A 98,296-nucleotide genomic window follows, 5' to 3' on the forward strand; every position below is an offset into this window, starting at 1 on the left:
CGAGCACGAGACCAACTACTACGCTGCCAACACCGCTGCCCCGGCACCCGCCGAGGAAGCACACCTGACTCTCCACTGAACCCGGGGCGATTCACCTGCGGGGCTGTGGCCACCGCATCCGGTCCAGTCGGGCCGGCGGGGGCGCCCGGCTGGGCTGACCCGGCGCCCGGCTGGGCTGACCCGGCGCCGGGGTGGGCCGGCGAGGCGCCGGGCTGGGTCGGAGTGGTGCTGGCGGCCATGTGAGGCTCCTTTCAACGAACGTTGAGAACCAACTGTAGGCCGCGCGGCCAAGATTTTCAACAGGTGTTCAATCTGGGCTACCATGGACCGCATGTCCTCCTCTGCCGCCCGTCGACCCGGGCCTCGAGCCGACCGCACCGACGTGCGTGGCGACATCCTCACGGCGGCGCGCACGCTCTTCGCGGCCCGCGGGTTCAGGGGCACGACGATGCGAGCGGTCGCGGAGGCTGCGGGGGTCGACGTCGCGCTCGTGCCGTACTACTTCGGCAACAAGGACGGCCTGTTCGCGGCGACGCTGGAGCTGCCGGTCGACCCCCGGGCCAAGCTCGACGAGATCTTCGCGCAGGGACTCGACGGCATCGGAGAGCGCATCGCCCGCACCATGGCCACGCTCGTCGACGACGAGGCGACCGGCCCCGCGATGCTCGGGCTGATGCGCTCAGCGATGACCGAGGGGCCGGCACACGACGTCGTTCGCGACTTCATCGAGAACGTCATCATCGAGGGCTACGCACGGCATCTCGATGCTCCCGACGCACGACGCCGGGCCGCGCTCGCGGCCACCCAGATCGTCGGTGTGGCGATGGGCCGGCACGTCCTGCGGATCGAGCCGCTCGCGAGCATGTCGGTGGACGAGCTCGTCGAGCACGTCGGTCCGACGCTGCAGCGCTACCTCGAAGGCGCCTGACCCCCTGCCGGCTCCACCCGAACGTCAGCCGGCGACGACGAGGTAGCCGCAGAGGCCCACGATGACGGCCGTGATCAGGCCTGCCGTGACAGTGGTCAGCCGGTGGTTCGCGAGGCGGCCCATGAGGCGGCGGTCGTGCGTGAACAGCAGCAGCGGGATGAGCGTCCCCGGCAGGGCGAACGACAGGACGACCTGGCTCCAGACCAGAGCGCTGGTCGGCTCGACCCCGAGGCCGAGGATGACCAGGGCCGGGATCACCGCGAGCATGCGCCGCAGCAGCGCCGGGATCGGCTTGCGCCCGAAACCGGTCATGACGACATCGCCGGTCTGCACCCCGACGAGGGTCGCCGCCAGCCCGGAGGCGAGCAGCGCGACGGCCAGCATCGTCGCCGCGATCTGTCCCGCACTGGCGCTGAGAGCGGCATACGCCGACTCGATGCTCGCCCCGGCCTCGGTCGGCAGCGCCGCCGAGAACACCACGAGGCTCACGTTGGCCACGCCGGCCACGCTCATGGCGATGACGACCGACCGGACCGTATGCCGTCCGAGGCGCAGGCGTTCGTCCTGCGACGGCTCGACGGTGCCGTCGTCGCGCGCCCGTGAGGCGGCCGAGTGGAAGTGCAGCGCGTGCGGCATGACGGTCGCACCGACGATGCCGACCGCGAGCAGCGCCGCCGAGGAGTCGAGCGGGCCGGGGACGATCGAGCGCAGCAGGGCAGCCCGGTCGACGTCGGCGATCCACACCTGCCACACCAGGGACACGATGATGACGGCGAGCAGGACCAGCACGACCGACTCGAAGTGGCTCCGCCCGTGGACCTTGAGGTAGAGCACGACGAGGCTGAAGCCGGTCACGACGAGAGCGCCCCACATCAGCGGCAGCCCGAACAGCAGGTAGAGCGCGATCGCGCCGCCGACGATCTCGGCGAGGTCGGTCATGATGACGACGATCTCGGCCTGCGCCCAGAGCAGCACGCGCCCGACGCCGGGAAACCGCAGGGCGCTGTGCTCGGCCAGGCTCATCCCGGTGACCATGCCGAGCTTGGCCGCGAGGTACTGGATCACCATGGCCGAGCAGCTCGCGAAGACGACCACCCAGATCAGGGAGTAGCCGTGCTCGGCACCGGAGGTGATGTTGACCCCGAAGTTGCCGGGGTCGACATACGCGATGGCTGCGAGCAGCGCCGGCACGAGTGTGCGCGGTGCGCTGAAGGTCCCGCCGAGCCCGTGCTCCGGCGACCGGTTGTCGACCAGTCGGGGGCGTCGCTCGGCGACTCGCTCTTCCATGGGAGACAGCATCATGCCTCGACCCCTGCCAGTCCAACCGCCTGTCTCGGATAGAGACAAGTCCCTCACTCGTCGGGCCGACCGCGGCCGTGCGGGAGGACCTGGCGCGCTGTGGTCAGCGCGCAGCGGCGAACCCGAGCAGCGCGGCGATGCCGAGTGCGCTCCGCGGGTCGTATGCCGCCGTCCACAGTCCACCGTGCGCGGCGGCATACGCCTCGTCCTGCCACGGGTGTGGCTGGCTGGGCGAGCCGGTGCGCAGGTCGTGGACGAGCAGCGCGGCCATGAGCGTGTTCGCGGTGCCGGGCTCGAAGACCTCGATCCCGAAGCGGTGGGCACCGGCGTACGCGGCCGCCAGCGCCCGGTTCTTCACGACCGAGCGGGTGCGCGTGGGCGGCGCCACCTTGAGCGAGACGAGGCCCCCCTCGGCGCGGTATGCCGTCGCCCGCCATCGCTGGAGCCGCTTGGCGAGCAGGTAGTTGGGTCCCTGCTGTAGGACGACGCTGTCGTTGATGCCTGGGTCCTGGCCCGGCACGTAGTTGCGCCGCAGGAGCCGACCGCCGCTCACGGTGCGCAGCGGCACCCGGAGCACCTTCGAGGTGCGTCGCTCGCCGTAGCTGCGCACGGACCGCTCGACGGCGGCACCAGGCACAGCGAACACGTCGGTGGGGGTCGCCAAGAATGCCAGAGCCACGTCCTCGCGGCCCTTGCTCTCGACGACGTGCTGGGTGAGCGCGTCAACGGCCATGGACACACGGACGTTGGTCTCGCCGTCGGCGTAGACGTAGTTGCCGATCGCGATCGGGCCCTCGATCTCTGCCACCCATCGGGCGACGGCCTCGAGGTCGTGGACGAGGTCTCCCCCGGCACGGGCGGCCGTCGTCCCTTCACCCGCGCGGACCGGCACGGTGATCGACCCGGCAAGGTGCCGCGTGCCACCGATCAGCCTGTCCCACAAGTCTTTCCGCGGGAGGTCGACGGCCGCGACGTCGGCGCCCCAGCGAAGCAGCGACCGAAGCGGGCCCATCTCCGCCGCTGCGCCGAGGACGACGACGGTGCGGTCCGACAGGTCCAGCCAGTCGGGATTGTCGATGACCCGCTCGACCGCCTCGGCACACGTCGGCTCGACCGTGCCCGCGTCGACCCACTGTGCCAGGCGCCGACGGAGCGCGTCCCCGGAGACGCGCTCGCCGGCATACGGCACGGACAGCGTCCGGTCCGGGGTGCCCTCGCCACGGATCGTCTCTGACCCGAGCGGGTCGGCTCCGTCGGCCGGCTGGGCGAAGGCAGACCCCAGCGGCTGGTCACCGTCAGGACCGGCCCAGCGCATCCGCTCGTGGAGCGAGGCGAGCCCGTCCCGCGCGACCGTCATGGCAGCCTCGTCGCTCGTGAGGCCGGCCTCGACGAGGCGGCGGAAGTGCGGGAGGTAGCCCTGCCGCCAGTTCGTCTCGCGCTCGGCCGAGGCCGCACCGACCGGGTCGGTGGCACGCAGCGCGTCGGCCACGACGGCCCGGCCCGTCGCGGTCGTGCTGCGCCGGCCCGCCACAGGGTCGAGGGGGAAGACCACTCCGCGCTGTGACTGGGCGTCGCTCATGGGGTCATCCTGCCCGTCGGGTGGTCACTTCGGTGCGGCTTGGGGGCGTACGGAAGGGGCCACTCGACCGTGTGGGGGTGTCGAGTGGCCACCTCGGTTCGACAGACGGTCCCACCGGCCTGACCGTGACCGGTGGGACCGCAGTCGTCGCGCCTCAGGCTCAGGGAGCCGCTGCCACCGCGAAGGGTGCCGAGTCGACCGAGCCCACGGCGTTCACCGCGCGCACTCGGAAGAACCACGGCTGCCTCGCGATGTTGCCCGTCGTGTACGTCGTCGTGTTGGCGGCCAGGGTCGCCGACTGACCCGCGACGGTCGCGAACGTGCTGGACGTGCTCCACTGCACGACGTAGCCCGTCTCGTTGGCGACGTCACCCCAGCTGACGGTCACCCGCTCGTTGCTACCGGCCCGAACAGCCGAGCCGCTCGTGATGGTCGGCTGGCCCGGGAGCAGGACGCCCACGGTCGCGGTGTTGCTGGCCGCAGAGCGCCCGGCGACGTTGACCGCGCTCACCCGGTACGCGTACGTGCTGCCCAGGGCCACCGTGTTGTCGACGATCGTCACGTTGCCCGTGTTGGTGCGAGCGGGCGGTGTGGCCAGCTGGGTGAAGCCGCCACCGTTGACCGAGCGTTCCACGACGAATCCGGACTCGTTCGTCGCGTTGTCGCGCCACGTCAGCGAGACCTGTGGGCCCGCCTGCACGGTGGCGGTGAGGTTCGTCGGGGCCACCGGCTGGTTCACACCGAGGGTGGCCGACGTCGAGCTCGCCGTCATGGTCGGGAAGCCCGACCCGTAGCCGACGGTGTTCTGCGCGACGACCCGGTAGAGGTACGGCGTCGTGGCATTCGACGACTGGTCCGTGAGCGTCCGCTGCTGATGGACGTTCGGGGCCGCCAGGGGCGACTGCACGCTGCCGACGTCGGACCAGGTCGTCCCGTCGGTCGTGCGCTGCACGACGAAGGACGTCTCCGTGATCGAGTTGTCGTTCCACGTCAGGGTGATCTTCCGGTTGTTCCCGGTGCCGGTGACCACCGCTGCACCGTTCGCCGGCCACGTGACCGTCCTCGGCGGCAGCGCGACGGCCTCGGGCCGCATCATGTCCATCTCCTCGTGGCTGAGGATGTGGCAGTGGAACACGTACTCCCAGCCGAAGTTGACGAGCGCGTTGACCACGTCACCGACGGGGTTGCCCTGGGGGTCGACGTTGTTGAAGCCGACCGTCGAGCCCGCCGGCATCATCGGGTTGAGCGGCCGCACCGCGTTCGGCACCTCGAAGGGCACCTGCGGGATCACGGGACGCAGCGCGACGATGGTGTCCTCGAGCGGGCTCATCCGGACAGTGTCCTTCCAGCCCAGCTCGTTGGCGTCGGGAGGGATGACGATGTTGTCCCACGTCACCCGGTTGAGGACCTGGACGTCGTAGAGGTGGAAGTGGATCGGGTGCGTGTCCACGCCGTTGTGGGTGAACCGCCAGATCTGAGTCCCGTCCTTGGCGTCCGTGATCGGGGAGACCTTGACATCGGCCGGCGGCAGCTTGGTGCCGTCGATGAGCTCAGTCGGCGGGTTGACGTAGGGGTAGAGCGTGACGTTCTGCGCGCCCGGCGACGGAGGTTGCGCCTCGACGCCGAGGTTGGCCTGCATCCGGCCGAACTCGTCGAAGGTCGAGGAGTTCATCTCGTCGTGAATTGCCTTGGGCTGCAACTGCATCGACATCTTGGCGTTGGGAGCAGCCAGCGTGTTGAAGCCGAAGCTCGTCGTGTCGTTGACTCGCACCAGGCCGTCACACCGGGTCACCGTGGCGGTCCCGACGTTGCAGTTGCTGCTCGACGCGAAGCTCGTGCCGTATGCCGAGTTGTATGCCGCCTGGCCGACGATGACAGGGTGCTGGCCGGACTCGAACACGCCTGACCCGTTCGCCTGGTGCTTGAAGGCGTTGGCGAGAGCGGTCACGTTGAAGGCCTTCGCCGGTGTCGCTGCGGCGATCTTGACCTGCATGACGGTGCGGGTGTTCGGGCCGTAGCCCGGCAGGACCGTCGGCGCCCCGGTCGGGCTGAGGTCCGGGCCTCCGGTGTAGTAGTCGTACGACGGCACGCGAGCCGGGAAGGCGGCGGGCGCGTCGTTGTACAGGATCAGCGTCTTCCCCGCGAACTTCGAGAAGTCGACGACGACGTCCGCGCGCTCTGCCGGGGCCAGCAGCAGCGAGTGCTTGTCCACGTTGCCGACGTCGAAACGGGTCGGGTCGGTGATCCAGGTCGTCGGCTGCTGCCCGTCGATGACGGCCGGAGCCGGCAGGAAGCCGCCCTCGCTCGCGATCTGGACCCAGTCGGGTCCGGCCGCGTCGTTGTTGGCGTCCGCCGGGGTCGGCGAGACGACCGGGTCGAGCTGGGCGGCGGCGAGCTCGGTCGGGTTGAGCCTGACCTCGCTCTGCCCGTTGCCGTTGGCTGGATCCGGGTCCGCCGTGTACCACTGGAAGTTGAAGAAGCGGTCGTTGGCGGCGTTGAGCAGGCGCATCCGGTAGGACTTCGGCTGGAGCGTGACGGTCGGGTAGGCGACGCCGTTGACGATCGGCGTGTCGTTGAACTGTTCCATCCCGGCCGAGATGTTCGGCGTGCCGGGGATCTGCTCCGGCTCACAGAAGGGGTCGGTGTCGTACTGCCAGGTCGACGGGTCGTCGAGGTTGCAGCTCGGGTCGTAGTACGGGTTCGCGATGGGGCCGTACGTGGTGCCCGCGGCCGGCGGCCAGAACCACGGCCCGTACATCCAGCGGCCGTAGCCGCTCATGCCCGACGGGTCGCCGGGATTCTGCGCGGGCATGTACACGTGGTGGTACCAGAAGCTGCCCTTGGTGCCCCAACGCGTCTCGTCCCACGTCGGGTCCTGGCCGTAGGTCACGGGGTTGCCGCGGGCGTCCGTGGACGCACTGTCCTTCAGCTGCTCGGGCCCGGGCACGAATGTCCGGTCCTGGACGATGAGCGGCAGGGTGTCCTCGGCGGACGGGATGAGCCCGGCGTTGACGAGCGCCTTCTCGGTGTTGTCGGTGATCGTGTAGCCGGCGGCCTCACCCGCGTAGACGTTGAGGCGCGTGATACCCCACGAGTGGTCGTGGTAGAACATCAGCCGCGCGCTCTGCTGGTTCGTGTAGTAGAACGTCGAGCAGCCGTCGTCGGCGGGGTCGCAGAGGGCGGCCGACGCCGGGTTCGCCGGGTCGGACAGCATGTCGGGCACGTTCTGCACGCTGACGCCCTGGGGCCAGCTCGTGCTCTCACCCGCTGGGGTGATCCACTGGTGCGGCGTGCCGTCGCTGATCCACGGGGTCGCGCCGCCATGCAGGTGAAGCGTCGCCCGGTTGTCCTTGAAGCACCCGGCGCCCTTCGGCTCCTGCGTGCACTCCGGGTTGCGCACGCCGTCGGTGACAGTGCCCCCGTCGGTCGGCGCGGCCATGGTCATCGGCCCCATGCCCGAGCCCATCATCGTCGAGTCGGTGGGCAGGAACAGGTCGCCGTCGGCTCCCGTGGGCAGCAGGTTGCGGAAGACGATCCGCACCGGGCGGTCCTTGGTGGCCGCGATGATCGGGCCGAGCCACTGGGGCGCGGTGACGCCGGTGTACCCGGAGATCTGCTGCTTGTCGCCGTTCTGGAGCTCGTTGAAGAGGGCGACCTGCTGGCCGGGCACCGCTGTCGTCGAGAGCTGGACGTAACCGCGGACCAGGGTGGCGGGCAGGTCGGAGGAGAACTTCGTCCGGTACTGCACGAGGCCGATCACGTACTCGTCGGCCTCCTTGCCGTTGTATGACTTCTTCTCGGGCACCGCGAGCGGGATGAACTTGGCCCCGGGGCCGGTCGTCGCGTCGACTCCCGCGGCCTGAGGCACGTTCGGGCAGCCCGCGCCGGTGGCGCCGGGGTTGCAGGTGACCGGAAGGGCGTCCTGGAACTTCTTCATCCCGGCCGTGAGGTAGCCGCTCCCCGGTTCGGTCACGGTGACCGACTCGATGGAGCCGACGTCGGTCGTCGCGGTTCCGGCCGCGCCGTTACCGGCCCCGGTAGGGTCGGTGACCGACACCGCCGCCGAGGTGTACCCGGTGCCAGCGCTGGCGACCGACAGCCCGACGAGCTTGAGGGTGCTCGTCGCGGAGGCCGGCGTCGAGCGGGTGATCGGGTCCGACAGCGTGCCGTCGAGGATGCGGAGGCCGGGGGCGGCGGTGTAGCCGGTGCCGGGGTCGTCGACGGTCACCTTCTGCACCACGCCACCGACGAGATCAGCGGGCTCGACGTGGCCAGTGGCCCGCGTGCCGTTCGGGTCGTCGGGCAGGTCGAACAGGACCGTCGGCATGGTGTACCCGGCGCCGCCGTCGCTGACGGCCACCGCGTCGACGCCGCCCGAGGCCAGGGCCGTCGCGCCGGTGCCGTCGCCGGTGACGGTGGCCTGGAGTCCCGAGTAGCCCGCACCCGCCGCTGTGAGGGAGAGCGCGACGACGGCTCCACTCTGCTTGACCGTCGCGGTGGCCACGGCCTGCACGCCGCCGGACTGGCTGGGTGCACTGATGGTCACGGTCGGCGACGTGTAGTCGTGCCCTGGAGCCCTGACGTCGATGCTGCTGATGCCACCGGTCGCGGGGTCGACCTGGGCGGCGGCGGTGGCACCCGTTCCGGCCCCACCGTCCGAGATCGTCACGGCGGCGGTCGGGAGGGTGAGCGGGCTGTTGGCCCAGTTGGGCCAAGGCCCGAAGTAGTGCGGCACCTTGGCCGCGTCGGTGGCGCTGGTGGGCGGTGCCGCGGCGGCGGGTCCCGCGGGTACCACCGCGACCTGCCCGGACAGTGCCATCACCATCGCGGCGCCGGCGGTGAGCGTCACCAGCCATTTGCGATCGATCGAGCGTGACATTGTGGCTTCCCTGCCTCTGTGTGAAATTGCTCTCGTCTATTCCGACGATTCATCGATGCTAGGCACGGAAATTGAGCATCCACCATGCTTGCTGAAAGATTCATCACACGAAACCTGTTGCGCGAAAAGGGATTCGCGATTCGCCTACGTCAAAGCGCCGGAACTGTTCCGCGGATTCTCAATTGTCGTCCGGGGCCAATTCGAGCCTGACCGGTTGGCCCGTCATGACTGAATTGCGAGTCATGTTCTCGTGTGTCGGAGATCATGCCTCTAAGGCATCGCCGCAGCATTAGGCTGGAAGCGTGAAGAGAGACGGATGGACCTTCGTCTCGAACCACGGCCACGTGCTCATCTGTCTTGCCGAGGACCCCGGCATGCTGCTCAAGGACGTCGCGGCACGGGTCGGCATCACCGAGCGCTGCGTGCAGCAGATCGTGGCCGACCTCGAGGCGGGGCAGGTGATCCAGCGGTACCGGCAGGGCCGGCGGAACCGCTATGTGGTGCTCCGCGGCACCCGGTTCCGCCACCCGGTCGAGTCCGGCGTGACGGTGGGCGAGTTCGTCGACCTGGTCATGTCGTCGCAGGAGACGTCAGACCTGGAGGCGGCCTGGATGTTCGACGGCGCCGGCGAGAGCCCCGTCAGCCAGCTCCGCATCTGAGCCGGGTCCGACGAGGGCCGGTCAGCTCAGCCCGGCGCGGACGAGGTCGAAGGCCTTGTCGATGTTGGACTCGAGCCGGCCCGAGCCGCCGGCCTGCTGGTGCTCGATGCACGCGCGCACCGCGGCGATCGCGACGGCAACGGTGAGCCGCGGCTCGAGAGAGGCCCCCGGCCTGAGCCCGAGGCGCCGCTCCAGCGCCGCCGTGAGGGCGTTCTCGATGCGGATGTTGTTGCCGACGAGGGCAGGGGCGAGGGAGGGCTCACCGAGCAGGACTCGGCGTCGCTTGGCCCGTAGCTCGCGGTCGAACGACTCCGGCGCGAGCATGGCGGCCAGGATCCGGCGCAGGGTGGCGACCGGGGTCTCGCCCGCGACCGGCGTCTCCAGCGCGGCGGCATACGCCTCGAGCTGCTCGGCCGTGGTGCCGATGACGGCTGCCTCCTTTGAGGGGAAGTAGTTGAAGAAGGTGCGCGGGCTCACGCCCGCGCGCGAGGCGATCTCCTCGGTCGTGACGGCCGAGAATCCCTTCTCCTCCACGAGGTCGAGGGCGGCCAGGTTGATGGCGCGGCGCGTCTCGCGCTTCTTGCGCTCGCGCAGCCCCGTCGACTCCTCGGACGGTGTGGCGGTGCTCATGCCTCCATGGTGCCATCGATCGTGCATCGACTGCAATTTTGCAGCGACTGCATCTTTGTCGTACTCTCATCGGTATGCCACAGACTTCAGCAGGGGTCCAGACCGACGGGCCCGACACCGGGAAGCCGGTCTACGCCGGCCTCGACCGGGCGACCCGCAACATCTTCATCGCGCTCATGCTCGGCATGCTCGTCGCGGCGATCAGCCAGACGATCGTCGGCCCCGCGATGCCGCGCATCGTCGCCGAGCTCGGCGGGATGGACCACTACTCGTGGCTCGCGACCGCGGCGATGCTCGTCAGCGCCATCACCGTTCCGATCGTCGGCAAGATGAGCGACCTCTACGGCCGGCGCAGCTTCTACCTCGGCGGCCTCGTCGTCTTCATGGCCGGCTCCGTCCTGTCCGGCTTCGCACAGAACTTCTGGTGGCTCATCGCAGCCCGCGCGATCCAGGGCGTCGGCATGGGCACGCTCATGCCGCTGTCGCAGACGATCATCGGCGACATCATCCCGCCGCGTCAGCGGGGCAAGTACCAGGGCCTCATGGGCGGTGTCTTCGGGCTCTCGTCGATCCTCGGCCCGCTCGTCGGCGGCTTCGTCACGGACCACTTCGGCTGGCGCTGGCTCTTCTTCATCTCGCTGCCGGTCGGCATCGCCGCCTTCTTCGGCATCAGCCGGTTCCTCCACCTCGAGCACACGCCGCGCCAGACGGTCATCGACCGCGCCGGCATCGCTCTGCTGTCCCTCTCGCTGATCCTGCTCCTCGTGCCGACCTCGCTCGGTGGCACGACGCTCGCGTGGGGCTCGTGGCAGGTCGTCACCATGTATGCCGCAGGCATCGTCGCGCTCGTCGCGTTCATCCTCGTCGAGCGGCGAGCGGTCGAGCCGGTCCTGCCGCTGCGCCTCTTCCGCAGCTCGCTGTTCACGCTCTCGAACCTCGCGGCGTTCATGGTCTCGGTCATGATGTTCGGCGCGATGATCTACCTGCCGGTCTACGCGCAGGGCGTCCTCGGCGCGTCGGCGACCAACTCCGGCCTCATCCTCATGCCGATGTCGGTCGCGATGATCGGCCTGTCGATCCTGTCCGGCCTCGTCATCACCCGGACCGGCCGATACAAGCTGCAGACCGTCGCGGGCGTTCTCATCATGGGCGTCGGGTTCTGGCTGCTCACGCAGCTGCACTACGGCTCGAGCCAGACCGAGCTCACCCTGGCGATGATCGTCTTCGGCATCGGCCTCGGGATGGCGCTGCAGGTCTTCACGCTGATCATCCAGAACTCGTCGCAGCGCAAGGACCTCGGAGTCGCGACGGCCTCGACGCAGTTCTTCCGCAACGTCGGCTCGACCGTGGGCACGGCCGTCTTCGGCACGATCATGACCAGCGGCCTCGCGGCGAACATCGCCGGGCACCTGCCGCAGCAGGTCGCTGCCCAGATGGCCGCCTCCGGCCAGGAGGTCAGCGCCGGCTCGGTGCTCGACCCGTCGGCCCTGTCGAAGCTGCCACCGCAGATCGCCACGGCCGTCCAGCAGGGGCTGGCCGACTCGCTCCACTCGGTCTTCGTCTGGGGTCTGGTGCCGTTCGCGCTGGCCCTGCTTGCGGTGCTCTTCATCAAGGAGGTGCCGCTGCGCGACAGCGTCAACACGCCCGACGAGACCGTCCGAGAGCAGGCCGCCACCGAGTCGCGGTCGGACGCCGCGCTGGTCTCCGTGCGCTGACGCACGGCCCGAACGAGGCGGCATACGGTGGCGACATGACAAAGGTTGCTCTCGTCACCGGCGCGTCCTCGGGCATCGGCGCGTCCATCGCCAGCCATCTCGTCGCCACCGGGTGGACGGTGTATGCCGTCGCGCGAAGGGTCGAGCGGATGACCGGCCTCGCGTCCCGCGGGGTCAAGACGTTCGCGATGGACGTCACCGACGACGCCTCGATGGTCGCCGGCGTCGACCGGGTCATCGAGGAGGAGGGGCGCATCGACGCCCTCGTCAACAACGCCGGATACGGGTCCTACGGTGCGGTCGAGACGGTGCCGATCGACGAGGCCCGTCGCCAGTTCGAGGTCAACGTCTTCGGGCTCGCCCGGCTGACCCAGCTCGTCACGCCACACATGCGCACCCAACGGTCCGGCACGATCGTCAACATCTCCAGCATCGGCGGCAAGTTCTACGAGCCGCTCGGCGCGTGGTACCACGCGACGAAGTTCGCCGTCGAAGGGTTCAGCGACAGCCTGCGGCTCGAGCTTGCGCCCTTCGGGATCGACGTCGTCATCATCGAGCCCGGGCCGATCCTGTCGGAGTGGAACGCGATCGCCCGCGACAGCCTCGTCGAGCAGTCCCTCGGGACGGTCTACGAGGACAAGGCACGCAAGATGGCGGCCCAGTTCGAGCGCGTCGACACGCCACGGATGAGCTCGGGCCCCGAGGCCGTGGCCGAGAAGGTGCTCAAGGCGCTCGAGGCGACGAACCCGGCCGCGCGCTACCCCGCCGGACGAATGGCCCGAGCCATCGTCACGGCGCGCAAGCTGCTGCCCGACCGCGCGATGGACTTCGTCGTCCGCCAGATGTACAAGGACTGACGCACTGGCGGCGCGCGCCACCTCCGCCCGGGCCGCCCCGACGTCCCGCGCTCGACGAACGCCGCAGCCCAAAGCAACACACCGAGCAGTCGCGAACTTCTGCGGTTATTTCCGTCAGAGTTTGCGACTGCTCGGTGTGTTGCGGTGTGAGCGGGGCCGGGCGGGGTGAGGCGGGGCGGGGCCGCGCGGGGTGAGGCGGGGTCAGCCCCAGACGAGGCCTCGGCTCGGGTCCGCCATGATCGAGGCGAGGTCGGACAGGAACCTGCTGCCGAGCTCGCCGTCGATGAGCCGGTGGTCGAAGCTGACGGCGAGCTGCGTGACGTGCCGGATCGCGATCTCGTCGTTGCCGTCCGCGTCAGTGACGACCCACGGCTGCTTGCGGATGGCACCGAAGCACACGATCGCCGACTCACCCGGGTTGATGATCGGGGTCCCGCTGTCGATGCCGAAGACGCCGACGTTGGTGATCGTCATCGTGCCGCCGGACATCTCAGCCGGCTGCGTCCGACCCTCGCGGGCCGTCGCCGTCAGCTCGCCGATCGCACGCGCGAGGTCGAGCATCGACAGGGCGTGCGCGTCCTTGATGTTCGGGACGATCAGCCCACGGGGGGTCGCAGCCGCGATGCCGAGGTTGACGTAGTTCTTCTGGACGATCTCCTGGGCCGCCTCGTCCCAGGTCGCGTTCATCCCGGGGTTGCGCTTGATCGCGAGCACGAGCGCCTTGGCGAGGACCAGCAGCGGCGTGACCTTGACGTCACGGAACTCGCGGTCGCCCTTCAGCTGCTCGACGAGCTCCACCGTCTTGGTCACATCGACGGTGACCCACTCGGTGACGTGCGGCGCGGTGAACGCCGACCCCACCATCGCCTGGGCCGTCACCTTGCGGACGCCCTTGATCGGTATGCGCTCCTCGCGCGGTCCGGACCCGAACGCCGCAGCAGGAGCTGGAGCCGGGGAGCTGCCGTCGCCGAGCTGGCGAGGCGACGGCAGGTCACTCCGGAATGCCGTCCGGCCGGCTTCCGCGGTCACGGCCGGCGCCGCGGCGGTGACGCCCGCTACCGTGCCGTCGGTCCCGCCTCCTGCGCGGACCTGCACGTCCTCGCGGGTGATGATGCCGTCGGCGCCGGATCCCTGCACGGACCAGAGATCGACGCCGAGGTCCTTGGCGAGCTTGCGCACCGGGGGCTTGGCTCGCGGCCGCCCGCCCCCGCGCTGCTCGGTCGTGGCAGGTGCCATGGCGTGGTGCGCCATCGGGGCAGTCTGCTCCGGCGCGGACTCAGCCTGCGCCACCTGCTCGGTCTCGGTCGGCGCGGACAGGTCCGGCGCCGCGACGGTGGTCACCGGTGCCGCGGCGGCAACGGGTTCGGCCCCGGCCTCCTCGGCCCTGCGCCTCGGGCGACGCGCGGTCGCGCCTGCCTTGGCGCCGTAGCCGACCAGGATCGCCTCCTGCTCGGGCGCGGCGGCGGCATCGGCCGCCGGCGCCGCAGGAGCCTCGTCGCCGCCGAGGCCGTCGTCGATCTTGATGATCGGCGTCCCCACGTCGACGGTCTGGCCGACCTCGACGAGCAGCTCCTTGACGGTGCCGGCCCACGGGATGGGCAGCTCGACGAGCGACTTGGCCGTCTCGATCTCGAGGACCATGTCGTTGACCTTGACGGTGTCGCCGGGGGCGACTCGCCACTCGACGATCTCGGCCTCGACGAGACCCTCGCCAGGGTCGGGCAGGTTGAAGGTGCGAATTGCCATGTGCCTGCGCCCCTTTCGTCAGTAGGACAGGGCGCGGTCGACGCCGTCGAGGATGCGGTCGAGGTCGGGGAGGAAGTCTTCCTCCATCCGGCTCGGGGGATACGGGATGTTCGCGCCGTTGACGCGCACGACGGGCGCCTCGAGGTCGTAGAAGCACTGCTCCGTGACCTGGGCGGAGATCTCCGAGGCCATCCCGAGGAAGCTGCTCGCCTCGTGGACAACGACCAGGCGGCCCGTCTTCTTGACGGACTGGACGACCGTGTCGATGGGCAGCGGCGAGAGGGAGCGCAGGTCGATGACATCGATGCTCGTGCCCTCGGCCTCGGCAGCGGCGGCCGACTCGAGCATGGTCTTGACGACCGGCCCGTAGCCGAGCAGCGTCACGTCGGTGCCCTCACGAAGCACGTTCGCCTCGAACAGGCCCCGCGGTGCCGCAGCCGCGTCGGTGTCGTACTCGGCGCGGTCGTGGTAGCGGCGCTTCGGCTCGAAGAACATGACCGGGTCGTCGCACTCGATGGCCTGCTGGATCATCCAGTAGGCGTCCTCGGGGTTCGAGCACGAGATCGTGCGCAGGCCCGCGGTGTGGGCGAAGTAGGCCTCCGGGCTCTCGGAGTGGTGCTCGGGGCTGCCGATGCCGCCGCCGAACGGGATCCGGATCACCATCGGGAGCTTGATCGCGCCGAGCGAGCGGGCGCGCATCTTGGCGACCTGGCAGACGATCTGGTCGAACGCCGGGTAGACGAAGCCGTCGAACTGGATCTCGCAGACGGGACGGTACCCACGCAGCGCCATGCCGACCGCCGTGCCGACGATGCCGGACTCGGCGAGCGGCGAGTCGAGGACACGGTCCTCGCCGAAGTCCTTCTGCAGGCCCTCGGTGATGCGGAAGACGCCGCCGAGCTTGCCGATGTCCTCGCCGATGAGGACCACCTTGTCGTCGCGCTCCATGGCGCGACGCAGGCCGTTGTTGATGCTCTTGCCGAGCGTGACCTTCTCGAGCGCCATGTCAGTTCGCCTCCTCGAAGCTCGCCTTGTAGGCCATGAACGCAGCGCGCTCGGCCTCCATCACGGGGTGGTCCTCGGCGTAGATGTGGTCCCACATCGTCTCGCCGGGCATGGTCTCCATCGAGATGCAGCCGGCGCGCAGCTCCGCCGCGAAGACGTCGGCCTCCTGGTCGACGCTCGCGAAGAACGCGTCGTCGGCCATGCCCTCGTGCGCGAGGTAGGTCTTGAGCCGCAGGATCGGGTCGCGGAACTTCCACTCCTCGACCTCGGCCGAGATGCGGTACTTCGTCGGGTCGTCCGCCGTGGTGTGCGCACCCATGCGGTAGGTGTACGCCTCGATGAGCAGGGGGCCGTTGCCGTTGCGCGCCTCGTCGAGGCTGTGCTTGGTCACGGCATAGGTCGCGAGGATGTCATTGCCGTCGACGCGAACTCCCTTGAAGCCGAAGCCGTTCGCCCGCTGGTAGAGCGGGATGCGGGTCTGCTTGGACACCGGCTCGGAGATCGCCCACTGGTTGTTCTGGCAGAAGAAGACGACGGGAGCATCGAAGCTGGCCGAGTAGACGAACGCCTCGTTGACATCGCCCTGCGAGGAGGCGCCGTCACCGAAGTAGCAGATGACCGCGGTGTCGCGGTCGGGGTCGCCGGTGCCGACGTTGCCGTCCATCTTCACGCCCATCGCGTAGCCCGTCGCGTGCAGTGCCTGGGCGCCGATGACGATCGTGTAGAGGTGGAAGTTGTTCGTCTTCGGGTCCCAGCCGCCCTGGCTGACACCACGGAAGAGCTGGAGCGAGCTCTGCGGGTCCATGCCGCGCACGAAGCCCACGCCGTGCTCGCGGTAGGTCGGGAAGACGAAGTCGTGCGGTCGCAGCGCGCGGCCCGAGCCGACCTGGGCGGCCTCCTGCCCGAGCAGGCTCGGCCAGAGGCCCAGCTCGCCCTGACGTTGCAGCGCGTAACCCTCGGCGTCGAGACGGCGGATGAGGACGAGGTCGCGGTAGAAGCTCCGCAGGTCGTCCTTGGTCAGGTCCGCGACGTACTTGTCGTAGTCGGGGTGGGACACACGCTGACCTTCTGGGGTCAGCAGCTGGATCATGTCCGGGCCGCCGTCGCCGACCGCAGGGGTCGGCTCGTGCAGCTCGGCGACAACCTTGTCGCTCACTGGGCGCTCCTTCGCCGGGGGTGGGGTCCGGCATTGTTTCGGGCCGCGCGCGGGGATCACCCGCCCGACGGCTGTGTCACACGCGTCCGCCGAGGTGACGGCTGACACATGCGGGTCCTCGTCACGGAACTTACCGGAGGCCCCTGCGAATCTCACAATGCGGACCGCACCCCGGCACACACAGCCCGTCTGACCTGGGCAGATGCCGCGCCGAGGTCAGCGCCGGGTGCCCCAGGTCCATGGCGGCGTGGTCAGCAGACCCTGCCCCTGGACGAAGGTCTCGCCGAGGTCCTTGACCAGCAGGATCGAGCGCGCGGCCGACCCGAGCCCGACGTCCGCCTCGACGCCGTCCGCGTCGTCGGCGCCTGTGTCGTCGGCGTCTGTGTCGTCGGCGTCCGTGTCGTCGCCCTCGAGGACCCCGAGCTCGCGGACAAGCGCCGAGGAGTGCGACACGACCATGACCTGGCTGCGTTCCGCAGCCGAGCGGATCAGCCGGGCGAGCGGTGGGAGCAGCTCAGGGTGCAGCGACGTCTCTGGCTCGTTGAGCACGAGCAGCGGCGGCGGATCCACGGTGAGCAGGGCGGCCACCAGGAGCAGGTAGCGCAGCGTCCCGTCGGACAGCTCGGCGCTCGACAGCGGCCGCAGCATGCCCGGCTGGTGCAGGGCGAGGTCGAACCGACCGTCGGTGACCGTGACATCGAGGATCGCCCCGTCGAAGGCATCGGCGACAGCGGTGTCGAGGCGGGTGCGGCCGTTCTCACGGATGGTCTGCAACGCGGCCGCGAGGTCACGGCCGTCGTCGGCGAGCACCGGGGTGCGAGTGCCGACCTGGGCCTGGCGAGCAGGCGCGTCGGCGTCGGCGCGGAACGAGTCGTAGAACCGCCAGCCCCGGATCATCCGCCGCACCCGCAGCAGCTCGGGTGCGCGCTCGGGGTCGGCCAGCTCGGTCAGCATGCTCTCCCACGGGCGCAGCGACCGGGTGAGCTCGACCCAGCCACGGCTCCGGCTCCCCCGCGCCGTCGCCGCGCCGCCGGCCGACGCTCGTGCGCGCCCCGACGGAGGGTCCGCCGGGTCTGACTCCCACTCGTCGTCGGAGCCCCAGTCGGACCCCCAGCCGTCGTCCGAGCCCGGCGTGGCACGAGTCTGGACCACGCCCCAACGGCGGCGCACCAGCACCGAGCCGGGGCGCATGACCGGGCCGGCCCAGACCACCTCACGCTTGATCTCCGGGTCGCGCAGGAACGCGGAGGCGGTGGCCCCGTCCATTCCCGACGCCTGCTGCGGGAGCCCGAGGTCGATGAGATAGCCGAAGTCCTCCGAGGCGAACCCGAGCATGAGGCTGATCGGTCCCTTGCGCATCGTCCCCTGGACAGCGTGGCCGCGCCGGGCCCCGCCGAGCGTGGCCGGACCCGCCCAGAGCGCGGACTGCAGACCACCCTCGCGGGCCAGCGTGCCGATGACCTCGCCCCGGCCGCATCCGGCGAGCAGCCGCAGCGCCCGGTAGAGGCTCGACTTCCCGCTGCCGTTGGCGCCGGTGACGACGTCGAGACCGTGCAGCGGGACGACGACGTCACGGAGCGAGCGGTAGCCCGAGACGGCAACAGCGGTCAGCATGGCGAGACCGTATGCCGTGGGGCCGACACTCCGGAGTGACCTGCCAGCGCCTCGCCAGCTCGGCGATGGCAGCTCCCCGGCTCCAGCTGCGCCGTCGACTCGCGTCAGGCGTTCGGGTCGACCCCGTCGCCTCCGGCTCCACGCGACCAGGCCGGGAGCTCCTGCAGCGACCAGCGGTTGCCGTCGGGGTCCGAGAAGTAGACGAAACGCCCCCACGGCTGCTCGTCGACCTCGGACGCGTCCACCCCGCGGCCGACGAGCTCGGCGCGGACGGCGTCTGCGTCAGCGACCACCATCTGCAGGTTGTCGAGGCCGCCCGGCGTCATCTGCGTGAGCCCCTTGCCGATCGCGATCGAGCAGGCCGATCCCGGCGGCGTCAGCTGCACGAACCTGATCTCCTCGCTGACGGTGTAGTCGTGGTCGACGTCGAACCCGACCTTGTCGGCGTAGAACTCCTTGGCCCGGTCGACGTCCGTAACGGGCACCCCAACCAGCTCGAGCTTCATGTCCATGGAGCAACGCTAGAGCGTTGCGCCGACACCTGGGTCACTCGGCGACGTTGTCAGAGAAGCCGACTGCCTCGGCATCGGTGCCCGCGCGCCCCGAAGACCCTTGGGCGGCCGCGTCGTCCGACGGCTGCACGTCCCTGATCACCGCAACCCGCCGAGTCCCGTCTGCGTCGTCCCCGGCTGCTTCCCGGCCCGATCCCTGGGCCAGCGCCCGCACCAGTCGACCCGGCACCTCGGCCAGCTTCGGCAGCGCCCGCGGCACCAGCTCCAGGACCAGCATGAGCGCGAGCGCCACCGCGAGAAGGAGGGCGGCGGCATACTCCAGCCAGCCGGCCACCGGCGTCACCACGACGAGCCCCGGCTCGAGCCCGAGTCGCCGGTCGTCGATGGCCAGGCGCGCCGCCACGGACGCGCCGACGGCCGCCGCGGCCAGGGCGACTCCGGCCGCGCCGAGCATCCCACCGCGGCGGTCCGGAAGCAGGAGCCAGGCGGCGACCCCGGCGGCGCCGAGCAGCAGCACGACGACCAGGAAGACGAGCGTCAGGGTCGGCGTCGGCCCGGAGTACGCGTCGAACTGGACACCATCGGCGGAGTAGACGGCCTCGCGCCCCCACGACCAGATGCGGTGCTCGAAGCCCTGCGTGACGCCAGCGACCTCCGGTGTGCGCACCGCCTCGATCCTCGTCGGCCAGATCGTCGTCGACGCGGCGCAGAGGATCCCGAGCGCGCCGATCCCACCGGTGACCAACCTCCCCCGAGAGGACGTCCACCGCAGCCCGCGACCTGCCTGCCCGCGGGTCCTGCCGGGCGTGCGGTCGCTCATCGCGGTGGCCGGAACCGGTCCGGGTCGGAGGACGGGTCGTCGCTGAAGCCGACGCCCTCGGTGGCGTGCCAGCCGGGCTGGTCGTACGTCGGACGCGCGTCACGGATCGTCGCGACGCCGACCCGGGGCGGCGGCCCCTCCGGCTCCTGCTCGTCGACCTTCGCGCGCTCGGCGGAGCGGCGCGCGAGTCTGACCACCCATGCCCACGCCGCCCGCGCCCACCCGGCCCGGGCCCATGCCGCCCTGGCCAGCGCGACGAGCGGGCGCCACGCGATCGCTCCCACGGCCACGGCGAGCAGGGCCACGGCCGCGACCTGCAGCTGCCCGCCGAGATACACCTCGAAGTGGAAGTCGCCGTTGCCGTAGAAGGATGCGGACGCCTCACCGAGGCGGCGCACGAAGTCGGAGATCACCTGGGAGGCAACCCAGGCGACGCCGACGGCACCGAGGATCCGTCCGTCCGAACCGCGCCGGACGGCATACAGCACGCACGCGACGACCCCGATCACCAGGGACGCGATGAAGAAGACGAGGGCGGCGTCGTTGCGGTAGTCGAACTGCGGGTCCACGCCCGGGGTCGTGTCGGCGATCCGCCCCCAGCTCCAGAACGACTGCTGGAACTGCGGAAAGTTCGAGCCGGGGTTCCCCCCGGGAACGCTGACGCTGTAGGTCGGCAGGAAGATCAGCGGCACGGCGAGCGCGATGCCGAGCAGACCGGCGACCGTGCCGACCAGCCGCCCCCGAAGGACCGGAACACGGCTGCGCAGCTCGCGCCAGGGTGACACGACCGGCTGAGCCAGCGGGCTCGGGTGGACGGTCATCCTCGGGTCTCCTCGTCGCCGGGGTCGCCGAAGGCGACCGGTTTTGCAGTCAGATGCTCGCCCGCCGGGCGCAGGCTGACCGTCACGTGAGAGCCGTCCCCGGAGCCAGGTCCATCCGTGACACCACCCTCCTCAGAGGTCGTATGCCGCCGTCCCCACGAGAGCGCCCCGTCCCACGGCGCGCCGCCGATCGGGTCCCCTCGGAGCAGCGTGTACGCCATAGCTGCCAAGGCAACCAGAAGCACGACCGCAGCGGCCGTCTCGAGCACGCCCGCCCTCGGCGTGTCAGTGAGAATCGTCAGCCCGGAGCCGGAGTAGACGTCCTCGCGCACGTCGCGTCCGGCGCGGTCTGCCGTGGTCGTGAGCAGCCGACCCGCGAGCAGCGCGACTCCGACGGGCCCCGCGAGCAGTGCCCAAGCGGGACCGCGCACCCAGACCACGATGCCCGCGAGGGCGATGAGGAGCAGCACGACGAAGACGGCAAGGCCCAGCGGGTTCCAGAGGTCCTCGAGCTCGACGCCACCGGCCGCGACGAGCCGCGACCGCCCCCAGCTCCATCCCCACAGCTCGGACAAGAGCGCCCCCCGCTCGCGGTCGGAGTTCGTCAGGTGCCACGTCGGAGCGAAGACCGACGGCACGGCCAGCAGCACGCCGAGCAGTGCGACCGATGCACCGACCACCCTCTGACGTTCCAGCCCCATCGGTGACCTCCTGACGCCGCTGGCGGCATCCGGCGTGCCGTGCGCGGCTCAGACCATTGTCACGCCATCGTCAGCGAGCGCCGAAGCTCCGGGCAACCTCGAGCAGCCGGGAGTTCGCCTCGACCTCGCCGATCGTCACGCGGACCCCGTCGTCGCCGTACTGCCGGACCATGAGCCCCGCCTCCTCACAGGCCCGCGCGAAGGCGGTGGAGTCCGTGCCGAGGGGGAACCAGACGAAGTTCGCATCGGAGCGGGGCAGCTTCCAGCCCTGGTCCGCCAGTGCCTGCGCGACCCGGTCGCGCTCTGCGACAAGGGAGTCCACGCGCTCCTTGAGCTCGTCGAAGGCGTCGAGGGAGGCGATCGCGGCGATCTGGGCCAGCGAGTTGACGCCGAACGGCGTCGCCGTCTTGCGGATCGCGGCGGCGACGTCAGGGTGCGCGACGGCATACCCGACGCGCAGGCCGGCGAGGCCGTACGCCTTGGAGAAGGTGCGCAGCACCACGACGTTCGGGCGGTCCCGCCACACCTCGAGGCCGCGGACCGCCTCGGGGTCGCGGACGAACTCGACGTAGGCCTCGTCGACGACGACGATGACATCGCTCGGCACGCGGTCGAGGAACACCTCCAGCTCGTCCTGGTGGACGCAGGGGCCGGTCGGGTTGTTCGGGGTGCAGACGAGCACGACACGGGTCCGGTCGTTGACCGCCGCGGCCATCGCGTCGAGCCGGTGCCGCGCCTGCTCGTCGAGCCCGACCATGACCGGGTTGGCCCCGGCCAGCTGCGTGACGATGGGGTACGCCTCGAACGACCGCCACGCGAAGACCACCTCGTCGCCCGCGTCGCAGGCGGCGTTGACGATCTGCGCCAGCACCGCGACCGACCCGGTCCCGGTCGCGAGGCACTCCGCGGGGACCTCGAGCGCCTTGGCCAGCCGTTCGGTCAGGGCCGTGACCGCCATGTCGGGGTAGCGGTTGACCGTGGTGGCGCCCTCGCTGATCGCGGCCAGCACCGAGGGCAGCGGGCCATATGGGTTCTCGTTGGAGGAGAGCTTGTATGCCGTCACGCCCGCGGGTGCCGACGCCGGCTTGCCGGGCTTGTAGTCGGGCATCCGTGAGAGCACCTCGCGCAGGCGGACCGCGCCCGTCGCGCTGGGGGTCGCCCCGGGCGTCGTGCCGACGGTGATACTCGCCGACGGGACGGGTGCTGCAGCTTCCTCGCTCATGGCGCCACTCTAGTTGGGCCCCAGCGGGAGCTGACCGGCCTCTGGACGTGGGCCTTACGGCATACCTGCGGTGTGGTTAGGCTCACATCGTCGCGTCAGTGCCGCCTCGACACCCTCAACGAAGCCACCTCTTCCCGAAAGACCAACCATGCGCATCGGCATCCTCACCGGGGGCGGGGACTGTCCCGGCCTCAACGCCGTCATCCGGGGCGCCACCCGCGCCGCCGAGGTCACCTACGACAGCACCGTCATCGGCTTCCGCAACGCGTGGCGCGGCGTGATGGACAACGACTACGAGATCCTCGACGTCGACCGCTGCCGCGGCATCCTGCCACTCGGTGGCACCATCCTCGGCACGAGCCGCGACCAGCCGTTCGCCCACGAGGACGGGCTCAAGCGGGTGCGCAAGGCGTACGACCGACACGGTCTCGACGCGATCATCGGGATCGGCGGAGAAGGCTCGATGGGCGTCGTCAACCGCCTGCACGAGAACGGCTTCCCGGTCATCGGGGTCCCGAAGACGATCGACAACGACATCTCCCTCACCGAGATGACGTTCGGCTTCCAGACGGCCGTGCAGATCTGCACCGATGCGATCGACCGGCTGCACACGACGGCGGAGTCGCACCACCGCGTCCTCGTCGTGGAGGTCATGGGCCGCCACGTCGGGCACATCGCTGCGTGGTCGGGCATCGCCGGTGGCGCCGCGATCATCCTCGTCCCCGAGGAGCCGTTCAACATCGACGATGTCTGCGAGCGGATCGTGCACCGGCACAAGAAGGGCCGGTTCGCCACGATCATCGTGGTCGCCGAGGGTGCGCTCCCGGCACCCGGCACGATCGAGCTGCCGACACCCGAGGTCGACAAGTACGGCCACCAGATCCTCGGCGGGATCGGCTCGATCCTCGCCCGCGAGATCCAGGGCCGCACCGGCATCGAGAGCCGGATGACGGCGCTCGGCCACATCCAGCGCGGCGGCTCCCCGGTCGCCTTCGACCGGGTGCTCGGCACGCGGTTCGGGGTCGCCGCGGTCGAGGCGGCGCTCGACGGAGCGTGGGGCCAGATGGTCGCCCTGCAGCGCGGCCAGATCGAACGGGTGCCGGTCGCCGAGGCGATCGGCCAGCTCAAGGTCGTCGACCCGGATCTGTTGCGGCTCAACAAGATGTTCCAACCGCGGATCCCCGGAGACGAACATCCAGGCTTGCCCCAGGATGGTGTGCTCCCCGTGGAACACTGACGCCCATGCTCCTCAACTTCGCCATCCAGACGGTCATCAACGCCGTCGCCATCTGGGTCGCCGCGTGGGCCATCCCAGGTATCACCCTCGGTGATGGCAGCAGCACGGGCGACACGATCAAGACGCTCATCATCGTGGCGCTGATCTTCGGCCTCGTGAACGCCATCATCAAGCCGATCATCAAGCTGCTGTCGCTGCCGCTGATCATCCTGACCCTCGGGCTGTTCGTCTTCATCGTCAACGCGCTGATGCTCGAGCTGACCTCGTGGCTGGCCTCGATCTGGGACCTCAGCTTCCACGTCGACCACTTCTTCTGGGATGCGATCCTCGGCGCGCTGATCATCACGTTCGTCGAGCTGCTGCTCAGCTTCGTCAAGCGGGACTGATCGCCGGCCTCGTCCGTATGCCGTGAGCCCGCCTCCCACGTGGAGGCGGGCTCTCGTCGTCCTCCCCCTCGCAGTCGAGTGAGCGCCCCGTCCCACCCGTCACACCACCAGTCGAGTGAGCGCCCCGTCCCATCCGTCACGCCGACGCCAACGTGTCGGGGTGTCGGCTGGGGGCTGTCGGCGTGGGGTCCTACGGTCGAGGCATGCGGTTGCTCCACACCTCCGACTGGCATCTCGGGCGCACGCTCCACGGCGTGAGCCTGCACGAGGCCCAGACCACGGTGCTGGAGCGGGTCTGCGAGCTCGTCGAGAGCCCGCCCGACGGCATACCCGTCGATGCCGTGGTCGTCGCCGGCGACGTCTACGACCGGGGCGTCCCGCCCGTCGAGTCGGTGCAGCTCTTCGAGTGGACGCTCAGCCGGCTGTCGGCCGTGACGACCGTCGTGGTCACCTCGGGCAACCACGACTCGGCCATCCGGCTCGGCTACGGCTCGGGCCTGTTCCGCGATCGCATCCGGATGATCACCGACCTCGGCCAGCTCGACCTGCCGGTGCTGCTCGACGGGAGCGACGGCGTGGCGGTCGCGATCTACGGCATCCCGTACCTCGACCCCGACCACGCGAGGGTCGCGCTGGCGGGCTCCGGCGAGCCGCTGCCGCGGTCGCACCAGGCGGTCGTCGGGGCCGCGTGCGACCGGATCCGCGCCGATCTTGCCGAGCGGCCCGGAGTCCGTAGCGTGGTCGTGGCTCACGCGTTCGTGGCCGGCGCCGAGCCGAGCGACTCGGAGCGCTCGATCATGGTCGGCGGGGTCGACCGGGTGGCCGGCACCGTCTTCGCCGGCATCGACTATGTCGCCCTCGGGCACCTGCATGGGCCGCAGGCGCCCGAGTCCGCCCCGGGCTCCATCGTGCGCTACTCCGGCTCGCCGCTGCGGTACTCGTTCTCCGAGCAGGACCACCACAAGGCGGTCCTGCTCGTCGACCTGCCCGCGGGAGGTCCGGCCGTCGTCACCCCCGTCACGATCGAGCAGCCGCGGGCGATGGCCACGCTGCGAGGGCGCCTGGACGACCTCCTCGACTCGCGCGAGCTCGTGTCGGCAGAGGACAGCTGGGTGCGGGTGACGGTGACCGACCGCGTGCGCCCCGACTCGCTGATGGATCGCCTCAAGTCGCGTTTTCCCCATGTCCTCCAGGTCTTCCACGAGCCGGAGGGTGCGATCGACCGCGGTCGTCGGAGCACGACGGTGGTCAGCGAGCGCGACCCGCGCGAGCTGGGCTCCGACTTCATCTCGTACGTCACCAAGGCCGACGCCAGCCCCGGCGAGGTCGACGTGTTCGTGGCCGGCTACGAGGCGGCCATCCGGGCGCAGCAGCTCGCCGAGGCCCAAGAGGTCGCCTGACCATGCAGCTGCACCACCTGGAGATGACGGCGATCGGGCCGTATGCCGGCACCGAGCGAATCGACTTCGCCGCGGTCGGTCGTGCCGGCCTGTTCCTGCTCGAAGGCCCCACGGGGTCGGGCAAGTCGACAATCATCGACGCCATCACCTTCGCGCTCTACGGCAAGGTCGCCCAGGCCTCTGCCGATGTCGAGCGCATCCACTCGCACCATGCCGACCCGCGCACGGTGCCGGTCGTCACGCTCGTCTTCGAGACCCAGTCGGGGATCTACCGCGTCCAGCGCACGCCGCGGTTCGAGCGGCCCAAGTCGCGCGGCGCCGGGACGACCGTGCAACAGCCGACGATCAAGCTGTGGCGCGTCCAGACGCCTGACGACCTCGCCGGCGGCGAGCTGCTCTCGACCAACCTCGGCGACTGCGACGACGAGATCACCAGGGCCGTGGGTCTGACCCGCGACCAGTTCGTGCAGACGGTGATCCTGCCGCAGGGCGAGTTCGCGACGTTCCTGCGGGCTCGGTCGGAGGACAAGGGAAAGCTGCTCGAGAAGGTCTTCGGCACCGGGTTCTTCCGCCGCGTCCAGGACCACGTCGTCGAGGCGGGCCGGACTGCCCAGGGCAGGCGCCAGGGAGCGGTGGCCCAGATCCGCGACACGATCCATGCGTTCGCCGTCTCCGCAGGCATCGAACCTGAGCGTCGTGACGCACTCGTCGTCTGTGCACAGTCGGCGGCCGACAGCACCGCGGAGGTGCTGCGGGCCGAGCTCGCCGAGGTCGTCGACGAGCTCGTGACGCGGGAGCGTCACGCGGCCAAGGCGAGCCGCGAGGCCATCGAGGCGCACAAGCAGATGGCCGAGATGGTCGGCGACGCGCGCCTTCGGCGGGAGCGCCGGGAGCGACTGCTCGCTCTCCAGCGCGAGGACGAGAGCCTGGGCGCCCGAGCCGTCGAGTTCGACGAGCTGCGACGCCAGGTCGGCCGGGCCAGACAGGCGCGCCCGGTCGCCGGCGCCATGCGGACCCTCGCCTCCTCCGAGTCCGCGCTGAGAAGGGCCGAGACGGCGGTCACCGGTGCGCGGCCGAAGGTCGACCCAACCCGCCGAGACCTCGGCGTGCGCGAGCTGCGGGTCGCAGCCGCGTCCCTGCGTGAGGTCATCGGCTCGCTGGCCGGCGTCGCGCTCGTCGAGCAGGGGCTCGGCCCGCACCGCGAGCGGCTCCTCGAGCTGCAGGCCCGCGCAGCCGGCTTGCGCCGCGCACTCGACTCGGTCAGCACCGACCTGGCGGCGCTGCCGGAGTCCCTCGCTGCCGAGGAGCAGGCCCTGACCCAGGCCCGCCACCTGCACTCGCTGCTCGACACCCGCAAGGCCGGCGCGGTGCGGGCCAAGGAGCAGCTCGACGCTGCGACGATGCTCGCGGAGGCCATCGCCGCGGCGCACCGGGAGGAGGAGCACGCCCGGGCCACACTGGCGATGCTCAAGTCCGGCGAGGCCCGGCTCGCGCAGCTGCGCCAGGCACGCATCGACGGCATCGCGGGCGAGCTCGGGCTCATGCTCGAGTCCGGCCAGCCCTGCCCCGTATGCGGCTCGGTCGAGCACCCCCGGCCAGCACGCCCGAGTGCCGGGTCGGTCACGCCCGAGCAGGTCATGTCGGCCGAGCAGGAGGTCGAGTCGCTGCGAGCGGACGCCGACGCCGCGACGGATGCGCTCGCCGCGCGGCGCGCCTCGGTGCGCGAGCACGGCGCCGCAGCAGGTGGGCTCGACGTCTCCGCCGCTCGCGCGGCGGCCGAGCGCGCGGCCGCTGAGCTCGCGGCGTCACTCGCCGCGGGGCGTGAGGTCACAGAGCGCGGTGAGCGACTTGAGCTCCTGCGCACCCGGCAGACCGAGCTCGGCGCGCAGGCGACGAGCCTGTCGGCCGAGATCGCCCGAGTGGAGCAGGTCACGACCGACCTGTCGGCTCGGATCGAGTCCGAGTCACGCGACGTCGACGCCGCGCGCGACGGACACGCGACGGTCTCGAGCCGCAGGGATGCCCTGACCCGTGAGGTCGCCCACGTCGACGCGCTCGTCGACGCCATCTCGACCCGCGACGCGGCGCAGGCGAGCGTCGCCGAGGACGAGGCCGCCCGCGACGCCGACCTGGCGGCGGCCGGCTTCCAGGACGTGGCGGAGTGGTTCGATGCCGACCGGCCGATGGACTGGATCACGGCCACGGCGAAGGAGATCGCGGACTTCGAGATGGCGTGCACCCGGGTCAAGGCCGGGCTCTCGGGCCCGGAGCTGGCAGACGTCCAGCTCGATGCCCTCTTCGACGACATCGAGCCGCTGATCGCCCTGGAGAAGGCTGCGAAGAAGGACATGGAGTCGGCCGCCCACGAGCACGGAAGCCTGCGCACGCAGGTGGCACGCACGAAGCAGCGCGTCACCGAGATCACCACCGCGATGGAGCGCAACGCCGACGTCATCACCGAGACCGCCGATGCGGTACGGGTCGGCCAGCTGGTGGCCGGCAGCGGGGACAACCAGCTCAACCTCGACCTGGCCAAGTACGTCCTCATCCGCCGGTTCGCCGAGGTGCTCGGCGCCGCCAACACCGAGCTCGCGCGGTTCTCCGGAGGCCGGTACTCCCTCGAGCACACCGACGCCAAGAGGGGCAACGCCAAGTCGGGGCTCGGGGTCCGCGTCCACGACATGCACACCAACCAGGTCCGCGAGGTCGGCACGCTGTCCGGTGGCGAGACCTTCTATGTGTCGCTGTCCCTCGCACTCGCCCTTGCGGAGGTCGTGCGTGCCGAGTCCGGCGGCGTCGACCTGGGCACCCTGTTCGTCGACGAGGGGTTCGGCACGCTCGACCCCGACGTGCTCGACGACGTCATGCACACGCTCGAAGGCCTGCGCGACGGCGGGCGGACCGTCGGCATCGTCAGCCACGTCTCCGAGCTGAAGTCCCGCGTCGCCGACCGGATCGAGGTCGTCGTCAAGCCGGACCGCACCTCGACGTTGCGCATCACCGCCTGACCCACCGTCCCGCTGCCGTCCGTTCTCCCAGCCCTCGCGGCGCCCGCCTCCCCTTTCCCGTCGAGTGGCCGCTCCGTCCCACACCTCAACGTCCGGTGAGCGTCCCCCAACTCGAGTGGCCGCTCCGTCCCACACCCAACGTCCGGTGAGCGTCCCCCCAACTCGAGTGAGCGCCCCGCCCTTAGTCACATCGCCGGTCATGTCGCATCGCGTGCTGCCATCACGACCGCTCTGGCTACATGACCGGCGCCCTGACCGACGACAGGCTAACGTGGGGCTGAAGGGACCGGGTGGCCACTCGATGTGGTTCGACGGGTGGGACCGGGTGGCCACTCGATGTGGTTCGACGGGTGGGACCGGGCGGCCACTCAACGTGGTTCGACGGGTGGGACCGGGCGCCACTCGATGTGGTTCGACGGGTGGGACCGGGCGGCCACTCGACGTGGAGGCGGCGCGTAGGCCCGCGGGGCCGGGCTAGCCGGACAAGGCCCAGGCCTGCACCTGGCCCGCCGTCACCGACACGCCTGGTGCCGACGACGATGCCGCGAGGTCGAGCGCCTGCTTGCCCGCCGGCTCGCCGTTGCACAGGAGTCCGAAGGGCACCCACACCGAGGCCCGACTCGCGACTGTCACCACGACCGGCGGGCCCTCCGGGTCCGGACCCATCTGCGGCTGGAGCGTGACGGTCGCCGGCTTGGCCCCTCCATTGGTCACCAGGACCGACCCGCCCATCCAGAGGTCGGCGACGACATCGGTCACCACAGAGGCACCGAGGACCGTGGTCTGCTTGGTGGTCAGGGCGACCGGACTCTCGACCGTTGCGTCGCCGTGCGGCACGGCGCCCGTGGTGGGGAGACCCAGGACGGCGAGCAGGCCCGAGGACAGCGCAACGCCTGCGACGGAGGAGCGCACATTCAGTCCGAAGTGGTGAGTGCCCGACGCAAAACCGTTGCGCAGCAAAGCGATCGGTAGATACATGGGCCGATCGGGGCCGACGATTGCGGAGATGGACGACATCGTCGCGTCGTCGACGAGGTAGTCCACGGTCACGGTGCCGCTCTTCTTGCCACGGTTGACGAACGACACCCAGCCCTGGGTCAGCGCATCCATGGTGCCGAGCGGGTCCTGCGACGAGAGCTCCAGCTTCGAGTCGAGCACCAGCGTCGCCTTCGTCCCGAGCGATACCTCGCCCGCGGTGATCGCGGATGCGTTCGGCAGGGCCGGGTCGCCCTCTGACGCCGGCACCGCCAGCGCTGTCAAGGCGCCAGCCGCGACCGTCACCGCCATGTTCGCCGTCGCCTCGACACCGACCGTGACGTCGCCGCCAGCTGGATGGTCAGGTCCGACGATCCCGACGGGCAGGACCGCCGAGACGCCGGGGTCCACCACCGCAACGAGGTCCGGGCCCACGATGTCCGCAGGCACGTCCGGTCCGACGATCTCGACACCGTGCACCTTCACGGTGGCGATCTTCTTGCCGGGGTTGGTGACCGTCACCCAGCCCGTGGCGCTGGCCCTTGAGGCCGCTCCCGTCGACACTGTCACCGAGCCCACGATGGTCGGCGACCCAGCCTTCAGCGTCTGCTTGATGAGTGTGACGCCCGAATGTGGCTGGGCCAGTGGCGGATCCGCCGCCGCCGCCGACTGCGGCAAGAGCGCGCCCGCCATCGTCGTAACAGCGGCCGCCACGATGACGCCGTGCTTTACCTGGCTCCGACGCGCCCGCGGCGCCGACTGCGGCCCAACCGGAACTGTCCGACCGACCATGTCCTGACTCCCGATTTCGAGATCCCCCGAGTGATGTGTGAGCAGATCGTGGCGTCTGGGACCGGTCGCCGTCCGCGGAATCGACAATCCGAGCCGCCCCGACGCGGCGGTGCGCCCACGCGACCGGTCGGCGCGGCATACCCACTCGGGGTGAAGCCCCGGCTCTACGATCCGAGCATGAGCGTCGTCGCGAGCGTCTTCGTCGGACTGGCCGCCGTGCTGCACGGCTACATCTTCTGGATGGAGAGCATCGCCTGGACCCGGCCGCAGGTGTGGAAGCGGTTCGGCGTCGCCGACCAGGCGCAGGCCGACACGACCCGGCCGATGGCGTACAACCAGGGCTTCTACAACCTGTTCCTCGGACTCGGCGCCGCGCTGGGGATCGTGCTCTGGTGGTCCGGCAGCCACGACGCCGGCAAGACGCTGATGCTGTTCTGCACGGCCTCGATGGTCCTCGCGGCGACGGTTCTCGTCACGACAGGCAAGGGCTACCTGCGGGCTGCGCTCGCGCAGGGCACCCTTCCCCTCATCGGTTTCCTGCTCACCCTGTTCGTCTGAGACGAAGCCGCGCGAGCGGGCCAGAGCCACACGTCAGTCGAGGGCGGTCAGGCTCCTTCGGGGGTGGGGTTGGCGCGGACGCGGCCGGCGCCGATCGCGAGGATGACCACCCCGACGACAGCCGACGACAGCGCGAGCGTCCCATAGCCGTAGACGCCGACGATCACGCCCGCGGCGACACCGCCGACCGCGCCGGCGAGCCCCATGAAGACGTCCGACAGGCCCTGCGCGGCCGGACGCTCGTCCGTCGTCACCGCCCCGGTGAGCAGGGTCGAACCGGACACCAGCGTGCACGACCAGCCCACCCCGAGCAGGAACAGCGCCACGAGGAGCAGGCCCGACCAGCCCTCCATCGTCTGCGACGCGAGCAGCGCAGCCACCGTGAGGATGACGCCACCGGTCATGGCCACCGGCCGGCCACCCCAGCGGTCGACGGCCAACCCGACGAGTGGCGACAGTGCGTACATGCCGAGGATGTGCATCGAGATGACGAAGCCGATGACCTCGAGCTCGGCCTGCCCGTGCTTCATGTGGATCGGCGTCATCACCATGACGCTGACCATGACGAGGTGCCCGAGCCCCATGACGAGCACGGCCTGCAGGGCGAGCCGGTTGGCCCGGACCACAGCGAACCCGCGCCGCATCGAACCGTCGTGGTTCGGAGCATCGGCGACAGTCCCAGACGCCGGGTCCGCCACGTCGAGCGGGTGCGCGTCGCGTGATGCTGTCTCCACCGGGCCGGTATGCCGCTCGGGCGAGCCGTCCGCTCGCGCCTGACGCTCCGCGCGTGCCGCCGCGTCGAAGGACCGGGCCGTCAGTAGCGGGTCGGGACGCAGCAGCCGGTCGATGACGAGGAACGCCAGGGCGAAGCCGGCGAGCGCGAACACGAAGGAGCCGACCAGGTCGGGCAGCCCGATGGCTCGCGCGAGGTCACGTCCGGGTCCGACGAGGTTCGGGCCCGCGACGGAGCCGATCGTGGTGGCCCACACGACGATCGACAGGTCGCGTCCCCGTCTGGCGGGCGCGGCGAGGTCGGCTGCGGCATACCTCGTCTGGTTGTTGGTGGTGGTCCCGCCTCCGAAGAGGAACATGCCGAGGACGAGGAGCGGGAACGAGTTGGCGACGCCGGCCGTGATGACGAGGGCGGCGCCGATGAAGGCGACGACGAGGCCGAAGCGAAGGCCCCACCGGCGGCCTCGCGATGCCGTGAGCCGCGCGACCGGGATCGTGATGAGCGCCGTGCCGAGCACCTGCGCCGTCGTGCCGACGCCGGCCAGCGCCTCCGTGCCGCTCAGCTGCTCGGCGAGGAGTGCACCGACCGCGATGCCGCTCGCCATGCCGACGCCGCCGAGCACCTGCGAGGCGAAGAGTGTGCGGACCACCTTGTGCTGCAAGGCAGTCCGGTCGACGGGCTGGGTCTTGACGGTCATGGGCCTTCCGGTGTGACGGGGCGCTCACTCGACGGTGGGGGGCGCGCCGAACGAGGTGCTAGATCTGAGACGGGTGGGGCTGGGCGCCCACTCGACGGGAGACAGAATACCCCGGGGGGTTCCGAGGGGGCTCCTCCCGGGACACCTCAGACGTGGCGGCGCGACGTGATGACGCGGAAGCGGTTGGCCACGAACGCCGCGTCGGTGTAGGCGGCGTTCGCGGCCGGGTTGGCTCCCGTGCCGTGGTAGTCGGAGAACGCGGCCGTCTGGTTGACGAAGACCTGGCCGGTGAGGTTCTCCGACAGCGCCACGCCGCCCTCGGCGGCCGCCTCACGCGCCTCGTCGAGGACCTTCTCGTCGGTCGAGTAGACCGATGCGGTCATCGCACCGTGCTCGTGCACGGTGTCGGCGAACTGCGCGAGCGCCTGCTCTGTCGAGCCGGCCTTGATGAGGTACCCGACCGGCCCGAAGCACTCACGGGTGTAGACGTCCTCGCGCGCCACGTCGACGGCGACCAGGCCGGGCGCGCGGACGACCGCGTCGGCCCACGTGGGGTGGGTGACACGCCTGGAGTCGAGCACGACCTGTCCGCCGGCGTCCGCGGCGATCGAGGCGAGCGAGTCGGCGTTGCTGCGCACCTGGTCGTTGACGGTCGCGCCGAGCAGCTCGACCGCCTTCGCGTCGTCGCCGGTGAGCCGCCCGATGGCTCCGGCGAGCTTGTCGCCGAAGTCGTCGAAGCCGAGGTGGCCCTCGTCGGTGTCGATGCCGTCGGCCGGGACGTAGATGTTCTGCGGGGCCGTGCACATCTGGCCCGAGTAGAGGGTGAGGCTGAAGGCGAGGTTGCCCAGCATCCCCTTGAGGTTGTCGGTCGAGTCGACGACGACGGTGTTGAGCCCCGCCTTCTCGGTGTAGACGAGCTTGCCGAGAGCGGCACCCCGCTCCTCGAGCCAGGAGCCGAACGCCGGCCCGCCGGTGTAGTCGATGATCGCGACCTCGTCGCGCTCGGCGAGCGTCTTCGCGAGCCCCTGCCCGTCGGACTCGGCGGCCAGCTGCACGAGCGCGGGGTCGAACCCGGCCTCCTCGAGGACGGTGCGAGCGGCCTCGACCGAGATCGCGAGAGGCAGGACCGCGCGCGGGTGCGGCTTGACGACCACGGCGTTGCCCGTGACGAGCGAGGCGAAGATGCCCGGGTACGCGTTCCAGGTCGGGAAGGTGTTGCAGCCGATGACCAGGGCCACGCCGCGCGGGACGATGCGGTAGTCCTTCTGCATCCGCGTCGGCGCCGGGTTGCCCTCGCGGTCCCGGCCGGGCTTCTCCCACACGACCGACTCCGGCACGCGCTCCTGCTCCACCAGCCCGGCTGCGACCGCCTCGATCGCGCGGTCCTGCGCGTGCGGACCGCCGGCCTGGAACGACATGACGAACGGCTGCCCGGACGTGTGCATGACCGCGTTGGCCAGCTCGAAGCTGCGCTTGTTGATGCGGTCGACGATCTCGACGCAGACCGCAGCGCGCACCTGCGGGCCGACGTCGCGCCACCGCGCCATCGCGGAGCGCGCAGCCGCCAGACCCCGGTCGAGGTCGAGCGCCGCGTACGTCACCCCCAGACGCGGGCCGTAGGGGGAGACCTCGCTGCCGACGAAGGTGCCGTCCGTCGGCTCGTCCGCCAGGGCGGCATACGGTCTGTCGAGGTGCGCCTCGTAGGCCGCGAGGCCCTCGGCAGCCGCGGCCTCGCCATAGACGCGCGGGCTCGGCGACTCGGGGTAGCGCGAGTAGAAGGATCGGCTCACGAGGGCCTGACGGATCTCGTCGAGGACCCCGGAGTGCCGGTCGAGCAGCGGGTGGGCGGGCGTCGTTGCCGGTGCAGTCACGTGTCGATGCTAGCCCCGCCGGGAGGCGGCCTCCGCACGCCGAGCGCCCGCTCCGCAGCGCCCGGTATGCCGTCTCGGACCGCCGGCGAGCCCGCCGGGCAATCACTTGGCTCGCTGGGCTCGCGCACCTGGCCGCGGCGACCGGGCAGGATGGCAGCCATGGAGACGCAGACCAGTGCCGAGCCCGTCGCGCGGCCACAGGACGCGTCGTCCTTCGGGCCGGTCGGTGTGGTGGGAGCCGGCGCGATGGGCGCTGGGATCGCGCAGGTCGCGGCGGCGGCGGGACACGCCGTGGCCCTCGTCGACGCGATGCCCGGCGCGGCCGCCTCGGCCCTGGACAAGATCGGCGCCGGCTTGACCCGGCTGGTCGACAAGGGCCGAATGAGCAGCGACGAGGCAGCCGGCCTGCTCGCGCGGATCACCCCCGTCGAGGGCATCGGTGACCTGCCCGAGTGCGGGCTGGTGATCGAGGCGGTGCCCGAGGACCTCGACCTCAAGCGCTCGATCTTCGTCGAGCTCGCCGAGAAGCAGCCCGCGACGACCGTCCTCGCGACCAACACGTCGAGCATCGACATCGACGAGATCGCGCGAGACGTGACCGACCCGGAGCGGGTGCTCGGGCTGCACTTCTTCAACCCGCCCCCGGTGATGCGGCTGGTCGAGGTGATCCATGGCCCGCGCACGGCCCGCGCGTTCGTCGAGCACGCCACGACCCTCATGTCCGCGTGGGGCAAGACGCCGGTGCGCTGCGCCTCCACTCCCGGATTCATCGTCAACCGCGTGGCGCGGCCGTTCTACGGGGAGGCCCAGCGGGTCGTCGAGGCCGGCATCGCCGACGCAGTCACCGTCGACTGGATCCTGCGCGAGCGCGGCGGATTCCCCATGGGCCCACTGGAGCTCACCGACTTCATCGGCCAGGACGTCAACCTCGCGGTCGGAACGTCGGTCTGGGAGCAGACCGGGCGCGACGAGCGCTACACCCCGACGGACTTCCAGCGTGGCCTCGTCGAGGCCGGCCGCCTCGGGCGCAAGTCGGGCCGGGGGGTGTACACGTACGCCGCCGACGGCCGGCCCGAGACCGGTGACCCTGATCTCGCCCTGGCCGAGCGCCTCGTCGGGGGCCCGGTCGCGACCGACCCGCTCGCCCGGACGATCGCGATGCTCGTCAACGAGGCGGTCGACCTCGTACACCGAGGGGAGGCGAGCGCCGAGGACGTCGACACCGCCATGCTGCTCGGCGTGCGCTACCCCAAGGGACCGATCGCGTGGGGGCGCGAGCTCGGCTTCGACCTCGTCAGCCGGCAGATCAGCGAGCTCGACGCAGCATACGCAGGCGGGCGCTACCGGCCGAGCCCCGGGCTGACGGACGGGAGCCTCTCATGACCGACCCTGCGGATGCGGGCGACGAGGTAGCCCGGGGCGTCGCGTTCGCGCGACAGATGTGGGACGACGACGAGGCGTCCCGGCGGCTCGGCATGGACGCCCTCGTCGTCGAGCAGGACCACGCCGTGGTGCGGATGGCCATCCGCGACGACATGGTCAACGGTCACGCCATCTGCCACGGCGGCTACATCTTCACGCTTGCCGACTCGTGCTTCGCGCTCGCCTGCAACTCCCGCGGCCATCTCACCGTCGCCGCGGGCGCGGACATCTCGTTCACGGCTCCGGGAAGGCTCGGTGACGTCCTCGTCGCAGAGGCCGTCGTCCGGAGCTCCTTCGGCCGCAGCGGCATCACCGACGTCACGGTCAAGCGCGAGAGTGACGGCCAGATCATCGCCGAGTTCCGCGGGCGGAGCCGGGCGCTCAAGCGCGGGTGACCGGCCTCCGCTCGCCAAGCTGTGTTCCGTCACAAACCGGCGCGCAACGGGCGGAGTTGGGTGGAACGTGCCTAAACCCAAGACAGGCTGCGCGCGGGTCACCTAACGTTCGGGCCACGACGTCAAGAGGACGCCGCGGGGGGCGGCGGCTCGGGGGGACGCGCGTCTGCGCGCGGTTACGAGCCTCTCTTGCACACCAGATGGGGGGGAACATGAGGAGAGAACTTCGCCTGAAATCCATTGCGGCGGCCGTCGGAACGGTCGCCGTCGTCGCGCTGCTGGGGGCACCCAGCGCCAGCGCCGACAGCCATAACTGGCACCGCACCCTGTCCGACTTCCAGCTCGGGCCTTCGAACCTTGCCGTCAACCAGCAGGGGGTCTACGTCGCCGACGGGTTCCTCGGCATGCTGACGAAGGCCGGCTCGCCGGCTCCGGTCGCGGAGGCACCCGGGCTCGACGGCATCGACTTCTCGGCCGACGGCAGGTCCTACGCCTATGCCTGGAGCGTCGAGGACCACTCAGCCACCGGCCTGACGATCCGCACGAAGGGCAAGCCCGACGTGGTCGCGGACCTCGCGGCATACGAGGCGAGCCACAACCCGGACGGCGGAGTCACCTACGGGATCATCGCCAACAGCAACCCGTGTGCCGAGGCCATCCTCGGCGGGCTCGCCGGGGGGCCGGCCACGTACACCGGCATCACCGACTCCCACCCGTACTCGGTCGCCTGGACGTCCGGAGGCTGGTACGTCGCCGACGCCGGGATGAACGCCGTGCTCAAGGTCGATGCGAAGGGCAACGTCTCGACCGTCGCCGTCATGCCGCGGCAGGTCGTCACCTTCACGCAGGAGATGGCCGACGGTGTCGCGGAGGAGATGCAGCTGCCTCCGGGCACGCTCGACTGCGTCGTGGGCGTCACCTACGCCTTCGAGCCGGTGCCGACCGACGTCGAGGTCGACCAGTTCGGCGCTCTCTTCGTCTCGCTGCTACCCGGCGGTCCGGAGAGCCCGGCACTCGGCGCGCGCGGCAAGGTCTACAAGGTCAACGGCGCGACCGGCGCGATGTCTCTCGTGGCGAGCGGCCTGCTCGGTGCGACGAACGTCGCGGTCGCACCCGATGGCACGCTGTTCGTGACCGAGCTCTTCGCGAACCAGGTCAGCAAGCTCAAGAACGGCAAGCGCGCCGTGGCGGTGCACGTCGACCGGCCGGTGTCGGTCGAGGTCCACGGCGGATATCTCTACGTGGGCCAGATCCTGGACTTCGCCTCGGGGGCGCCCGGCTCGGTCCAGCGCTTCAAGATCTAGCCGACCGGACGGCATACGGGGCGACGTCTCCAGCCGTCCAGCACTTCAAATCGCGCAATGACGGCACCCCGGACAGCAGCCTGCCGGGGTGCCGTCGCATCAGTGTTAACGGTTCGGTCGCAAGTCTGTGCCGCTTGCAGGTGTGCGTGGCAGGATCGGCTGACCACATGGCGCGCCCCTGCGCCTGCGTTGGCAGAACGCCCGGAAGGACCCTCACATGCGTCGCATGTCCCTCATTGCCGCGGTCGGCGCCGTCGCCGTCGGCTTCAGCCTGTCCGCCTGCGGATCGAACTCGTTGGCGCCCACGACCCCGGCCGCCAGCACCCCTGCTGGTGGCAGCACCGGAGGCGGTGTGGACGCAGCCCTCGCGGCCAAGCTTCCGGCCAAGATCAAGTCCGCAGGAAAGATCGTCGTCGGCATCGACCCGACCTACGCACCGAACGAGATGATCGGCGCCGACGGCAAGACCGTCGAGGGCTGGGACCCGGCCCTGTTCAACGCGATCGCTGCGAAGTTCGGCGTGACCGCCGAGTACGTCCCGTCGAAGTTCGACTCGATCATCCTCGGCGTCGACAGCGGCAAGTACGACGTCGGCCTCTCTTCGTTCTCGATCACCGACGAGCGCAAGCAGAAGGTCAACATGGTCAGCTACTACACCGCCGGCACACTCTGGGTGACCCAGCCCGGCAACCCGAAGCAGATCTCCGCGGACAACGCGTGCGGCAAGAACATCGGCGTGCAGAACGGCACGACCCAGTTCGACGACATCACGGCACGCAGCAAGAAGTGCACCGACGCCGGCAAGCCCGCCATCAACATCCTCCCGCACGACGGCCAGGACGAGGTGACGGCCGACGTCGTCAGCGGCAAGGCGGACGCGATGCTCGCCGACTCGCCGATCGGGCTGTACGCGATCAAGCAGTTCTCGGGCAAGCTCGAGAAGCTGGGCGACCCCTACGACTCCGCTCCCTATGGCCTGGTCGTGCCCAAGACCGAGACCGACTTCGCACAGGCCCTCGTCGACGCCCTCAAGGCCGCCAAGGCAGATGGCAGCTATGACGCCGCTCTCAAGCAGTACGGCGTCGAGTCCGGCGGGATCACCGACTTCGCGCTGAACCCGTGAGCGCCGGGCCGGTGAGCGCCGACACCTCTGGCGTCGCCACCGGCGGCGCCGACCGGCCGGGCCTGATCAAGGCCCGGCCGGTCCCCCACCCATGGCGGTGGGTGGCACTCGTGGTCATCGTGATCCTCGTCGCGATGATGATCAGCTCGTTCGTGACCAACGAGCGGTGGAACTTCCCCGTCGCCGTGCAGATCATGAACCAGACGCCGGTGCTCGAAGGCCTCATCAAGGGCACCATCGTCGGAACGGTCGGCGCGATGGTCATCGGCATCAGCGGCGGGATCATCGTCGGCGTGATGCGGCTGTCGACCAACCCGATCCTGCGCGCCGTGTCCTTCGTCTACACGTGGTTCTTCCGCGCGATCCCGCGCTACGTCCTCCTCAGCATGATCGGCGTCGGCATCCCGTTCCTCTACAACCACCTGGACTTCGGGATCCCGTTCGGCCAGCAGTTCGGCCAGTGGCTCGGTCTCTCGACCGACTTCACCTTCTTCAGCCTCAACCTCAACCAGTTCTCCAGCACGCTCATCGCGGGGATCATCGGCCTCGGCCTGTCCGAGGCCGCCTACATGGCCGAGATCGCCCGGGCCGGCATCATCTCCGTCGACAAGGGCCAGACCGAGGCCGCCCAGGCGCTCGGCATGAGCCGCGGCAAGACGATGCGCCGGATCGTGCTGCCCCAGGCCATGCGGGTCATCGTGCCGCCGACCGGCAACGAGACGATCGCGATGGTCAAGGACACCTCGCTGCTGACCGCCATCCCGGTCATCACCGAGCTCTTCTACCAGGTGCACCTCATCGGCACCCGGACCCTCGAGATCATGGCGGGCTACGTCGCAGCGACGGCCTGGTACCTCATCGTCTGCTCGGTGCTCATGGTCGGGCAGTACTACCTTGAGCGCTACTTCGGTCGCGGCTTCGGCGAGTCGAAGCGCCAGGCCAGGCGTGCCGCGCAGAAGCGCGAGACCCGCCCGGCCGGAATGGGAGGTGCCTGATGACCGACGCGACCACGACCCCGACGACCCCGACGACCACGACGCCGGCGACCGCGACCGCGACGACGCGCGTCCGCACAACCGACGGCAGGCCACTGGTGCGGGCCCTCAATGTGATGAAGTCCTTCCACGGCAACGAGGTCCTCAAGGGCATCGACCTCGATGTCCACCGTGGTGAGGTCGTCGTGCTGCTCGGCCCGTCCGGGTCGGGCAAGACGACGTTCCTGCGCTGCATCAACCAGCTCGAGTCGATCGACGGCGGCCGCATCTGGGTCGACGACGAGCTCGTCGGCTACCGCGAGGACGAGCACGGCCACCTGCACCACCTCACCGACAAGCAGATCGCGGCCCAGCGGCGTGAGATCGGCATGGTCTTCCAGCGGTTCAACCTGTTCCCGCACAAGACCGCGCTCGACAACATCATGGAGGCGCCCTGCCAGGTCAAGGGCACGAGCAAGAAGGAGTCCCGCGAGCGGGCCATGTCTCTGCTCGCCCAGGTCGGCCTCGGCGACAAGCCCTCGGCCTACCCGGGGGCCCTGTCCGGTGGCCAGCAGCAGCGCGTCGCCATCGCGCGGGCGCTGGCGATGGACCCGAAGCTCATGCTCTTCGACGAGCCCACGTCGGCCCTCGACCCCGAGCTCGTCGGCGACGTGCTCAAGGTCATGCGTGACCTCGCCGAGAACGGCATGACGATGATCGTCGTCACCCACGAGATGGGCTTCGCCCGCGAGGTCGCCGACCACGTCGTCTTCATGGACGGCGGCGTCGTCGTCGAGCAGGGCGCGCCGAAGGACGTCATCGGCAACCCGCAGCAGGAGCGCACCCGCTCCTTCCTGCGGCGGATGCGCCAGGAGCACGAGGAGATGGAGCAGGCAGCACACGGCGAGGCCCCGGCGCCACCCGCCTGACCCGGCCGCGCCACGCGCTGCGCCCACGTCGAGTGGTCATTTCGATTCGCAGTCGTGCGATCGAAATGACCACTCGTCATTGGGTTTTGGGGCTAGACGAGGTCGGCGACTCCCTCGTCGGTGATCTCGTCAGCCTCGATGACCATCGGGTTGAGCACCCGGTGCAGGAACGACTTGGTGCGTGCCTCTTGGGGGTTGCCGATGACCTCGGCCGGGGTCCCCTGCTCGACGACGTATCCGTCGTCCATGAAGACCACCCGGTGCGCGACCTCGCGTGCGAAGGCCATCTCATGGGTGACGATCATCATCGTCATCCCTTCTGCAGCAAGGGACTTCATGACGGCCAGGACCTCCCCGACGAGCTCGGGGTCGAGCGCCGAGGTGGGCTCGTCGAAGAGCATCAGCTCCGGGTCCATCGACAGCGACCGGGCGATGGCGACGCGCTGCTGCTGCCCGCCGGAAAGGTGGGCGGGGAAGGCGTCCTCTTTGTGCGACATGCCGACCCGTGCGAGGTTGCGACGGGCCACCTCGACCGCGACCTTCTTGGCCCGCCCGAGCACCTTGGTCTGAGCCACGGTGAGGTTGTCCAGGACCGTGAGATGCGGGAACAGGTTGAACGACTGGAAGACCATGCCGACCCGGCGCCGCACCCGGTCGATGTCGACGTCCGGGTCGGTCACCTCGTCGTCGCCGATGAACACCTGACCGGAGGTGGGCTGCTCGAGCAGGTTGACGCAGCGCAGCAGGGTCGACTTGCCGGAGCCGGACGGGCCGATGACACAGACGACCTGGCCCTGGTCCAGGTCGAGGCTGATGTCCTTGAGCACCTCGTTGTGGCCGAACGACTTCTTGAGGTTGCGGATCGAGATCGCGTGACGCCCATCTCGCTTCGGGTCGCGAGATGTCCTGTCCTCAGTCATCAGCGGGCCCTCTCGTAGCGGCGCTCGAGCATGCGCACGAGCAGTGACAGCGGGAGCGTGATCGCGAGGTAGCAGACCGCCCCCACGACGAGCGGCGTCGGGTTGACCGCACGGTTGAGGAAGTCCTGGGAGAACTTCGTCAGCTCGTACTGGGCCGCGGTCACGCCGACGACGTAGACGAGCGAGGAGTCCTTGACGAGGTAGATGAGCTGGTTCGTCAGCGGCGGGATGACAATCCGGAACGCCTGTGGGAGCACGATCGTGCGCATCGTGCGGAAGGAGGTCATTCCGAGCGTCCGGGCCGCCTCGACCTGCCCCTTGGGCACCGCCTGGATGCCGGCCCGGAAGGTCTCGGCCATGTATGCCGCCGCGGTCACTCCGAGGCCCACCATCACCATGCCGTAGGTCCCGCCCGGGAACTCGAAGCCGGAGAAGGCGTTGGGGATGCCGTAGGCCACCATGAACAGCACGACGAGCGCGGGGACACCGCGGAAGAACTCGACGTACGCCGAGGCGAACCACCGGTACGGTCCGATCGAGCTCAGTCGCATCATGGCCAGGACGAGCCCGAGGACGAACGCGAAGACGAACGCGAGCGCGGTGTAGATGAGGGTGTTGACGAGGCCGACGGTGATGACCCGCGGCATCATCCGCCGGAAGATGTCGCTGCGCAGGAAGGCGTCGCTGAAGGTGCTCCAGTCGACCTTGACGACGATGAGCACGACGATGACGATGCCGATCGCGTACTGGATGCCGAGCCAGAGACGTGCGCGCTGACGTCGGCTGAGCCGCGGGCGTGGGGCGGTTTCGGTCTGGGTGGTCATGCTGTCCTCAGTCCTTGGGCGGGCGAGCCGTTCGGCCAAGGCTGGCGCAGACACACGGTCCGCGCCAGCCGTGGCCAGTGGCCGTCGCGGGTCAGCTCGCGGGGACCTCGCCGATCCACTTCTTGAACAGCTGGTCGTACGTGCCGTCGCTCTTGGCGGTCGTAATCGTCTCGTCGACGACCTTCTTCAGGGCATCGTTGCCGAGCTTCATGCCGAAGCCGTACTGCTCGCCGGTGTTGAACTGCGTCGCGATCTTGGCCTTGCCCGGGTTCTGCTTGATCGCCTCGCTCCATACGGGAAGGTCGTTGATCGCGGCGTCCACCTGCCCGGTCAGCAGCGCCTGGGTCTCCGAGGCGAGGTCTTGGAACTCGACGATGGTGTAGCCGTTCGCGTCCTTGTTCTTGGTCGCGTAGTCGAGGCCGGTCGTCGACGACTGGGCGCCCAGCTTCTTGCCCTTGAGGTCGGCGAGCGACGTGACGCTCGAGCCGTTCGCCACGAGCAGCGCCTGCGTCGCGTCGAAGTAGGGCACGGAGAAGAGGATGGCCTTCTTCCGCTCGTCGGTGATGGTCATGCCCGCGGCCGCGATGTCGCACTTGCCGGTGGCCATGTCCTGGCCGGACTTGATGCCCTCGAAGGGGGTGTCCACGATCGCCTGCTGGACCCCGAGCTTCTTGGCGACGAGGTCCATCATGTCGACGTCGAAGCCCACGGTCTTGCCAGAGTCGTCGTTGGACTGGAACGGCGCGTAGGGCAGGTGCGTGCACACGGTGAGCTTGCCGGGCTCGATGAGGGCGACGTTGCCCGCGCCGGACGCGCTGGCCGAGCCGGCCGGCGTCTGGGTGGTGTTCGAGGGCCCGTTGCTGCAGGCGCCGAGCGCCAGAGCGCTCAGGCCGATGACGGCCGCGACGGTCCGAATCTTGTGAAGTGGCTTCACGGGTGCTCCTTCGTTCTGGGCATCGCCCTCGAGCGGACGACAGGCGCCGATCGTGCCACCGTCATCTCCGGCCCGCCAGGCTTTAGACACATCAACTGGCAAATCTTGACAGTTCCGACATCGCGCCCGCGGGTGGGAAGAATGGGGGCATGACGACGGAGTCAACCTCGGCGGGCGCCCGCCCCACGCTGCCCGACCACGAGATCCCGACGCTGTCCGTGGACGAGCTGCGCGCCACCCAGCTGGAGCGCCTCCAGCGCACGGTGCGGACGGCATACAACCGCGTCCCGCACTACCGGGAGGCGTTCGACGCCGCCGGGGTCCACCCCGACGACGTGAGGTCGCTCGGCGACCTGGCCCGTATGCCGTTCACCACCAAGGCTGACCTGCGGGCGAACTACCCCTTCGGGATGTTCGCGGTCCCGCGCGAGCAGGTCGTGCGCGTCCACGCGAGCTCCGGCACGACCGGGCGCCCGACGGTGGTCGGCTACACCGCGCAGGACATCGATACGTGGGCCGACCTCGTGGCCCGCTCGATCCGGCTGGCCGGTGGGCATCCTGGTGACGTCGTGCATGTCGCATACGGGTACGGCCTGTTCACCGGCGGGCTGGGGGCGCACTACGGCGCGGAGCGGCTCGGCGCGACCGTGGTCCCGGTGAGCGGCGGCATGACCGAGCGTCAGGTACAGCTGATCCGCGACTTCGGCGCCTCGGTCATCATGGTGACTCCGTCGTACTTCCTCAGCCTTCTCGACGAGATGGAGCGCGAGGGCCTCGACCCACGCGAGACGGCACTGCGGGTCGGGATCTTCGGTGCCGAGCCGTGGACCGAGTCGATGCGCCAGGAGATCGAGCGGCGGACCGGCATGGACGCCGTAGACATCTACGGCCTGTCCGAGGTGATGGGCCCCGGCGTGGCCCAGGAGGCGGCGACGACGAAGGACGGGCTGCATATCTGGGAGGACCACTTCTACCCGGAGGTCATCGACCCGGTCACCGAGGAGGTGCTCCCGGACGGCGAGCTCGGTGAGCTGGTCTTCACATCGCTGACCAAGCAGGCGATGCCCGTGATCCGTTACCGCACCAGGGATCTCACGCGCCTGCTGCCTGGCACTGCGGTGCCGTCCATGCGGCGGATGCAGAAGGTCACCGGTCGCACCGACGACATGATGATCATCCGCGGTGTGAACGTCTTCCCGACGCAGATCGAGGAGCATGTGCTCGCCGAGCCGCGGCTGTCGCCGTACTTCCAGTGCGTGTTGACCCAGCCCGGCCGGATGGTCGAGCTGACGGTCCTCGTCGAGCCGGTCGACCGGCTCGGTGACGACGACGCACGCGAGATCGCCCGGGCACTCGAGGCGACGATCAAGCGACGCATCGGGACCAGCTGCCGGGTCGAGGTCCGCGAGCCGGGCTCCATCGAGCGGTCGATCGGCAAGGCGCGCCGGATCGTCGACGAGCGCCCGAAGACCTGAACGGTAGTGCGGTGGCCGGGGCCGGGGCTGTTGGTGACGGTGGTGTATCAGGCGCGGGCGTCCAGCGCTCTGCCTTGGCATGAGCCGCATCCCGCCCCACGCCGCCCGCGTCGTCAGCGCCTGGCCGAGCCAGCACGAGCCCCGGCGCCGCCAGCCCCGCGCCCGCCGCGAGTCCCTGCTGTCCCGGATCCTGCACCCGCTGCGCCAGCCGCTGCCCGAGGTCCGGATCGAGACACCGGCGCCGCGACCGACCGCCAAGCCGGCACGCCCGGCCTGACGCTCCTCGACCTCGCCGGACCAGCCTGACCGGCTGTCCAGCCTGACCGGCTGACCAGCGCGACCGGCTGACCAGCCCGACCAAGCGGACCCGGCGAACCCAGCCACCCGGCATACCCTGCGGTCCTGCCCGCCCAGCCACCCGGCAGATCCCCGTATGCCGGGTGGTTCGTCTGTGTCGTGGGGCACCCCGATGGCGGCCGGACTACTACGGTGAGTAGCATCTACGACGTCATGTAGTTTCCGCACCTGCCTCGCCCTCCGGGAGCCGCCATGGATGCAACGGACCTCGCGAGATGGCAGTTCGCCATCACGACCGTCTACCACTTCCTCTTCGTGCCGATCACGATCGGCCTGTCCCTCGTCGTCGCGATCTTCCACGCCGCCTGGGTGCGTACCAAGAAGCCCGAGTGGATGCGCCTCGCCAAGTTCTTCGGCAAGCTCTTCACGATCAACTTCGCGCTCGGCCTCGTCACCGGGATCGTGCAAGAGTTCCAGTTCGGGATGAACTGGAGTGACTACTCCCGCTTCGTCGGTGACATCTTCGGAGCGCCCCTCGCCATCGAGGCGCTGCTCGCCTTCTTCCTCGAGTCGACCTTCCTCGGCCTGTGGATCTTCGGCTGGGGACGGCTGCCCGAGAAGCTCCACGCCGCCACGATGTGGATCGTCCACATCGGCACGGTCCTGTCGGCATACTTCATCCTCGCCGCGAACTCCTTCATGCAGCACCCAGTCGGCTACACGTACAACCCGGCCAGCGGCCGCGCGGAGCTCACCGACTTCTTCGCCGTCCTGACCAACAAGGTGCAGCTCGTCACCTTCCCGCACGTCATCTTCTCCGCCTACATGACCGGTGGCGGCGTCGTCATGGGCGTGGCCATCTGGCTGATGCGCCGCTCGGCACGGCAGCTGGCCGCCCTCGACGGCGCCGCCGTGAAGGCTCCAGCTCGAGCGGGTGCGTCCCTGGGTGCGGCGGCGGCCACGACTGCGCCGCCCCCCGCGGCGACCGTGAAGTCGGACGTGTCGATGTACCGCAAGGCGGCCCGGTTCGGTGCCGTGTTCACCCTCATCGCCTCGGTCGGCGTCATCATCAGCGGCGACACCCAGGGCAAGATCATGACCGAGGTGCAGCCGATGAAGATGGCCGCCGCCGAGGCGCTCTACGAGTCGGTGCCCGAGGGCGTGGGAGCGCCGTTCTCGGTGCTGACGATCGGCTCGCTCGACGGCACTCATGCCAACGCCCTCATCGAGATCCCCGGCCTGCTGTCCTTCCTGGCCACCGGCTCCTTCGACGGCGCGGTGCAGGGCATCAACGACCTTCAGAAGCAGTACCAGCAGACATACGGCGCGAGCGGCAACCCGCTCGTGGCTGCCCCCAACAACAACTACGTGCCGAACATCCCGACCACCTACTGGTCGTTCCGCCTCATGATCGGGCTCGGCATCCTCTGTGCGCTGATCGCCCTGCTCGTGCTGTGGACGACCCGCAGGGGCCGAGCCCCTACCTCTCGGTGGATCACGTATGCCGCCGTGGCCGCTCCGCTCCTGCCGGTGTTCGCCAACTCGTTCGGGTGGATCTTCACCGAGGTCGGCCGCCAGCCCTGGATCGTGTTCGGGCTCATGACGACCACCCACGGAGTCTCGCCGAGCGTGTCCATGGGCGAGGTGATCACCTCGATGGTCGTGTTCACCCTGCTTTACGGAGCGCTCGCCGTCGTCGAGGTGAAGCTCTTCCTCACCTACGTGCGCAAGGGCGCCGAGCCCTTCGAGAAGCCGCAGGACCCCGCCGACCGAGACGAGGACGCCCCCCTCGTCTTCGCCTACTGAGAAGGGCTGGCCACCAATGGATCTCGCGACCTTCTGGTTCATCGTCCTGGCCGTCCTCTGGACCGGCTACTTCGTCCTCGAGGGGTTCGACTTCGGGGTCGGCATGCTGCTGCCCTACCTCGGCGGCAAGCGCTACACGAACGACCCGGCCGACGCAGAGAAGCGCCGCCGCGTCATGCTCAACACCATCGGCCCGGTCTGGGACGGCAACGAGGTGTGGGTGCTCACCGCCGGCGGGGCGACCTTCGCGGCCTTCCCGCACTGGTACGCAACGATGTTCAGCGGTTTCTACCTCGCGCTGCTCGTCATCCTCGTCGGCCTCATCGTGCGCAACCTCGGCTTCGAGTACCGCCACAAGCGACCTCAGAAGGCATGGAAGGCACGCTGGGACGCCGCGATCTTCTGGGGCTCGGTCGTGCCGGCATTCCTCTGGGGTGTGGCACTGACGAACGTCGTCCGCGGCCTGCCGATCAACGCCGACATGGAGTTCACCGGCAACCTGCTCACGCTGCTCAACCCGGTCAGCCTGCTCGGCGGCCTCACGTTCGTGGCCCTGTTCATCACCCACGGCGCGATCTTCATCGCGCTCAAGACCGACGGGCAGATCCGGCTGGACGCACGGATCGTCGCCCGCCGCGTCGGGTCCGTCGCCGCGGTCCTCGCGGTCGTGCTGCTCGTCGCGCTCGGCGTCGGCGACGGCAAGGTTGCCTCGTGGGTCACCACGGTCATCGCCGCGCTGGCCCTGGTCGGGGCGCTCGCGGCGAACCGCGTCGGGCGTGAGGGCTGGGCGTTCCTCGGCACCGCGGTGACCATCGCGATGGCCGTGGCGACGTACTTCCTCATCCTGTTCCCGAATGTCATGCCGTCGACGACGAACCCCGCCTACAGCCTGACCGTCGACAACGCGTCGAGCACCGACTACACCCTCAAGGTCATGACGATCGTGGCCCTGATCTTCACGCCGATCGTGCTGATCTACCAAGGGTGGACGTACTGGGTTTTCCGGAAGCGCTTGAGCACCAAGCACATTCCCGAGGACGCGCCGCTCGAGCCGGCGGCGCAGTGAGGTAGCGCCCTCGTGAAGCCGTTCGACCCGCGACTCCTCCGGGCGGTCCCCGCCGCCCGGGGGCCCGTCGCTGTCCTCGCGGCGATGGGTGTGGTCAGCGGTCTCACGACGATCGCGACGGCCTTCGCGCTCTCGGCGGTGGTCGTTGCGGTCGTCGACGGCAGTGACCTGACGCGGCCGCTCGGGTGGCTCGTCGGGCTGTTCGCGGTCCGGGCACTCCTCGCGGCCGGCAACGAGTGGGTCTCGGCGTGGGCCGGGGTCTCCGTGTCGTCGGCGCTGCGCGCCGCCCTGCTGCGTCGCTGGGGGACGCTCGATGCCGACTCCCGCCTCGAGCCGGGTGCCGCCGTCTCCCTGGCGACTGCAGGCACCGCGGCCGTGGAACCGTATGCCGCCCGCTTCCTCCCGACGCTCGTGACGGCGTCCGTCGTGCCCGTCCTCGCCGTGGCGACACTCTTCGTGGTCGACTGGCCGAGCGCCGTCGTGGTCGTGCTGACCCTGCCGTTGCTGCCCGTCTTCGCAGCGCTCATCGGCAGGGCTACGGCCGAGTCGACCGAGCGCCGGTGGGCGGCGCTCGCCTCGCTGTCGGGGCACTTCCTCGACGTGGTCCGTGGCCTGCCGACGCTGGTCACGTACGGCAGGGCGCGCCGGCAGGTCGAGACGGTGAGCGCGGTCAGCGAGCGCCACCGCCGGGCGACGATGGACACCCTTCGCATCGCCTTCCTCTCGTCGGCCGCGCTGGAGCTGCTCGCGACGATCTCGGTGGCGATCGTCGCCGTCATCGTCGGGCTCCGGCTGTCGCACGGGTCGATGACCCTCGGCGCGGGGCTCGTGGCGATCCTGCTGGCGCCCGAGGCGTTCTGGCCGGTGCGCCGCGTCGGTGCCGAGTTCCACGCGGCGGCGGACGGCGCCGTGGCGCTCGACGAGATCCTCGCCCAGCTCGATCCCGTGGCGCCTCACTTGGCGCCTCACTTCGCTCCGGCGCGTGCCGCGGCGCCCCCCAGGCGTTCCCTTCCTCCGCTGCGCTCCGTCCAGGTAACGCCGGCGTCGCGGCTCTCTGCGACTTCAGCGCCGGCGCCGCGGCTCGGTGAGGTGCGCCTCACGGGTGTCACGTACGCGTATGCGGCCGGGCTGCCCCCCGTCGTCCGCGACCTCGACCTCGTGGCGGGGCCCGGCCTGACCGTCGTCACCGGGCCGTCCGGTGCCGGGAAGACAACGCTGCTCGACCTGGTCGCCGGCCTGCGCCGGCCTACCTCGGGCGTTGTCGAGAGCCCGCCCGCCCACTATGTGACGCAGCGGCCCTTCCTCGCGGCCGGGTCGGTGCGCGACGCCCTGACCATCGGGCACGCGGCCACCGACGACCAGCTCTGGGAGGCGCTCCGGGCCGTCGAGGTCGACGGCGTCGTGGCGGCTCTGCCTGGCGGGCTGTCGGCGAGCCTCGGGGACGACGGGTTCGGCCTCTCGGCCGGCCAGCGGCAGCGTCTGGCTCTCGCTCGCGCCTGGCTGGCACCCGAGACCGTCCAGCTGCTCGACGAGCCCACCGCCCACCTCGATCCGGAGGGCGCGGAGCGGATGGCGCTCGTCATCGCCGAGCTGGCCGAGCGCCGCGTCGTCATCGCGGTGACCCACCGACCCGAGCTGCTCGCACACGCCGACCACCACGTCCGGCCGTTCGAGGTGGTCCCGACATGACCACCCCCTTCGCAACACACCGAGCAGCCGCGAACATCGACGGAAATAACCAGCGGGGTCTGCGACTGCTCGGTGTGTTGCGCCGATCGAGGCTGCGAACTCGGGTCTGGTGGCCGTCGTCGGGAACCGTCCGAGGCGGGCTTCTCGGCGGCATCGCCACCGCGGCGGGCATGGCCCTGACGGCGACCTCCGGCTGGCTCATCGTCCGGGCATCCGAGCAGCCCGTCATCCTCACCCTGCTGACGGCCATCGTCGCCGTCCGCGCGTTCGGCATGGCCCGGCCCGTGTTCCGCTACTGGGAGCGCCTCGTCAGCCACGACGCCGCCCTGGCGCTGCTCGCCCGTCGACGCACGGCGGCATACGGCGCACTGATCCCGCTGACGCCCGCCAGGCTGGGGCGGCGGCGCCGCTCCGATGTGCTGACCGGCGTCGTGGACGACCTGACGGACGTCGTCGACGCGCAGGTCCGAGTCACGGTGCCGGTCATCTCGACCGCCCTGGCAGGCGGCATGGTCATCGCGCTCACGGCAGCGCTGGCTGTGCCGGTCGGCCTCGTGCTCCTTGCCCTCGGCGTGGTCGTCGTGTTCGTCTGCGGGCTGGCCGCACATCTCGAGTCCCGTTCCCTTCCGGACATGCTCGCCGCGCGCGCCGAGGTCACCCGAGTCGCCGAGCTGATGGCGACGCAGGCGAGCGAGCTGCGGGCCGTCGGCGGCTGGGGCACTGCGCTCGGTTGGCTCGACTCGGCCCACGACCGGCTCGCTCGGGTCACCCGGCGGATCAGCCTGGGCCGGGCGGTGGCAGCTGCGCTGTTCCTCGTGGCTGTGGGCGCCGCTGTCGCAACCTGTGCCGTCATCGCGCAGGGGCTGGCCGTGTCGGCACCGGTCAAGGCACTGCTCGTGCTGGCCCCGGTCGCCGTGTCCGAGGCGATCACGCCGCTCGTCGACGCGATGCGCGCGCTCGCCCGGGCTCGGGGCAGCGAGCGCCGCATCGACGCGTTGCTCGACCTGCCTCCCGCCGTCCAGGACAGGACAGTCGGCAACGCGGGTGAGGACCAGCTGGGCGAGGACCGAATGGGCGAGGACCCGAGCGGCGAGGTGGTCCCGGTCCCGGAGAGCGTCGAGATCGTTACCCGGGGGGTGACCGCGTCGTGGCGTGCTCGCGGAGACGCGAGCCGCTCGGCGGTCGTCGCCGCCGGCGCCGCGCACGCGGACCTCGCGCCCACCGACCTCGCGCCCACCGACCTCGAGCTACCGCCCGGCCGGCGCCTCGTCGTCACCGGACCCAACGGCAGTGGCAAGTCGACCTTGCTGGCCGTGCTCGCCCGCCACCTCGACCCCACGGGCGGGGAGTACCTCGTCGACGACACGGACGCGCTCGACGAGCCCCTCGAGACCAGCCGGTCTCGGATCGCGTTCGTCGACGCCGAGACCCACGTCTTCGCCACGACACTGCGCAACAACCTCACCCTGGCCCGACCCGATGCGACCGACGCCGACGTCCTGGTTGCGCTCGAGAGCGCCGGGCTCGGCGACCTGGTGGCCGGTCTGCCCGACGGTCTCGACACGACCCTCGGGGCCGGCGGCCGAGGTCTCTCCGGAGGCGAGCGGGCTCGCCTCGGCATCGCCCGGGCCCACCTCAGCGGCCGGCCGGTCGTCCTGCTCGACGAGCCGGTCGCCCACCTCGACCCCCCGACGGCGCATGCCGTCGTGGCGGATCTCACGCGCCGGACCGGCGTGTCCGAGGAACTCAGCACCCCTGCCCGAACGATCGTCATGGTGACGCACCGTGACGAGGGCACGGACCTGTTCGACGAGATCCTCGAGCTGCATCACCCGGCATCAGGCACGATGCCGTCCACACCCGTGGTCGCTGCCGACCACGCGCACGAAGCCGACCCACCCCGTCGGTAGATTGGAACAGCCATGCCCAGCACCCCCCGCAACCGCCTCGGCGACCTCGAGCGCGCCGTCATGGAGAACCTCTGGAGCACATCCGAGATCCACCCCGAAGGCCGGACCGTCCGTGAGGTCCACGACGACATCGGCGTCGACCGCGGTCTCGCCTACACGACCCTCATGACCGTCCTCGACCGGATGGCGAAGAAGGACCTCGTCCACCGTGAGCGCGACGGCCGCGCCTGGCGCTACACCCCCGCCTCGACGCGCGCCGAGCTCACCTCCGAGACGCTGCACCACACGCTCGGCGAGCTCGCGGGCGACACCCGGCGCAGCGCGCTGCTGCACTTCCTCGACGAGTCGACCCCGGAAGAGATCGACGAGCTCAAGGCGGCGCTCGCCGAGCTCGAGGCCCGGCGCCCCGAGCCGGCCGCCGACGGGCATCGCCGCGTCGGCCGAAGCACCTGAGCCTCACGCATGCTCGTCGTCGCCGCGCTCGTCGTGCTTGCCGCGCTGCTCGCATGGCCGGCGCCTCGCGCGCTGGCCGCTGCGACCGTGCTGCGCCGCGAGCCACGCGCGGCGCTCGTCCTGTGGCAGGCCACCGCGGTCGCGGCCGTCCTCGCCGCGCTGCTGGCCGCACCGGCCGCGATCCCCGCGATCGTCGGCCCGAACACCTCGATCGCGGACCAGTGGCCCACCCTCGTCGTCGCCGCCTTCCTGACCGCCCTCGTCGCCGGCCGGCTGCTGCTGTCGGGTGACCGGGTCGGTCGCAACCTGCGTGCCGCGCGACGCCGTCACCGCGAGCTGGTCGACCTGCTGGGGGACGACCACCCGGGCGACCGGCACACGCGGGTGCTCGAGCACACGACGCCGACGGCATACTGCGTGCCTGGGGTCCACCGTCGGGTCGTGCTCACGCAGGGCACCATCGCCCGTCTCCGCCCGGACGAGCTGGATGCCGTGCTCGCGCACGAGCGAGCCCACCTCGGTGCGCGGCACGACCTCGTCATGGAGTTCTTCACGGTGGTCCACGAGGCGGTCCCGCGGTTCGTGCGCTCCGAGGCCGCGCTGCGCGAGGTGCACCTGCTCATCGAGGTCCTCGCCGACCGCGCGGCCGTGCGCCGGGCGGGCGCGCTGAGCACCGGTCGTGCCATCGTCGCGATGGCCGACGCCCCGAAGCCCACCGGCACGATGGCGATGCGCGAGAGCACCGCCGACGCCAAGGCCCGGATCGAGCTGCTCGATGCCGGGCGGATCGCCGGGCTCCCGCCTGCCGTCACGGCCACCGCGATGTATGCCGTCTCGATCTTCGTCGTCGCAGCACCCCTCGCGCTGTTCGCCCTCGGCATCGCCGACTTCGCGCTCTCCTGACCCGGGCGCCGGGCCGCTCACCACCCCGATTCCGGCCCCCGCCCTTGGGTGGGCGGAGCCCGTTCCTGCGATCGAGCCGCCGCGGGTCTCCGTGTCGGATCACCCTCCCGATCACCCTCCGATCACCCTCCGATCACCCCGGCCGTACCGGTGCTGATGTACTCCTTGCGACACCGGGCGCAGGCCATGTACCGGCCTCCGTCGTCGGCGCTGTACCACTTCCAGACGTGGTGGGTGTTCGTGCGGCACGCGATCGGGGGCTTCGCCACCGGCGCAGGCTGTGGACCGCCGTCGGTCAGGGCCGCATGCATCGAGTGACCCGACAGGGCCACGCCGACGGCATACCGCCACGCGGCCAGCCGCCCGAGGCCGTGCATCTCGGCGACGAGCTCGTCGTGGTATCGGTCGCGCTGCTCGGACGGCAGCCCGTGCGTCGCCCGCTCCATCGCTCGCACGGCAAACCTCACGGAACCTCGTGTCTGCTTCTTCCTCATCTCAAGCCCCCTTTGGGCACAGGAGCAAAGCCGGCCCTCGGCCGGCGCGCGGTTTCCATGGCTCGACGGGCCTGGGCCGCCCCAGAGTCCGTCAGCCGGTAGTACCTGCGCGCCGGCCGCCCCTCTCGGCTTGGGTCGATGTCCTCCCACCTCGACTCGAGCCAGCCGACTCGTTCGAGGCGCGCAAGGATCGGGTGGACAGTGCCGCTCGGGAGCCCGGCGGCCTGCCCGATCTGTGAGCCGTACCAGTCCGCCGCGAGATCGCTCGTCAGGACGCCCAGGACCAGCTGGGTTGCGAGAGTCATCCGCGGGGGCATAGTCGTACTCTACCTAGGGTCGGAGGGTCTGCTCAAGGGATCGCGACCAACCTGGCCTACGCCGACCAGCCCGGGCGGGACGGTGTAGGCGGATCGCGAGCTGTGGCCCCCGACACCCGGCCGCGGCTGGATTCTGTAGGCCCCGGCGGGCGTCGATAGGGTTGCGGGCATGCGCGTACTCGTCAGCGGCGGCGCCGGCTACATCGGCTCGCACACCGTGGTCCAGCTCGTCGCCGCAGGGCATGACGTCCTCATCGTCGACAACTTCGCGAACAGCAAGCCCACGGTCGTCAACCGTCTCGAGGCCCTGACCGACACCCACCTGCCGGTGCACAGCTTCGACCTCTGCGACGTCGACAAGACGGAGCACCTGTTCGCGCACGAGCAGATCGACGCCGTCATCCACTTCGCCGGCCTCAAGGCTGTCGGCGAGAGCGTGGACAAGCCGCTCGAGTACTACGAGAACAACCTCGGGTCGACCTTCTCGCTCGTGCGCGCGATGCGCCGCCACGGCGTGGACAAGCTGGTCTTCAGCTCCTCCGCGACGGTCTACGGAACCGACCAAGAGGCCGCGACGGAGGACCGCCGGACCTTCGCCACGAACCCGTACGGCTGGACGAAGGTGATGCAGGAGCAGGTGCTGCGCGATGTCGCCCTCGCCGACCCGTGGATGCGGATCGCCCTGCTGCGCTACTTCAACCCGATCGGTGCCCACGTGTCGGGCACTCTCGGTGAAGACCCGCAGGGCATCCCCAACAACCTCGTGCCCTACATCGCGCAGGTCGCGATCGGCCGCCGCGAGTACCTGTCGGTCTACGGCGACGACTACCCGACCAAGGACGGCACCGGCGAGCGCGACTACATCCATGTCGAGGACCTCGCCGCCGGCCACCTCGCCGCCCTGACCCGGCTCGGCACGATGGACGAGCCCGTCGGCACCTGGAACCTCGGGACCGGGCACGGGACCTCGGTGCTGGAGATGCTGCACGCCTTCGAGCGGGCCGTCGGGCGGGAGCTGCCCTACCGCGTCGTGGCGCGCCGGCCAGGCGACGTCGCGGTGTCGTTCGCGGATCCGAGCCGCGCGAACGCCGAGCTCGGCTGGACCGCCGAGCGGACCATCGACGACATGTGCGCCGACTCGTGGCGCTGGCAGAGCGCGAACCCGAACGGCTACCCGGACGCATAACTATTGCGCCTCAGCGAAGCGACGCGCCCGGGCCGCTGTGTGCGTGCGTTGGGGTGATGGCCCCGATCAACGCACACGCGACCAAGGCAGAGCCGCGGCTCTGCTGGCTGGCTCCTCGCGCCGCAGCGAAGCGAGGCGCAGACAGTTCAGCGCAAAATTATGGCTGGGGGTTGAGGGCGTCGTAGTCGCGGAACGAATGCACCCGTGCGACGGACAGCGTGACGAGTACGACGACGAGTATGCCGCCGACGACCGGGGGCACCCACGTGGCCGTCAGCGTCGCAAGCGTCCCGGCGAACATCTGCCCGAGCCTCGGACCGCCCGTCACGACGACGGTGAACACGCCCTGGGTGCGCCCGCGAAGGTGGTCGGGGACCGCGGCCTGAAGGATGGACGTCCGGAAGATCGCGCTGATGTTGTCGGACCCGCCGGCGATGGCCAGGAACAGTGCGGCAAGCGCCAGGGCGACGGTGTTGACGTCGCCGAAGTCCATCGAGGCGACGGCGCTGCCGGTGAGCTGGATGACGGCGAGCACGAGGCCGAAGCCGACGATGGCCAGGCCGTAGGAGACGATCGCGTTGCGGATCGCCAGGCCCTGCCAGCGCAGCCCCGTGAGCCGACCGGAGACGAGGCTGGACAGGATGCCGCCGACGGCGAAGGCCGCGAGGAGCAGGCCGGCGGTGACCGAGCCGCCGCCGATGATGACCGCGCCGACGGCGGGCAACAGGACCATCGGCTGCCCGAACGTCATGGCGATGATGTCGACGATGAAGCTCATCCGGACGTTGGGCGCACGCCGCAGGTGGGCGAGGCCGTCGAGGACGGAGCGGAAGCCGCTCGCGACGTGATGCTCGCCCTCCGGCTTGATGCGCGGGAGGGTCCAGAGCCCGAAGAAGCCGGCGAGGAACAGCAGGACGTCGACGGTGTAGGTCCACGCGAACCCGGCCCGGGCCACGAGCACGCCCGCCACACCAGGCCCGACGGTGACCATGACCCCGCCCGAGATGCCCATCAGGGCCGCCGCCTTCGGCAGCAGCTCGTTCGGCAGCAGCCGCGGCGTGATCGCCTGTCTCGTCGCCGAGGCGATGGTCGCGGCGACGGCGTTGACGGTGGTGATGATGTAGAACGGCCAGACCACCTCGACGTGGGCCCACGCAATCGTGGCGAGGGCGATGGTGGAGAGCCAGGCCACGGTCGATGACAGGATCGCCACCGTGCGCCGGTCGAACCGGTCCGCGATGGCGCCGCCGTAGAGACCGGCCACGATCATCGGCAGCAGGCTGAACCACGCGACGAGCGACACCATGAAGGTGGAGTGCGTCAGGTCGTAGATGTGCAGTCCGACGGCGGTGTTCGTGACGAAAGTGCCGATTCCGGCCAGGGTGTTGCCGAACCAGAGCCTCGCGAAGGGCGGGCTGACTCGCAGCGGCGTGAGGTCGACGAAGTGTGACCGGTGCCCCGCGGCCGATGCGGTGCCCGACTCGTGCTCGGGCGGTGCATCGGTCTCGGGGGGTCGTTCACTCACACGAGGAACCTACGCCACGGCCGCGTGCGTCCCGAACTCGTGCCCGGAGACCGGCTCATCGACCGGCTCGGCCCCGAGGTCGGGGCCGCCGGCCGCCGTCTCCGGAGTGACCGAGAAGCGGTCGGCATGCGCCACATCGACCTCCCGCAGCCGCGATCCGTCCCGCACCCAGACCCAGCTGCCGTCGGCCTCCCGGCGGGCGACCTGGGTCTGCACCGTCCCATCGAGCGAGGTCGACGTCGTCATCGCCAGGTCGCCGCACCGGATCACCCGTGCGTTGCCCCCGCTCCCGGGCTCCGGGGCGCGTGCAGCCAGCGCGCCGGCACCCAGCGCAGCCGCGAACGCGGCGCGGATAGCCACGTGCCCCGCCGCCTCGCGACCGCGCGGCAGACTCACGACGGCGTCAGCGGCATACAGCCTGAGGATGCCGTCGAGGTCGCCGTGCGCGACGCACTCGGCGAAGCGCAGCTCGAGGAGCTCGGGGGCAGGGACACCGGCGGCTGTCGTCGTCATGGCCACACCGTTGCACCCGCCACCGACACCCCTGCGACCCCCCGCTGTCGGCAAGGAGGGCATCGCCTCTTGATCGGAGGTGTTGAATGGGGCTCATGTCGTCTCGCCCACTTCACGTCACGTTCGTGTGCAGCGGCAACATCTGCAGGTCGCCGATGGGCCACGTGATCCTGGAGCAGCTGGTCGACGACGCGGGCCTGAACGGCCGGGTGACGGTCACCTCGAGCGGCACCGGCGACTGGCACGTCGGAGAGCACGCCGACCCCCGCACCATCTCGGTCCTCGCCGAGCACGGGTACGACGGATCCACCCACCGGGCACGGGAGTTCGACCCTGCAGAGTTCGACGACCTCGACCTCGTCCTCGCCTCGGACGAGGGCCACGTGCGCGCCCTGCAGCGGCTCGCGCGCACGCCCCACAACCGCGCGAAGATCAGACTGGTGCGAGAGTTCGACCCCGAGGCCGTCGCCGCCGGGACGCTCGAGACGAGCGACCCGTGGTACGGCGGCGACGAGCACTTCGCGCGGTGCTTCGACGAGGTCGAGGCGGCCTGCCATGGCATCCTCGACCACGTCAGGGAGCAGCTGAACCACGAACCAGAGCCCGAGAACCTGAGCTGAGCCAGACCAGAGCGAGACCAAGAGCGAGACCAGAACGTGAGTGTGCCCGACTACCCCTATGGGGCTCCCTGCTGGGTCGACCTGCTCGTGAGCGACGTCGACCGAGCGAAGACCTTCTATGCCGACCTCTTCGGGTGGCAGTGGCTGGCGGGGGACCCCGCGACCGGCGGCTACACCATGGCGCTGCTCGGGGGGCAGCCCGTTGCAGGGATCAGCCACAAGCCCGACAGCGCGCCGATCGCCAGCCAGTGGACGACCTACCTGCGGGTCGGTGACATCAACGCCGCCGCCGACGCCATCAACGCCTACGGCGGGCGCACCCTTGGACACCCGGTCGCCATCGGCGCCCTCTCTCGGACCCTCATCGCGCTCGACCCGGGTGGTGCGTACTTCGGCGTCTGGGAGCCGGGAGACCTGCCGGGGTCCGGCGTCCTCGACGAGCCCGGCTCGCTGACGTGGAACGAGCTGCTCACGCGTGACTACGACCGGGTGCAGGCCTTCCAGCTCGGTGTCTTCGGGCACGAGTTCACCGACGAGACAGAGCCCGGCGGGCCGCGTTGGGCCACCGCGCACACGGGAGACGGCAACCCGGCATACGGCCTCTCCGAGATCGACAGCGGGTGGCCGGCCGCGATCCCGGCCCACTGGGTCGCGTCGTTCGCCACCCACAACGTCGTGTCGGCGCTCGCCCGGGCCCTCGACCTCGGCGCCAAGCTCCTGCAGGGGCCCTTCGACGGTCCCTACGGCGTGGGCGCCGTCCTCTGCGGCCCCGAGGGCGAGGTCTTCTCGATCCTCGTGCCTGACCTCGACTGACGTCCTCTGGCGTCGTCGTCGCTGCCGCCGACACCGCTGGGGTATGCCGTCGGCACCGTTGCGCGGGTCGCCCCCCAGACGGTCGGCCGGACGCCGGCCAGTGCCACGCGCACGCTCTGGGAGAATGCCGGCATGGCATCTCTCGCTGACGCGAACCCGCCCATCGCGCTCGGGGCGCTCGACGGCCGCTACCGCGCTGCCGTCGCTCCGCTCGTCGACCACCTCTCCGAGGCAGCGCTCAACCGCGCTCGCGTCCATGTCGAGGTCGAGTGGCTCGTGTTCCAGACGACGCACGGCGTCGTTCCCGGAGTGCGCAAGCTGAGCGACGACGAGGTCCGCGCGCTACGTGCCGTCGTCGACGACTTCGGGCCCGCGGAGGTCGCCGAGCTGGCCGAGATCGAGCGGGTCACCGTGCACGACGTCAAGGCGATCGAGTACTTCCTCAAGAAGCGTCTCGCCGAGATCGCGCCCGCCCCCGAGGACCGGGGCCTGGCCGAGCTCATCCACTTCGGCTGCACAAGCGAGGACATCAACAACCTGTCGTACGCCCTGATGGTCAAGGGTGCCGTGAAGGACGTCTGGCTGCCCCGGGCGGCCGCTCTCGTCGAGCAGCTCTCGACGATGGCGCGGGAGCTCAAGGACGTGCCGCTGCTCGCCCACACCCACGGCCAGCCCGCGACCCCGACGACGATGGGCAAGGAGCTCGCGGTCCTCGCGCACCGGCTCGGCCGGCAGCTGGGCCGGATCGGCGCGCAGGAGTACCTCGGGAAGTTCAACGGCGCGACGGGCACCTTTGGCGCCCACGCGCTGGCGCTGCCCGACGTCGACTGGCCCGCGGTGTCGCGGGAGTTCGTCGAGGGGCTCGGCCTCACGTGGAACCCGCTCACCACCCAGATCGAGAGCCATGACTGGCAGGCCGAGCTGTATGCCGACATGGCGCGCTTCAACCGCGTGCTGCACAACGTGTGCACCGACGTCTGGACCTACATCTCGATGGGGTACTTCGCCCAGGTCCGTGGCCAGGGCACGGTCGGCTCCTCGACGATGCCGCACAAGGTCAACCCGATCCGCTTCGAGAACGCCGAAGCCAACCTCGAGGTCTCCAACGCGCTGCTCGACGTGCTGGGCTCGACGCTCGTGCAGAGCCGCCTCCAGCGCGACCTCACCGACTCGTCCATGCAGCGCAACATCGGCACGGCCTTCGGCCACTCGCTGCTGGCCCTCGACAACGTCTCGCGCGGGCTCGCCGGGCTCGACGCCGTGCCCGATGCCATGGCCGCAGATCTCGAGGCCAACTGGGAGGTGCTCGGCGAGCCGATCCAGTCTGCAATGAGGGCCCTTGGTGCACAAGGGGTTCCGGGCATGGAGGAGCCCTACGAGCGGCTCAAGGAGCTGACCCGCGGGCGACGGATCACCGGCGACGACCTGCGCGAGTTCGTCCGCGGCCTCGGGTTGCCGGCCGACGTCGAGGCCCGGTTCCTCGCGCTGACACCCCAGACCTACACGGCCCTTGCCGCCCGCCTCGTCGACGACTACCTCCGCTGACTCTCGTGCTCACGTCGCTGATCCCCAAGGTGTTCTACGACGACCTCAGCGTCGGGCTGGACCTGTTCGTGGACGGGATCGGCATGGAGGTGCTCCATCAGTCCGGGGACTTCGTGGTCGCCGGGCGCGATGCGTGCAAGGTCTACCTCGTCGAGGACGCGGAGTATGCCGCGAAGGACCGCCCGGAGCTGGCCATCGAGACCGACGCGATCGACGCGGTGTACGCCGACATCGCTGCGAGGCGGCCGGACCTGCTGCATCCGACCTACCCGTCGGGGGGTGGCATCATCCGGCGCGAGTACGGTGCCAGGGAGTTCGCGTTGCTCGACTCGACCACCGTGTGCGTCGTCTTCCGCGACTGGACCTGACCGGAGGCCGACTGATCGGCTGCGTGCTCGGGCGCGCGGGCCCGGGTTCAGCTCAAGGTCTGTAGCGCGCGGTCGAAGAAGACCAGTACGTCCGTCGTGCCGACCAGGGCCAGCAGGTGGGCGTACACGCCGGCCAGGTCCGCGTCTGACCCGATGGTTCGTTGCAGACGGGTGAGCCTTCCGTGACCTGCCTCCTGCTCGGTCTCATGACCCGCTTCGCGATCGGCTACTCGATCAGTGGTGTCAGGGATCATCCCTTTGGCCTGCGCGATGGCGAGGACCTGCCGCGCGATGCGCTCTGCCTCCTGGAAGACCGCCTGCCGCTCGACGATCACGGTGTTGAGGACATCGGTGCCACGCTGGAGCACGAGCGCTGCTGTCGCGTCACGCACCTTCCGCGGGCTGGGCCGACCCGAGATGTCGAGCTCCTCGAGTCGGACGCCCCTCGTGGCCTGGATCAGCACCGCGCGGCCCGTCGCGATCTGCGAGACGGCTGGGATCCGATTGTTCTCCAAGACGATCTCGCAGTCCTTCAGCCAGTGCTGCACCCCGTCTGCAAACTCGGAGTCACGCGCTTCGAGCTTGTCGACGAGGCCGGACACGCGTTGCAGCAGCGAGACGATCTCTTCGTACTGCATCAGGTTGAGGGCCACGGTCACTCCGGAGTGAGGCGGAAGCCGTCACCGTCGGGCTCCTCGAGGATCTCGTAGGCGTCCTCGGTCACGTTGAGCCGAATGCGAACGACATTCGTGTTGTCCGCTCTCGCCCTGATCTCTTCGGCTCCGACGATGACCTCGACCGAGGGCGACACCATCCGTTTGCTGTCGAACAGCTGGTTCAAGGACGCGGCGGCGGACTCGGGGAAACCCTGCAGGTCGGGGGCCATCGCGGCGCCCTTCGCCGATGCTTTCACCGTGTCGACCGCAGCGTCGGCGACCCTGGTCGCCACACCCTGCGGAGTGAGCAACCGGTGCTCGCCCTCGGCGAAGACCCTGTCCACCGCATCCACTGCTGCCGCGATCACGCTTGCGCTGTCGGGGCGAGGCAGCCTCAGACGCGATTCCGTCAGGGCACTCCGGACCGCCTTGGTCACCTCACCGGCAGTGGGCTTGGCGACCGACCAGCCCATGGCCTTCTCCTCGCCGACACCGACGTCCGCAATGAGCAGTGGAAGGTCGACGACCACCTCAGGCAGCCGAATGCGAGGGATGGACAGGAGCTTCATGACCGGGTCCGAGCTGTAGGCGCGCGCGATCCTCACTGCCTCGAGATCCGCCGCGGCCCGCGCCTGGGCCACATTGGACAGCAGCGCTCCGATGACCTCCCCAAGAGACGGCATGTCAGCCCACGTCGGGACGGCTCAGGCTTCGACCGCAGCAGGCGCCTTGACCGGCTGAGCCTTGATGGCATCCTCCAAGATGCCGAGCAGCTTCTCCATCCCCGCAGGCATCTCGTCCTGCGTCGCCCTGATGTGCACGGCCATCGAGTACGTTCGGTCGACCTTCGTGCCCGTCTGGGTGTTCTTCTGGTAGGAGGTGGACACCTTCAGGTTGACCGACGCGACCGCGAAGAGCGGCGGGTACTTGACCGTGGTGTCGAGAGAGGCGTCGAACTTGAAGGTCTCGTCCGTCTTGACCTCTTCGACCGAGTTGATCTTGGCGTTGAAGTCGATCGTGGTCTCTTCGATCCGGATGAACGGGATCGGCAACATGGTGAGGATCGGCACCTCGAGATGCATCGTCTGGAACTGGGCCGGCTGGGCAGCCGTCGCGGCCTGGAACACCGCTGTCGCCGTCGCCGAGCTGCCACCAGGTGACGCTTGGATCGTGATGCTCGGAGCTGCCGTGTAGCCGGTCCCGGGGTCGGTGATCGCGACCGAGGCGACCGCTCCCCCCGCACCGAGCTGCGCGGTCAGGGCCAGGCCGGAGCCGCCGCCACCGCTTGCGGTGACCGTGGGTGCGGTGGTGTAGCCGCTGCCACCGTCCGTGACCTGGATGGCGCTGACCCGCGCAGCCACCGCGGGCTGGTAGGGCGCGACCTCTTTCGGATACTTGAACGATACATAAATTGGATCGCCGGTCTGCGCCTTGGTCGGGTCGTCCGCACTCCCGGGTTTGAACCCCACCGCCTTGATGAAGTTCACCGAGCTCATAGCGGCTTGTGCCTGTGCATCGACGACGGCAATGAGGGGCCCGCCGAGCATCGAACGGAAGTCGATCGACGAGAGCTCTCGCCCTGGTTCACTTGCCATGAATTCCCCCTGAATCACTGTGTGGCTTGCTTCTCGCTGCAACAATCAACGTTACGGCGCTCGGATCCATGCGTCTGAAGAACAGGAAGAAATGACATGGCAGAAATCGAAGGATCCGTGGGACAGGGCGGTGACAACCTCGAGCGTGACGTGCGCACGGTGCAGGACCTGCTCAACCGGCAGGACCTGACACCCCTTCGGTCCTTGTCGGTGGATGGCCGTTCCGGACCGCGCACCATCGAGGCGATCCGGCATTTCCAGACGCGGAGCCTCGGGATCCAGAGCCCCGACGGCCGGGTCGACCCGGACAGCAGGACGCTCCGGGCGCTGAGCTCAGGGCCCGGGACCAGGGGAACGGGTGAGAACACCGAGACGAGGGCGGCCGACCGTCAGATGCGTGCCGAGCGGGTCGACTCCCGGGTGCAGGAGACGGCGGTGACGACCCGCATCATCGACAACTTGATCCCACGCTTCGGTTCGTTGCGGGCGAAGATCATCGGCGGGTACCTCTCTGACTCAGACCAGTTCTGGAAGGTCAACTACCACTGGGAGTACCTGCTCCAGATGGCGGAGCACGCCCTCACACTCCCCCTCGACAGGCAGGACCGCGACGACGTGCAGAACATCCGCTCGAACCTCGTCGCCTGCGCCCCAGACCCGTCGTCGGGTTACACGTCAAGCCCGGTAGGCAAGCCCGAGGACCGCTCGAGCGCGGAGGACGCCCTCCGGCGCTACGAGGTGTTGCGCGGCGCCAAGGAGAGCTTCGGCCGGGTCACGGCGCGGGCGAACCTCAAGGAGAAGAGCAAGAAGAGCCCGACCACATTCGACCTTGCTGCCGCCCCGGTTGCCTCTCCGGGCAAGAGCAAGCACGGTTCGGGCTATGCGCTTGACATCGAGGGAGACAACAGCGGCATCAAGTCTCTGTGCCAGGGACTCGGAGCGACGTTGGTATTCGACGAAAAGAGCCATGTGCACGTCGAGTTCAAGAACGGGCTCGGTCGATAGGACTCAGAAACCACTCCAGTCCCGGAAGGCCACATCGCTACCACCGGAAATGCGTGACCTTTCAATTAGTGCGGGAAATGCGCACCGGATCAGAAACACCCGACATCCGGTCGCAGGTCCGGTCGCCATCGGTGCTGCTATGGCGACGCCTACGGCGACCTGACTTGCGATGTGACGGGGCGCCCACTCGACGAGAAGGGGCGCCCACTCGACGAGAAGGGGCGCTCACTCGACGTGGGGGGTGAAGCGCCGGAGGCGGAGACTGTTCGACACGACGAAGACCGAGCTGAACGCCATCGCGGCGCCGGCGATCATCGGGTTGAGCAGGCCCGCCGCCGCCAGCGGAAGCGCGGCGATGTTGTACGCGAAGGCCCAGAACAGGTTGCCCTTGATCGTAGCCAGCGTCCGGCGCGAGAGCCCGATCGCGTCGGCGGCCACGCGCAGGTCGCCACGGACCAGCGTCAGGTCGCTCGCCTCGATCGCCACGTCGGTGCCGGTGCCCATCGCGAGCCCGAGGTCGGCCTGGGCCAGGGCTGCGGCGTCGTTGACGCCATCCCCGACCACGGCCACGACGAGACCCTGTGCCTGCAAGCCCTTGACGACGTCCACCTTCTCCGAGGGAAGCACCTCGGCGATGACGTGGTGGGTCTCGATCCCGACCTCTGCGGCCACGGCACGAGCGGCACGCTCGTTGTCGCCGGTCAGCAGCACCGGCCGCAGCCCGAGCGCCTTGAGCTCCGACACGGCGCGCGCCGACGTCGGCTTCACCTCGTCGCTGACGACCAGGACACCGCGAGCCGCACCGTCCCAGGCGACGACGACCGCCGTGCGACCGGCGGCCTGAGCTTCGTCGACGGCCTGCTCCAGCTCGGCCGGAAGCGCCACCGCCCAGTCCGCGACGAACCCCGGACGGCCCACGACGACCGCCATCCCGGCGCCTGCGGCCGCACCGTCCGTCGCGCCCACGCCGGCCGGCGCAGACACGACCCCCTGGACGCCGAGACCGTCGGTGCTCGCGAAGCCATTCACAGCCGGCAGCGACCCGAACCGGGCCCGGGCATCCGTGGCGATGGCCGCCGCGATCGGGTGCTCGGACGCGTCCTCGACCGCCCCCGCGAGACGCAGCACGTCGTCGGCCTGCTCACCGTCCGCCGCCACCACTGACTGCAGGACCATCCGGCCCGTCGTCACGGTCCCGGTCTTGTCGAGCACGATCGTGTCGACCCGGCGGGTCGACTCGAGCACCTCGGGGCCCTTGATGAGGATGCCGAGCTGGGCGCCGCGCCCCGTGCCGACCATCAGAGCCGTCGGGGTCGCGAGGCCTAGTGCGCACGGGCAGGCGATGATGAGCACGGCGACGGCAGCGGTGAAGGCCGCCGATGCACCGGCCCCGGTTCCGATCCAGTAGCCGAGAGTCGCCACCGCGAGCGCGATGACGATCGGCACGAAGATGCCGGAGATGCGGTCGGCCAGGCGCTGCACGGGCGCCTTGCCGTTCTGGGCGTCCTCGACGAGCCGGGCCATCTGCGCCAGCTGGGTGTCCGCCCCGACGCGGGTCGCCCGGACGACGAGTCGGCCCCCGGCGTTGACGGTCGACCCGACGACGGCATCGCCGGGACCCACCTCGACCGGCACCGACTCGCCCGTGAGCATCGAGGCGTCCACCGCCGAGGTGCCCTCCTCGACGACGCCGTCGGTCGCGATCTTCTCGCCGGGCCGGACGACGAACCGCATGTCGACCGTGAGCGAGCCCACCGGCATACGCTCCTCGGTCGGTCCGTGCGGCCCGTCGCGCAACACCGAGACCTCCTTGGCGCCCATCTCGAGCAGGGCCCGGAGTGCGGCGCCGGCCCGGCGCTTGGAGCGTGCCTCGAAGTAGCGGCCCGCGAGGATGAACGTCGTCACGCCGGCCGCGGCCTCGAGATAGATGTTCCCCGAGCCGTCGGTGCGAGCGATGGTGAGCTCGAACGGGTGGGTCATGCCGGGCATCCCGGCCGTGCCCCAGAAGAGCGCGTAGACCGACCATCCCAGCGCGGCGATGGTGCCGAGCGAGACGAGCGTGTCCATGGTCGTGGTGCCGTGGCGCAGGTTGGTCCACGCCGCGCGGTGGAACGGCCAGCCGCCCCACACCACGACCGGGGCCGCGAGCGTGAGGGAGAGCCACTGCCAGCTGGTGAACTGCAGGGCCGGGACCATCGCCATGGCGATGACCGGGATGGTGAGCAGCGTCGACACCACGAGCCGCTGCCGGAGCGAGCGCACGTGCTCGTATGCCGCCTGGCCGGGCTCGTCGCTGCCGTGGCCGTCCGCGCGGCGCTCGGTCGCGCTGCGCTCGGCATCCTCGGGCGGCGAGGTGACGGGCGGGGGCACGGTCGCGCCGTATCCGGCCGCCTCGACGGTGCCCACGAGGTCGTGGAGCGACACGGTGCCGGGGAACTGGACCTTGGCCTTCTCCGTGGCGTAGTTGACCGTCGCCGTGACGCCCTCGAGCCGGTTGAGCTTGCGCTCGATGCGGTTCGCGCACGACGCGCAGGTCATGCCCGTGATCTCGAGCTCGACCGCGTCAGTTGCCGCGGGCAGGTCGAGTGGGCTGATCGCGGCCATCAGTGCCCTCCTCCGTGGCTGTCGCTGGGGGTCATGGGCGCCGGGCTACCTTGTGGCGCAGTGCCACTCGCGCGGACCACGAAGGACGCGGTGCGCACGACGCCCTCGTGCTGGAAGTCGAGGTGCAGCCGGTAGATGCCCGCGCTCGGCGCGGTGGTGTGGAAGACGACGTCCGGGCCGGGGCGGGTCTGCCCGTCGCCGGGCTCGCCGTCGGGATGCACATGCAGGTAGGCCAGGTCGCCGTCGCGGAGGGCGACGAGATGGCCGTAGGCGCCGAGGTAGGGATCGAGGTGGGTGACCGGCTTGCCGTCCTTGGTGACTGACAGGGTGAGCCGTGCGTCCGCGCCGGCGACGAGGTCGCCCGCGAGCGTGACGGCATACCCCTCGACGTATGCCGTCCGCGACGCGGCAGGGGTGGGCACCGGCTGGAAGTCGCCGGCCACCGACAGGTCCGCGCCCAGCGTCAGGGGCGACGCACCGGTGGCGGTGAAGTCGGCGAAGAGCCGCCACGTGCCCGGCCGTAGGTCGAGCCTGGTCGACCACGTGCCGTCGGCGGCCAGCGTCGGGTGGACGTGCTGGAAGCCGGACTGGTCGCGGCGCACGGCGATGAGGTGCAACTGCTTCTCGTGGGCGATGTCGAACGCCGTCACCGGCTTGCCGTCGGGGCCCGCGATCGTGAACGAGACGGGCACGCCGGCTCCGGCCGCGGCGGTGGGCGTCGCGAGCTTCAGCGCGTACCCCTCTTGGGCGACCGCGAGGCCGCCGGGCAGCTCGCTGGCGGGCTCGTTCGGAGAGCCCATGGATGGAGAGCCGTGTCCGTGGGCGTCGGCACCGGACTGGTCGTGACCCGCGGTCGCCGCGGTCATCGGGGTATCCGACCCGACGAGCGACCCGACGCCGAGTGCGACCGCGAAGACCGCAGCCAGCCCGACCGCGAACCCGGTGACCTTCGTCGTGGTCGACAGGTCGTCGATCCTCATGAGGCATCCGCCAGCGCGTAGCCGGCCTCCTCGACGGCGGCGCGGACCGACGCGGCATGGACCGGCGCGGTGCTCGTCACCGTGAGCTGCCCGGAGGCGAGGTCGACGACGACCTCGTGGACGCCCGGGATGGCCCCGACCTCCTCGGACACCGACGAGACGCAGTGCCCGCAGGTCATCCCGAGGACGGTGTAGGTGCTGGTCTGGCTCATGGTCGTGCCCCTTCGAGTCGGTGTGACGTACATCTCTTAATACCCCTAGGGGGTACCCTCGCTACCACCATAGCGCCTCCTCGACATACCCGCTAGGGGTATCCCTGGCTGGAGTCCTGTCGGTATGCCGGGTTCGGCGCGCGTCGCGCCTGGACTGATGAGCCAGTCCGGCGTGCGTCTCGCCTGGACCGACGAGCGAAGCGAGCGCCAGCGAGCGAGCCGAGGAGGGAAGGCGTGACGTCAAGGCGCGCCGGACCCGCGAGCGGAGCGAGCGCGAAGATATGGCGAGCGCCAGCGAGCGAGTCGAGGGTTCGGGGCGCGTCACGTCTGGACCGACGAGCGAAGCGAGCGCCAGCGAGCGAGTCGAGGAGGGAAGGCGTGACGTCAGGCAGCGCCGAACTGGCGAGCGGAGCGAGCCCAAAGATAGGGAAGGCGTGACGTTAAGGCGCGCCGGACACGGCGAGCGGAGCGAGCCCATGTGATGGTGGGGGGCTAACGTGCAGAGGCATGGCTCGCTCGCGCAAGGCACGTCTGGCCGACATCGACGACATCGCGCTCGCGTTGCCCGAGGTCACTCGCGACCCTCCGAGCGGCGGCCGGCCGTCGTACCAGGTCGGCGGCAAGGTGTTCGCCTTCGCGCGCGGCCCCCGCAAGGACGCCTTCGACCCCGAGACCGGCGAGCTCTACACCGACGTCCTCGCCTTCCAGTGCACCCCCGAGGACAAGCAGTCGATGGTCGCCGACGCGGACTCGCCGTGGTTCACCACGCCCCACTGGAACGGGTACAACGCCGTGCTGCTCCTGGAGCGCGACCTCGGCCGCCTCACCGTGGCCGTGCTGCGCGAGGTGATCACCGACGCCTGGCTGAGACGGGCACCGAAGCGGCTCGCCGCCCGCTACCTCGACGGCGAGCCATGACGGAGAAATACCCCGCCTGGGTATGATGTTGTCGTCCACGAGGAGGTGCCATGCCTGGATACACCGGCAGCAAGGACGACTACCTGAAGCGGCTACGCCGTATCGAGGGGCAGGTGCGCGGCGTGCAGAAGATGGTCGACAGCGACACCTACTGCATCGACATCCTGACCCAGGTCAGCGCGATCACCAAGGCGCTGCAGGCCGTGAGCCTCGGCCTGCTCGAGGACCACGTCTCGCACTGCGTGGTGGACGCTGCCCGCGAGTCTGACGAGGCGGCCCAGATCAAGGTCCGCGAGGCGGCCGACGCGATCGCTCGCCTCGTCCGGAGCTGAGCCGTCCCCGGCACCCCCGACCGACCGAGGAGGACCCATGACCGCAAGCACCCTGACCGAGATCACCGTCGCCGGGATGACGTGCGGGCACTGCACGGCCGCCGTGAGCGGGGAGCTGTCCGCGATCCCTGGCGTCACCGTCGTCATGGTCGACCTCCGCCCGGGGGCCGACTCTCCCGTGACCGTCACGAGCGAGGGGCCGCTCGACCCATCCGTCATCGAGGCCGCCGTCGCCGAGGCGGGCTACGCGCTCCGATGAGCAACGGCGAGGCGCCGGTCAACCCGCCCAGGCCTGAGGCAGCTGAGCCCTCAGGGCAGGTCCGCCTCGCGATCACCGGGATGACCTGTGCGTCCTGCTCGGCCCGGATCGAGCGCAAGCTCGCCAAGGTCGCGGGCGTCAGGTCGGCGACCGTCAACCTCGCGACGGAGAAGGCGTTCGTCAGCTACTTGCCCCCCGTCACCACCGACCAGATCGTCGCCGAGGTGGAGAAGACCGGCTACGGCGCCCGCGTCCTGGACGACACCGGAGCGGGCCACAAGCCGGCCGCCGGCGCTCTCCTCGAGAAGCTGCGGGCCTCCCACCAGGACCACCCGGGGCACGACACGCATGCCGGTCCTCAGCACCCCGACCACGACGCTGGGCACTCTGGGCACTCTGGGCATGCTGGGCAGGGGGCGAACCACCTCGAGCACCCGCTGGCGCAGACGTCTCTGCGTCCGCGCCTCCTGGTCGCGGTCGCGCTCACGGTGCCGCTGGTCGTGCTCGCCATGCTGCTGCCCGACCATCCCGTGAGCGCCTGGCTACAGCTCGCGCTCGCGACGCCCGTCGTCGTGTGGTGTGCCTGGCCGTTCCACCGCGCCGCGACCATCGCCGCGCGGCACGCCGGGTCCACGATGGACACCCTCGTCTCGCTCGGCGTGCTCGCGGCATACGGCTACTCCCTGGTCGAGCTCGTGACCCACCCCGGCGGAGGCGGGACCCTGTACTTCGAGGTGGCGGCTGTCGTCACGACGTTCCTGCTTCTGGGGCGGTCCCTCGAGGCGCGCGCGAGCGACTCCGGCAAGGAGGCTCTGCGCTCCCTCCTGGACCTGGGCGCCAAGGACGTCGCCGTGCTGCGCATCGACCCTCGGACCCGGACCACGAGCGAGCTGAGGATCCCGGTGGACCAGCTCGTCGTCGGCGACCAGTTCCTGGTGCGGCCCGGCGAGAAGATCGCCACCGACGGGATCGTCCTCGACGGCAACAGCGCGGTCGACGCCAGCCTGGTCACCGGCGAGTCGACGCCGGTCGACGTCACCCCGGGCGCCGAGGTGACGGGCGGCTCGGTCAACACCACGGGCCGGCTCGTCATCGAGGCCAGGCGGGTCGGGTCCGACACGATGCTGGCCGGCATCCAGCGGCTCGTCGAGCAGGCCCAGACCGGCAAGGCGGACGTGCAGCGCCTGGCCGACAGGGTGTCCGCGGTCTTCGTGCCGGCCGTCCTCGTCGTCGCGCTCGGCACCTTCGTCGCGTGGCTGCTCACCGGCCATGACCTGGCCCGCGCCCTCGCGGTCGCGGTGACCGTGCTCATCATCGCCTGCCCGTGCGCCCTCGGCCTCGCCACTCCGACCGCCCTGCTCGTCGGCACCAGCCGGGGCGCGCAGCTCGGCACCCTCATCAAGGGCCCGCAGGTCCTCGAGAACACCCGCCGCGTCGACACCGTGGTCCTCGACAAGACCGGCACCGTGACCACGGGCGAGCTCCGGCTCAGCAGCATCGCCGTGCTCGGCCGGCTGTCGAAGAGGGCCGCGCTCACCGCGGCCGCTGCGGTCGGGCAGGGCAGCGAGCACCCCATCGCCGACGCGATCGTCTCAGGGGCGGCCCTGGCTCAGATCGACCTGCCCCGCATCCGCGACTTCTCCGCCAACCCGGGCGAGGGCGCCAGCGCGAGGATCAAGGACACCGAGGTCACGGTCGGCAAGGCCGCACTGTTCGAGACCGTCGACGCCGAGCTCCTCGAGCACGCCGCTACGCACGCGGGGACGACGGTCTTCGTCGGGTGGGACGGCATCGCACGGGCGGCGCTCACCGTCGAGGACACCGTCCGCGACAGCTCGACGGCCGCGGTGCGGCGGCTGCGCGGCCTGGGTCTGACGCCCTACCTGCTCACCGGCGACGCGGCCGGCAACGCGCGGGGCGTCGCCGACGAGGTCGGGATCGACCCCGACAAGGTGCGCGCCGACGTGCTGCCCGCGGACAAGCACGAGGTGGTCAAGACACTGCAGGCCTCGGGACGCGTCGTGGCCATGGTGGGGGACGGGGTGAACGACGCCGCCGCGCTCGCACAGGCCGACCTCGGCCTCGCCATGGGCTCGGGCACCGACGTCGCGATGGACTCCGCCGACATCGTCCTCGTCCGGTCGGACCTCGACGCCGTCGGTGACGCCATCGGTCTGTCCCGGCAGACGCTGCGCGTGATCCGGCAGAACCTCGCGTGGGCCTTCGGGTACAACACCGCCGCCATCCCGCTGGCCGCGTTCGGCCTGCTCAACCCGATGATCGCGGGCGGGGCCATGGCCCTGTCGTCCGTTCTCGTCGTCACGAACTCACTGCGCCTCAAGCGCTACGGCCGCTGACGGCATACGTGGGAATGCCGGACGGCGGCCGTCCCACGTGGGGAGCGGCCGCCGTCCGGATGCGAGCGACAGGTGTCGGTTCAGATGGTGACCTTGCCGGCCGGGGTGTCGAAGGTGACCGAGAGCAGGCCCGGCGTGCCGTGCGGGGCGACGAACGTGAAGTCGATGCCGCCCTTGTCGAACGTGTCCTCCGGACCGAGCCACTCGCGCACCCGCTTGGGGTCGCCGGCGATCTGGAGGTTGTCGATCGAGACGGACGTGTCGGCACCGGCCGAAGGGTGGACCGTCATGTCGTCCCACTCGATGAAGTAGGGCACCTGCGGGTCGGCCATGAGGCCCTTGATGCCGAGCTGGCGCCACTTGAGCTCGGTGCCGTCCGGGCGGTGCCGGTTGCCGTCGACGGCGTCGCGGCCGAGGCGGCGCTCCACCTTGCTGATGTCGTCGACCGCGACGACCCAGCCGAGCCACCCGCCGCCGGCCTCTGACCGGGCCCGGACGGCCTGACCGAAGGGCGCCTTGTCGGAGGCCGGGTGGTCAAGCACCTCGACGACCTCGACATAGTGGTCCTTGGCCAGCGGGAAGATCACGTTGCGGGTGCCGAACCGGGGGTGCACACCGCCGTCGACGGGGGCCACGCCGATCAGCCTGGACAAGCGGTCGGCCGTGGCCTTCAGGCCTCCGGCCTCCGCTGCATACGACACATGGTCAACTCGCATACAGAACATCGTGACACACCCGATGGGGTGCTCTTGACCACCCCTCCCCTGCCCTGCTCGGCCCCCGCCTGTGGTCGAGTGAGCGCTCCGTCCCACGCATGACGGCGCACGCTGCGCTCAGGCGCGTGACTCGTGGGACGGAGCGCTCACTCGACCTGCGAGGTTCCGCTGGCGCACTGCCTCGTAGAGGACGATCGCTGCGGAGGCGGCCACGTTGAGGCTGTTCGCCTTGCCGTGCATGGGGATTCGAACCAGCTGGTCGGCTGCTGCAAGGAGCGTGGCGTCGGCGCCGTGCTTCTCGGCACCCACGGCGACGGCGACGCGCCCGGTCAGGTCGACGTCGGTGTGGAGCAGGTCCGTCTCCGGCGTGGTCACGATGAGCCGCACGTCGTGGGCCCTGAGCCAGTCGAGCGCCTCGGCCGTCGTGCCGCTCGCGACGGGCACCGCGAAGACCGTTCCCTTGCTCGCGCGCACGACGTTGGGGTTGCCCCAGTCGGTGACGGGGTCGGCGGCGACGACCGCGTCGACGCCGGCCGCGTCGGCGGTCCGCAGCATCGCCCCGAGGTTGCCGGGCTTCTCGACGCCCTGGGACAGCAGCGTCAGATGGTCGGGCCCGTCGACCTGAAGGTCGGCCACCGGGCCGCCGACGGCCCGGACCACCGCGAGCAGGCCGTCGGGGCCCTCGCGGTAGGACACCTTCTCGAATGCCGGTCGAGCCAGGTGCACGATCTCGACCCGGTCGGCGCGCAGCCGGTCGATCAGGTCGGCCTGCTGGCCGATGTGCTGCGAGCCGGCCCGCCCAGCGACGCTGAAGAGCTCCTCACAGACGTAGACCGCGACCGGCCGCACCCCCGCGGACAGCGCGAGACCGATCTCCTCGTAACCCTCGACGAGGGTCTGCGCGGTCTCCTCACGCGTGCGACGACGACGCAGCGACAGCAGTCCCTTGAGGCGCGGGTTGGACGCAGAGGTGATGCTGAGCTCGCGAGCGGGGGGCGTCGTCATGGCAGGCCCAGCATCGCACCCCTTGGGAGTGTCGGGGGTGTCTCCTAGCGTGGACCCACGGGCAGGCGCCGCTCGCAGGGCCTGCCGGAGCCCACCCGAGCGCACCCAAGCAGGAGGATCTCGTGACTTCGCTCAGCGACCGGCCCAACACCGCGCTGCTCGTCGTCGACGTGCAGAACGATGTCGTCGGCAACGCGTGGAACCGCGACGGCGTCATCGCCAACATCAACACCCTCGTCGACAAGGCACGCGCGCAGAACGTCCCCGTCATCTGGGTCCAGCACTCCGACGAGGGTATGCCGCAGGGCTCGCCGGGGTGGGAGTACGTCGCCGAGCTCACCCGGCTGGCCGACGAGCCCCTGGTCCACAAGGAGTACAACGACTCGTTCGAGGACACGGATCTCGAGGAGCGCCTCGCCGAGCGCAAGGTCGGCCGCCTGGTCGTCACCGGCGCGCAGACCGACGCCTGCATCCGCTCGACGCTGCACGGCGCCCTCGTGCGCGGGTACGACGCGACCCTCGTCGGCGACGCCCACACGACGGAGGACCTCCGCCCGTGGGGCATCCCGGTCAGCCCCGACCAGGTCGTCGCACACACGAACGCCTACTGGTCGGAGTCCAAGGCCAAGGGCCGCAAGGGTGGCACGGTCCCCACCGCGGAGGTGGACTTCTCCGCCGAGGCCTGACGGGGGCTCCCGGGCTGGTGCGGTCCTCGGCCCAACCCACCCCGCTGGGGGTGGACGCGAACCACCCGGCCCGGTGGCAGCGTCGTCTGCATCGTCCAAAGGCACGGCGGGAGGAAAGTCATGACCGATGCACTAGTAGGGCCGATCGACTATCTGGCGGTGGAGTTCCCGGCGGCCAGGCTCGAAGGCAAGGCGATGCAGGCCATCGTCGATCTGGTGGAGGCCGGGATCATCCGCGTCCTCGACATGCGGGCTGCGGTCGTCGACGCCGACGGCGTCATGAGCGCCGTGGCGCTCACCGATCTCGACGGCGACGGGATCCTCGACCTCGCGGTCTTCGAGGGCGTCGAGTCCGGGCTGCTCGGCGACGACGACCTCCAGGAGTCGGCCTCGCTCATCGCGCCGGGCAACGGCGTCGGCCTCATCGTGTACGAGAACACGTGGGCGGGGCCGTTCGTCGCCGCGCTGCGTGAGGTGGGCGCGGAGGTCATCTCCAGCGGCCGCATCCCGGCCACCGAGGTCCTCGACGCGCTCGACCAGCTCGAGGCCGCCGAGGGAGCCTCCGGGGCCGGCCAACCGGAACCGGTCTGAACCAACCCGCGATCGAGTGGAACACGAGAGGAACTGACATGGGCCTGATAGGTGGAATGGCACGCACGGCTGTCGTCGCGGGCACGGCGACCGCCGTCTCGAACCGCGTCTCCCGGCGCCAGGCAGGTCGCTGGGCTGCACAGGACCAGCAGCAGTACGAGCACGAGCAGTACCAGCAGCAGCAGGCACAGCAGCAGTACCAGCAGCAGTACGCCCCACCGCCTCCGCCGCCGCCTGCCCCTGCGGCACCCGCCGGCAGCGGGACCGACGACATGATCGCCCAGCTGGAGAAGCTCGGGCAGCTCAAGGCGGCGGGCATCCTCACCGACGCCGAGTTCGAGGCCCAGAAGGCGAAGCTGCTCGCCGGCTGACCACCGCTGACCACCGCACTGTCCGGTTGACCGCCGGTTCGTCCGGCTGGTCGTTCACCCCCAGCGGGTGAGTGCGGTCCCGACCGCGCCAGAAGTGCTGCGCACCCGGCGTCCCCCTGGTTACCGTGCCAGGAGGACGCCGGGTCACGCATGTCTGGGGTCGTGCATCGGGAGGGTCACGTGGATCGATCCACACCGTCGAGCTCGCTGGTTCAGCGCGGGCGCTTCGACTCGCCTTTCTTCAGGTCCAAGTTCCGCGTGCCGTCGACGCCGGACCACTTCGTCACGCGCCCGCGCCTGACCGAGCTGCTCGAGGAGCTCGCCGACCTTCCGGTCACCGCCCTGGTCGCACCGGCGGGAGCCGGCAAGACCGCGCTGGCCGCCGACTGGGTGCGTCGCGGCGCGCGCCGTGCCGTCTGGCTCGCCCTCGATGACGCCGACGGGGAGCCGGCCCAGTTCTGGGCCTCGATGATGACCGCCCTCGACGGGCTGGCGGCGGGAGTGGCCGACCGGGCGCTGCCGCTGGTGCGCAGGACCCATGGCCTCGAGGACGCCCTGCGCGTGCTGGGTGAGGATCTCGAGCTCGCGGACCCGCCTTCGGCGGTGCTCGTCATCGACGATCTGCACCATCTGGGCGAGGACGCGGTGAGCCGGGCCACACTCGTCTCGTTCGTGGAGCACCGACCGCCGTGGCTGCACCTGATGCTGCTCAGCCGGCACCACCTGGCCCTGCCCGTGGACCGCTTGCGGGCTCGCGGCGAGCTCGCCGACATCGCCTTCGACGTCCTGCGCTTCTCGGACACCGAGGCCACCGAGATGCTGACCGGCCTGTGCCCGTCGGTGCCGCCCGAAGTCCTCTCGGAGGTCGCCGACCGCTCGGGCGGGTGGGCAGCTGCCCTGCAGCTGGCGGCCCTGGCCATCCGGGTGAACCGCGTGCCGCAGAGCACCGACGCATCGGACAGGTCGGCCCTCGCGCCGGGCTCGGACCGGCTGATCGACCACTACGTCTGGCACGAGGTGCTCGAGGGCGAGCACGAGGAGATGATCGACCTACTCCTTCGCATCTCGGTCGTCGACCGGGTCAACTTCGGTCTCGCCGAGGCACTGAGTGGTCGCAGCGATGCCGGCGACCTGCTCATGGAGGCGGAGTCGAGGGGTCTGTTCGTCACCAGCCTCGACGCTGGCGGCTGGTTCGAGGTGCACAGCCTGGTCCGCGAGATGCTGCTCGCCGAGCTGGGGCGCCGCTGGCCGGAGCGGCTGCTCGAGCAGCACGCCCGTGCGGCGCACTGGTTCGAGAGCGTCGGCGACGAGCCGGCAGCGCTCGAGCAGTGGCTCGAGGCCGGCGAGCCGCGACAGGCCCTGCGCCTGCTGTCCGACATCGCGGTCAGCCTGGTCGACGCGGGCCGCAGGTCGGTCGTCCGCCGGGTCGTGGCAGACATCCCCCCGGAGGTGTCGAGCGCGGACCTGGACTCGATGGTGCGGTTCGCCTGGTGCCAGCTGATGGTCGACCGTCGCGGATTCCTCGACGCTCTCGCCCGGGCCGAGCTCGCCGCGAGGGTACGCACGCCCGGCGATGCCGACTCGGTCGACAGCGCCGGAGCGGGCGCCATCGAGGTCCTCCAGTCGGCTGCCGCCCTCGTCAACGGCGACTGGCGGGCCGGAGAGGACGCCGCCCGCGACGCCCTCGCGGCATTCGGCACCGAAGCGCTCGGACACCCGCTCGGCCGCTTCGCGTGGGGGCTGGTCGCGCACGGGATCGCCCTCGACGAACGGTGGGACGACGACGGCCCCGAGGTCGGCGAGGTGCGGGTCCAGGTCGGAGCGGACCCGGAGCGCCGGCTGGCCCACGAAGGGGCCAGGGCGGTCGGCCTCGTCCTCGCCGGCCACCCGCTCGACTCGCTGCGCGTCGCTGCCGGCATCCGGCACGTCACCCAGGCCGGGGACCGGGCCTCGCTGCGCACCGAGCTCGACCTCGCCGGCGCCATCGCGGCGCGCGAGCTCGGGGACCGCGAGCGCGCCGAGTCGGCCCTGCACGCGCTGGCCGACCAGCCGGCATACCCGAGCACCTACGTCCAGGTCCTGGCGCTCCTCGAGCTCGTGGCCGCGCGGGTCGCCGACGACGACCTCGCGGCGGCCGACGCGCTGTTCCAGCGCGGTCGCGAGCTGTGCCAGGAGCAGTTCGCCGGGGCGGGCGCGATGACGTGGCTGGCCGGCGCAGGGGCCGCGCTCGCGCTGGCCGGGGATGACGTCGATGCCGCCGAGCACTGGGCGGAGCGGGTCGGCGACCCCTTCTGGGGGCCGGTCTGGGCTGCCCGCATCGACACCGCGCGCGGGAGGTATGCCGCGGCGACCGACGCGCTCGAGACCGCCGTTCCGCGGTGTGCCCGGCACCGCGTGGTGCGTGGCCTGGTCCTCGCGCGTGCCACGGTCGACGACCGCGAGCGGGCCCTCAAGGCCGTCGAGGAGGCCATCGAGCTCGCGGCGGAGCATGGCATGCTTCGCACCGTCGCGTCCGAGGCCAGCGGCCTCGTCGACCTCGTCGAGCTCTCGGCCTGGCGGGTGCCGGACGGGTGGATGGATCGGTTCCGGCGGGCGGTCGTGCTCGGGCACGAGGAGGCGGCGACCCCGTTGCCACGCCTCGTCGAGGGGCTCACGGACCGCGAGCGCGACGTGCTGCGCCTGTTGCCGAGCCGGCTGACCCTGCGTGAGATCGCCTCGGAGCTGTTCGTCTCGCAGAACACGCTGAAGTTCCACCTGCGCGTCATCTACCGCAAGCTCGGCGTCAACTCCCGGGCCGAGGCGGTCGAGCAGGCGCGGCGGCTCCGGTTGCTGTCGTGGGGCAGCGGGTCAAGCGGGCCGGCCGGCTCGGCGGGGTCGCAGGGCAGCACCTCAGCCACCCTGCGCGCCCATGGCAGGCACCTGCGCTAGGACCCGACGATCTTGGCCTGCTGACGCTCGAACTCCTCCTCCGACAGCAGGCCGCGGTCGACCAGGTCGAGCAGCTCCCGCACCTGGTCGACACGACTGGGCACGGGGGACGGAGCCGCGTCGTCGCGACGGTCGAGGTCCGGCGCATCACGCAGCAGGTCGGCGTGACGACGACGCGACGTGCCGCTCCCGGCGTCCATCAGACCTCCTCGTTCTCGAGGTCGAAGCGCGCGTGCGATCGACGCGACTGCTCGAGACGGTGCCGCGGGATGCGCTCGCCGCCGAGGATCTGGCCGCCGCTCGTCCGCGCGGCGTCCGCGAGCTGTTGAGCCCAGCGGTCCTCGGCCACGACGATGAGCGCCGACGATCCCGCCGGCATACCCCGGCACGCGAGAGCGATGTCGTCGTCGCTGAGCAACCCGGCCGCGCCCAGGCCGCTCCCGTCGGCGCCGTGCAGGCGCCGCAACCCCGGCAGATACTCCGGCTCGACGACCGACACCCGCCCGGCGAGGTCGGAGGTCACGCCGACGACGTCGAGAATCCTGATCTGGGACGTGTCGACGAGGCGCTTGAGGGCGTCGGCCACGGGGACCGCCGAGGAGAGCTCCGGCAGCGCGACGACCACGTACTCCACCAGGTCCAGATCTGGCGCGTTGTCTGGTGTGGTGTCTGGTGTGTCCCGGGCCGGCGAGCCCCGCCCCTCGTCGCCTGTCATCGCAAACCTCCAGACAATGCAGGCGGCGCGCAGAGGGTTGCACGAGCCGCTCGTCGAGCCGTCCTGCCCTGAGCTCCGTCGGTTAGTGGCGCCATGCTGTCCGCTCGGCGGGTAGTCGCACACCACCCTCACCGGGGTAGGCGACCCCTCCTGGCCCTGAGGCCCCTGGGGCCTTGACACGATCCTGACATCGGCGTGATGTGCCTGGGTCCGCGCGTCACTACGCTCGCACCGTGTCCACCGACCGGCCGGGTCCGGCCTCACAGCAGCGTGGCCTCGTGCTCGTCGCCGAGGACGAGCCCGCGATCGCGGACGTCCTTCGCCTCAACCTGCGCGCAGCCGGCTACGGCGTCGAGGTCGTCGCCGACGGTCAGGCCGCTCTCGAGGCCGTGCACGACCTTCGCCCGAGCGCAGTCGTGCTCGACATCGGCCTGCCGACGCTCGACGGGATCGAGGTGTGCCGTCGCCTGCGCGGCAGCGGTGACTGGACGCCCGTGCTCTTCGTGACGGCTCGCGACGACGAGATCGACCGGATCCTCGGCATCGAGCTCGGAGCCGACGACTACATCACCAAGCCGTTCTCTCCGAGGGAGCTGGTAGCCCGGCTCGGCGGGGTGCTGCGACGCGTCCGGGGTGACGCGGTGGTTCCCGAGGTGCTCAGGCACGGACCGCTGCGCGTCGACCTCGCCAGCCACGAGGTCCGTGTGGCCGGACGCGCGGTGGCGCTGACCGCGACCGAGTTCGACCTGCTCGTCCACCTGATGCGCCGTCCCGGCGTCGTCTTCACCAGGGAGCAGCTGCTCAGCGATGTCTGGGGGTACGCCTCGACGGCCGGCGGCCGGACCGTGGACGTGCATGTGGCCCAGGTGCGCGCGAAGCTCGGAGACGCCAGCCCGATCCGCACCGTGCGTTCGGTCGGGTATGCCGCCGAGCGCGCTCACCGGGACGACGCGGAGCAGGGCTGATGGCGTCGCGAGGCTCCCTCTCGAGCCGGATCACCCTGCTCGCGGTGGGGATCGCGATCCTCACCGCGCTGCTCGCCGGGGCGCTCGCAGTCGGGCTGACCCGGTCACCGGCTGACGCGTCGGCGCGCGGCACCCTGTCGCGGATCGCGGACGGAGCCGCGGTGCGCGCGGACACGGGCGCAGCGGCCCTGGTGTCCCAGGCCCGGGCGGTGCGGACCCTTCGGGTGCTGGGGATCGAGTCGGCAAGCGTCGGAAGGGGCGGCGCGGTCACGTCGACGAGCGCCCTCGCGCGGCTGGCCCTCACCCCGGCGCGACAGCGGGCCCTGCTCGCGGGCCATCCGGTTTCGGCCCGCGACGACCTCGAGGGGGCCCGGGTCCTCGTCGAGGGTCGCCCGACGGATGCAGGCGGCATCCTGCTCGTGCAGCGCCAGTCGGACGCGACCGCCGAGTCCGACCTGCTCGTCCGGCGGGTCCTGCTCGCCCTGGCGATCGCGGCGGTCGTCGCGGTCGTCGTCAGCGCCGCGGTCGCGCGGCGCCTCTCTGGCCCGCTGCGGCGGACTGCGGACGCCGCGCACGCCCTCGCTGCCGGACGGCGCGACGTGGCGGTCCCGGTGGAGGGACCTCACGAGGTCGCCGAGGTCGCGAGCGCCCTCAACACCCTGACCGGCTCGCTGTCGAGGTCGGAGGGCCGCCAGCGCGACTTCCTCCTGTCGGTGTCGCACGACCTGCGCACGCCCCTGACGGGGATCAGCGGGTATGCCGAGTCGCTCGCGAGCGGGGTCGTGCCGCCAGAGGACGCCCCACGGGTCGGCGCGGTGGTGCTCACCGAGGCCAAGCGCCTCGAACGGCTGGTCGGCGACCTGCTCGACCTGGCCCGTCTGGGCTCCGACCAGCCGAGTCTCACCCCTGAGCGGGTGGACCTGGTGGCCCTCGGCGGTGAGCTGGCTGACGTGTGGTCGCGGCGATGCGGTGCGGTCGGCGTTCCCTTCTCGTACGTCCACGGCGTGTCGGAGGCCTGGACGACGACCGACCCCGCGCGGGTCCGCCAGCTCGTCGACGGCTTGCTGGAGAACGCGCTGCGGGTCACGCCGTCGGGGCGCCCGATCGTGGTCGAGATCCGGGTGGACGGCTCCGGCTCGGCCGTCGCGGCCGTCGTCGAGGTGCGTGACGGCGGACCGGGCCTGACCGACGACGACATCGCGGTGGCCTTCGAGCCGTCCGTGCTCCACGACCGCTACCGCGGCATCCGGCCCGTCGGGACCGGGCTGGGCCTGGCCATCGTCGGGCGCCTGGCGACCCTGCTCGGCGGCACCGTCGAGGCCGGCCACGCCGCCGAGGGCGGCGCCCGGTTCACGCTCCGCCTCCCCACCCCCGCGCCCACCTCCGCGTCCACCTCCGCGTCCACCTCCGCGTCCACCTCCGGGCCCACCTCCGGGTCGATGTACTACCGCGTCGAATAGGCCGCGCTGATACATCGACCGGGAGTGGACTGGGCGGTGGAGGGCGGCCCCTCCGCCGCGACCGGCCCGTCTCCGGTCGCGGCGGGAAGCCACCCTCAGCTCGTCGCGCTAGGGGAGGAAGAGCTCGACGGCCGGGGCGTCCCACTGTGGAAGACGATGAGACGGGCCGCGGGGTTCGTCGCGCCGACGCCGGTGACGAGGGCCTTGTCGCCCACCGTGACGGCGTCGATGGTCGCGGCCGACCCCCTGCCTGCCACCCGCACCCTGACCTTCGTGTCGGGGGTGACGGCGTAGGTGAGGGTGAAGCCGTCCTTGGCCTTGACCGAGATCGACGTGCTCGACACCCCGGTGACCTGGCCGCGCACGGCCTGGTGCGTGACCGTCCCGTTCGCGCCCTCGGTGACCCACGTGGCGTGCAGGGCGCGAAGCATCCGCGCGCGCAGGCCGACACGGTCGGCCGCACCCACATCAGGCCCGCCGCTCTGGGTCGGGACCTCCGTCGCGGCGGCGACGAGGTCGATCGTGTCGCCGTCGGCGCCGGCCTGCTGCGCCTGCGCCTGCCCCAGGTCAGGGTCCCCCGGCGCCGGCTTGGCGCAGCCGCCCAACGTGACCGCCGCGGCGCCGAGCACCAGCGCGCTCATCGCGGTGGCGGTGGCCCTTCTGATCGTCATGACTGCCTCCCGGCTGCTTCGTCCATGGCTCCAGCCTGGCCCAGCGAGGTCAACGGACGGCACGAGGAGTGTTCGGATCGTGTTCGGCCCGAGGGGACGTCACTCCTCGCCGGCAGCGCGGCGACGCAGCAGGGCCTTCTCGGCGTCGTTCTGCGCCATCTCGGCGGCTTTGGCGAACTCCGCGCGCGCCTCCTCGTCGCGACCGAGCTTGCGCAGCAGGTCTCCTCGGACGCTCGGCAGCAGGTGGTAGTCGGCCAGCGCCTGCGACTCGACCAGTCCGTCGACGACCTCGAGAGCGGGAGCCGGGCCAACGGCATACGACATCGCGACCGCGCGGTTGAGCTCGATGACCGGGGAGGGGCGGACCTCGCCCAGGCGCCCGTAGAGCGTGACGATCTGGCCCCAGTCGGTCGCCTCGGGGGTGCGCGCCCGCGCGTGACACGCGGCGATCGCCGCTTGCAGGACGTACGGCCCCGCCGCGGCGCCGCTGGTGGAGCCGGCATCCGGCATGCCGCTCAGCTCGGTCGCGCGGTCGAGCGCGGCGAGCGCGTGGCGGATGAGCGCCCAGTCCCACCTCGTGCGGTCCTGGTCGAGCAGCAGGACGGGCTCGCCGTCCCGTCCGATCCGAGCTCGGGTGCGCGAAGCCTGGATCTCCATGAGGGCGAGCAGGCCGAGGACCTCGGGCTCCTTGGGCGCCAGGGCGGACAGCACCCGGCCGAGCCTGATGGCCTCCTCCATGAGGTCGCCGCGCACCCAGTCGCGTCCCGACGTCGCGGCATACCCCTCGTTGAAGATGAGGTAGACCACCTCGAGGACGGACGCGAACCGAGGCCCGAGGTCGGCGCCCGAGGGCACCTCGATCGTGACGCCGTCCTGGCTGAGCGTCTTCTTCGCGCGGGAGATCCGCTGCCCGATCGTGGTCTCGGACGTCAGGAAGGCGCGGGCGATCTCGCGCGTCGTGAGACCGCCGATCATCCTCAGCGTCAAGGAGATTCGCGCCTGAGCCGTGAGGACGGGGTGACAGGCGGCGAAGATCAGGCCGAGGACGTCGTCATCGATGTCCTCGAGCGCTGCGTCGAAGTCGGCCTCGGCGAGGTCCGCCACCCGCAGCTCCTCGGCGTGGCCCACCTGCTGCAGCTTGCTCGCGAGGTTGACGTCCCGCCTGATCCGGTCGATGGCGCGGCGTCGGGCGGTAGAGGTGAGCCACGCTCCGGGCTTGCCGGGTATGCCGTCGCGGGGCCACTGCTCCAGCGCCTGGACGAAGGCGTCCTGTGCGAGGTCCTCCGCGAGGCCGACGTCGCCCACGAGCCGGGCGACCACGGCCGTCACCTTGGCAGCCTCCATGCGCCAGACCGCCTCGAGCGTGCGGCGGACGTCGTCGGCATGCGGGGCGGCCTGGTGGGCGGGGGATGACACCCGCCCACTCTTGCACGAGGCGGTGTCAGCGCTGCCGCGGTCGGCCTTCGGCACGGTGAACGCGGGTCGGGCCGGCCCAGCCCGGCCCGGCGGCATACCGAAGGATCCGGCTCGGCGGCAGGGAGGCCGCGCGATACTGGTCCGGTGGCCGAGCCGGGAGCCCTCGTCGGGCGCACCGAGGAACGGGCGGTGCTCCGGCACTGGTTCGACGAAGCCATGTCCGGCGCCGGGCGCCTCGTCCTGGTCAGCGCCTCCGCCGGCATCGGGAAGACACGGCTCGCAGAAGACCTCGCCTCCTCGGCGGGGGTCGACGTCGGGTGGGGGGCCGCCCTCGATGACTCAGCGATGCCGCCCCTGTGGCTGTGGACGCGGGCGCTGCGCGCCTTTCCAGGACCGTCGGAGGCGTTGAGAGCCGCGCTTCACGTCGGGGCGGTCGACCGGGCCGCTGCCGATGCCGCGGCGGCCGAGTTCGCCGCTCACACCATGACGATCGACGCGATCGAGGAGCATGCGCGCACCACTGGCGGACTGTTGCTCGTCCTGGAGGACCTGCACTGGGCGGACGACTCGAGCCTGCGCCTCCTCGACCGGCTGGCCGCTGTCGTGCGCCGGTTCCCGGTGCTCGTGGTGGCGACGCAGCGACGCTCGGCCTCGGCCGAGCTCGCAGCCGCTCTGCCGGGTCTGCTGGCCAGACCCGGCACCGAGATCCTGCACCTGTCCGGCATCTCCGGCGACCAGGCGGGCGAGCTCGTCTCCCAGGTTGTCGTCGCCGCGGACGCACAGGTCGTTCATGCGGTCGCCGAACAGGTCGGCGGCAACCCGCTGTACCTGCGCACGATCGCGCGCGTGGCACCGGACCTCTTGCGACAGCCCAGCTCGGCCACCCAGGTGCTGGCCCGAGTGCCCGAGCTGCGGGACCTGGTCGCGCACGCGTTGAGCGGCCTCGGTCCGGGCGTCGCGTTGGCACAGGCGCTGACCATCCTCGGTGAGGAAGCCGACCTGTCCCTCCTCGCTGAGCTGACGTCGGTCAGCGCGCCGATGGATGCGCTCGCACCCGTCGTCACCGCTGGACTGATCGAGCGGATCGGCGACCGGGTTCGCTTCTCCCACGGGCTGATTCGTGAAGCGGTCTACACGGCGATCCATCCTCACCGACGCGTCGAGCTGCACACGCGGGCGGCGCAGGCACTCGAGCGGCGGGTAACCGACGACGCCGCGCTCGCCGGCGAGATCGCACGCCACTGGTGGCAGACCGACCGACCGGCCGCTGCCGTGAGGTGGGCTGTGGCTGCTGCCGACACGGCCGCCAACGCAGGCGCGTACGCGTCGGCGGCGGCACAGGTGCGCCGGACGCTCGACTTCATCGACAGCAACCCGGGCGCCGACGTCGCGCTCGACGTGGTCTCCGTGCTGCTCGACCTGGCCCGGTACAGCTACCTGGCCGGTGACCTCGTCGCGAGCCTCGGCGCCTGCGAGCGCGTGACCGTCGAGGCGACGCGACGAGAGGACTGGGTCGCCGTGGCACACGCCGCTCTCGTCATCCTGGGCGTCAACGACCCGCAGCTCACGGTCACCCTCGGGCGCATGGCGGCCGACGCGCTGCGCCACCTCGACGAATCCGGCAGCGAGGACCTTGCTCTGCGGGCGCGGCTCGAGGCGCAGGTGGCGGTGACCTCGGCCGACGCCGACGACATGCTGCGCTGGGCCTCGCTCGCCCTGGAACACGCGATCCGAAGTGGCGACCCTGATGCTGAGCTGGATGCGCTTGCAGCCCAGTGGCCCCTGCTCCACCAGCCGGGCCACGGCGCGCGGCGGCTGGAGGCCGGGCTCCGCCTGATCGCGCTGGCCGACACTACGGGCCGGCCGCTGGCAGCCTTGTGGGGTCACACGTGGAGCGTGGACGGCGCGATGGAGCTCCGCGACCTGGCCGCAGCCCGGGCGCACAAGGCCGAGATCGACGCGATGGCGAACCGGCTGCGGCTGCCGATCGTGCGGTGGCACGCTGTGCGCATCGAGGCGGCCTGGGCCGCGATGCAGGGTGACTTCGCGCACGCCGAGCAGTGCTCGGACGAGGCCTTCGAGCTGAGCCGTCAGCTCAACGACGTGTCCGGGGTGGGGATCCACATCGCGTTCCTGCTGGCGATGGCGAACCTCCGCGGGGTCGAACGGATCCTGCCGGCCGAGCTCATGGATGTCGTTGACCGAGCTCCGGCGCTTCCGGTCGTGCAGTCGACCCGCGTCATGGCCCTGTGGTCCGCCGGGCGCCGGGACGAGGCGGCCGTCGCCTTCCGCGCCCTGCCGCTGCGCGACATCGACCCACGGGTGCCCACGTCGTTGGCGATGTCGCTGTATGGGACCGAGCTGGCTCTGCACCTGAACGACCTGGACGCGTGCCGGGTGATGGCGGACCTGTTCGGCAGGTTCCACACGGCCACGCCGACGATCGGGTCGGGAACCGTCGTGTGGTACGGCTCCACGGCCCGCAGCCTCGGGCGCCTTCAGCTCGCGCTGGGCTCGACGGCCGAGGCGATCTGCCTGCTCGAGGAAGGGCTTGCCGTCGACGAGTCGACGGGCGCGCGACCCTACGTGGCGCTCGGCCGGTGGGCCCTGGCCACCGGTCTGGCTCGGCGCGCAGGTCCGGACGACCTGCCGCGGGCGACCGAGCTGGCCCGTCTCGCCCAGTCCGAGGCGGTCCGGCTCGACATGGCCGGCCTGCAGCGGGACGCCGCCGCCCTGCTGTTACAGCTGGCCGACCAGGGCAGCCGCCCCAGGGACTCAGGGCGCCTCACCGCCCGGGAGAGCGAGATCGCGGCGCTGGTCGTGGAAGCCAAGTCCAACCGGGCGATCGCCGAGGAGCTCTTCCTGTCCGAACGCACGGTGGAAGGGCACGTCCGGAACATCCTCGCGAAGGTGGGTGCCACCTCCCGCACCGAGCTGATCCGCCACTTCCTCGGCGGCAGCTGAGCTCCGGCGTGACGCTGCTGTCTGGGCACCCAGGTGAGCCGAGCTGACGCACCGCTCTTGGTGACCCGACTGGGTGAAGAGCGGCCGGAATCAGGAGATCGAAAGCGGCCAGCGATGCTCGCGCCACTCGTCCCAGGTTGCGAATCCAGGCGGCGGGTCGTCGATCGGCTCGCTGCCGTCGAGCTCCCCCGGCGTAGGGATGTCGATCGTGCCAGCCCACTCTGCGAGTTCCTCGTCTGACATGGGCCACGTCGTGTGTGGCGCTTCGGCTTGGCGCTGGTCGAGTCGTCTCCGCTGCTCGGCCGGGGTGAGCTCGAAGTAGCGCAGCTCCACCAGCGCGCCGAGGTCGGCAGCTGCCTGCCTCAGGGCGGAGCGCTCGTCCCGACCCCAGAGGCCGTAGTCGATGACGACGTTGTTGCCGAGCTCGAGAACGCGCAACGCGATCTGGATGAGCCGCCCTTCGATGACGTCCTGGGCAGACGGCGGGTTCTCGGGCCCGTAGAGAGCCTTCACCCACTCGTCCTTCGTCAGACGAAGCGCGTCTCGCTCGAGCTCGATACGCCGCGCAGCCGTGGTCTTGCCCGTGCTCGGGAGTCCCACCGTCAGGAACAGCGTCGGGCGCCTCATGGTCAACGTGCGGCAGCAGACGGGCGCGTGTCGACCCGAGCCGCTTCGTCGGACGTGAGCAGCACGACGTTGCCATCGGGGTCGTCGACCATCGCAGCGTACGGGCCCGCGGTCTGCGTGGGCGGCATACGGCCGGGATGGCCGGCGGCGACGAGGTCGGCCCAACGCTGGTCGACGACGGCGTTCTCGCCCACATAGAACTCGAGGAGCTGCTGGTAGCCCCCAGCCGGGCGGGTCCACGCTGGGTCGTAGGTGGCCGCGAACGATGTCGTCAGCAACAGACTGACGCCGCTGCCCATCCGATGAATGACGACAGGTCGACCGGGCATCGGATCCGGAACATCGAGACCAAGGTCGCGATAGAACGCGATCGACGTCGCGAGGTCGCGGACCTCGAGGATCAGCATGCTGAGCTGGATCTCCATCTGCACACTTTCCCAGGCCGGCATCGGGAAGTCCGCTCGCGGTGCGATGGTTGTCGACCTGACCCTGGATCCGCCCGTACGCTGAAACTCCTGCCGGGCCGCCCGCTTCCCAGGCGGTGTTGGCGCCTTCCGGAACAGGGAGACCGCGATGACACAGCACCTGGGCAACCTGAGCACCATCGAGGCCTGGGAGCGCGAGGAGGGCGCACCTGCTCCGCTCGGGGCGACCTGGGTGGATTCGGAGCAGGCGTGGAACTTCGCGCTGTACTCGCGAGCCGCGAGCGGCGTCACCCTCCTGATCTACGGCGCAGATGACGTGACGACGCCGATTCTGGAGCTTCCGCACGACCCGTTGGTGCACAAGACCGGTCGGATCTGGCACTGCATGATCAGCGCCTCGCGGATACCGGGCGCGAGGTACTACGCCTACAAGGTCGACGGGCCCTCCGGCGGCCGTGACCGCTTCGTGCCGGCCAAGGTGCTCAGCGATCCCTACGCGCATCGGCTGTACTTCCCACCGGCCTTCTCTCGTGAGGCTGCACGTGGTGACGGGCCGAACGACGGCATGGCCGTGCTCGGCCTGCTGCCCAGCCGGGAGCGAAGCGCGGGCCCGACGCCCCACCCGGCGCCACGGCATACCCATGACACGGTCATCTACGAAGCCCACGTCAAGGGTTTCACGGCTCGGGAGAACAGCGGGGTGACGGCCGCGCACCGGGGCACGTTCAGCGGGCTGGTCGAGAAGATCCCCTATCTGACCGAGCTCGGCGTCACCGTCCTCGAGCTGCTCCCCGTGCACCAGTTCGATCCCCAGGAGGGCAACTACTGGGGGTACATGACCATGAACTTCTTTGCCCCGCATCACGCCTACGCCACAGAGGACCCCGCGGCCGAGTTCCGCGACATGGTCGCCGCCATGCACGCTGCCGGGATCGAGGTGTGGCTGGATGTGGTCTACAACCACACCTGCGAAGGGGACCCGTCCGGGCCGACCTACAACCTGCGTGCGATCGACAACGACTCCTACTACATCGTTGCCGAGGACGGCTCGTACGTGGACGACTCCGGCTGCGGCAACACGACGCAGGGAGCCGACCCGGCAATGCGGGCGCTCGTGGTCCGCAGCCTGCGGCACTGGGCAGGGCTGGGCGTGGACGGTTTCCGGTTCGACCTGGCCTCTATCCTGGCCCGGGACGCTGAGGGGGGCTTCGACCCGACCGCCGCTCCGCCCCTGATCAGCGAGATCGGGGTCCTGGCCGCCCAGCAGGACGTCAAGGTGGTCGCCGAGGCGTGGGACATGGGCGCCTACCTGCTCGGGCGCTCCTTCCCCGGCATCATGTGGCGGCAGTGGAACGGCCGCTTCCGCGATGACCTCCGGGGCTTCGTCAAGGGCGACGACGGCCTCGTGCCGGCGCTGATGACCCGGGTCTACGGCAGCTCCGACCTGTTCCCCGACGGCCCCGGCGACGTCTATCGTCCGTACCAGAGCATCAACTTCATCACGGCTCACGACGGCTTCTGCCTGTACGACCTGGTGTCCTACAACGAGCGGCACAACGAGGCCAACGGCCACGGCGGCACCGACGGCTCGAGCGACAACCGGAGCTGGAACTGCGGGTGGGAGGGCGACGAGGGCGTCCCCGACGTCGTGCGCGACCTTCGGCTGCGGCAGATGAAGAACTTCTTCGCGCTGATGATGCTGAGCAACGGCGTGCCGATGATCGTGGCCGGGGACGAGTTCGCCAACACCCAGCACGGCAACAACAACCCCTACAACCAGGACAACGAGACCACCTGGCTGGACTGGGACCGGCTCACCGCGAACCGGGAGCTGTTCGACTTCGCGAAAGGAATGATCGCGCTGCGCAAGTCTCGGCGCAGCATCGCGCGAAGCCGGTTCTGGCGCAACGACGTTCGCTGGTTCGGCACTACTGGCGCGCCGGACCTCTCGCCCCAGTCACACACGGTGGCCTGGCATCTGTCCGGGGCGGCCTACGACGAAGACGACCTGTACGTGATGGTCAACGCCTACTCTGAGCCACTCGAGTTCACCGTCCAGGTGCCGGGCTCCTGGCGGGTGCTGGCCGACACGAGCGGGAGCCGGACGCCGGACCTCTCGCCCACTGGTCCTGCGGTGACCGAAGGACCTCTGAGCGTGCAGGCGCGTTCGATCGTGGTGCTCAGCGGCCGACCGGCGTGAGCTGGAGCCCGCCGGCGGCGTTCGGTGTTGACGAACGCCGCCGGCGGGCAGGCCGGCGATCAATGGCGGGCTTCCCTCGTCGCGCAGCGGCGACCGCCCGCCGGGCTGGTTGTGGTGTCGCCTCGGGTCAGAACGACAGCAGCCGATCGAAGAACGAGCGATAGCGTCCGAGAGCCTGCCGCAGGTCCTCGGTGCTGGTCTGCTCGTTGTCGAGGCCATGCTCGAGGTCGGCACGCTGGCGCCTGAAGAGCTCTTCAAGCTCGTCGAGCACCTCACCGACCAGCTCGTTCGCGTTCCGTACCGCGGCGCGCGGCTCGTCGACGAACTCGCCCTTGAGCTCGTCCCACCGGCTGTTGTAGCTCTGCGCCCGCTCGGGCGCAATCAACGAAATGCGTTCGCGGGTAGCGGTTTCGGCTGCGTCGGGACGCTCTCGACTGGGAACATGGCCATCGGCCGCGGGAACCGTGTCGGTGGTCTGCTCGCGCTCAGACGGCCCGCCGAGCCTCTCGGCTGCGCTGTCGGCGCGATCTCCGGTCCACGTCCCGCTCTCGGTCTCACCGGTGACGGTTCCTTCCCGGTTGGTCGGTGCGTCGGCGGCGTTACTCATGGCGTCGCTGGTGGCGTCGCTGGTGGCGTCGCTGGTGGCGTCACCGGCCGTGCTGGTGGTTGCGTCCACATTGCTCATGCTCTGGTCTCCCGTTCGGTCGTCTGGTCGAAGTCCCGATCGCGCTCCAGCTCGCGGTCCTGCTCGCGGTCCTGCTCGCGGATCTGCTCGCGGTCCCGCTCGTTCGGCCCGTCATCGCGCTGATGGCTGTCCACGTCGTCGGCCAACAAGGCCTGAACCAGCGATCTGTAGTTCGTCACCGCCTGGCGGAGGTCCTCGGTGGTCACCGTGCCCTCGAGGTTCGCCTGGGCGACGCGGCGCGCCTCCCGGTAGCGCTGGGTCACGTCGGCGTGACGAACCGACAGGTCGTCGGCCCGCTGGTCGAAGTCGTCGACCGGGTAGCCACGAGCGGTCATCACCTCCGTCACGAGCCGGTCGGCGCTGCGCACCGCGGTGCCCGGGTCGTCGACAAACTGGCCCTGCACCTCCGACCAGCGCCGCTCGAAGTCCGCCCTCTCCGAGGGGTCGAGGTTGCGAAGGTCGTAGCCTTCCTGGCGCTTCGAGCGCTCACGCAGCTCGGATTCCGCGCCGCGCTGGCTCTCCGCCTGACCCACGACTCGGTCGTATTCGGGTCCGTACTGGTTACGCAGCCGGTCGGACTGCCTTTGCCGCGCGGCCCGATAAACCAGGGCCACCAGCGCGACAACAACGATGGCCACGACAATCACGATGATCACAGTGGTGGGGCTCATGAAGCATGAAGTACCCCGAGCGAGCTCGTGACTAACCTGAACAGAACCGCGGTGGGTCCTCGGTGGGCAAGCTCCCCGACCTATGTGGCGAGTACGCTCCGACCTAGCGCAGATACACAGGCGGGTTCACATCGATCTCTTGCTGGACCTGGGGTGCCGCATCGTATGCGTCGTCGCCGGCCTGGTTGGCGTCGATGACGCAGGTGCCTTCGCCGGTGTAGCTCACCGTCGAGCCGTTCGTGCCGGACACGGCGCACACCCCATCTTTGGTGGCAGGGTCAACGCTGAACACCACAGGGTTGCCTGAGTCGCCGCCCGTGGCGGACAAGGTCGGCGACTCGCCCACGTAACCCGGCGGCGGGGCATGGAAGGCGATCGACTGAGGAATCTTGGCGACCTGGGTCGTGCGCGTGACCTGGGATGCCGCTTCGTATGCGTCGTTGCCGGCCTGGTTGGCGTCGATGACGCACGTACCCGCGCCGGTGTAGCTCACCTTCGTGCCGTGGGTGCCGGAGACAGCACACACCCCGGGATCGCTGGATGGGTCAACGCTGAACACCACTGGGTTGCCTGACTTGCCGCCCCTGGCGGACAGCTTCGCAGAGTCGGTCACCTGAGCCTGCGCCGGAGCGGTGAAGGAGATCGACTGGGCTGTCCTGGCTACCTTGATCGTCCGCTGGACCTGGTGTGCCGAGGCATGGGTGCCGTTGCCGGCCTGGTTGGCGTCGATGACGCAGCGACCCGCGCCGGTGTAGCTCACCTTCGTGCCGTTGGCCCCGGACACTGCACACACGCCGGGGTCGCTGGACGGGTCGACGCTGAACACGACGGGACTGCCTGACCTGCCGCCCTTGGCGGACAGCTTGGCCGAGTGGCCCACCCGACCCAGCGCCGGAGCGGTGAAAGAGATCACCTGCTGATGTTTGGGCACCGCGATCACGCTGACTGACTGCTGAGCTTGGGGGGCGGGCGCATACGTGTCGTTGCCGGCCTGGTTGGCGTCGATGACGCAGGTGCCAGCTTTTCGGAACGTGACGGTGGAACTGGAGATGGAACAGGTCTGAGCGCTCGACGGGTCGATGGTGAAGGTGACCGGGTTGCCCGAGGCACCGCCGATCGCCTCCACGTGATAGGTCTGACCGGGCGCTGGGCCGGCCGGTGATGCGGAGGTGAACGTGATCGACTGTCGGGCGAGCTCCGTCGTGCCTCCGAACGCGATCGAGAGCCCTGTCCCGATCGCAGCTCCGGTGAGCAGGACAGCCGAGGTGACGACGCGCTTGCGGGAGATGACCGTTCTCTTCGCCTGGAGTTGCAGGTGGATCACGGAGACGCCTTCCGCGCTGATGTCGAGCTCGAACTCGCCGCCGCGCGCGCCCGCCGGCGGAACGAACTTCTCGGAGAACTCGAACGGTCCTTTCTCTGCGTCCAGCTCGAACTCCCACCCCTGCGACCAGTCGGACCCGTGGTGGGAGACGGAGACCTTGACATCGATGCTGGCGATCCCGCAGTTCTCAAGGGACAGAGTGAGGGTGCCGCTCGGCCAGGTAGCGAACGTCGGCTCTGCGGTGAGACGGAGGCACGGCTTGATGATGAGCGTGCATTGGCCCTCTGCCAGTCCAGACATTCCGGATCTCGGCCAGGAGAGGTAGAGAGGATAGGTGCCGTAGGGGAATCGCCGCGTGGGATGGATCTGGAGGGTGTACTGCGGAGGATGCGTCTCACTGGTTCGAACTATGTGAGCCCAAGCCGGGTCGAACTTCGGGTTGTCTGAGGCCACCTCGAAGTCATGAGTCGACGGAGCCGGCCCTTCTGAATACACGGTAAACGGGAAGCGGGCGGTCTCCCCCGGCACAATCTGGCGCTCAGTCACGTCGAGAACGAGAACCGGTGCAAGCCCGCCTGCCCGAGTTCCTTTGCCATTGACTGTCATGGCCCACCTCCATAGCCAGGCAGAGGTACGACGGCGGGCTCTGCGCCTCGATACGTCCGTGCTGCCACACATCGCGGGTGCCTTCGCCCCCAGTCATGAAGACGCGTGCGCAGACCTCGTGATACAGCGTCCGAGGCTCGCCCCCGAGGGAAGGTCGACCGACGCGGTCGTCAGTCGACGGCGAGGCTGGCGGCCACCGCGAGCTGGTCAACCAGGTCGTTCATCTCATGACCTGAGTGTCCCTTCACCCAATGGAAGGCAACATCCCCGCGCTCCTCGACAGCCCGGACGAGGGGCTCCCACAGGTCACGGTTGGCGACCGGCTTCTTCTGTGACGTGGTCCAACCGCGATCCACCCATCCAGCCCACCACTTGTCGCGGAAGCAGTTCACGACATACGTCGAGTCGCTCACCACAACCAACGATCCGCTCAGTGCCGTGACAGCCTCGAGTGCCGCGCGGATCTCCATCCGCTGGTTGGTGCTGGGCCGCTCCGACCCGGACGCGTAGCGCTCGCGGTCGATCGCCCACGCCCACCCACCCGGGCCAGGGTTTCCGGAGCACGCGCCGTCGGTGTAGACGAAGGTCGCGCCGTCCGGAGCGGTCATCGGCGCCCTCGTCTTCGCCAGCACCGTTCTCCTCGTGGGTCGGTCGACGTGATGGTCCTGGATGGCGTGCTCTGGCCGCCATCCGCTCTGAGGCCCCGAGCCTAGCGGCGGTCGCGACGTGGAGCCGCGACCGCCGGCAGGCGACACCGATGCGGCGAACGTCAGGCGCGCGCCATCGTCACATGGGTGACACCGGGAGCGTGCGCCTCGGACACCCGGTTGAACCCGGCCAGCCGCGCGTCCTGGCCGTCGAAACAACGGACGCCCTCGCCCAGGAAGGTGTGTGCGACGTCGATGCGCAGCTCGTCAACGAGTCCGGCGTGCAAAGCATGACGCAGCGTCGTCGGGCCGCCGAGGATCACGACGTCCCGGTCGCCCGCCGCCTCCTGCGCGGCGCGCACTGCGGCCACGACCGCGGCATCGCCCGTCACCAGGGTGAACGTGCTCCCGCCGTCGACGACGATCGGGTCACCCGGGCGATGCGTCGGCACGAAGACCGGGAGCAGGTCGAACGTGCCGGGCCCCCAGAGCTTCAGGCCGACGCCGAGCATGGTGCGCCCCAGGACGACGGAACCCGCGCCCTCGAACGTCGCCGCACCGACCTTCTCGTTGACCGGGTTGTCGCCCGTCATCCACTCGTGCAGCCGCTCCCCGCGCCTGCCGAGGGGGTGCTCGTCACTGGTGTCGAGGCCGGCCCCGAAGCCGTCGAGGCTGATCGACAACGAACCGCGGACCCGCCCCATGAGGGAACCTCAGCCCCTGGCCGCGTTGCGGGCTGCCTCGTCGCGCATCCGCTCCTCACGCTCGCGCAGCTCCGGCGTGAACTCCTCGCCGAAGTCCTCGGGCGCGTAGACCTGGCGCAGCTCGAGGTACTGGCCCGGGTCGGGAACGCACGACGTGGGCCACTTCTTGAGCCACTCGAGCGCCTCGTCGCGGGAGCTCACATCGATGATGGTGAAGCCCGCGACGAGCTCCTTGGCCTCGGCGAACGGCCCGTCGGTGACGACCCAGTCACCGCTCTCCCACGTGAGGCGGGAGCCCTTGTTCGTCGGGTGCAGACCTTGTCCGTCGACGAAGACGCCGGCCCTGAGCATCTCCTCGTTGTACGACTGCATGTCGGTGAACTGCTGCTCGGTGCCCATGCTCCCCTGTTCGGAGGCAGGGGAGGCGGGGACGATGATCATGAAGCGCATTGCGTACTCCTTCGTTTCGTTCTCCGAGCCGAAAGGGCCCTGGTCACCCCTACGTCGAACGACCCCCGCCGGCTTCGACACGCACCGAACGACGTTCTTCCTACAGCTCCAGTCGCGCGGTGGCGCCAGACGGCACGCCCTCTCGGAAGGCCGTACCGTCGCGAGCCGCCTGCCCGATCGCCTCGAGGATCGGGACCAGGCCGTCGTCGTCGACGTGTCCCGTCACCTCGTCGGCGACCGCCTGGACCTCGGTAGGTGCGTTGCCCATCGCCACGCCCCACGCCGCCCAGTGCAGCATCTCCATGTCGTTGCGCTGGTCGCCGCAGGCGACCGTGTGGATCGGCTCGACGTGCAGGCGTCGCCGCACCAGCTCGAGGGCACTGGCCTTGGACACCCCCTCGGGGTTGATGTCGAGCCACGCTGACCACCCCACGGCATACGACACCTCGTGCAGGCCCGCACGCTCGACCAGCTCCATGAACTCCTCGGCGCTGGCCTCGGGCTGGCGCAGGGTCACGCGGGTGACCGGGTGCTCGACGAGCTCCTCCCAGGACACGACACGCGACTCCCCCATGAGCTCTCCCTCGGGGAACGGCCTGCTCACCTTGAAGCCCACACCGAGCTCCTCGACAGCGACGATCGCGTCGGGCAGGGCGACGCGCATCTTCTCGAGCACGCCCTTGGGGTCGAACGTGACTGTGTCGATGATCGTGTAGCCCTCGGGCGTCTCGGGGTCGAGCGCAAGGGTCACCGCGCCGTTCGAGCACACGGCGAACCCGTGGCGAAGGTCGAGGTCCTTGAGGACCGGCGTCGTGGCGATGATGGACCGACCGGTCGCGACCACGACCTCGACGTCGTCGGGCAGTGCACGGACGGCCTCGCTGACGCGCGGCGACAGCTCACCCATGTGGTTGAGCGTGGTGCCGTCGAGGTCGAGCGCGAGCATTCGGCGTGACATGCCCCAACGCTATCTGGCGGACAAGACACGTCCGACGGACCCAGCCGACGTATGCCGTCCCGCCGGCTTACGGGCAGCGGCGCCTCGTCCGCGGGTCGGTCAGCGCGAGGCGGCGCGCGCCAGCCGAGCCGCGAGCAGCCGGAGCGCCTCCGCGAGCTCGGGGGCCGCCGCGACGTCGAACGTGAAGTCGGCGTCGAGCATCGCCAGGTACATCGCGAGCTGCGTCGCCGAGTCACTGCCGACCTCGACCCGGCAGGTGCCGGCGTCGACCTCGTGTACCGGCACGGACCGGGGCAGCCGGCGGGCGACCTGGGCCGCCGGAGCCTGCACGACGACGGAGGCACGGTAGGCCCAGGCCGCCGTCGAGATGCCCGCCGCGACCCGCCTCTCGACCTCCGCGTCGGACAGCTCTCGGGCGACGAAACGAGGACCCGCCGGCAGGTGCAGCCGCATCCGGTCGACCCGGAACGTCCGCCAGTCATGCTTGTCGACGTCGTGGGCCAGCAGGTAGTACTGCCGTCCCGAGCTGACGAGGCGGTGTGGCTCGACGACCCGTCGGCTCCCCGTGCCCCGATGGGTCTCATAGTCGAACCGCAGCAGTTCGTGGTCACGGCAGGCGGCCGCGATCGCCAGGAGCACATCGGGGTCCACACGTCGCGCGTCCGTGGGGCTGTCCGGCGGGAGCGGCACGATCGAGGCCGACAGCGTCGAGACGCGCCGCCGCAGGTGCGACGGCAGCAGCGGCTCGAGCTTGGTCAACGCACGCACCGAGGTCTCGTCGATCCCCTGGACCGGCCCGACCGCCGCCGTGCGCAGACCGATCGCGACGGCCACCGCCTCGTCGTCGTCGAGCAGCAGGGGCGGCATCGACGCTCCCACGCCCAGCCGGTACCCGCCACCGACCCCGGGGACGGCATCGACGGCATACCCGAGGGCGCGCAGGCGCTCGACGTCGGTGCGCACCGTACGGTCCGAGACGCCGAGCCGCTCGGCGAGCTGGGGACCGGTCCAGTCCCGCCGCGACTGGAGCAGGCCGAGGAGCTTGAGCAGCCTCGCTGACGTCTCGAACATGTCCACAGTCTGTCGCCGATTACGGAAGGAAGTCTTCCGCAATGCTTCGTAGCGTGAAGGCATGAACACGGACATCCGACCCTTCCGGATCGACATCCCGCAGCCCGAGCTCGATGATCTCGTCGCGCGGCTGGGCAGCACGCGCTGGCCCGCGAACCGGGCCGGCGACGAACCCGAGGACTGGAACCGAGGGGTGCCCCCGGCATACCTGCGCCGCCTCACCGAGTACTGGCGGACCGAGTTCGACTGGCGCTCAGTTGAATCCGCGCTTAACGAGCTCGACCAGTTCACGACAGAGATCGACGGCCAGACGATCCACTTCTTCCACGTCAGGTCGCCTGAGCCGGATGCGGTCCCGCTGCTGCTGACTCACGGCTGGCCGAGCTCGCCCGTCGAGTTCACCCGCGTCGTCGGTCCACTCACCGACCCGGTCTCACATGGCGGCGACGCCTCAGACGCGTTCCACCTCGTCATCCCGTCACTGCCCGGCTACGGGTTCTCGACGCCACTGGGGCCTGCGGGCTTCAACCTCTTCACCGTTGCCCAGGCATGGGCCGAGCTCATGCGGCGGCTGGGGTATGACCGGTACGCCGTCCACGGCACCGATGTGGGATCCGGCGTGGCCGGGATGCTGCCCATGGTCGACCCCGGACGGGTCATCGGTGTGCACCTCAGCGGGACGGGCGCGGCCGCGCCCTTCGACCCACCTCTCGAGGTCGAGACCTTCACCGGAGCCGATCGCGATCGGGCCTTGCGGCACAACGCATTTCGCGAAGACGGGACCGGCTATCTCGCGATCCAGTCGACCCGTCCGCAGACGCTCGCCTACGCACTCACCGACTCGCCGGTCGGACAGCTGGCGTGGATCGTCGAGAAGTTCCATGAGTGGACGGACCCCGCGAACGTCGAGCCGGAGCAGGCCGTCGACAAGGACCAGCTGCTGACCAACGTGAGCCTTTACTGGTTCACTAGGTCCGGCGCGTCGACAGCCCACGCGGTGTACGAAGGGATGCGGGCCTGGCGGGCCTTCGCAGCCCAGCAGGCCACAGCCGCCGGCGAGTCCGGAGGCTCGGGGCCTGGCGACGGCTGGGACGCGCCCGCCGCGCCGCCGACCGGTGTCGCAGTATTCGCCGCGGACACGACGATCCGCAGCCTGCTCGACCGGGACGGCACGATCGGGCACTGGTCGGAGTTCGACCGGGGCGGGCACTTCGCCGCCATGGAGGTGCCCGGCCTGCTCACCGACGATCTCCAGGTCTTCTTCCGGCCGCTCCGCTGACCCGTCTGACCTCGCAACACACCGAGAAGCTGCATGCTCCTGACGGTTATTTCCGCAGGGGATTGCAGCTTCTCGGTGTGTTGCCGCGGAAGGGCGGGCTCAGGAGCGCTCGGCGAGGTCGGCGAGGGCGGCCTCGATCCCGCGGTGCAGGGTCGGGTACGCGTAGATCATCGACCGGAGACGCTCGATCGGGACCTGGCCGTGCACGGCCACCGCGAGCGCACCGAGCACCTCTCCGCCTGCCGGGCCCATGGCCGTCGCCCCGACGAGAACGCCGCGCTCGAGGTCGGCGACGACCTTGATGATGCCGTCGGCCTTGATGATCCACCCGCGCGTGGTCGATCCCATCGGGGTCGACCCGACGGCCACGGACGCGAGGCGCTGGCGGGCCTGGGCCTCGGTGAGTCCGACAGCGCCCACCTCGGGATCCGTGAACGTCACGTGCGGCAGGGCGGCATACTCCGCAGGCGGACCGTCCTCGCCGAGGATGTCCCGAACGACGATGCCTCCCTGGTACATCGACACGTGGGTGAAGGCACCCTCACCCGTGATGTCGCCGATGGCCCACACCCCGTCCGCCACGCGGCAGCGGTCGTCGACCGACACGGTCCGCGCATCCTCGGGGACGCCGACGCTGGGCAGTCCAACGCCCTTCACGTTCGCCCGCCGTCCCGTCGCGACGAGGATGCGCTCAGCCTCGACGGAGGATCCGTCATCGAGCGTCACGCGTATGCCGTCACCCGCCTTCTCGACGCGGGTTGCCTTGGCGCCCAAGCGGACAGCGATGCCTTCAGCGTCGAAGGTCTTCGCGAGGATCTCAGAGGCCTCGGGCTCGTCGAGCGCGAGCAGCCGGTCGGCCGCTTCCACGATGGTGACCCGGGTGCCGAACCGCGCCACGGCTTGGCTCAGCTCGCACCCGATCGCGCCGCCGCCGAGCACGATGAGGCTCTCGGGCAGCTCCGGAGCCTCGATGACCTCGTGGTTGGTCCAGTGGGGAACGTCGGCCAGGCCCTCGATCGGCGGGACCACGGCGGTGGTCCCGGTGTTCACGACGATGCCCCGAGTCGCGCTGTACTCCGTGCCGTCGACCTCGACGACGCCGCGACCGCGGATCACGCCGGTCCCGCGGACGAAGGTGGCGCCCTTGCCGGTGAGCCGGTCGACGGCCACCTGGTCGTTCCACGAGTCGGTCGCCTCGTCGCGGATCCGCTTGGCGACCACGCCCCAGTCGGGACTCACGTCGGTGACCGTGCCGGCGAGGTCGGGGACGCGTCGAGCCTCGGCGAGGGCGTCCGCGGCGCGGATGATCATCTTCGACGGGATGCAGCCCCAGTACGGGCACTCGCCACCGACGAGGCGGTTGTCGATGCCGAGGACCCGCAGGCCCCGCTCGGCGAGGGTCCCGGCGACATACTCACCACCCGGCCCGAGGCCGATGACGATGACATCGAAGGTGCGGTCGGAGTTGGCCATGGCACACCTTTACCCATGCAGACCCCTGCGGTCGAGAGGCGCGACGTCAGGGCGCGCCGAACACGACGAGCGGAGCGAGCCCATGTCATGTCCGGCGCGCGTCGCGCCTGGACTGACGAGCGAAGCGAGCGCCAGCGAGCGAGTCGAGGAGGGAAGGCGCGACGT

Annotated in this window: 88 protein-coding genes; 42 read left to right on the forward strand and 46 right to left on the reverse strand. The window is 70.4% G+C overall.

The window, feature by feature from the left end:
• Positions 1-331 precede the first annotated feature (331 nt).
• Positions 332-928, forward strand: coding sequence for a TetR/AcrR family transcriptional regulator (locus ACWEOW_RS04870; RefSeq protein WP_452268034.1), 597 nt, complete (start codon positions 332-334; stop codon positions 926-928).
• A 24-nt stretch (positions 929-952) separates the two neighbouring features.
• On the opposite strand, the gene ACWEOW_RS04875 is transcribed toward ACWEOW_RS04870, so the two are convergent.
• From ACWEOW_RS04875 to ACWEOW_RS04885, 3 genes are all read right to left on the reverse strand, one after another.
• Positions 953-2,215: an Nramp family divalent metal transporter gene (locus ACWEOW_RS04875; RefSeq protein WP_452268035.1), complete on the reverse strand. Its 1,263-nt coding sequence runs from the start codon at positions 2,213-2,215 to the stop codon at positions 953-955.
• A 115-nt stretch (positions 2,216-2,330) separates the two neighbouring features.
• The gene (locus tag ACWEOW_RS04880) at positions 2,331-3,806 is read right to left on the reverse strand and encodes a hypothetical protein (protein WP_452268036.1); all 1,476 of its coding nucleotides are present in this window, start codon (positions 3,804-3,806) and stop codon (positions 2,331-2,333) included.
• Between the two features lie 160 nt (positions 3,807-3,966).
• Entirely contained in the window at positions 3,967-8,685 is a 4,719-nt protein-coding gene (locus tag ACWEOW_RS04885) for a multicopper oxidase domain-containing protein (RefSeq protein ID WP_452268037.1), read from the reverse strand.
• A 302-nt stretch (positions 8,686-8,987) separates the two neighbouring features.
• On the opposite strand from ACWEOW_RS04885, the gene ACWEOW_RS04890 reads away from it, so the two are divergent.
• The gene (locus ACWEOW_RS04890) at positions 8,988-9,344 is read left to right on the forward strand and encodes a helix-turn-helix transcriptional regulator (protein WP_452268038.1); all 357 of its coding nucleotides are present in this window, start codon (positions 8,988-8,990) and stop codon (positions 9,342-9,344) included.
• Positions 9,345-9,365: 21 nt separating this feature from the next.
• On the opposite strand, the gene ACWEOW_RS04895 is transcribed toward ACWEOW_RS04890, so the two are convergent.
• Positions 9,366-9,974 carry a TetR family transcriptional regulator gene (locus ACWEOW_RS04895; protein ID WP_452268039.1) on the reverse strand — a complete coding sequence of 203 codons (609 nt, stop codon included), beginning with the start codon at positions 9,972-9,974 and terminating at the stop codon, positions 9,366-9,368.
• Between the two features lie 74 nt (positions 9,975-10,048).
• Here ACWEOW_RS04895 and ACWEOW_RS04900 point away from each other — a divergent pair, with 74 nt between their 5' ends.
• Both ACWEOW_RS04900 and ACWEOW_RS04905 read left to right on the forward strand, forming a co-directional pair.
• Positions 10,049-11,689 carry an MDR family MFS transporter gene (locus tag ACWEOW_RS04900; RefSeq protein WP_452268040.1) on the forward strand — a complete coding sequence of 547 codons (1,641 nt, stop codon included), beginning with the start codon at positions 10,049-10,051 and terminating at the stop codon, positions 11,687-11,689.
• A 35-nt stretch (positions 11,690-11,724) separates the two neighbouring features.
• Complete coding sequence (locus ACWEOW_RS04905; protein ID WP_452268041.1) at positions 11,725-12,546, forward strand: oxidoreductase; 822 nt, start codon at positions 11,725-11,727, stop codon at positions 12,544-12,546.
• Positions 12,547-12,747: 201 nt separating this feature from the next.
• Here ACWEOW_RS04905 and ACWEOW_RS04910 read toward each other — a convergent pair whose 3' ends face one another.
• The 9 genes from ACWEOW_RS04910 to hisC all read right to left on the reverse strand — a co-directional run bounded on the left by ACWEOW_RS04910 (position 12,748) and on the right by hisC (position 22,143).
• Entirely contained in the window at positions 12,748-14,292 is a 1,545-nt protein-coding gene (locus ACWEOW_RS04910; RefSeq protein WP_452268042.1) for a dihydrolipoamide acetyltransferase family protein, read from the reverse strand.
• Between the two features lie 18 nt (positions 14,293-14,310).
• On the reverse strand, positions 14,311-15,297 hold the full coding sequence (locus tag ACWEOW_RS04915) for an alpha-ketoacid dehydrogenase subunit beta (protein ID WP_452268043.1): 987 nt from the start codon (positions 15,295-15,297) through the stop codon (positions 14,311-14,313).
• Position 15,298: 1 nt separating this feature from the next.
• Positions 15,299-16,453 carry a pyruvate dehydrogenase (acetyl-transferring) E1 component subunit alpha gene (gene pdhA / locus ACWEOW_RS04920; RefSeq protein WP_452268044.1) on the reverse strand — a complete coding sequence of 385 codons (1,155 nt, stop codon included), beginning with the start codon at positions 16,451-16,453 and terminating at the stop codon, positions 15,299-15,301.
• A gap of 216 nt (positions 16,454-16,669) precedes the next feature.
• Entirely contained in the window at positions 16,670-18,067 is a 1,398-nt protein-coding gene (locus ACWEOW_RS04925) for an AAA family ATPase (RefSeq protein WP_452268045.1), read from the reverse strand.
• A 104-nt stretch (positions 18,068-18,171) separates the two neighbouring features.
• Positions 18,172-18,579: a glyoxalase superfamily protein gene (locus tag ACWEOW_RS04930; protein WP_452268046.1), complete on the reverse strand. Its 408-nt coding sequence runs from the start codon at positions 18,577-18,579 to the stop codon at positions 18,172-18,174.
• A gap of 34 nt (positions 18,580-18,613) precedes the next feature.
• Positions 18,614-19,399, reverse strand: coding sequence for a hypothetical protein (locus tag ACWEOW_RS04935; protein WP_452268047.1), 786 nt, complete (start codon positions 19,397-19,399; stop codon positions 18,614-18,616).
• Positions 19,396-20,220 carry a hypothetical protein gene (locus ACWEOW_RS04940; protein WP_452268048.1) on the reverse strand — a complete coding sequence of 275 codons (825 nt, stop codon included), beginning with the start codon at positions 20,218-20,220 and terminating at the stop codon, positions 19,396-19,398. Before ACWEOW_RS04940 ends, ACWEOW_RS04935 begins: the two co-directional genes overlap by 4 nt.
• Positions 20,217-20,921 carry a hypothetical protein gene (locus ACWEOW_RS04945; RefSeq protein WP_452268049.1) on the reverse strand — a complete coding sequence of 235 codons (705 nt, stop codon included), beginning with the start codon at positions 20,919-20,921 and terminating at the stop codon, positions 20,217-20,219. Before ACWEOW_RS04945 ends, ACWEOW_RS04940 begins: the two co-directional genes overlap by 4 nt.
• Before the next feature lie 70 nt (positions 20,922-20,991).
• Positions 20,992-22,143 (reverse strand): histidinol-phosphate transaminase, encoded by a 1,152-nt coding sequence (gene hisC / locus ACWEOW_RS04950; RefSeq protein ID WP_452268050.1) that lies wholly within the window; start codon positions 22,141-22,143, stop codon positions 20,992-20,994.
• 148 nt (positions 22,144-22,291) lie between these two features.
• On the opposite strand from hisC, the gene ACWEOW_RS04955 reads away from it, so the two are divergent.
• The 4 genes from ACWEOW_RS04955 to ACWEOW_RS04970 all read left to right on the forward strand — a co-directional run bounded on the left by ACWEOW_RS04955 (position 22,292) and on the right by ACWEOW_RS04970 (position 28,174).
• Positions 22,292-23,380 (forward strand): 6-phosphofructokinase, encoded by a 1,089-nt coding sequence (locus ACWEOW_RS04955; RefSeq protein ID WP_452268051.1) that lies wholly within the window; start codon positions 22,292-22,294, stop codon positions 23,378-23,380.
• A gap of 5 nt (positions 23,381-23,385) precedes the next feature.
• The gene (locus tag ACWEOW_RS04960) at positions 23,386-23,766 is read left to right on the forward strand and encodes a phage holin family protein (protein WP_452268052.1); all 381 of its coding nucleotides are present in this window, start codon (positions 23,386-23,388) and stop codon (positions 23,764-23,766) included.
• Positions 23,767-23,969: 203 nt separating this feature from the next.
• Entirely contained in the window at positions 23,970-25,166 is a 1,197-nt protein-coding gene (locus ACWEOW_RS04965) for an exonuclease SbcCD subunit D (protein ID WP_452268053.1), read from the forward strand.
• A 2-nt stretch (positions 25,167-25,168) separates the two neighbouring features.
• Positions 25,169-28,174: an AAA family ATPase gene (locus tag ACWEOW_RS04970; protein ID WP_452268054.1), complete on the forward strand. Its 3,006-nt coding sequence runs from the start codon at positions 25,169-25,171 to the stop codon at positions 28,172-28,174.
• 474 nt (positions 28,175-28,648) lie between these two features.
• On the opposite strand, the gene ACWEOW_RS04975 is transcribed toward ACWEOW_RS04970, so the two are convergent.
• Entirely contained in the window at positions 28,649-29,863 is a 1,215-nt protein-coding gene (locus ACWEOW_RS04975; protein ID WP_452268055.1) for a hypothetical protein, read from the reverse strand.
• A gap of 255 nt (positions 29,864-30,118) precedes the next feature.
• Here ACWEOW_RS04975 and ACWEOW_RS04980 point away from each other — a divergent pair, with 255 nt between their 5' ends.
• The gene (locus ACWEOW_RS04980) at positions 30,119-30,499 is read left to right on the forward strand and encodes a DUF1304 domain-containing protein (RefSeq protein WP_452268056.1); all 381 of its coding nucleotides are present in this window, start codon (positions 30,119-30,121) and stop codon (positions 30,497-30,499) included.
• 47 nt (positions 30,500-30,546) lie between these two features.
• Here the strand turns inward: ACWEOW_RS04980 and ACWEOW_RS04985 are convergent, their stop codons facing one another.
• Positions 30,547-31,929 (reverse strand): MFS transporter, encoded by a 1,383-nt coding sequence (locus tag ACWEOW_RS04985; protein ID WP_452268057.1) that lies wholly within the window; start codon positions 31,927-31,929, stop codon positions 30,547-30,549.
• 146 nt (positions 31,930-32,075) lie between these two features.
• On the reverse strand, positions 32,076-33,800 hold the full coding sequence (gene paaN, locus ACWEOW_RS04990; RefSeq protein WP_452268058.1) for a phenylacetic acid degradation protein PaaN: 1,725 nt from the start codon (positions 33,798-33,800) through the stop codon (positions 32,076-32,078).
• Between the two features lie 159 nt (positions 33,801-33,959).
• Here paaN and ACWEOW_RS04995 point away from each other — a divergent pair, with 159 nt between their 5' ends.
• From ACWEOW_RS04995 to ACWEOW_RS05020, 6 genes are all read left to right on the forward strand, one after another.
• Positions 33,960-35,183, forward strand: a complete 1,224-nt coding sequence (locus ACWEOW_RS04995; RefSeq protein ID WP_452268059.1) for a 3-hydroxyacyl-CoA dehydrogenase NAD-binding domain-containing protein — start codon at positions 33,960-33,962, stop codon at positions 35,181-35,183.
• A complete protein-coding gene (gene paaI / locus ACWEOW_RS05000) occupies positions 35,180-35,617 on the forward strand; it encodes a hydroxyphenylacetyl-CoA thioesterase PaaI (protein ID WP_452268060.1) in 438 nt (145 codons plus the stop codon). The genes ACWEOW_RS04995 and paaI overlap by 4 nt, the downstream gene beginning before the upstream one ends.
• A 212-nt stretch (positions 35,618-35,829) precedes the next feature.
• Positions 35,830-36,921 (forward strand): ScyD/ScyE family protein, encoded by a 1,092-nt coding sequence (locus tag ACWEOW_RS05005; protein ID WP_452268061.1) that lies wholly within the window; start codon positions 35,830-35,832, stop codon positions 36,919-36,921.
• Positions 36,922-37,138: 217 nt separating this feature from the next.
• Positions 37,139-38,044, forward strand: a complete 906-nt coding sequence (locus tag ACWEOW_RS05010; RefSeq protein WP_452268062.1) for an ABC transporter substrate-binding protein — start codon at positions 37,139-37,141, stop codon at positions 38,042-38,044.
• Positions 38,045-38,055: 11 nt separating this feature from the next.
• Positions 38,056-39,039, forward strand: a complete 984-nt coding sequence (locus ACWEOW_RS05015) for an amino acid ABC transporter permease (RefSeq protein WP_452268063.1) — start codon at positions 38,056-38,058, stop codon at positions 39,037-39,039.
• Complete coding sequence (locus ACWEOW_RS05020) at positions 39,039-39,947, forward strand: amino acid ABC transporter ATP-binding protein (protein WP_452268064.1); 909 nt, start codon at positions 39,039-39,041, stop codon at positions 39,945-39,947. Before ACWEOW_RS05015 ends, ACWEOW_RS05020 begins: the two co-directional genes overlap by 1 nt.
• Positions 39,948-40,039: 92 nt before the next feature.
• Here the strand turns inward: ACWEOW_RS05020 and ACWEOW_RS05025 are convergent, their stop codons facing one another.
• The 3 genes from ACWEOW_RS05025 to ACWEOW_RS05035 form a co-directional block, all read right to left on the reverse strand.
• On the reverse strand, positions 40,040-40,867 hold the full coding sequence (locus ACWEOW_RS05025; protein ID WP_452268065.1) for an amino acid ABC transporter ATP-binding protein: 828 nt from the start codon (positions 40,865-40,867) through the stop codon (positions 40,040-40,042).
• Entirely contained in the window at positions 40,867-41,691 is an 825-nt protein-coding gene (locus ACWEOW_RS05030) for an amino acid ABC transporter permease (protein ID WP_452268066.1), read from the reverse strand. The genes ACWEOW_RS05025 and ACWEOW_RS05030 overlap by 1 nt, the downstream gene beginning before the upstream one ends.
• A 91-nt stretch (positions 41,692-41,782) precedes the next feature.
• Positions 41,783-42,625 (reverse strand): ABC transporter substrate-binding protein, encoded by an 843-nt coding sequence (locus tag ACWEOW_RS05035; protein WP_452268067.1) that lies wholly within the window; start codon positions 42,623-42,625, stop codon positions 41,783-41,785.
• Between the two features lie 149 nt (positions 42,626-42,774).
• Here ACWEOW_RS05035 and paaK point away from each other — a divergent pair, with 149 nt between their 5' ends.
• The 8 genes from paaK (at position 42,775) to ACWEOW_RS05075 (ending at position 52,224) form a co-directional block, all read left to right on the forward strand.
• On the forward strand, positions 42,775-44,100 hold the full coding sequence (paaK, locus tag ACWEOW_RS05040; protein ID WP_452268068.1) for a phenylacetate--CoA ligase PaaK: 1,326 nt from the start codon (positions 42,775-42,777) through the stop codon (positions 44,098-44,100).
• Positions 44,101-44,179: 79 nt separating this feature from the next.
• Positions 44,180-44,377, forward strand: coding sequence for a hypothetical protein (locus ACWEOW_RS05045; protein ID WP_452268069.1), 198 nt, complete (start codon positions 44,180-44,182; stop codon positions 44,375-44,377).
• A gap of 272 nt (positions 44,378-44,649) precedes the next feature.
• On the forward strand, positions 44,650-46,203 hold the full coding sequence (locus tag ACWEOW_RS05050; protein WP_452268070.1) for a cytochrome ubiquinol oxidase subunit I: 1,554 nt from the start codon (positions 44,650-44,652) through the stop codon (positions 46,201-46,203).
• A gap of 16 nt (positions 46,204-46,219) precedes the next feature.
• Positions 46,220-47,269: a cytochrome d ubiquinol oxidase subunit II gene (cydB, locus tag ACWEOW_RS05055; protein WP_452268071.1), complete on the forward strand. Its 1,050-nt coding sequence runs from the start codon at positions 46,220-46,222 to the stop codon at positions 47,267-47,269.
• A 12-nt stretch (positions 47,270-47,281) separates the two neighbouring features.
• Positions 47,282-48,958 (forward strand): thiol reductant ABC exporter subunit CydD, encoded by a 1,677-nt coding sequence (gene cydD, locus ACWEOW_RS05060; protein ID WP_452268072.1) that lies wholly within the window; start codon positions 47,282-47,284, stop codon positions 48,956-48,958.
• Complete coding sequence (cydC, locus tag ACWEOW_RS05065; RefSeq protein WP_452268073.1) at positions 48,955-50,868, forward strand: thiol reductant ABC exporter subunit CydC; 1,914 nt, start codon at positions 48,955-48,957, stop codon at positions 50,866-50,868. Before cydD ends, cydC begins: the two co-directional genes overlap by 4 nt.
• Positions 50,869-50,880: 12 nt before the next feature.
• Positions 50,881-51,321 carry a BlaI/MecI/CopY family transcriptional regulator gene (locus ACWEOW_RS05070; protein WP_452268074.1) on the forward strand — a complete coding sequence of 147 codons (441 nt, stop codon included), beginning with the start codon at positions 50,881-50,883 and terminating at the stop codon, positions 51,319-51,321.
• A gap of 9 nt (positions 51,322-51,330) precedes the next feature.
• A complete protein-coding gene (locus tag ACWEOW_RS05075) occupies positions 51,331-52,224 on the forward strand; it encodes a M56 family metallopeptidase (protein ID WP_452268075.1) in 894 nt (297 codons plus the stop codon).
• Positions 52,225-52,346: 122 nt separating this feature from the next.
• Here ACWEOW_RS05075 and ACWEOW_RS05080 read toward each other — a convergent pair whose 3' ends face one another.
• Positions 52,347-52,718, reverse strand: a complete 372-nt coding sequence (locus tag ACWEOW_RS05080) for a hypothetical protein (RefSeq protein ID WP_452268076.1) — start codon at positions 52,716-52,718, stop codon at positions 52,347-52,349.
• A complete protein-coding gene (locus ACWEOW_RS05085; RefSeq protein WP_452268077.1) occupies positions 52,715-53,023 on the reverse strand; it encodes a PadR family transcriptional regulator in 309 nt (102 codons plus the stop codon). The genes ACWEOW_RS05080 and ACWEOW_RS05085 overlap by 4 nt, the downstream gene beginning before the upstream one ends.
• Positions 53,024-53,204: 181 nt before the next feature.
• Here ACWEOW_RS05085 and galE point away from each other — a divergent pair, with 181 nt between their 5' ends.
• Complete coding sequence (galE, locus tag ACWEOW_RS05090; RefSeq protein WP_452268078.1) at positions 53,205-54,221, forward strand: UDP-glucose 4-epimerase GalE; 1,017 nt, start codon at positions 53,205-53,207, stop codon at positions 54,219-54,221.
• 157 nt (positions 54,222-54,378) lie between these two features.
• On the opposite strand, the gene ACWEOW_RS05095 is transcribed toward galE, so the two are convergent.
• Positions 54,379-55,746 (reverse strand): MFS transporter, encoded by a 1,368-nt coding sequence (locus ACWEOW_RS05095; RefSeq protein ID WP_452268079.1) that lies wholly within the window; start codon positions 55,744-55,746, stop codon positions 54,379-54,381.
• Between the two features lie 9 nt (positions 55,747-55,755).
• Entirely contained in the window at positions 55,756-56,259 is a 504-nt protein-coding gene (locus ACWEOW_RS05100) for a YybH family protein (RefSeq protein ID WP_452268080.1), read from the reverse strand.
• A 95-nt stretch (positions 56,260-56,354) separates the two neighbouring features.
• Here ACWEOW_RS05100 and ACWEOW_RS05105 point away from each other — a divergent pair, with 95 nt between their 5' ends.
• The 4 genes from ACWEOW_RS05105 to ACWEOW_RS05120 all read left to right on the forward strand — a co-directional run bounded on the left by ACWEOW_RS05105 (position 56,355) and on the right by ACWEOW_RS05120 (position 59,605).
• A complete protein-coding gene (locus ACWEOW_RS05105; RefSeq protein WP_452268081.1) occupies positions 56,355-56,879 on the forward strand; it encodes a low molecular weight protein-tyrosine-phosphatase in 525 nt (174 codons plus the stop codon).
• A 36-nt stretch (positions 56,880-56,915) separates the two neighbouring features.
• Positions 56,916-57,692 carry a VOC family protein gene (locus ACWEOW_RS05110; protein WP_452268082.1) on the forward strand — a complete coding sequence of 259 codons (777 nt, stop codon included), beginning with the start codon at positions 56,916-56,918 and terminating at the stop codon, positions 57,690-57,692.
• A 132-nt stretch (positions 57,693-57,824) separates the two neighbouring features.
• The gene (purB, locus tag ACWEOW_RS05115) at positions 57,825-59,237 is read left to right on the forward strand and encodes an adenylosuccinate lyase (RefSeq protein WP_452268083.1); all 1,413 of its coding nucleotides are present in this window, start codon (positions 57,825-57,827) and stop codon (positions 59,235-59,237) included.
• Positions 59,238-59,242: 5 nt separating this feature from the next.
• The gene (locus ACWEOW_RS05120; RefSeq protein WP_452268084.1) at positions 59,243-59,605 is read left to right on the forward strand and encodes a hypothetical protein; all 363 of its coding nucleotides are present in this window, start codon (positions 59,243-59,245) and stop codon (positions 59,603-59,605) included.
• A gap of 47 nt (positions 59,606-59,652) precedes the next feature.
• On the opposite strand, the gene ACWEOW_RS05125 is transcribed toward ACWEOW_RS05120, so the two are convergent.
• The 3 genes from ACWEOW_RS05125 to ACWEOW_RS05135 are packed head-to-tail and all read right to left on the reverse strand — an operon-like array spanning position 59,653 to position 61,856.
• Positions 59,653-60,258, reverse strand: a complete 606-nt coding sequence (locus tag ACWEOW_RS05125) for a hypothetical protein (RefSeq protein ID WP_452268085.1) — start codon at positions 60,256-60,258, stop codon at positions 59,653-59,655.
• A gap of 2 nt (positions 60,259-60,260) precedes the next feature.
• Positions 60,261-60,944: a hypothetical protein gene (locus ACWEOW_RS05130; protein ID WP_452268086.1), complete on the reverse strand. Its 684-nt coding sequence runs from the start codon at positions 60,942-60,944 to the stop codon at positions 60,261-60,263.
• A 21-nt stretch (positions 60,945-60,965) separates the two neighbouring features.
• On the reverse strand, positions 60,966-61,856 hold the full coding sequence (locus ACWEOW_RS05135; RefSeq protein ID WP_452268087.1) for a DUF2589 domain-containing protein: 891 nt from the start codon (positions 61,854-61,856) through the stop codon (positions 60,966-60,968).
• Between the two features lie 96 nt (positions 61,857-61,952).
• Between ACWEOW_RS05135 and ACWEOW_RS05140 the strand changes: the two genes are divergently transcribed.
• Positions 61,953-62,861 carry a peptidoglycan-binding domain-containing protein gene (locus tag ACWEOW_RS05140; RefSeq protein ID WP_452268088.1) on the forward strand — a complete coding sequence of 303 codons (909 nt, stop codon included), beginning with the start codon at positions 61,953-61,955 and terminating at the stop codon, positions 62,859-62,861.
• A 225-nt stretch (positions 62,862-63,086) separates the two neighbouring features.
• Here the strand turns inward: ACWEOW_RS05140 and ACWEOW_RS05145 are convergent, their stop codons facing one another.
• From ACWEOW_RS05145 to ACWEOW_RS05155, 3 genes are read right to left on the reverse strand one after another with little or no spacing between them, the layout of a single operon-like run.
• On the reverse strand, positions 63,087-65,465 hold the full coding sequence (locus ACWEOW_RS05145) for a heavy metal translocating P-type ATPase (protein WP_452268089.1): 2,379 nt from the start codon (positions 65,463-65,465) through the stop codon (positions 63,087-63,089).
• Positions 65,465-66,445 (reverse strand): hypothetical protein, encoded by a 981-nt coding sequence (locus ACWEOW_RS05150; RefSeq protein ID WP_452268090.1) that lies wholly within the window; start codon positions 66,443-66,445, stop codon positions 65,465-65,467. The genes ACWEOW_RS05145 and ACWEOW_RS05150 overlap by 1 nt, the downstream gene beginning before the upstream one ends.
• A complete protein-coding gene (locus tag ACWEOW_RS05155) occupies positions 66,442-66,657 on the reverse strand; it encodes a heavy-metal-associated domain-containing protein (RefSeq protein WP_452268091.1) in 216 nt (71 codons plus the stop codon). The genes ACWEOW_RS05150 and ACWEOW_RS05155 overlap by 4 nt, the downstream gene beginning before the upstream one ends.
• Positions 66,658-67,164: 507 nt before the next feature.
• On the opposite strand from ACWEOW_RS05155, the gene ACWEOW_RS05160 reads away from it, so the two are divergent.
• Genes ACWEOW_RS05160 through ACWEOW_RS05175 form a run of 4 tightly spaced genes read left to right on the forward strand, consistent with a single transcriptional unit; the run spans position 67,165 to position 70,523 of the window.
• Positions 67,165-67,575, forward strand: a complete 411-nt coding sequence (locus ACWEOW_RS05160) for an MmcQ/YjbR family DNA-binding protein (protein ID WP_452268092.1) — start codon at positions 67,165-67,167, stop codon at positions 67,573-67,575.
• Positions 67,576-67,625: 50 nt separating this feature from the next.
• Entirely contained in the window at positions 67,626-67,907 is a 282-nt protein-coding gene (locus ACWEOW_RS05165) for a metal-sensitive transcriptional regulator (RefSeq protein ID WP_452268093.1), read from the forward strand.
• A gap of 37 nt (positions 67,908-67,944) precedes the next feature.
• A complete protein-coding gene (locus tag ACWEOW_RS05170) occupies positions 67,945-68,166 on the forward strand; it encodes a heavy-metal-associated domain-containing protein (RefSeq protein WP_452268094.1) in 222 nt (73 codons plus the stop codon).
• The gene (locus ACWEOW_RS05175; RefSeq protein WP_452268095.1) at positions 68,163-70,523 is read left to right on the forward strand and encodes a heavy metal translocating P-type ATPase; all 2,361 of its coding nucleotides are present in this window, start codon (positions 68,163-68,165) and stop codon (positions 70,521-70,523) included. The genes ACWEOW_RS05170 and ACWEOW_RS05175 overlap by 4 nt, the downstream gene beginning before the upstream one ends.
• Before the next feature lie 80 nt (positions 70,524-70,603).
• On the opposite strand, the gene ACWEOW_RS05180 is transcribed toward ACWEOW_RS05175, so the two are convergent.
• Positions 70,604-71,239, reverse strand: coding sequence for a VOC family protein (locus tag ACWEOW_RS05180; RefSeq protein WP_452268096.1), 636 nt, complete (start codon positions 71,237-71,239; stop codon positions 70,604-70,606).
• Between the two features lie 117 nt (positions 71,240-71,356).
• Positions 71,357-72,244: a TrmH family RNA methyltransferase gene (locus ACWEOW_RS05185; RefSeq protein WP_452268097.1), complete on the reverse strand. Its 888-nt coding sequence runs from the start codon at positions 72,242-72,244 to the stop codon at positions 71,357-71,359.
• Positions 72,245-72,366: 122 nt separating this feature from the next.
• Here ACWEOW_RS05185 and ACWEOW_RS05190 point away from each other — a divergent pair, with 122 nt between their 5' ends.
• The 4 genes from ACWEOW_RS05190 to ACWEOW_RS05205 all read left to right on the forward strand — a co-directional run bounded on the left by ACWEOW_RS05190 (position 72,367) and on the right by ACWEOW_RS05205 (position 76,820).
• Positions 72,367-72,930 (forward strand): cysteine hydrolase family protein, encoded by a 564-nt coding sequence (locus tag ACWEOW_RS05190; protein WP_452268098.1) that lies wholly within the window; start codon positions 72,367-72,369, stop codon positions 72,928-72,930.
• Between the two features lie 120 nt (positions 72,931-73,050).
• Entirely contained in the window at positions 73,051-73,521 is a 471-nt protein-coding gene (locus tag ACWEOW_RS05195; RefSeq protein WP_452268099.1) for a DUF6325 family protein, read from the forward strand.
• A gap of 56 nt (positions 73,522-73,577) precedes the next feature.
• Entirely contained in the window at positions 73,578-73,892 is a 315-nt protein-coding gene (locus ACWEOW_RS05200; RefSeq protein WP_452268100.1) for an SHOCT domain-containing protein, read from the forward strand.
• A 180-nt stretch (positions 73,893-74,072) separates the two neighbouring features.
• Complete coding sequence (locus ACWEOW_RS05205; protein ID WP_452268101.1) at positions 74,073-76,820, forward strand: LuxR C-terminal-related transcriptional regulator; 2,748 nt, start codon at positions 74,073-74,075, stop codon at positions 76,818-76,820.
• On the opposite strand, the gene ACWEOW_RS05210 is transcribed toward ACWEOW_RS05205, so the two are convergent.
• Positions 76,817-77,020, reverse strand: a complete 204-nt coding sequence (locus ACWEOW_RS05210) for a hypothetical protein (protein ID WP_452268102.1) — start codon at positions 77,018-77,020, stop codon at positions 76,817-76,819. The two genes, ACWEOW_RS05205 and ACWEOW_RS05210, sit on opposite strands and share 4 nt — an antisense overlap.
• Positions 77,020-77,535 (reverse strand): DUF6325 family protein, encoded by a 516-nt coding sequence (locus ACWEOW_RS05215; protein ID WP_452268103.1) that lies wholly within the window; start codon positions 77,533-77,535, stop codon positions 77,020-77,022. The genes ACWEOW_RS05210 and ACWEOW_RS05215 overlap by 1 nt, the downstream gene beginning before the upstream one ends.
• 233 nt (positions 77,536-77,768) lie before the next feature.
• Here ACWEOW_RS05215 and ACWEOW_RS05220 point away from each other — a divergent pair, with 233 nt between their 5' ends.
• Both ACWEOW_RS05220 and ACWEOW_RS05225 read left to right on the forward strand, forming a co-directional pair.
• Entirely contained in the window at positions 77,769-78,500 is a 732-nt protein-coding gene (locus ACWEOW_RS05220; RefSeq protein WP_452268104.1) for a response regulator transcription factor, read from the forward strand.
• The gene (locus tag ACWEOW_RS05225) at positions 78,500-79,960 is read left to right on the forward strand and encodes a sensor histidine kinase (protein ID WP_452268105.1); all 1,461 of its coding nucleotides are present in this window, start codon (positions 78,500-78,502) and stop codon (positions 79,958-79,960) included. Before ACWEOW_RS05220 ends, ACWEOW_RS05225 begins: the two co-directional genes overlap by 1 nt.
• A gap of 95 nt (positions 79,961-80,055) precedes the next feature.
• On the opposite strand, the gene ACWEOW_RS05230 is transcribed toward ACWEOW_RS05225, so the two are convergent.
• Positions 80,056-80,631 (reverse strand): hypothetical protein, encoded by a 576-nt coding sequence (locus tag ACWEOW_RS05230; protein WP_452268106.1) that lies wholly within the window; start codon positions 80,629-80,631, stop codon positions 80,056-80,058.
• 99 nt (positions 80,632-80,730) lie between these two features.
• Positions 80,731-81,975 (reverse strand): RNA polymerase sigma factor, encoded by a 1,245-nt coding sequence (locus ACWEOW_RS05235; protein ID WP_452268430.1) that lies wholly within the window; start codon positions 81,973-81,975, stop codon positions 80,731-80,733.
• Between the two features lie 216 nt (positions 81,976-82,191).
• Between ACWEOW_RS05235 and ACWEOW_RS05240 the strand changes: the two genes are divergently transcribed.
• On the forward strand, positions 82,192-85,011 hold the full coding sequence (locus tag ACWEOW_RS05240; protein ID WP_452268107.1) for an AAA family ATPase: 2,820 nt from the start codon (positions 82,192-82,194) through the stop codon (positions 85,009-85,011).
• A 90-nt stretch (positions 85,012-85,101) separates the two neighbouring features.
• Here the strand turns inward: ACWEOW_RS05240 and ACWEOW_RS05245 are convergent, their stop codons facing one another.
• Both ACWEOW_RS05245 and ACWEOW_RS05250 read right to left on the reverse strand, forming a co-directional pair.
• Positions 85,102-85,638, reverse strand: coding sequence for an ATP-binding protein (locus ACWEOW_RS05245; RefSeq protein WP_452268108.1), 537 nt, complete (start codon positions 85,636-85,638; stop codon positions 85,102-85,104).
• 2 nt (positions 85,639-85,640) lie between these two features.
• Positions 85,641-86,063 carry a VOC family protein gene (locus tag ACWEOW_RS05250; RefSeq protein WP_452268109.1) on the reverse strand — a complete coding sequence of 141 codons (423 nt, stop codon included), beginning with the start codon at positions 86,061-86,063 and terminating at the stop codon, positions 85,641-85,643.
• A 148-nt stretch (positions 86,064-86,211) separates the two neighbouring features.
• On the opposite strand from ACWEOW_RS05250, the gene ACWEOW_RS05255 reads away from it, so the two are divergent.
• Positions 86,212-88,263: a glycogen debranching protein gene (locus tag ACWEOW_RS05255; RefSeq protein ID WP_452268110.1), complete on the forward strand. Its 2,052-nt coding sequence runs from the start codon at positions 86,212-86,214 to the stop codon at positions 88,261-88,263.
• A 127-nt stretch (positions 88,264-88,390) separates the two neighbouring features.
• Here the strand turns inward: ACWEOW_RS05255 and ACWEOW_RS05260 are convergent, their stop codons facing one another.
• The 8 genes from ACWEOW_RS05260 to ACWEOW_RS05295 form a co-directional block, all read right to left on the reverse strand.
• Positions 88,391-88,939 (reverse strand): hypothetical protein, encoded by a 549-nt coding sequence (locus tag ACWEOW_RS05260; RefSeq protein ID WP_452268111.1) that lies wholly within the window; start codon positions 88,937-88,939, stop codon positions 88,391-88,393.
• Positions 88,940-88,944: 5 nt separating this feature from the next.
• Positions 88,945-89,619 carry a hypothetical protein gene (locus tag ACWEOW_RS05265; RefSeq protein ID WP_452268112.1) on the reverse strand — a complete coding sequence of 225 codons (675 nt, stop codon included), beginning with the start codon at positions 89,617-89,619 and terminating at the stop codon, positions 88,945-88,947.
• A gap of 103 nt (positions 89,620-89,722) precedes the next feature.
• A complete protein-coding gene (locus ACWEOW_RS05270) occupies positions 89,723-91,243 on the reverse strand; it encodes a hypothetical protein (protein ID WP_452268113.1) in 1,521 nt (506 codons plus the stop codon).
• Positions 91,244-91,719: 476 nt separating this feature from the next.
• Positions 91,720-92,157, reverse strand: coding sequence for a ribonuclease H family protein (locus tag ACWEOW_RS05275; protein ID WP_452268114.1), 438 nt, complete (start codon positions 92,155-92,157; stop codon positions 91,720-91,722).
• 161 nt (positions 92,158-92,318) lie between these two features.
• On the reverse strand, positions 92,319-92,900 hold the full coding sequence (locus tag ACWEOW_RS05280; RefSeq protein WP_452268115.1) for a dihydrofolate reductase family protein: 582 nt from the start codon (positions 92,898-92,900) through the stop codon (positions 92,319-92,321).
• Positions 92,901-92,909: 9 nt separating this feature from the next.
• Positions 92,910-93,350, reverse strand: coding sequence for a YciI family protein (locus ACWEOW_RS05285; protein ID WP_452268116.1), 441 nt, complete (start codon positions 93,348-93,350; stop codon positions 92,910-92,912).
• A 100-nt stretch (positions 93,351-93,450) separates the two neighbouring features.
• Positions 93,451-94,308, reverse strand: coding sequence for an HAD family hydrolase (locus tag ACWEOW_RS05290; protein ID WP_452268117.1), 858 nt, complete (start codon positions 94,306-94,308; stop codon positions 93,451-93,453).
• A 99-nt stretch (positions 94,309-94,407) separates the two neighbouring features.
• A complete protein-coding gene (locus ACWEOW_RS05295) occupies positions 94,408-95,379 on the reverse strand; it encodes a helix-turn-helix transcriptional regulator (RefSeq protein ID WP_452268118.1) in 972 nt (323 codons plus the stop codon).
• A gap of 61 nt (positions 95,380-95,440) precedes the next feature.
• On the opposite strand from ACWEOW_RS05295, the gene ACWEOW_RS05300 reads away from it, so the two are divergent.
• Entirely contained in the window at positions 95,441-96,658 is a 1,218-nt protein-coding gene (locus tag ACWEOW_RS05300) for an epoxide hydrolase family protein (protein ID WP_452268119.1), read from the forward strand.
• Positions 96,659-96,757: 99 nt separating this feature from the next.
• Here the strand turns inward: ACWEOW_RS05300 and ACWEOW_RS05305 are convergent, their stop codons facing one another.
• Positions 96,758-98,131, reverse strand: a complete 1,374-nt coding sequence (locus tag ACWEOW_RS05305) for a dihydrolipoyl dehydrogenase family protein (protein ID WP_452268120.1) — start codon at positions 98,129-98,131, stop codon at positions 96,758-96,760.
• Positions 98,132-98,296 lie beyond the last annotated feature (165 nt).

Source organism: Monashia sp. NPDC004114 (genome assembly GCF_053603855.1).

Coding starts and splice junctions, on each gene's coding strand:
- ACWEOW_RS04870 (WP_452268034.1), top strand. CDS start 332: ATGTCCTCCTCTGCCGCCCGTCGACCCGGGCCTCGAGCCGACCGCACC.
- ACWEOW_RS04875 (WP_452268035.1), bottom strand. CDS start 2,215: ATGGAAGAGCGAGTCGCCGAGCGACGCCCCCGACTGGTCGACAACCGG.
- ACWEOW_RS04880 (WP_452268036.1), bottom strand. CDS start 3,806: ATGAGCGACGCCCAGTCACAGCGCGGAGTGGTCTTCCCCCTCGACCCT.
- ACWEOW_RS04885 (WP_452268037.1), bottom strand. CDS start 8,685: ATGTCACGCTCGATCGATCGCAAATGGCTGGTGACGCTCACCGCCGGC.
- ACWEOW_RS04895 (WP_452268039.1), bottom strand. CDS start 9,974: ATGAGCACCGCCACACCGTCCGAGGAGTCGACGGGGCTGCGCGAGCGC.
- ACWEOW_RS04900 (WP_452268040.1), top strand. CDS start 10,049: ATGCCACAGACTTCAGCAGGGGTCCAGACCGACGGGCCCGACACCGGG.
- ACWEOW_RS04905 (WP_452268041.1), top strand. CDS start 11,725: ATGACAAAGGTTGCTCTCGTCACCGGCGCGTCCTCGGGCATCGGCGCG.
- ACWEOW_RS04910 (WP_452268042.1), bottom strand. CDS start 14,292: ATGGCAATTCGCACCTTCAACCTGCCCGACCCTGGCGAGGGTCTCGTC.
- ACWEOW_RS04915 (WP_452268043.1), bottom strand. CDS start 15,297: ATGGCGCTCGAGAAGGTCACGCTCGGCAAGAGCATCAACAACGGCCTG.
- ACWEOW_RS04925 (WP_452268045.1), bottom strand. CDS start 18,067: ATGCTGACCGCTGTTGCCGTCTCGGGCTACCGCTCGCTCCGTGACGTC.
- ACWEOW_RS04930 (WP_452268046.1), bottom strand. CDS start 18,579: ATGGACATGAAGCTCGAGCTGGTTGGGGTGCCCGTTACGGACGTCGAC.
- ACWEOW_RS04935 (WP_452268047.1), bottom strand. CDS start 19,399: ATGAGCGACCGCACGCCCGGCAGGACCCGCGGGCAGGCAGGTCGCGGG.
- ACWEOW_RS04940 (WP_452268048.1), bottom strand. CDS start 20,220: ATGACCGTCCACCCGAGCCCGCTGGCTCAGCCGGTCGTGTCACCCTGG.
- ACWEOW_RS04945 (WP_452268049.1), bottom strand. CDS start 20,921: ATGGGGCTGGAACGTCAGAGGGTGGTCGGTGCATCGGTCGCACTGCTC.
- hisC (WP_452268050.1), bottom strand. CDS start 22,143: ATGAGCGAGGAAGCTGCAGCACCCGTCCCGTCGGCGAGTATCACCGTC.
- ACWEOW_RS04955 (WP_452268051.1), top strand. CDS start 22,292: ATGCGCATCGGCATCCTCACCGGGGGCGGGGACTGTCCCGGCCTCAAC.
- ACWEOW_RS04960 (WP_452268052.1), top strand. CDS start 23,386: ATGCTCCTCAACTTCGCCATCCAGACGGTCATCAACGCCGTCGCCATC.
- ACWEOW_RS04965 (WP_452268053.1), top strand. CDS start 23,970: ATGCGGTTGCTCCACACCTCCGACTGGCATCTCGGGCGCACGCTCCAC.
- ACWEOW_RS04970 (WP_452268054.1), top strand. CDS start 25,169: ATGCAGCTGCACCACCTGGAGATGACGGCGATCGGGCCGTATGCCGGC.
- ACWEOW_RS04980 (WP_452268056.1), top strand. CDS start 30,119: ATGAGCGTCGTCGCGAGCGTCTTCGTCGGACTGGCCGCCGTGCTGCAC.
- ACWEOW_RS04985 (WP_452268057.1), bottom strand. CDS start 31,929: ATGACCGTCAAGACCCAGCCCGTCGACCGGACTGCCTTGCAGCACAAG.
- ACWEOW_RS04995 (WP_452268059.1), top strand. CDS start 33,960: ATGGAGACGCAGACCAGTGCCGAGCCCGTCGCGCGGCCACAGGACGCG.
- paaI (WP_452268060.1), top strand. CDS start 35,180: ATGACCGACCCTGCGGATGCGGGCGACGAGGTAGCCCGGGGCGTCGCG.
- ACWEOW_RS05005 (WP_452268061.1), top strand. CDS start 35,830: ATGAGGAGAGAACTTCGCCTGAAATCCATTGCGGCGGCCGTCGGAACG.
- ACWEOW_RS05010 (WP_452268062.1), top strand. CDS start 37,139: ATGCGTCGCATGTCCCTCATTGCCGCGGTCGGCGCCGTCGCCGTCGGC.
- ACWEOW_RS05020 (WP_452268064.1), top strand. CDS start 39,039: ATGACCGACGCGACCACGACCCCGACGACCCCGACGACCACGACGCCG.
- ACWEOW_RS05025 (WP_452268065.1), bottom strand. CDS start 40,867: ATGACTGAGGACAGGACATCTCGCGACCCGAAGCGAGATGGGCGTCAC.
- ACWEOW_RS05030 (WP_452268066.1), bottom strand. CDS start 41,691: ATGACCACCCAGACCGAAACCGCCCCACGCCCGCGGCTCAGCCGACGT.
- paaK (WP_452268068.1), top strand. CDS start 42,775: ATGACGACGGAGTCAACCTCGGCGGGCGCCCGCCCCACGCTGCCCGAC.
- ACWEOW_RS05045 (WP_452268069.1), top strand. CDS start 44,180: ATGAGCCGCATCCCGCCCCACGCCGCCCGCGTCGTCAGCGCCTGGCCG.
- ACWEOW_RS05050 (WP_452268070.1), top strand. CDS start 44,650: ATGGATGCAACGGACCTCGCGAGATGGCAGTTCGCCATCACGACCGTC.
- cydB (WP_452268071.1), top strand. CDS start 46,220: ATGGATCTCGCGACCTTCTGGTTCATCGTCCTGGCCGTCCTCTGGACC.
- cydC (WP_452268073.1), top strand. CDS start 48,955: ATGACCACCCCCTTCGCAACACACCGAGCAGCCGCGAACATCGACGGA.
- ACWEOW_RS05070 (WP_452268074.1), top strand. CDS start 50,881: ATGCCCAGCACCCCCCGCAACCGCCTCGGCGACCTCGAGCGCGCCGTC.
- ACWEOW_RS05075 (WP_452268075.1), top strand. CDS start 51,331: ATGCTCGTCGTCGCCGCGCTCGTCGTGCTTGCCGCGCTGCTCGCATGG.
- ACWEOW_RS05080 (WP_452268076.1), bottom strand. CDS start 52,718: ATGAGGAAGAAGCAGACACGAGGTTCCGTGAGGTTTGCCGTGCGAGCG.
- ACWEOW_RS05085 (WP_452268077.1), bottom strand. CDS start 53,023: ATGACTCTCGCAACCCAGCTGGTCCTGGGCGTCCTGACGAGCGATCTC.
- galE (WP_452268078.1), top strand. CDS start 53,205: ATGCGCGTACTCGTCAGCGGCGGCGCCGGCTACATCGGCTCGCACACC.
- ACWEOW_RS05100 (WP_452268080.1), bottom strand. CDS start 56,259: ATGACGACGACAGCCGCCGGTGTCCCTGCCCCCGAGCTCCTCGAGCTG.
- ACWEOW_RS05105 (WP_452268081.1), top strand. CDS start 56,355: ATGTCGTCTCGCCCACTTCACGTCACGTTCGTGTGCAGCGGCAACATC.
- purB (WP_452268083.1), top strand. CDS start 57,825: ATGGCATCTCTCGCTGACGCGAACCCGCCCATCGCGCTCGGGGCGCTC.
- ACWEOW_RS05130 (WP_452268086.1), bottom strand. CDS start 60,944: ATGCCGTCTCTTGGGGAGGTCATCGGAGCGCTGCTGTCCAATGTGGCC.
- ACWEOW_RS05135 (WP_452268087.1), bottom strand. CDS start 61,856: ATGGCAAGTGAACCAGGGCGAGAGCTCTCGTCGATCGACTTCCGTTCG.
- ACWEOW_RS05140 (WP_452268088.1), top strand. CDS start 61,953: ATGGCAGAAATCGAAGGATCCGTGGGACAGGGCGGTGACAACCTCGAG.
- ACWEOW_RS05145 (WP_452268089.1), bottom strand. CDS start 65,465: ATGGCCGCGATCAGCCCACTCGACCTGCCCGCGGCAACTGACGCGGTC.
- ACWEOW_RS05150 (WP_452268090.1), bottom strand. CDS start 66,445: ATGAGGATCGACGACCTGTCGACCACGACGAAGGTCACCGGGTTCGCG.
- ACWEOW_RS05155 (WP_452268091.1), bottom strand. CDS start 66,657: ATGAGCCAGACCAGCACCTACACCGTCCTCGGGATGACCTGCGGGCAC.
- ACWEOW_RS05160 (WP_452268092.1), top strand. CDS start 67,165: ATGGCTCGCTCGCGCAAGGCACGTCTGGCCGACATCGACGACATCGCG.
- ACWEOW_RS05165 (WP_452268093.1), top strand. CDS start 67,626: ATGCCTGGATACACCGGCAGCAAGGACGACTACCTGAAGCGGCTACGC.
- ACWEOW_RS05170 (WP_452268094.1), top strand. CDS start 67,945: ATGACCGCAAGCACCCTGACCGAGATCACCGTCGCCGGGATGACGTGC.
- ACWEOW_RS05175 (WP_452268095.1), top strand. CDS start 68,163: ATGAGCAACGGCGAGGCGCCGGTCAACCCGCCCAGGCCTGAGGCAGCT.
- ACWEOW_RS05180 (WP_452268096.1), bottom strand. CDS start 71,239: ATGCGAGTTGACCATGTGTCGTATGCAGCGGAGGCCGGAGGCCTGAAG.
- ACWEOW_RS05185 (WP_452268097.1), bottom strand. CDS start 72,244: ATGACGACGCCCCCCGCTCGCGAGCTCAGCATCACCTCTGCGTCCAAC.
- ACWEOW_RS05195 (WP_452268099.1), top strand. CDS start 73,051: ATGACCGATGCACTAGTAGGGCCGATCGACTATCTGGCGGTGGAGTTC.
- ACWEOW_RS05200 (WP_452268100.1), top strand. CDS start 73,578: ATGGCACGCACGGCTGTCGTCGCGGGCACGGCGACCGCCGTCTCGAAC.
- ACWEOW_RS05210 (WP_452268102.1), bottom strand. CDS start 77,020: ATGGACGCCGGGAGCGGCACGTCGCGTCGTCGTCACGCCGACCTGCTG.
- ACWEOW_RS05215 (WP_452268103.1), bottom strand. CDS start 77,535: ATGACAGGCGACGAGGGGCGGGGCTCGCCGGCCCGGGACACACCAGAC.
- ACWEOW_RS05225 (WP_452268105.1), top strand. CDS start 78,500: ATGGCGTCGCGAGGCTCCCTCTCGAGCCGGATCACCCTGCTCGCGGTG.
- ACWEOW_RS05230 (WP_452268106.1), bottom strand. CDS start 80,631: ATGACGATCAGAAGGGCCACCGCCACCGCGATGAGCGCGCTGGTGCTC.
- ACWEOW_RS05235 (WP_452268430.1), bottom strand. CDS start 81,975: ATGGAGGCTGCCAAGGTGACGGCCGTGGTCGCCCGGCTCGTGGGCGAC.
- ACWEOW_RS05245 (WP_452268108.1), bottom strand. CDS start 85,638: ATGAGGCGCCCGACGCTGTTCCTGACGGTGGGACTCCCGAGCACGGGC.
- ACWEOW_RS05250 (WP_452268109.1), bottom strand. CDS start 86,063: ATGGAGATCCAGCTCAGCATGCTGATCCTCGAGGTCCGCGACCTCGCG.
- ACWEOW_RS05255 (WP_452268110.1), top strand. CDS start 86,212: ATGACACAGCACCTGGGCAACCTGAGCACCATCGAGGCCTGGGAGCGC.
- ACWEOW_RS05265 (WP_452268112.1), bottom strand. CDS start 89,619: ATGAGCCCCACCACTGTGATCATCGTGATTGTCGTGGCCATCGTTGTT.
- ACWEOW_RS05270 (WP_452268113.1), bottom strand. CDS start 91,243: ATGTCTGGACTGGCAGAGGGCCAATGCACGCTCATCATCAAGCCGTGC.
- ACWEOW_RS05275 (WP_452268114.1), bottom strand. CDS start 92,157: ATGACCGCTCCGGACGGCGCGACCTTCGTCTACACCGACGGCGCGTGC.
- ACWEOW_RS05280 (WP_452268115.1), bottom strand. CDS start 92,900: ATGGGGCGGGTCCGCGGTTCGTTGTCGATCAGCCTCGACGGCTTCGGG.
- ACWEOW_RS05285 (WP_452268116.1), bottom strand. CDS start 93,350: ATGCGCTTCATGATCATCGTCCCCGCCTCCCCTGCCTCCGAACAGGGG.
- ACWEOW_RS05290 (WP_452268117.1), bottom strand. CDS start 94,308: ATGTCACGCCGAATGCTCGCGCTCGACCTCGACGGCACCACGCTCAAC.
- ACWEOW_RS05295 (WP_452268118.1), bottom strand. CDS start 95,379: ATGTTCGAGACGTCAGCGAGGCTGCTCAAGCTCCTCGGCCTGCTCCAG.
- ACWEOW_RS05300 (WP_452268119.1), top strand. CDS start 95,441: ATGAACACGGACATCCGACCCTTCCGGATCGACATCCCGCAGCCCGAG.
- ACWEOW_RS05305 (WP_452268120.1), bottom strand. CDS start 98,131: ATGGCCAACTCCGACCGCACCTTCGATGTCATCGTCATCGGCCTCGGG.